Source organism: Candidatus Binatia bacterium, assembly GCA_036493895.1.
Lineage (GTDB): Bacteria > Desulfobacterota > Binatia > UBA1149 > CAITLU01 > DATNBU01.
Map to the genome: position 1 here is coordinate 1 of DASXOZ010000008.1, position 92,006 is coordinate 92,006.

Below are 92,006 nucleotides of genomic sequence, written 5' to 3' on the forward strand. Positions count from 1 at the left end.
GGCCCGCCGCCGCCTGTCGCACTTCCCCCAGGGTGCCCCGTCCAGTGGGCTCGTGTACCGGACGGGCCGAGGGCCGTGCGATTCGAAGACCGAGGATCGTCTTCGCTGTGGACCCGCGGCCCCACAAGGCTGCACGCAGGCTGCACGTCGACGATCGCACCGCGATGATGCACGAGGGTGTATCAGCGTTTTGTCTGCGCACCGTTAGTTCTGCGATAGACCGACAGCGCCGCTTGCGGTCGGACCCGCCTCGTTCGCACGCCGCCGAGCGGGCGCAGCTCGTGCACGAGTCGCTGATTTCCTCTGGATTTGCGCGCGGACCGGCGACGCTCACGATCTCCTAACACAATCTCCACGGGCCCTTCGCGTCGGCCTAACAGAGGCGGCTCATTCTCTGCGCGTGCGGGCCGGGTCTCCTCCCCGGCCTGGAGGACAATCGCGAAGGGCTCTCGCGTCTGGAGGTAAACCGGCCGGCAATGATCGGCCCCGCCGCCCACCCGGCTGCGGATCTCTCTGCCCATCGCGAAACGAACACGGAGATCCGATGCCGAACGAATGGTTCAAGTACGCCGCTATTCTCGCGATGATGTTCGCGCTCGCGCCGTGGGCGCGAGCCGAGGAACGCGGGAACAAGACCGCATCGCCGGCCGCCTCAGGTTCGCCGGCCGCTGCGGCTGCTCCGCCTGCGGCAAATGCGGCAACGGACGCGCCGGCCACGCCCGCCGCAACTGCCGCCCCCGCCGCACCTGCCGGCGTCCCGCTCGAAAAACTCGACCGCGTGACTTCCGAGCAGGCGGCATCCGACAAGGATGCCGTGGCTTCGCAGAAGCGCATCGACTCCCTCGATGACGACACCCAGAAACTGCTCGGCGAATACCGCAAGGCAGTGGCCGACACCGAGAGCCACGAAGCCTATGCGTCCCAGCTCCAGACGCAGATCCGCTCCCAGCAGCAGGAGCTGGCCGACATCGACCGCCAGCTCGGCGAAATCGAAACGACGTCGCGCTCCATCGTCCCGCTCGAGCAGAAGATGCTCGATACGCTCAAAGAGTTCGTGCGGCTCGATCTCCCGTTTCTCGGCGACGAGCGCAACGCGCGCATCGCCACTCTCGAAGAGATGATGGGCCGCGCCGACGTCAGCATCTCCGAGAAGTACCGCCGCATCGTCGAAGCCTACCAGGTCGAGATGGACTACGGCCGCACGATCGAATCGTACGAAGGCCGCCTCGCCGGCGAGGGCGCCGACCGCACCGCACGCTTCCTGCGAATCGGCCGCCTGACGCTGATGTACCAGACGCTCGACGCCAACGAGACGGGCTACTGGGACGCGACGCGCGGGAAATGGATCGTCGACAACGACTATGCGTACGCATTCAAGCAGGGCGTCGCGGTGGCGCAGAAGCTTTCAGCGCCCGAGATGCTGCTCGCTCCGATCCCCGCGCCGGTGGAGGCGAAGTCATGATGCGCCGGACTGCCGCTCTCGCCGCTGCGATCGCCATGGCGGTCGCGTTTTCCCAGTCGTCGACGTCGCACGCAGCGACGAGCCTGGACGAGCTGCTCGACCAGACGCGCAGCGCCCGCCAGGCCCGCGAGCAGACCGATGCCGCGCGCGAGAAGGAGTTCCTCGCCAATCGTGATCACCAGGCCACGCTGCTCGCCGACGCCAACCGCGCCCGCGACGACGCCGAAGCGCGCAGCAAGGCCACGTCCGAGCAGTTCGATGCCAACGAGCGCACGCTCGCCGAAAAGCAGGACCTGCTGAACCAGCGCCTCGGCAGCCTCGGCGAGCTGTTCGGCGTCGTACGGCAGGTGGCCGGCGACACGACGCCGCTGATGTACAGCTCGCTCGTCAGCGCGCAGATCCCGAAACGCGACGAGTTCCTCGCGACGCTCGCCAGGAGCAAGGAGCTGCCGTCGATCGACCAGCTCGAGCGCATGTGGTTCGAGCTGCAGCGCGAGATGACCGAGAGCGGACGCGTCGTGCGCTTCCAGACTCCGGTCACCGGCGCCGACGGCACGGCGCGCAACGCCGAAGTGGTGCGCGTCGGTCCTTTCGTCGCGATGTCCAACGGACAGTACCTCAATTTCATGCCCTCGCTCGGCACGCTGGCCGTGCTTCCGCGCCAGCCCGCGGCCAGCCTCGTCGACCTCGCGATGAAGATCCAGCACACGACCGGCGGCTACACCGAGGCCGCGATCGATCCGTCGCGCGGCGCGCTGCTTTCGATGCTGGTGCAGCGGCCGACGGTGATCGAGCGCATTCGCAAGGGCCAGGAAGTGGGCTACCTGATCATCGCCGTCGGGCTCATCGGCCTCGCGCTGGCGATCTACCAGGCGATCTATCTCCTCGCCGTGCGCTCGCGGGTGCGGCGCCAGCTTGCCGACATTGCGTCGCCGGCAGCGGACAATCCGCTCGGCCGCGTGCTCGGCGCGGTGCGCACGAGCCCATCGACGATCGAGGAGGACGCCGAGGTCGTCGAGCTTCGCGTTTCCGAGGCCGTGCTGCGCGAAGTGCCGCGCCTCGAGCGTTTCCAGGCTTTCCTGCGCCTGGCCGTGGCTGCCGGGCCGCTGCTCGGCCTGATCGGAACGGTGATCGGCATGATCATCACGTTCCAGAGCATCACCGAATCGGGAAGCAGCGATCCGCGCCTGATGGCCAACGGCATCGGCCAGGCGATGATCGCCACCGTGCTCGGGCTCGGCGTGGCCATCCCGCTGCTGTTCCTCAACGCGGGCCTGTCGTCGTTGTCGCGCGCAATCGTGCAGATCCTCGACGAGCAGAGCACCGGCCTGCTGGCCGAGAGCCTCGAGCGCGCGCGGGGGCCGCGCCATGCCTGAGGCGCTCGCCAGCATCGGCGGCAATGCCCTCGGCTCGCTGCGCGACCTGATCGACGGCGGCGGTCCTTTCGTCCTGGCGATCTTCTGCTGCTGCGTGACGCTGTGGACGCTCGTCATCGAGCGCACCTGGTACTTCTCGCGCGTGCTTCCGCGCCGTGTCGAGCAGGCGGTCGCGCAGTGGAAGGCACGACCCGAGCATCGTTCCTGGTGCGTGCGCCAGGTGCGCTCCGCGATGATCTCGCGCCTGAATGCAGAGATGAGCGCGAACTCCCCGCTGCTGGCGGTGCTGGTGCCGCTCTCCCCGCTGCTCGGCCTGATCGGAACCGTCAGCGGCATGCTCGAAGTGTTCGACTCGATGGCGCTCAAGGGTTCGGCCGACGCACGCGCGATGGCCAGCGGCGTCTCGCACGCGATGCTGTGCACGATGACCGGTCTTGCCGTCAGCATTTCCGGCCTCTACCCCGTCTACTACTTCCGCTCACGCACTCGCCGCGAGACCGAGCTGGTGGCCGACAAGCTGGTGTACTGATGCGGATGCGGCGCCATCAAACGCACCAGGCGGACGGAAGCACCGGCATCGACCTTGCGCCGATGCTCGACTTCGTGCTGAACCTGCTGATTTTTTTCATCATCACCGCGGTGTTCATCAAGGAGACCGGGCTTACGGTCGAGCGTCACGGCGGCAGCGCTTCGGGCGCCACCGACGGCAAGTCGACCGGCTCGATCTCGGTGATCCTCAAGCAGTCCGGCGAGGTCTACGTCGACAACCGCCTCGTCGACGTGCGCGCGGTTCGCGCCAACGTCGAGAGGCTGCACGCGCAGAAACCCGACTGGGGCGTCATGATCACTGCCGAGCAGAACGCGCCGACCGGCCTCGTGGTCCAGGTCGTCGACCAGGCGCGTCTCGGCGGCGTCGACAACGTCTCGTTCGGCACTTCGTCGAGGTAACCGGTGCGGTCGCGACGTCACGCCTCCCACGAAGGGGAAGAACACGGCATCGACCTCGCGCCGATGCTCGACTTCGTCTTCAACCTGCTGATCTTTTTCCTGATCACGACGTCGTTCGTGCGCGAGGCCGGTGTCACCGTCGCAAGACCGCAGGCCGATACCGCCGTTCATACCGACACCGGCAACATCATGGTCGCGGTGAGGCCGAACGGGGAAGTGTGGATGGACCGCCGCCAGGTGGACATGCGCGAAATCCGCCCGACCATCGAGCGCCTGCATCTCGAGAGGCCCGAGGACACCGTCGTCGTGCTGGCCGACAAGGATTCCAAGGCGGGCCTGCTCGCGCAGGTCATGGACGAGATCAAGCTCGGCGGCATCAAGGAGGTGGCCATCGGCGCAACCAGCGCCGCGGCCGGCGGCTCGTGAGCGGCGCGTGGCTTCGCTTTCCCGTCTCGCTCGCGTGCGCGTGCATGCTCGCCACCGGCCTGTTCGGCTTCCTGCACACGATGACCACCGCGCGTCACCACGACGAATCGGCAGTTGCGGTCGCGAAGGTCGAGTTCGTGCGGCTGCGCCACGAGACCGAGATCGAAGAGAAGAAGCGCGAGAAGCCGCAGAGGATCAAGCCCGAGCAGGCGCCGGTGCTCCCGGCGATGCAGATCGCCAAGGACCAGGCGCCGAACCTGGCGCTCGATGTCACGGCAATCGCGGCGGGTCTCGGCGCAGAGTTCGGCTCGGCCGGCGGTGGTGGCGGCGACGGGCGCGGCGTTCCCGGCGGCCTCGGGATCGGCGGCGGCATGTCCGACCGCGGCGCGCTGCCGCTGGTTCGCGTCGAGCCGCAGTACCCGCCCGAAGCGGCCAAGCGCAAGCTCGAGGGTTGGGTGCAGCTTCGCTTCACGATCACGAAAGCGGGCACGGTCGACGCCGTCCAGATCGTCAAGTCGAGCAATTCGCTTTTCGAGAACGCCGCCGTCGCGGCCGTGCGCAAGTGGAAATACGAGCCTCAGATGCAGTCGGGCGCAGCGGTCGAGAGCGCCGGCGTCGACGTCGTTCTTCGATTCAGGATGGAGAGCTGAAATGAACCGTATCGCCAGAGTCCGCAGTTCTTTCTCCAGCCCGCCGCGCGCGCTCGTCGCAGTATCGATCGCGCTTGCGATCGCATGCCGGGTCGGCGTTGCGGCAGCCTCCGATACGCCCCCCGCGAGCACGGCCGTCAATCCGCAGATCGCCGAAAAGCTTCTGCTCGCCAACGGCTATCTCGAGAACAACCGCCTCGACGATGCGATGTCGGTGGTCGACGAGCTCGTCCGCGTGCGCAAGAACAAGCCGGTCGATCGCGCCCAGATTCATCGTTTCCGCGGCTACATCCTGATCGCCAAAGGGAAGAGCGAGGATGCAGGCAAGGAGTTCGAAGCCGCGCTGGCCGAGAACGCGCTCGACGGAGCCTCCAAACAGGGAATGATCTATTCGCTCGCCCAGATTCACACGCAGGCAGGGCGCTACGACCGCGCACGCGCACTGATCGACCAGTGGTTCGCCGGCGCCGAGGATCCCAAGCCGGAGGCGTATTTCCTCGAGGCGATGATCCTGATGCAGCAGCAGGCCTACGCGGATGCTCTCGAACCGGCGAGGATTGCCGTCGAGCGCAGTCCCCAGCCGCGCGAGAGCTGGCTCCAGCTGCTGGCCGCGATCCAGTTCCAGCTCCAGGACTACAAGTCGGTGGCGGGCACGCTCGAGCAGCTCGTCGCCCTGCAGCCCGCAAACAAGCGTTACTGGGTGCAGCTCGCGACGATCGAGAGCACGATCGGAAACGACGGGGATGCCGTCGCCGAGCTCGGCGTCGCGCAGGTCGGCGGCTTGCTGGCCGACGATCGCGACCTTCGCCAGCGCGCGCGCCAGTGCTTCGTGCACGACCTGCCGACCTGCTGCAGCGAAACTCTCGAGAAAGGCTTCGCCGACGGCAAGATCAAAAAGGACGCCGAATCGTGGCAGCTCCTGGCCAACTGCTACATCGCCGCGCGCGACACCGACAAGGCGCTGGAGCCGCTCGCGAAGGCCGGCGAGCTGGCGGCCGACAACAGGAGTTACCTGATGCTCGGGCAGCTCGAGCTGCAGAAGGACCGCTTCGACGCGGCCCACGACGCGCTCGTCAAGGCGAAAGCCAAATCGAAGCCCGACCAGGCCGGATCGATCGAGCTGCTGATCGGCATCGCGAGCCTGGGATCGAACCGGCTCGACGACGCCGAGAAATCGTTCCGCATTGCCCGGGCCGACGACAAGACCAGCAAGGCCGCCGACAGCTACTTGAAGCACCTGGACCAGGTGCGCGCGATCCAGCAGATGAAGGAATCGGCGGTCGCCGACACGATGGCACGCAGCCAGCCGGTCTCCGATGCGAAGCCGGCGTCGAGCGACAGGTCGTTGTAGCAGGTTGCCGCAGCCCGGTGGGCGCCGTCGGCGGGCTTTCCGGGGAGAACGCCACCGCCCGGTGCCGTGCCCGGCCGGGTGACACGCGCGGCTGGCGGTGCGGGTCCATCTCCAGTAGAGGAGCTTCGTCGAATTCCGACGGAGGTGCGCACAATGGCGGGCATGAACGAGTTCAACCAGAAGATCATCGACGAATTCCGCGCCAACAGCGGCAAGGTCGGCGGCATGTTCGCCGGCGCACCGATGCTGCTGCTGCACACGAAGGGCGCGAAGTCGGGAACGAAGTACACGACGCCGCTCGTCTATCTCGCCGACGGCCAGCGCTGGGTCATCATCGCATCCAAAGCGGGAGCTGCGACCAACCCCGACTGGTACCACAACCTCGTCGCGCATCCGGACGCCGAGATCGAAGTGGGAAACGAGAAGATCGCGGTGCGGGCCAAGGTCACGACAGAGCCCGAACGCACCGAGCTCTACCGCAAGCAGGCGTCGATCATGCCGAACTTCGCGGAATACGAGCGCAACACGAGCCGCGTGATCCCGGTGCTCGCACTTTCGCGGAGCAACGGCTGAGTCGGAACGCGGCCGCGGTTGGCCGTCCGGTTCGCACGATGACAATCCTTCGGCTCCGCTCTGCGGCGGGCGCTGCACTTCTGCTCGCCGGCCTCCTGCTCGCGGCCTTGCCCGCCGCGGCCGGCGAGCCGTCGTTGTCCATCCACGTCGGCGACCGCACGAAAGTCTTCTCCCGAAGCGAGCTCCTCTCGCGGGCGACTGTGATGACCATCACCGACGATCCGGCGTACGCCGGCGCTTCCCGCTCGTATTCCGTCGTTCCGGCACATTCCCTGTTCGACGGCATGGACGTGCCCGGCGACGCCGTGATCGACTTCCAGTGTCTCGACGGATTCGCAGCGGCGCTGTCGCGCGACCGCCTGCTCAACGATTCGCCGTCGCGGTCGATCGCGTACCTCGCGATCGAGGATCCGGCGCACCCGTGGCCGCCGCTGAAAGACGACAGCGGCCCTTCGGCGGGGCCGTTCTATCTCGTATGGCAGTCGCCTCAGCTGTCGGGAATCGCGCGCGAAGAATGGCCGTTTCAGCTCAGCGGCTTTGCCGTCAAGGGCTCGCTCGCCAGCGTCTATCCGAAAATCCAGCCCGACCCTTCGCTCGCCGCCGGTGATCCGGCCCGGCGCGGCCTCTCGGTCTTCGCGCGCAACTGCTTCGCGTGCCACAAGCTCAACCGCGAAGGCAGCTCCGACATCGGTCCCGATCTCAACGTCCCGATGAATCCGACCGAGTACCTGGCCGAGCCGGCGCTTCGGCGCCTCGTGCGAAACCCCCAGGATCTGCGCGCGTGGTCGATGTCGCGCATGGTGGGCTTCAGTCCCGCCGTGCTCGGCGATGCCGATCTCGACGATCTCGTCGCGTACCTGCGGCACATGGCAAAGCACAAGCAGCCGTAGCGAGGAACAGCCCGGCTGCCTCCGAATCCGCTGTTTGCCCGGCGATTTGCCCGCCTATTGGTCCGTTTGTACCGCCGGCGCGTACCACACCGGCGACGTGTAGGCCCTTTCCTCGACCGTGTGCGGAGTGCCTTCGGCCATGTCGATGCCGAAGCGCGCCAGGTCGTACGTCGTCCAGCGCGGTGTCGGAATTTCGATCACCCGGCCGTAGTAGAAGGCTCCCTGGTTCGGGTCGAACGCGGGATCGCTCCAGAACGCGACCAGTTGCGGCGCGCCGATCGAGTTCTTGTACGTCGCGTCGCCCAGGTCCCAGCTCTTGCCGACGAAGGTGCGGCAACGGCCGTCCGCTTCGATCTTGCGATCGCCCGATACCGCAACGTCATAGACGCGCTCGTGCGTCGCGCCGTCCTTGTCGATCCACCCCTTGACGATTTCGTAGCGGTCGAGATTGGCGCCGATCGGGTCCTTCTCGGCCGAGACCAGGAAGGTCGGCACTTTCCCGGAAGGCGCGGCAGCGAGCTCGCCGCCCATCGGAATTCCCTTGCGGTAACCGAGCGCCGCGAGATCGTGATTGTCGACGTCGAGCCGCGAAAAATCCCAGCCGGCAAAGAACCTCACCGTCATTCGCGGGCCCGTCGTCGCGTACGTTTCGCGGCGCTTCATCGCATCGAAGATCGCCGCGCGCGTGTTCTCGCTGGCCCACACTGCGGTATAGCCGGCGGCGCTGGCTTCCCAGCTCATGGTCTTGAGGCCGGTCTTGTCGTTGGATTCGTAGACGTCGCGCACACGATGGATCGACGGCTCATCGGCAGCGGTGCGCCCGAAGAAGTTGTCCTCCTCGGCGTCGGCCAGTCCGGTGTGGGAATCGGTGCCGCCCGCAAAACCGAAATGGAACGGGTTGACGCCGACCCGCTTCTCGATCTCGAGCCCGCGACGCAGCGCCGGCCGCGCGTATTCGCCCGCAAGCATGTCGTCCGTCTTGGCGACGCCGAGGTCGAGATTGCCGCGGTCCCAGCGCTCGAATTTCGCGAAGTCGTCGTCCGACGAGAGCTTGGGATGCGTCTCGCTGTCGCCGGCCGTTTCGGTGACCTCGTAGAGCGGCTCCCAGCGCGCCCGCTCGGCGGCCCAGGCCTTGTCGATCTTCTTTCCCGATGCGTCGGCGTCCGCGAACATGCGGCCGTTGCTCCGGTTGCCGCCGTGCGCGATCGCGAGCACTTCGCCGCCGGTCTTCTGCTCGTAGGCGGCCATCCACTTCCACAGCGACGCGGGATCGTCGCTTCCGCCGGCGGCCGCGGAAGTCAGCGGCTCGACGGTGGCCGCCTGGCTCGCTCCGTCGCGGAAGATCACGCCGCGGTGAAGGTCGTTGCCGTTCGGACTGGCGGTCCACTCGTAACCGACCATCGTCGTGAACCTGCCCGGATCGTTGAAGCGCTCGGCCGCATCAAGCTCGCTGCGCCACGCGCGGCGCAGTCCTGTCGAGCCGGGAATGAACTGGAGAGCCGGCGGCAGCTGTCCCCGCGCGAGCGCGTCGAGCATCAGCAGCGAAGCGCGCGCTCCGGCCGCGCCCCGGATCATGTTGTGCCACTCGCGGCCGGATGGATCGGCCAGGATCTCGGGCTGACCGCCGGCGACGGCAGTATACAGCCCGAGGTTGTCGGAGTGATCGGTGATCACGAGGAAATCGAGAGGACGCGAAAGGCGAACGGGCTGCCCGGACGACGACCACACTCTTTCGCCGCGCGCGAGGCGATACGCATCGTCCGGCTCGACACTTGCGCCGGCGGCTCCGGCATCGAGAGACCAGGACGTGTGCAGGTGGGTATCGCCGAACAGCGGTCGCCGAAGCGGCGGCATGTTCGCATACGGCGAGTACGGTCGCGTGGGAGGGTGGCCCCGCTCGGCGCTGCGCGCATCGAGAGTGCCGGCGTCGTTCGTGACGGGGACGACGTCCTGGGCCATCGCAACTCGCGCCGCCAGCACGAGCATGGCGGCGAATACAGAACACGGCGTCGCGGCGCTGCGGCCGCGTAACTGGACAGGATTCATGCGTAAAAGCCCTTGTTTTCCTGAGCCGCTGCAGCCTTTGCTCACTGGCAGCTCAGGTTGGTGACGGCCATCGTCACGTCGATCGGGTTGAAGCTCGGGTCCGACTCCGCGTCGATCGTGAACGAGAACTGGCTGGCCGCGAGGTTTGCGTCGTTGGTTGCGAACGTGCACGTCGCGATCGATGCCGGCGTATGGACGCCGGCATCGACGATCATCGATTCCTTGAGGAAGCGTGAGGCGTCGTTGTCGTTGAACGACGTCAACCCACTGCTCACTGCGGACGTGCACTGCACGTGGCTGCCGCTGCCCGCCAGCTCGCCGGACGCGTCCGCGTAGCTCATTTCGTACGTCAGCGCGCCCACGTCGGCATTGGTGGTCACGCCGATCGTCAGCGTGCACACGCGCGTGAAACCGGAACAGTCCGTGTGACAGATGCCGGTGTCGGAATTCTTCGAACCCTGGTCGCACTGCTCGGGACCGCCGCCCGGGCCGCTCGTGCACGAAGGGTCGTTGCAGACGATCCCGTCTCCGCAGACAGCCGCCTTGCAGCCGTTCGTGCAGTTGTCGTGGTCGTTCGTGTTCTTGTCGTCGCACTGCTCGTTCGGCAGGTTGTTGACGATTCCATCGCCGCAGATTTCCGCGTTGCAGCTGGAGTCGCACCCGTCGAGGCTTGCCGTGTTGCCGTCGTCGCAGCTCTCGTGGTTGCCCGGATCGGTGACGCCGTCGCCGCAGACCGGCAGCGTGCAGTCAATGCGACAGGCATCCGGCTTGGTGTCGGAGTTGGCCAGGCCCTGGTCGCATTGCTCGCCTTCCTGCTTGATGCCGTTGCCGCACACCGGCGTGCTCGGGAACGCAAGGTCGAGAAATGCGGGCACCGTAAGACGGTTGGCCTGGAACACGCACGCGTGGAAATCGATCAGCTCGGAGCCGGAATCGAGCGGATCGATGCAGTGCTCGCCGTAACCGATCGATGCGAAATCGGCCCTTGCGCAGACGCGAGGCAGGCCGCCGAGCCACGCAAGCTGCGCATGGATGATGCCGGTGTCGAGCACCGCGTTCCCCGTTCCGAGCCCGTACGGCGGAAGCTGGGCCCGGCAGTCGACGTTCGTCGAAGAGCCCGAAAGCTCCTGGTCGAGCAGGCAGTGCAGTCTCAGGCCCGTCTCGGCCAGCACCATCGACGCCGCGCGTTTGGGCACTTTCATCATGCAGCGGCTGGCGCTGCCGCGAGTGGCAGTGACGTCGGAGGGGTACCAGACCTGGAACAGCGAATCGATCGTGCTCTGTCCGACGGTCATGATGCAATGAGCAAGGGAGTTCGACGTGAACGGCGACGCCTCGCCGCTGCAAGGTCCGGGATAGCTGAGAAGTCCGAAATTGGCGCCTGAGCACGCCGACTCGAGGCGCGAGCGCAGCTCGTCGGCCGCCAGCTGGTAGCGAAGTGCCACCGCGCCGGAGCCGTCGCCCGTCGCGCAATCGATGTTCTGCGCGACGCCGAAGATCACGTCGGCTTCACAGCCGATGCGCGTCTTGACGTTCTCCAGCGTCCACCTCGAAAGGCCGGTCTGGATCGCGGCGCGGCAATGCGACTCGGCGGAATCCGCCGCGTTCGCCGCAGCGCCGTCGCAAAGAAGAAGAAGACAAAAAATCGAGCCCAAAGCCGAACGACTCGGAGTTCTCGTGTTCCACATGGAGCACTCCTCGAAAGGTCGGAAACGGCCCCGGCGGGATCGGCTTTCGCCGAAACCGCCGGGGCTTCTGCACGAATCGGAAGACTGCGGCCGCCCGCTTACGGGTTGCCCGCGGCGCTCCACGAAGTGGTCTTGACCGTCGCCGTGCCTGCCGTGGTCTGGTAGCAGCTCTGCGTGACGCCATCGTCGGTCACGAGATCAGACAGCGTTACGCCGGTGAGCTTGCTCAGGTCGGGAGCGTGGAAGTCGCCAGTCTTGCTCTTGGCCTTGACGCTGAGCGACGACTTGCCGTCGGTGTCCGAACCTTTCACTTTGATCTGGAACACAGCGCCCTTGATTCCGAAGCCTGTCGCCCCGGCAGTTGCCCAGCCGCTGCCCGTTCCGGCAGGGACCGTCGCGCCGTACAGCAGGCTGCCGTCCTCGTAGACGCACCAGCTGTAGGTCTTGCCGGTTCCCGTCGTCGGATCGAGGAAGGTCGCTGCCTTGCCGCTCTTCCAGCCCCAGCTTCCCGAGTCCTTGGTGTCGTCGGTCGCGGCCGGGTCGTTCTTGAACGCGATCTTCGACTTGCCGGCGACCGTCGAAACGAGGCAGCCGGTCGGCGCCGCCGAAGGGCAGTCGCTCGGGTTGCACGACGAGTCGCAGCCGTCGCCTTCGACGAGGTTGCCGTCGTCGCACTGCTCGCCCGGCTCGAGGACGCCGTTGCCGCACACCGAAGCTCCGGTGGTGCAGGCATCGGCCGTTGCCGACATCGTCGGCGCCGGCGACGCGGGGTCGTTCGGCGGCGACGAGGTGTCGGACGAATCGGTGACGGTCACGGCGAAATTGCCCGACGTCGGGTCCGCCTGCGTCGAATCCGGCATCACGAACGTGCAGTGCGCGACCTCGCCAGGACCCGTGAATCCGGACGGGTTCGCAAAGGCCGCATCCATCGTGCTCGCGTCGGCGTTGACGCTGCTGCTGTCCAGGCCGCCCGCCGCCCAAGTGCACGAGTTGGCGAAGTCGCCCTTGGCGCCCACCGCGGTGTAGTCCGTGTGGAACTGCAGGGCGCCGAGCGTCGTCGCGTTGGTCACATTGAAATGAACGGTGCAGTGCTTCGGCTGCGCGGCCAGCGCCGCAGGCGCGATCGCGAGCACGAAGGCTGCGCCGAAGCCGGCAAGCGCCGGCAGTCGCAGGTAGCTGGCCCTGAGGCCGCTGTGGTGAATCTTCGACATGGTTCCCTCTCCTTCCTTACGCGCCTTGCGCGGAATGCCTTACGCGGAATGCGTCGCTGTCGGTTTCTTGAAGTTTGGCGTGTCCATGGTCGCACGTGACGCGAGCCCTCGCGGGCAGCGACCGTCTCGCGACGGACGCCGCCCGCGATCACCCGTGTCGCGAGGGTCAGGGCACCTGGTTCGGCATGCCGCTGGTCGTGTCGACCATCGGATCCATCTTCTGGTTGGTCGGATCCGACTCGAACAGGCTCGCCACGCAGGCGATGTCCGCAGGCTTGTGCGCGGCATCGCCGCCGGTGCTGTTGAAGTAGCCTGCCTCGGCGCTGCCGCCGGCGACGGCGGCCTCGTTGGGCGTCGGCTGCCAGATCCACAGGTTGTGCAGGTGCTCCACGTTGAGACCGGGAGGTCCGGCGTACTGGCACGAACCCTGCGTGTCGGTGCCGGCGCCACCCGAATCGGCCGTGATGGCCTGGGACTCCAGCTCGGCGCGGCGCGAGTTCTGCATCGTCGTGTTCCACACGCTGATGCCGGTGCCCGTGCGGAAACCGATGCTGACGCCGTGCTGGCTGGCCGTGGTGTGCTGGCCGAGCCACGTGACGTTGGCGTAGTGCGGATGCGAGCGCGGCTCGCGCACGTTCGCGATCGGGTCGCCCTGGGGCCCGTTGTCGGCTTCGAAGCCCTTGTCGCCGTCGTTGCTGGCCGGCCCGGCCTGGCGCAGCACCGCGAACTGCGCGCCGCCGCGGAAGCCCACGTCGGTGTCCAGGTTGTCGTCGAGCCCGCCGGTGGCAACCACATGGTCGACGACCACGTTGCCGCCGAAGAACTCGTACTGGTCATCGCCGCCGTTGTTGCAGTCGATGTGGCTGACGATCGTCGGCGAACCGAGCGTGTACAGCGTGAAGCAGTTCAGATCGTTGCCGTTGCCGTCGATGTCGTACCCGGGGTCGTTGATCTCCATGTACTCGACATGGCCGCCGTTCCAGCTCTCGTCGGTCCCGCCGTAGTGAACCGGAACCGCGATGCCCTCGACCAGCGCGTCACAGGTGTCCACCGTGTTGCACGCGTTGGCCCAGCCGAAGCCGGTCAGAACGAGCCCGCCCCATTCGCGGCGGGCGCCGGAGCCGACGCCGAATCCCGTGTAGTCGGTGTTGGTCAACCAGTTGTCGAACCACTTCTTCGACTGCAGCGTGATCACGTTGTCCTTGGTGCCGACCGCGTGGATCGTCGATCCGCGCGTGACGATCAACGCTTCCTGGACATCGCCGAGGACGAGAGTGCCGGGCTCGATGACGAGGTCCGTGTGCGTAGCCGCGGTCGGGTGCGCCGGGTTCGCATTCGTCTCCGTCTTGCCCGCCGCATCGCCGTCACCGATCAACGTGCCACCGTTGGCGAGGCCGCCGAGACGGTAGATGTTGTCGTTGGTCAGCGTCAGCGTGCCGCCGGACACCGCGAAACGGCCCGGTAGCTGGCAGATGTCCATCGTTCCCGGATAGCCGTTCGGGAGCGAGGTGCTTCCTATCAGCGTCGTGTTCGCGGGGCAGTTGCCGTCGGCAACGGGGGTCGCGCCGTTCAGCGTGCCGTTGGTCGCCGGGTGCCAGACCGTGTGGTTGCCATGCAACTCGACGGTCCAGCCCTCGGTCCAGTCGCCGACCGAGGCAGCCGGGTCCTGCGGGATGGCGCCGATGAAACGGGTCTTCACGAACCGCGACTTGATGTCGTTGTCATTGATGCCGTACGGATCCGCATTGGTAGCCGTGCTCGAGTTGTAGGAATGGCCGGTGACGTTGGTGTCCGGCACGACGTCGCTCGATGGATCGAACGTCGTGTCCGAAGCCTCGAGGTCGGGCTTGCCGGGGCTGTTGCACGGGCAGTCGATCGGCACGTTCTGTCCGACCGAGAACTGCAGACAGAGCAGCGCGTCCGTCGCCTTCGTCGCGACGCCGCGGGGCTCGCAGATGCAGGGCCGCGAACACGTCGCGGATCCGACCGCCGCGCGCAGGATAAACAGACAATCGGTCGCGACCGGGTCGGCGCCCGTCGATACGGGCTGCGAGCAGCCGCCGGGCTCGGCCCAGGCTGCGGGGGCGAGTGTGCCCGCCAGCCCTGCCGCCAGCGCGCCGGCGACGGCAAATGTTCTGAGACTCCTTCGAGACATGGTTACCTCCACTGAATTTCGGCCGGCGCGCGGCGCTGGCCTCTCCTTTGATCTTCCGGGACTGCGGGATTTGTCCTGAATTGCCGCTTTGCCGGCACGATGCCGGTACGGACCCGGCGACGATGAACGCAGAATGTCATTGGCGTGTCGGAGTCCGGTGAGATTTCCGTCAGCGGTGCGTCGTGCGGATCACACTGCGCGCGCGGCGCTGCGCGATTTTTCGTCGTGACTTCGCCGCGTTCACGCGCTTCGAATCGCGCGCTAACTCGTTTCGAACACGCGGACGGCTCTTGTGTGGCTCCTTTTCCTGCGGGCGCGACGGCGCTGCAGGAGCACCGCAATGAACCTGCTCCAGCTTTCAGGCTGCTCGATCGTTGTCGCCCTTGCGGCAGGAATGTTCTGCACAGGCAGCGCTACGGCAGACGACGTTTCCGCCGGCGCGACGCCTGCTACGTCATCGTCCGCGACGCAACCGTCAAAAAAGACGAAGGCCGCCGCGGAAACCCCGCAGTCGGACGCCGCGCCGGGGACAGGTGCTTCCGCACCGGATTCCTCTGTCGAGGAAGTCGTCGTGACGGGAAGCTCGATCAGCGAAGCGCTGGACCAGGCGCGATTCTCGGAATCGATCGTCGACGTGCTGACCGCGAAGGACTTTGCGGTCACCGGCGACTCGAACGTCGTCGATGCATTGTCGCGCGTCACCGGGGTGACGACCGTCGGCGACAAGTATGTCTACGTGCGCGGCCTCGGCGAGCGCTATTCGAGCACGTTGTTCAACGGAGCGATGCTGCCTAGCCCCGACCCGTTTCGCCGCGTGATCCCCCTCGACCTGTTTCCGAGCGGCGTGATGGACCAGCTGAGCGTGCAGAAAACCTACGCGCCTTACCTGCCCGCGGACTTCTCGGGCGGCTCGGTGCAGCTAAAAACGCGGTCTGTCCCGGCGGAGCCGGAAACACGCCTGAGCCTGTCGAGCGAGTACCGCGTCGGAACGACGTTCTCCAACAGGGAATGGTACGAAGGCAGCTCCCAGGACTGGACCGGTTTCGACGGAAGCTACCGCCATCTTCCGAAGAATATCGACGACCTCCAGAACGCCAGTGCGGCGGAAACCCAGCAGCTCGGACTCGACATGAATCGCAGCTTCGACGTGGACAACAAGACGCTGCCGCCCAACTTCAAGCTCAAGGGATCTCTCGCCCGCGACTACAAACTCTACATGGGAGACGTGGGCTTTCTCATCGGCGGGGAGGGCTACAACGCCTGGCAGCACTACATGAACGGTCACCGGCAGAGCAGCGGCCTGGATCCCTCGTCGACCGACCAGTCCGAGACGGACAACAACATCAAGTATTCCCTGCTCTCCGCGCTCCAGTGGAAACCCACGAGCCAGCACGAGCTCGATACCAACGTCTTCTATACGCACAATACGTACAAGCGCTACGTCACGTACCAGACGTTCAATGCGGGCAACATCAATTTCGTCGACGACATCCGGTCGGACTGGCAGGAGCAGCAGCTCTGGAGCGTGCAGCTCGCGGGGAACCACAACCCGTTGCACATGCACGATCTCGGCATCGACTGGGCGGCCTCCTACGCCGACGCATCCCGCGTCGAGCCCGACAGCCGCTTTTACCGTTTCGACGTTCCGTACACCTACGATCCGGTCGGCAATCCGGTCCCGCACTGGGACCAGAAAGTCTTCGACACCGACGTCAACAGCAATGAGAAGGACTGGGAGGCGCTGACGGACCACGCCTGGGACGCGCACCTGAACACGCAGCTTCCGTTCAAGTTGTCCGACTCGATCTCGACCACCCTGAAGGCCGGAACCCGCTATTTCGACAAGCAGCGCGACTCGGAGCGCCGCGTCTTCCATTTCCAGACGACCAACCCGGGCAACAAGTACGACAACCTTCCGATCGGCGCGATCTTCGACGACCCGAACATCGGGTCGCGCTTCGACCAGTGGCAACTGCAGGGCTTCCTCAACGCACTCGACTCCTACAGCGCAGAGGAACAGATCATCGCAGGCTACGCGCAGTCGGAGACCGATCTCTGGTCCAAGCTCCATTTGATGGCGGGGGCGCGCTACGAGACCTCGAAGCAGACGATCACGCAGGGCCCGGAAACTCCCTTCCCATTCACGAAGCTCGACAAGGCCGGGTTCTATCCGGGCGCCGAGGCGACGTGGCTGTTCACGGACGCGCTGCAACTGCGCGCCGCGTTCAGCCAGACGGTCAACCGGCCCGATCTGCGCGAAATCTCGCCGGCTTCGTATTTCAACTTCGAGGACGGCTACCGTTACGTCGGCAACCCGAACCTCAAAGTCGCCGAGCTGACGAACTACGACCTGCGCCTGGAGTGGTACCACGGGACCGCCGACGACGTGTCGATCGCAAGCTTCTACAAGGACCTGAAGGATCCGATCGAGCAGGTCTTCCAGCCGGCCGGCAACATCCGCACCTGGCAGAACGCCGACACCGGGAGGCTCTATGGAATCGAAGTCGAGGCGCGCCAGTCGCTGGCATCTCTCGGCCGCTGGGCGGAGGACTTCTCCACCCGCGCCAACGCCGCATGGATCGACTCGCAGGCCAAGACCGATCCGGCCAATTCGATCTCACCGCTTCAGCACCCGAGCCACGCGCTGCAGGGACAGGCTCCGTGGATCGTGAACTGGCAACTGACCTGGTCCAACCTTCCGACCGACACCGACGCGACGATCGCGTTCAACACGAGCGGAAAGTACATCAAGGACCTCGGCACCGTCGGCTTCGATGATTCCTACCAGCACTCCAAGCCGGAACTTGACCTGACGTTCCGCCACGGTTTCCAGTTCTTCGGCGACGAGTACAACCTGACGCTGAAGGCGCGAAACCTGATCGACCCGGTCAACAAGATCACGCGCAACACGGTCAATCCCACGACGGGCGAGACGACCAGCAGCGTCACCGAGCTTTCGTACCGGAAGGGACAGCTGTTCTCGATCGAGATCTCGCGAGACTTCTGAGCGCAAGGCGCGACGCGCGCGGCAAGTTGGGCGGGGCGATTGCGGATGAACGGGAAGCTGCGCGGCCCCGGCTAGAGCGTCGGCCAGCAGTCCATCGGCCGGACCGCGTCGTACGCGGCCGCCGCCTGCAGCACCAGGTCGTCGCGGTGGCGCTGTGCGACGATCTGCAGTCCTGCCGGAAGCGCGCCGTCGGTCATGCCGGCGCGAACCGTCGCAGCCGGATGCCCGGACATGTTGAAAGGATACGTGAACGCGACCGCCGCCAGCGGCGACTCGACCGGCTCGCCGCCGACCACGCGCGGAAACGGCCCGGCCGCCCCGAAGGCCTCGGTCGGAAGCGTCGGCGTCAGCAGAAGATCGTAGCGGTCGAACACTTCCTCGAGGATCCGGTTGAGCTCCCAGCGCTCGCGCGCGATGTCGCCCATCGCCGCCATCGTCAGCTGGGCCGTCGCCAGCGTTCCCTGCCAGAAGCCGCGACCGAGAAGGTGCTCCCTTCCTTCGACCGCGGGAGCCAGCTCCGCGTACGTTTCCGATCCTGCCAGGTAGGCCCACGCCCTGCCGATGTCCGGAAACACCGTGTCGATCTCGTCCACCGCGTGCCCGAGCGAGCGGAAGACCTCGACTCCTGCGTGCACTTCGCGCAGCACGTCGGCATCCACCCGCGCGTAGCCGAGGTCCTTGCTGAACGCGATGCGCAGCTTGCGCAGCGGTTCGTCGATCGCATCGCTGTAGGACACCCCGGGAGGCGGCAGCGAATTGGGATCGCTCGGGTGCGGGCCGGCAGTGACGTCGAGCATCAGCGCCGCGTCGCGGATCGAGCGGGTAAGCGGGCCGTAATGCAGGGTGTCGGCCCAGCGCAGCATGTTCATCGCCGAATCGCCGGTCGGCACGCGCCCGAACGACGGCTTCATGCCGAACGCGCCGACATAGCAGGCCGGGATCCGGATCGATCCGCCGCCGTCGGCGGCAGTCGCCATCGGCACCATGCGTGCGGCGATGGCCGCGCCGGAGCCGCCGCTGGACCCGCCGGGCGTGCGCTCGAGGTTCCACGGATTGCGCGTGACGCCGAACGGCAGGTTCTTCGTGTAGGCCGTGCAGCCGAATTCGGACGTGTTGGTCTTGCCGACCACGATGGCGCCCGCGGCGCGAAGCCGGGCAACCTGGACCGAATCCTCGGTCGCGACTCGGCCGACGAAAGCCGCCGAGCCGTGGGAGGTCGGCAGCCCGGCGACGTGCTCCAGGTCCTTGACGCCGAACGGCACTCCGGCCAGCGGCCCCGGCTGCACCCCGGCCAGCAGGCCTTTTTCCTGGATTCGCGCCTCCTCGAGCGCCCGTTGCGCACAGACGTGCGAGAAGGCGCCGATCGAAGGATTGGTCGCTTCGATGCGCGCGAGCGCCGCCGCGACGCTCTCGACGGGCGAGATCTCGCCGTCCTGCACCAGAGCCGAAAGCTCATGCATCGGCAGGTCGATCATGGCCGTCTCGTCCATCGCTGCTCCTTTACTGAGACGTGCTGCAGCACGTGTTGTCCGGACGCATCGCAAGAACCGTCACGACGCATTGCGGGAGATGGCGAGCCTAGCCGCCCGCCGCCGCCTTGCAAGATCCCGCCGACCCTGCCTGAGTCGCCATTCAGGAATGAGAAACGCTCGGTCCGCGGCGTCAACGTGCGAACTGTTCTGTCATTTCCTGTGATTCGACTCACGATGAACGATCTTTTCCCGCGCGAATGCGCGTTCGACGCTTGCGCGCGCGGGTGATGTTTCCTAATTTTTGGGTACGCCCGAAACGGCGAGGGACCGACTACCACCGGGGGGTGATAGCGTGGACGCCAGACAGCCCATTCCTGGGCTCAACAGAAACGAAAGCGACGCGGCCATTGCGGTCGGCGTTTTCCTCATCGGCATGCTGGTGCTGCTGTGCACCGGTCTGCTCAGCCTGCACATGCTGGCCGGCCTGCCGGACGACATGATCTACGGGATCGCGTTCGCGATGATCGTCTTTACGACGGTCTGCATCGGCGCGTTCTGGAAATCGAACATGACGCCGCGGCGCCCAGGGCCCCCACAGCTCGAGTTCCGCAATCCGGCCCGGCGTCGCCGCCGGGCTCCTGCTCGGCCGAAGCAGCTCTGAGCGCAGAAAAACTCAGACCTTGAGATCGATGACGACCGGACAGTGGTCCGAGCCGTGCACTTCGTCCCAGATCGCGGCGCCCTCGACCAGCGGCAGGAACTCGCGATTGACGAAGTGGTAGTCGATCCTCCAGCCGATATTGCGTTCGCGCGCACCGGCGCGGTAGGTCCACCACGTGTAGTCGCGCTCCTCCGCCTGGCGTCCTTCGTACAGGCGGCCCGGCGTGAAATGCCGGAAGGTATCGACCCATCCCTTGCGCAGGTATTCGCCTAGCGCGGCACGTTCTTCGGGCAGGAAACCGGTGGTGTCGCGGTTCTCCTTCGGCCTGGCCAGGTCGATCTCTTCATAGGCGGTGTTGAAGTCGCCGCAGATGACGAGGCTCTTGCCTTCGGCCCTCTCCTCTTCGATCGTCTCGAGCACCGATTCGTAGAACTCGAGCTTGAACGCGAGGCGCACGGGGTCGGGCCCGTTCGGCGTCTGGCGCCCGTTCGGGAAGTAGATGTTGTAGAGCGTGAACGCTCCGTGTTCGGTGACGAGCACTCGTCCTTCGTCGCGCTCGAACGGCAGGCCCGTCGTCACGAACAGCGCTTCCTTGCGCACCAGCGTGGCTACGCCGCTGTAGCCGGGACGGGTGGCCGGATGCCAGTAGGAGCAGTAGCCGAGCTGCTCGAGCCGCGCGAGGTCGCCCTCTGTGATCTGGCCGGGGTTGGCCTTGACCTCCTGGAGACAGACGATGTCGGGTTTTTCCCGGTCCAGGAACTCGAAAAACCCCTTCTTGACGACGGCTCGGATGCCGTTGACGTTCCACGAAACGATGCGTGTCAAAGCTTGAGCCTCTCTGCCTGGGCCGGCTGCGACGCGATCCGCAGCCCGAAGGACGTTTTTTCCGCCCGCGCCCCAGCGAGTCAAGATCACCCGTTGCAGCGCGGCGGCCGCGTTCGGGCGCATTGACTCGCGGCGCCGGCGAAGCCTAGATTCCCGCTTCCGGCTCTCCGGGTCATCCGCGGCGCGCAACTGCGCGCTGATGGGACGGCGCGCTACGGCGCGCCGATGGCGCGGCGCGCAAATGTGCGCCGATGGGCGAGAAGCTCGGACTGCGAGGACTCATGAAAACGACCGGATCCGCCCTTCCCCCGATGTCCGACAGTTTCCCGAGCTCGACGCGAGTCGTGCACAGCACCGAGATGCCCGTTCCCGCGCGTGAAATCCGGCTGTCCGCGGGCGAGGCTCCTCTTCGGGTCTACGACACGTCGGGCCCGGCGCCCTGCGAGGGAGGCGGGCTTCCGCTGCTGCGAAAGCCGTGGACCGAGCGCCGGCGCGGCCTCGGTGCGAAGAACTTCTCGCAGATGCACTGGGCGAGAAAGGGCATCGTGACCGAGGAGATGATGTTCTGCGCGATCCGCGAGAACGTCTCGCCGGAGCTGGTGCGCAGCGAGATCGCCGCGGGCCGCGCAATCCTGCCGGCCAACGTCAACCATCCCGAGCTGGAGCCGATGGTGATCGGGCGGCGCTTCCTCGTGAAGATCAACGCGAACATCGGCAATTCGGCGGTGCGCTCGTCGATCGAGGACGAGGTCGACAAGCTGCGCTGGGCGACGCGCTGGGGCGCCGACACCGTGATGGACCTTTCGACCGGCGAGGACATCCACGCCACGCGCGAAGCGATCATCCGCCACTCGCCGGTGCCGATCGGCACCGTGCCGATCTACCAGGCCCTCGAAAAAGTCGCGCGCGTCGAGGACCTTACGTTCGAGCTCTTCATGGAGACGCTCGAGGAGCAGGCCGAGCAGGGCGTCGACTACTTCACGATCCACGCCGGCGTGCGCCTTGCCTACGTGCCGCTGACTGCGCGGCGCGTGACCGGCATCGTCTCGCGCGGCGGCTCGATCATGGCGCAGTGGTGCCTGGCCCATCACCGCGAGAGTTTCCTCTACGAGCGCTTCGACGAGATCTGCGAGCTGATGAAGAAGTACGACGTCAGCTTCTCGCTCGGCGACGGTCTCCGGCCCGGCTCCACTGCCGACGCGAACGACGCCGCGCAGTTCGCCGAGCTCGACACTCTCGGCGAGCTGACGCTGAAAGCGTGGGAACACGACGTGCAGGTGATGATCGAAGGGCCGGGGCACATCCCGATGCACCTGATCCAGGAAAACATGGATCGCCAGCTTGCGGTCTGCCACGAAGCGCCGTTCTACACGCTCGGACCACTGACCACCGACATCGCGCCGGGCTACGACCACCTTACTTCGGCGATCGGCGCCGCGATGATCGGCTCGATGGGCACGGCGCTGCTCTGCTACGTGACGCCGAAGGAACACCTTGGACTGCCCGACCGCGACGACGTCAAGCAGGGCGTGATCGCGTACAAGATTGCCGCGCATGCCGCCGACCTTGCCAAGGGGCACCCCGGCGCCCGTGACCGCGACGATGCGCTGTCGAAGGCGCGCTTCGAGTTCCGCTGGCAGGACCAGTTCAACTTGTCGCTGGATCCGGAGACCGCACGCGAGTTCCACGACGAGACGCTTCCGTCGGACAACGCCAAGCACGCGCACTTCTGCTCGATGTGCGGACCGAAGTTCTGCTCGATGCGCATCACCGAACAGGTGCGCGAATACGCGCGTGACCACGGCATCGACGAAGCGCGGGCGCTGGCGGAGGGAATGCAGGACAAGGCGCGCGAGTACCGCGACATCGGCTCGCCTGCGCCGGACCGCGTCAGCGTTCAGTAGCCGGCGCTATGGGGTCAGGCACCAGGCGCCGGGATGTTCGTGCCGATTCGGCGCGAGATGCCAGCGCCTGGTGCCTGACTCCACGATTCAGCGCGACATGCCAGCGCCTGGTGCCTGACCCCATCGTCCACATAGAAAGGGCTCCAGCGCTTCGAGCACCGCCTCGGGCCTCTCCTCGTGAGGCATCAGCGATGCGTGCTTGACGCGCACCAGGCGCGCGCGTCCTTCGAACTGCGGCAGCATGCGCTCGGCATCGGATACCGGGAACGTCCTGTCGTCCTCGCCCCAGAGAAGAAGCGTCGGTCCGGCGAGCTCGCGGTGGCGCTGGCGCAGGCCGTCGACGACGTTCCACTCGATCCCCGTCAGGTAGCCGAGCATGCCGCGAAGCCGGCGCGAAGACGCGAGCACCGGGTCCACGTAGGGCGCGAGCCGCGACGGATCGTCGAACAGGCTCTTGTCCGAATAGAACTCGCCAAAACCCATTCCCGACCTCAGGTACCACTGCATCGAAAGCAGCGGACGGAACGACAGTGCGCTGCCCGGAAGCCGGGCAGCGATGCAGTACAGCGGAATCCACGGTGGCCGGTGCCCCGGGATCTCGGTGTTGATCAATGCCTGCCGCGCGATGCGCCCCGGCTCCGACAGCGCGACCAGCCGCGCGACGGTGGCGCCGGTGTCATGCGCAACGAGGCTGCACCTGTCGAGGTTGAGTCTCGCGAGCAGCAGCGCGACGCGACGAGCCTGCGCCGTGAAGCGGAAATCCGTGTCGCGATTCCACTCGCTGTCGCCGAGACCTGCCAGGTCGACGGTGATGCACGTGAAACGCGACGCGAGCGCGTCGATGAGATAGCGCCACGTGCAGCCGTGCGTCGGGAAACCGTGGACGAAGACGACCGGCGGCCCGCTTCCGAAACGGCGCACGGCCAGCGTCGCATCTTCCACGGCGTGCCTCTCGACGGCGGCAGCGGCATACATCGATGCGGCGTCGCCGCTGCGGGTCGGCGCAACTGCCGCCGCGCGCGCCGCGTTCACGCCGCTGCCCTGGTCTCCCTGGCCGCTTCGAGCACCAGTGAGAGCGCCGTCGCATCCAGGCCCGTTTGCGTGCAGAAAGCGGCCAGGTCGAAGAAGAACCTCTCGCGCGCCAGCGTCGGGCCTGCCAGCTCGAATATGCAGAAAATCGGCAGATCTGCGCTGCGGCCGGTGGCGCCCTGCCCGAGGAAACCGCCGCGCAACGTCAGCTTCGCCCGTCCCCAGCAGGCAACCTTTCCGCTGTCGCACGCGAAGCCTTCGAGGTGGACGCGGTAGTCCGGAAACGCTGCAAAGAACGTCTCGAGCTGGGCTCGCGTGTCGCTGCGGTCACTGGAGCGCACGCCGAATGCGACGGTCTCGATCGAGAAGCCGTCGTCGCAGACTAGCAGCACAGCTTCCACGTCCTGCTCGCTCTTGGCGCCGCCGTAGCAGCGCACCAGCGAGCGTCCCGTCGCCGCCTCGAGATCCGCAGTGTCGCGCGAATCCGGCGGCGGCTCGAACGCGGAGCCTGCAGCGCGCAGCGCGCTGTCATGCTCGTCGAGGTACGCAGCAACGTGCGCCGCCGTACCGTCGGCAACGTGCTCGACGAGCGCCTCGATCCTGCCGTCCCGGAAGCGCACGAGGTGATCGCCGTCGATGCGAAGCGCAGGAAGACCCGCGCGCCGCAGTTCGAGCGAGAAGCGCATCCAGATGCCATCGGGGCGCGTCACCGGTCCCTCGACGATCTCGGGGATGCGCGCGTCGAAGCGCCGGTCCACGGCATCGACTCCCGCGCGAAGACCGGCGATCACTTCGGCGCGACCGCGACCGCCGGTTCCGAGCGGCAGGGCGCCGCCGTGGATCACGTGCGTTGCTTCGTCGTGAAACCAGGCTTCGACGCCGGACCACTGGTCGGCGACGAAAGCCATCTCGAAATCGCTCATGTAACGGAAGAACAACTCGAGCTGGGTGGGCGAGGACGTCGGCATCGTCGTTTCTGCTCCTGAAGGATCGGTTCGAACCCGGCGGGGCGGCCTGATTCCGACGCGCAGGATCGCCCGGCAGCGGCTCCCCTGCCAGATCCACATTTCGGCGATTTCATGGTACCGCTTGCCCCCATGTTGTGGGTCAAGCTCGACGGGGAAGGCCCTCTTCACCGCCAGCTTTATCGGTCACTGCGAGCAGCGATCCTGGACGGGAGGCTGGGACCGGGCCACCGCCTGCCGTCGACGCGCTCGCTGGCCAAGGAGCTCGGGCTCTCGCGCAACACCGTGCTGCAGGCCATCGACCAGCTGATCGCCGAAGGCTACGCGTCCGGTCGCGTCGGCTCGGGAACGTACGTCGCGGCGGTTGCTCCCGCCCTCACCCTTGCCCTTTCCGCCCTCGGCCGTTCCGTGCCGGCGACCACGTCCGAAAAAAGAACCGGCGGCGCTCCTCGCCTGTCGGCCGCAGGAGAGCGGCTGGTCGCATTGACGTCCCACGTGCGAATGACGTGGAGCCCGTGGCCGGAGCTTCTTCCGTACGATTTCCGCTACGGCGAACCGTCGCTGCGAGACCTGCCGATGGATACCTGGTCGCGGCTTCTCGCGCGGCGCGCGCGGCGGCTTTCTGCCAGGAGACTGGCCTACCAGCCGCCGGGTGGCGCCATCGAGCTTCGCGAAGCACTGGCCGGCTACCTCGCGCGCGCGCGCGGCGTCGTCTCGTCGCCGGACAACATCGTCATCGTGCACGGCTCGCAGCAGGCGATCGATCTTGCGGCGAGGCTTCTCGTCGATCCCGGCGACAACGTCGTTCTCGAAGAGCCGCACTACACGGGATTCTCGCTTTGCCTGGCCGCTGCCGGTGCGAGCCTGGTGCACATCCCGGTCGACGAGCACGGTCTTCGCACCGACGACCTCGAGAAGGTGGAGAAGGCACGCCTGGCGTGCGTCACTCCGTCCCACCAGTATCCGATGGGCTCGGTGCTCGCGCTGCCGCGGCGCCTGGCGCTGGTGGACTGGGCGCGGCGGCGCGATGCGTGGATCTTCGAAGACGATTACGACGGCGAGTTCCGCTACGACGGCAAACCGATCGAATGCCTGCAGGCCCTCGACCCCGATGGCCGCGTGATCTACGCGGGAACGGCATCCAAGCTGCTGTTCCCGTCACTCCGGATCGGCTGGCTCGTCGCGCCGGCATCCCTTGTGACGCACTTCGTTTCGGCCAAGGCGCTGGTCGATACCGGCACACCGACCATCGAGCAGCTCGCACTCGCCGATTTCATCACCGAAGGACACCTGGAGCGCCACGCCAGGCGCGCGCGTCTTCGCATGGCGACGCGGCGCGACGCGCTTCTCGAGGCGGCCGACGCCGAGCTGGCAGGCCGCGTGCGCGTGCTCGGCGCCGGGGCCGGCCTTCACGTGCTCCTGCAGATTCCGGACGTCGACGCGCGCGACGTGCCGCGCCTGAGGCAGCTTGCGCGCGACCTCGGTGTGGGCGTGTATCCCGCCGCGATGTTCTACGCGCACCCTCCGGCCCATGCCGAGCTGCTGCTCGGCTACGCGGCACTCGGCGAGGATACGATCCGCGAAGGAATCCGCCGCCTGCGTCTCGCCTTGGACGCGCTTCAGGCATAGGCGCCGCCACCGCTCGCCGGATTTGCTTCGCTGGCGGCGCGCGTTATGCAGCCGCATGCCCAGCGTCACCGCGATCTACCACCGTGCCAAGCAGACCAACATCTACCCGCTTGCCGACGACCGCTTCCTGATCGAAGCGCTGCTGCGCGACGAGGTGCACGACGTCGTCGTCGAAGTCGAGGTGATGCACCCCTCGCTCGAGATCGTCGCCGCGCGAAGCCAGATCCGCAACGGTCCGTTCACGAACGTCTGCAACATGACGCACGTCAACATGGAACGGCTCGTCGGCATGAAGGTCGGCCGCGGCTTCACCACCTCGGCCCGCGCCGCAGTCGGCGGCACCGGCGGGTGCCATCGCATCTCGGAGCTGGTCGTCGAAATTGCGCAGGCCGCCTACCAGCTCCATTTCGTCCGCTACTTCCAGAGCGTTCCGAAGGAGATCCGCGAAAAGGCCGACGTGCCGATCGACCGCTGGCGCTCGGTCAACGCGTCGATTCCGGGCATGCGCAACACCTGTTTCACCTACAGCGACGAGCGCGAGCAGACGATCGCCGACAAGGCCGAGCCGCTGCGGCTGCTCGACCAGCAGATGCCGGAGCGCACCTTGGGGACAGGCACCAGCCCCTTCAACTCGGTGCCGACCGGGGACAGGCACCAGCCCCTCGACCGGGCGCCAATGAAGAGTTGATGCGGCTGGTGCCTGTCCCCCCTCGACCTGGCGCCGACGAAGAGTTGAAAGCGGCTGGTGCCTGTCCCCATCAACGCCCCATCACCGCGCACGCGTTGCCATCAGCCGTGCGCGCGTAGCCTCGTACACGCCAAAGTCGCCCTGCGAGAACAGCACCATTCTCACGAGGTCGAAATCCGACGGCCTTTCGTCGAGCACCGCCAGGATCGTCGTCAGCGCGACTTCGGCGGCCTCGGCAATCGGGTAACGGTAGGCGCCCGTGCTGAGCGACGGAAAGGCGACGGAGCGGCATCCGATCGACGCGGCGACGGCCAAGCTCGTGGCATAAGCGGACGCGAGCAGCCCGGCTTCACCGCGATGTCCCCCACTCCAGACCGGACCGACGGCGTGGACGACGGCGCGCGCCGCAAGGCGGCCTGCCGTCGTCGCGACCGCGCCGCCGGTGGGGCAGCCGCCCTGCTCGGCGCGAATGCGGTCGCACTCGGCCATGATCTGCGGCCCGCCGCCGCGGTGAATCGCACCGTCGACGCCCCCGCCGCCCGCCAGTCGCGAATTTGCGGCATTGACGATCGCGTCCACCTGCTGGTGGGTGATGTCGCCGACGACCAGCGAGAGCTTGGCCATGGCGCGACTGTTAGCCCGCGCCCGCGGACAACGCACGGCCCGCGATGACCGGCGCCGGCACGATCAGGTGGATCAGGTAGCCGACAAGCCCGGTAGCAGCGAAGCGAGCGACGGCGGAATGGCAAAGCGGAACACCCGACCGAGCACGCTGCCGTACTGCTCTGCCAGGCTCCCGGTGTTGTATGGGATCCCGTACTGTTCGCAGAGATCGCGCACGCGTTCGGCGATGCGCGGATAGCGCCATGCCGGCAGGTCCGGGAACAGGTGATGCTCGATCTGGTGCGACAGGTGCCCCGTCATCACGTGGAACCAGGATGAGCCTTCGATGTTCGCCGAACCGAGAAGCTGGCGCCAGTACCAGTGCCCACGGCTCTCGCCCTCGATTTCGTCGCGCGTGAACACCTGCGTGCCTTCAGGGAAATGCCCGCAGAAGATGATGACGTTGGTCCACACGTTGCGGATGCCGTTGGCCATCAGGTTCGCCAGCAGCACGCGCGGCGCGTTCCAGGGCGTCAGCAGCGGGAACAGCACGTAGTCCTTCGCGAGCTGGCGGCCGGCCTTGCGCAGGAACTGGCGCCATTTCCGGGGAAATTCCGCCCGACGCTCCTCGGCCTCCTTGCTGTCCGTGCGTCCGAACATCACGCGCACCGGGTCCATGTCGTGCAGGCCGACTCCCCACTGGAACAGCAGCGCGAGCGCGACGTTGTTGATCGGCTGGAACAGGTGCTTGGTGGTCCAGTGCTGCTCGCTGCTGACGCGGATGAGCCCGTAGCCGACGTCGCGATCGAGGCCGAGCACGTTCGTGAACGTGTGGTGCTCGTAGTTGTGGTAGTGGCGCCACTGCGAGGAATCGCAGACGTTGTCCCACTCGTAAGTGCGCGAGTCGAGGGTGGAATCGTTCATCCAGTCGTACTGGCCGTGCATGACGTTGTGGCCGATCTCCATGTTCTCGAGGATCTTGGCCAGCGACAGCGCCGCGACGCCGACCACGAAGCTGGCCGGGTCGATGCCGAGCCCGATCATCGCGCGGCCGGCGATCGCGCTCGCGCGGGCCAGACGCACGATGCGCCGGATGTGCGCGGCGTCGCTCTCGCCGAGATCGTCGAGCACTTCGTTTCGCAGCGCATCGAGCTCCGCACCGATCGCATCGAGCTCTTCGTTTGTCGGCTTCCTCGATTCCATTGCATTCTCCTGTGGCGCGGCCGTCGATCTCGCGAGCGAAGGCTTCATAGTTCGAGCACGACCGGCGTCACCGCGGTCGAGATGCAGAGCTGGATGGTGCCGGCGCCGTCATCGCTCGTGCGCCCGTCGCGGACATCGCTCGTGCGCCCGGAAATCTTCGCGCACTTGCAGGTGTGGCAGACGCCCATGCGGCAGCCGTAAACCGGAGCGAGCCCGGCTCTTTCGGCCGCCGCCAGCAGTGTTTCGCCCGGCTTGGCCTCGAAGCGGATGCCGGATCGGCTGGCTTCGACCGGCACGGCTTCTGCCGTGACCGGCGCCCAGGACGCGAGGGAGAAGCGCTCGAAGCGAAGATTCGACGCCAGGCCCGCCTCGTTCCACGCGCCGCGCACCGTTTGCTGGAAACCGTCCGGGCCGCAGACGTAGACGAGGGCATCGGCCCAGTCGCGCGCAAGGGGCGCAAGGTGCGGCTGGTCGATGCGGCCGTGGGTTGCGGTTTCGTGCAGCGTCATCTCGAGCCACGGGCTTCGCGCGGCCAGGGCTTCGAGCTCCTTGCCAAAGATCGCGTCGGCTGCGGTGGCCGTCGAGTAGAGCAGGCGAACGCGGGGCTGCACGGCACCCGGCCGGTCCAGCTCCCGCAGCATCGCCATGACAGGAGTGATGCCGCTTCCTGCGGCAAGAAATACCAGGTGCGACGGCAGTGCGCGCGGGAGCACGAACTCTCCGCCGGGCGCCGCCAGCGTCACCACGTCGCCGGCGCGCGCGACATCGTTCCACCACGTCGAGACTTTTCCGCCCGCGTGACGCTTGACGGTGATCGCGAGGAGCCCGTCGCGGCGCCGCGGCGACGACAGGCTGAAGGTGCGCATGAGGCGCCGCCCGCCGATCTCCACCTCGACCGTGACGTGCTGCCCGGCGCGATGCCCCGGCCACAGCGCGTTCGGCTTCAGCACCAGGGTGCGCGCATCCCGGCTTTCGCGGACGGCGGCAACGACGCGGGCGCGGATCCTCGACAGCGACAGGGTCGTGCCGGTCATCGCGAGCAGGTCGTCGATCGCAGCGGAATCGTTCAGCGGGCGCAGCCACGGGCTGCGAAGAAGCGCGAGGACCGGTGCAGTGGTTTCGGCGAGAACAGTGCTCATGGAACTCCCTCGGGAAGATCTGGTGAACACTTGTGTACCGAAAATCCGGTTCTGTCAACAGTTGTGCACCGAAATCGCCGGCCACCTCTGGCAAATGCTCGTATTTCCTGATTTTCATGCGTCTGGATATGGCTACAGGCGTTCATCGAAAGAGCAGGGTGATGCCCCCGGCCGGCAAATCCGGGGCGGCCCCGCGGCGCAACGAGGCCGACGTCGCAGCCCCGCCCCATCCGGGGCCGTCGCGCACGGCGGAGCCCGCGGGCTCCCGTGCGGCCCAGAAGAAACGCACGCGCACCGCGCTGATGGACGCGACGCTGCGCCTGATGAGCAGCGGCCGCAGCCTGACGAGCCTCAGTCTGCGCGAGATCACGCGCGAGGCCGGCGTCGTGCCAACGTCGTTCTATCGCCACTTCCAGGACCTCGACGAACTGGGGCTCGCGCTCGTCGAAGAGACGGGGCTGTCGCTTCGCCGCATGCTGCGTGAAGCGCGCCGCGCCGGAGTGCCGCCGATCCGCATCATCGAGCACTCGGTACGCATCTACCGCCAGTTCGTGCGCGAGCACCGCCTGCACGTGATGTTCATGGCGAGCGAGCGCTGGGGCGGCTCGCCGCTGATCCGCCGCTCGATCCGCTACGAGACCCAGCATTTCGCGACCGAGATGGCGCAGGACCTTCGCGAACTGAGCCTGCTGCCGGGGCTTTCGATGCCGACGCTGCAGACCGTGTGCGGGCTGGTCGTCAACACGATGCTCAACGCCGCGAGCGATTTCATGGACCTGCCCGCCGACCAGCCCCAGCTCGAAGACGAGCTGGCACAGAACTTCGTGCGCCAGCTTCGCGTGATCTTCGTCGGTGCCACGCACTGGAGAGACCGCGTCGGGGCCGCGACGAGATGAGCGGCGCCAGGCCGCCGGTCGAGATCCTGCTCGGCTCCGCCCCCGGGGCCGTTCGCGGGATCGAGGGCGATTTCGCGCTGATGGACGCCGGTACTCCGGCTGCGCGCACGCGCGTGTGGACCTGCACCGAGACGGCCGTGGTTCTCGGCGTCAGTCGCGATGCGGACACGGAGATCGACCTCGACGTCTGCCAGCGCAGCTCGGCAGCGGTGCTTCGCCGCGCCAGCGGAGGTGGAACGGTCGTGATCGGGTCGGGCACGGTGCAGTACGCCTTGGTCGTGCCCCATGCGTCCGGCGAGCCGCCGCCTTCGCTCGAGCAGGTCAAGCAGCGCTGCAACGGCTTCGTGCGCGCCGCGCTGGCTGCGTGCGGGCTTCACGCGGAAATCGACTCGGACCCTTCGGGAGACCTGCGCATCGGCGACCGCAAGGTCGGCGGTCTGGCGCTGAGACGCCAGCGGACCGCGACGATGCTGCACGGAACCCTGCTGGTGGAAGCGGATCTCGATCTCGTCGCGACGCTGCTGCATCATCCCGGCCGTGAGCCGGCGTGGCGGCGCGGCAGGACCCATCTCGATTTCCTCGCCAATACCGGCGCCCTCGATCATGACGCCTTCGCGCGTTCGCTCGCCGCAGCGGCTTGGCAACGCTGATGGCCCTCCTTCGCCAGCTCGCCCTGGCCACAGGTCTCGTGCTCGCCGCCCATGTCGCGGCGGCCGAGCCTCTCGACTGCGGTCAGCCGTTCTCCGGCGGTGCCCATCCCGTCACCAGCGACTCTCTGTACATCCTGAAGTCGGGCGTCGGCCTCCTCGAGTGCGAGCTCTGCGCCTGCGACATCAACGGCAGCGGCACCATCACGGCCAGCGACGCGCTCGGAGATCTTCGCCTGGTCGTCGGCCTCGACGTCGCGCTCGACTGCCCCGCCTGCGCGACGACCACGACGACGACAACCACCTCGACGACGACCACGACTGTGCCGGCCTGTCCCGCTGTGACCGGACTCGAAAAGCTGGTCTTCAACGAGACGTTCACGTGCAACGAGCGCGACTTCGGCGGGCAGGCCTTCTGCGCCGACCTCGACTCGACCGACTCCTTCCAGTTCACGTACAAGGGCTCGGGGCACTACGAGGCGCGAGACGTGCCGGACACCGGCTTCGTCTACACCGGCACGCTGGCGTGCAGGACATTCAGCTGGCATGCCACCAGTCCGGACGGCTACAGCGAATCGGGATCGTGGAAATTCGCCGCCGACCTCCATTCGTTCTTTGGCTCTTCATTCTATGTCGCGAACGACAACAGCTACTCGGGCGCCTGCAACGAGACCGGGGTGAAGTCGCCCACCCTTGCGCCGCACCCTCTGACGGTGCCGCCGTGTCCTTGAGGACTGCCCGGCATCGCCAAGGAAACATCGGATCCGGTACGTCGCGAGCAGATCGCCGCCATGCTATCGAGGATTGGCCATGTCGAAGAAGGAGTCGATCGAGCTTTCGCACCCTTGCGCGCACGTGACGCGCGACACTCCCCGCCAGGCCCAGCGTCCGCCTCGCGGTTGTCTCGACGACGAATTCCTCTTCGAAGGATGAAGGCCGTGGACAAAGACTGGCCGGAGCTCCCGTACGCTGCGTGGAAAGACACGTACGCGACCCTGCACCTGTGGACGCAGATCGTCGGCAAGGTCCGCCTCGCGCACAACCCGTGGCTGAACCACTCGTGGCAGGTCACGCTCTATGTCACGCCGCACGGCTTGACGACGGCAGCGATCCCGCGCGGCGAGCGCGCCTTCGAGCTCGCGTTCGACTTCATGGATCACCTGCTGCTGATCCACACGAGTGATCGGCCGACGCGCCGCATCCGGCTCGAGCCCAAATCGGTCGCCGACTTCTACGGCGAGCTGATGGCGACGCTGCGCGAGCTCGACCTCGCAGTGGAGCTCAACACGATGCCGTGCGAGATCGCGCAGCCGACGCCCTTCGAGCTCGACCGCGCGCATGCCTCGTACGACAGCGAATACGCACAGCGCTTCGGCCGCGTCATCTGGCAATCGCACCGCGTGCTCGAACGCTTTCGCAGCGGGTTCATCGGCAAGGCGAGCCCGGTGCACTTCTTCTGGGGCAGCTTCGATCTGGCGGTTACGCGCTTCTCGGGCCGGCGCGCGCCGCTCCATCCCGGAGGCGTCCCGCATCTGCCCCGGCGCGTCGCGCAGGAAGCGTATTCGCACGAAGTGAGCAGCGCCGGCTTCTGGCCCGGCAACGCCGACATCGACGCGTCGTTCTACGCGTACGCCTATCCCGAGCCGGAAGGTTTCCGCAGTGCGCGCGTCGCGCCGAAGGCCGCGCGCTTCGAGCCCACGCTCGGCGAGTTCGTCCTGCCTTACGCCAGCGTGCGCGAAGCTCGCGATCCGGATGCCGCCCTGCTCGAGTTCCTGCAGGCCACCTACGCCGCTGCCGCGGATCGCGCGCGCTGGGATCGCGCCGCGCTCGAATGCGACATCGGCCAGCCGGGAATCCCGCGCACGCTGTAGCGTCCGGCCGCCCTCGCGCGTGCTACAATCGGGCAAGACATGACGCCCTTCGCCGATCTCCTGCGATACCTCGCTACCGCCGCCCTCGGCATCTTCCTCGGCTCGCAGCTTACCGAAGGCATGGTGCTGCTGCCCTGGTGGCGCGCGCTTGCGCCCGAGCAGTTCCTGCTCTGGTACGCCGACAACGGCCAGCGCCTGCTCGGTTACTTCGGACCGCTGACGACGGCGACAACGCTGCTCGCGGTCGCAGCGGCGTCCGCGACCGGGTGGGCGGGCGGCGCCGGCCTCGCGGGCGAGTCGCTTGCGGCGATCCTGATGATCGTCGTCGTCGCGAGCTTCTTTCTTTACTTCGAACGCACCAACCGCGGCTTCGCGACCGGGACGATCGCGCCGGGCGCAGTCGCCGCGGAACTCGAGCGCTGGAGTACGTGGCACTGGGCGCGCACCGCGCTCGCGGGATTTGCCTTCGCCGCGTCGCTGGTCTCGGCGTGAACGACGGCGCGGGCAGCGGCGCCGACTCACCGCCGATCCAGCCTTCGTGCACCTGCCCGCGTGTCAGCCGCGGATTTCGGCGAGCGAGGCCTGCGCTTGCTCCCACCGCAGCATCAGCTCTTCGAGCTTCTTCTGGTCCTCGGTGTAGGCCGACAGCAGCGATCCGTAGCGCTGCTGGTCCGCGTAGATCTCCGGCTGCGACAGCTCGTTGCTGCGACCCGCCTGCAGCGTCTCGATTTCGGCGATGCGCGCCTCGTACTCCTGCACGCGTTTTTCGAGATCGCGAAGTGTTCGCTGCGCCTCGCGGTCCTTCGCACGCTCGCGCGCCTTCTCGTCCTTCGCGCCGCGCGGATCGACAGGCGCAGCTGCTGGCGGCATCGCGGAAGGCGCCTCGAGTTTCCGCAGCTGGGTATCGGCATTCGCCGCTTGCCTGTCGCCCTTCGCTCCCGTCTTGACCGCTGTCGCTGCCGCTTTACCCGCGTTCGCCGCCGCCTTGCCGGCTTTCGCTTCTGCCTTCTCCGCTTTGGCCTCCGCCCGCGCCGTCTTCTCGGCGCCCGATCTCTGCTGGGCCAGGTGGTAGAGGAACTCGTCCATCGTGCCGGGGAATTCCTCGACCACGTGCTCGTGGACGTACCAGACGCGGGTCGCGAGATGACGTACGAAGCTGCGGTTGTGGCTGACGAAGATCAGCGTCCCGTCGTAGGTCGCCAGCGCCTCGGCCAGCGCTTCGGAAGATTCGAGATCCAGGTGGTTGGTGGGCTCGTCCATCAGCAGCAGGTTGCCGGGATCGACCATCAGGCGTGCCAGCGCGACTCGCGCCTTCTCGCCGCCGGACAGCACCGCGATCTTCTTGTCGACGTCGTCGTCGGAGAACAGGAAGGTCCCGAGCACGTTGCGCACCTGCGTGAGGTCGTCGTAGGCGCTGTTCTGCCACACTTCGTCGAAGACCGAGTTTCGCAGGTCGAGCCGTTCCGTCACGTGCTGGGCGTAGTAGCCGACCTTGACGTTGTGGCCGAGGCGGAAACCGCCCGCGGCCGGCGCGATCTCGCCAGCCAGGATGCGCAGCAGCGTCGTCTTGCCGGCGCCGTTGGGCCCGATGATCGCGACCTTGTCGCCGCGGCGCACGATGCCTTCTGCATGCTCGAACACGTCGATCTCGCCGTAGCGGTGCCCGAGGTCGCCCAGGATCACGGTATCGACGCCGGCTCGCTGGCACGGCGGAAAACGGAAACGCAGCGTACGCTCGCTGCCGAGCAGGTTCACGTCCTCGAGTTTCCCGAGCATCTTGACGCGGCTCTGCACCGCGGCCGCCTTGTTCGCCTGCGCGCGAAATCGCGCGATGAAGCGCTCCGTCTGGTCGCGCAGCCTCTGCTGGTTGACCGCGCGGCGCTCGAGGATCTCGGCCTCCTCCGCCCTTTGCCGCTTGTAGTCCTCGTAGTTGCCCGAGTACTGGCGCACGCCTTCGGGCTCGTAGGAGACGATTCGCGTGACCTGCTCGTTCAGGAAGTCCCGGTCGTGGCAGATCAGGATCATCGCGTTTCGGTAGCGACGCAGGAAATCGGCGAGCCAGCCCACCGTCGTCACATCGAGGTGGTTGGTCGGCTCGTCCATCAGCAGAAGGTCGGGCTTCTGGAACAAGAGCGACGCCATCACGGCGCGCATCTTCCAGCCTCCGCTGAATTCGCCGAGATCGCGGGTTGCGTCGCCGCTGCGAAAGCCGAGGCCGTCCAGGATGCGGTGCGCCTCGTGCGGCGAGTAGTTCGAGTCGAAGTGCGCGACGTCGTCGTGCAGGGTGGCCAGCTTCTCGGCCAGCTCCATCTGCTCGGCCTCCGTCGTCGCTTCGGCCAGCTCGTGCTCGACCAACTCCAGCGTCGACTCGAGGGCGGCGCGGCCGGGAACGCTGGAGAGCACGGAATCGACGAGGCTGCGGCCGCCGGCCACCTCCAGCTCCTGCGGCAGGTAGCCGATGCGGATCGCACCGGCGCGGCGCACGGCGCCGCGGTCCATTTCCTGCTGGCCGACGAGCACGCGAAGCAGCGACGATTTACCCGAGCCGTTGCGCCCGACGAGGCCGATGCGGTCCTCTTCGCCGATCCTCAGGTTGAGGCCGGAAAAGATCGAGCGCCCGCCGAAGGCAAGCTCACAGTCTTCCATCACGACGAGCGACATCGAAACCGTCGTTTGTACGGAGCACGCGGCACCCGGGCAAACGCCGCGAACGTCGCGCTGTCATTGCGGCCGTGGCCGCGCCGGCGGCAGCATGCTCCGGTGCATCGCGCGCCTCGCGTGGCGCGGCGTGCTATCGTGCCCCGTCGTGCCCGGCGCCGTCGCCCCTGCCGGTGAGAAGCCGGCCCGCAAAAAGCGCATGGCGCTCGTGCTGTCGGGGGGCGGCTCCCGCGGCGCGTACGAGGCCGGCGTCGTCTCGTGGCTCTTCGAAAACATCTATCCGAAGCTCGGACGCGACTTCGAATTCGACATCGTCAGCGGCACGTCGGTCGGCGCCATCCATGCAGCGTACGTTGCGGCGTCGTCGGGGCTCGATCCGCGCGAGCGCGCGAACGCGATCGTCGAAACCTGGCGCAACATGCGCTTCGACACGGTGCTGCGGCTGTCGTGGCGGGACATGTTCGGGATCCCGCTGCGCAGCGCGGGCTTCGGGCGTCCCAAGGCGCGCGGGGGTGCGGACCAGTCGGAGTCGATCGGCGGACTCGTCGACATCGCGCCTCTCGAGCAGCTGGTGCGCGAGCGGATCCCGTGGCACCGGCTTCGCGCCAATCTCGCGGCCGGGCGCCCGTCGGTGCTGTGCACGGCGGTCACCGAGGTCAACACCGGTGTCGTGCGCGTGTTCCTCGACGGGCCTGGTGCCGATACCACGCCGTGGCTCTACGATCCTCACGTCGACGCGGTAAAGACCGAGATGACCGACCTGCACGTGCGGGCTTCGGCAGCCATTCCGTTCCTGTTCCCGTCGGTGCGCATCGGCGGCAGCTACTACGTCGACGGCGGCCTCAGGCTCAACACGCCGCTGTCGCCGGCGGTACGGCTGCAGGCCGAAAAAGTACTCGTCGTCGGGCTCAAAAAGCGCGTGAGCAAGCAGACCCGCGACCCGTACTGCGACGCGGACGCACTGACCCAGCCGGCGTTCCTGCTCGGCAAGCTCCTCGACGTGATCCTTCTCGATCCCATCGAGAACGAGCTGCACCAGCTCGAGATCGTCAACGCGATGCTGGCCGGCGGCAAGGCAACGTTCGGCGACGACTTCATCGAGCGCATCGCACCGACGCTTCGCGCCGTGCGCGGAGTCGGGTACAAGCCCATCGAGTTCTTCATGCAGAGCCCGTCGGAAGACATCGGCCGCATTGCCGCGGACTGCTACCACCGCAGCAACGGCGACCTGCACTCGCGGGGAATGATCGCCGCGATGATCAAGCTGGCCGCGACGATGGGGGTACCGAAGGACGAGGCGGATTTCCTGTCGTACATCTATTTCGACCGGGTGTTCACCGACCGGCTTCTCGAGCTCGGCCGCGACGATGCCAAAGCATCCTCCGATCGCATCCTCGCGCTGCTGCAGGACGACTGACGCGATGCAACTCGGGCTACAGGGCAGGCGCGTGCTCGTGACCGGGAGCTGGCGAGGGACCGGAGCCGCTACCGCGCGTGCGTTCGCCGCCGAAGGCGCCGACGTGTTCGTGCACGGGTTCGACGAAGGCCAGGGGCGCGCCGTCACGGGCGAGATCGTCGCGGCCGGCCGGTTGGCGCGCGACGTGGACGGGGACATCACTACGGCAGCGGGAGCGGCGCGGGTGGCCGACAGCGTGCTCGCGTCGGGGCCTCTCGACGTGCTCGTCAACAACTACGGAATCGCCAGTGGCGGAAGCTGGGATCATTGCGACGTCGACCACTGGCAGCAGATGTACGAGCGCAACGTGCTCTGCGGCGTGCGCATGGCGCGCGCGTTCGTGCCCGCCATGCGGGAGCGCCGCTGGGGCCGCGTGATCTTCGTCGGAACGGTGGGCTCGGTGCGGCCGCGCGCGGTGATGCCCGGCTACTATGCGGCCAAGGCCGCGCTGCCGGCTGTCGTGCTGAGCCTTGCCAAGGAGCTCGCCGGCACGGGGATTACCGTGAACTGCGTGAGCCCCGGCGTGCTGAGGACCGCGGAGGTCGAAGCGCATTTTCGCGCGCGCGCCGCACGCAAGGGCTGGGGCGAGGACTGGAACGAAATCGAACGGCGAGCGGTGGCCGAATCGGTGGGCGCCGGGTCGGCGGCTTCGCGACTCGGGCTGCCGGAGGACGTGGCCTCGGCGGTCGTGTTCCTCGCCAGCGACGCAGCCTCCTACATCAACGCAGTCGACCTTCGTGTCGACGGCGGCGCCGCCGACTGCGTGCGTTGAATGCGGACAGAATGGGGTCAGGCACCAGCGGCTGCGATGCCGAGACGAATTTGTAGCGTCACTCCGGCCGCTGGTGCCTGACCCCACGGCCGCTGGTGCCTGTCCCCAGTCTACGCGACGGCAGGCTCGCAGGCGCTGACGCGCACCGGCACTCCGGTCAGCACGCCGTTGCCGACGAGGCCTTCGACGATGCTCTCATCGGTGAGATCGTTCATCGATGCGCCGGGGTGGGCGGCGGCGTTGCGCGCCCGGATTCCCTTGCGATCGTGACCGAATCCGTGCGGCATGCTGACGACGCCCGGCATCATCTCGTCGGTCACCGCCAGTGGCAGCGACACGCGTCCGACGCGGCTTTCGACCGCCACCAGGCGCCCGTGCTTCAAACCAAGACGCTCGGCATCGACGGGGCTCATCAGCAGCGTGCACCGCTCGGGTCCCTTGATCAGCGTCGGGCAGTTGTGCATCCACGAGTTGTTGGAGCGGAGCTGGCGACGCCCGATCATCAGGAAGCCGTTGCTGGCCGTTCCCGCATCGAACCCGCCGCCTGAAAGCGCCGCATCCAGCCGCGCGATCTCGACGTCGATCTCCGGGTGCGCAAGGTGGATGCGACCGTCGTCGTGGCGCACCGCGCGCTCGATGCCGCCTTCCTTCATCGGGCCGAGGTCGATTCCCGCCGGACTGGCCTTGATGTCCTCGAGCGTCAATCCGTAGGGACCGCTTGCGAGCAGCATCGCGATGAACTGCTCGGGCGGAGTCGAATACAGCGCGTCGGTAGTGTTCTCGATCGGCTTTCCACCGGCGGCGACCGAGTCTTCGCTGCGCAGCCGCGTCAGCTCCGCGCAAAGGCGGCCGCAGATCTCGATCTCGCTCAGGCTTTCGGCGGCGGGCTCGAACACCGGCCCGCAGTACTTGGTCGTGTCGCGCACGGCGAGCTTGTGGAAGACCAGGCTGTAGTGGTCGTTCTCGAGCGCGTGGCGAGGCGGCAGGATGACGTCGGCAAAGCGCGTCGTCTCGTTGAGCGCCGGATCGATGCTGACCATGAACTCGAGGCCGGCGAGCGCGCGCTCCAGGCGCGCACCGTTCGGAGTCGACAGCGCAGGATTTCCGGCAATCGTCAGCAGGCCGTGGATCTGGCCGTCGCCAGGCGTTTCCATCTCTTCGGACATGCAGGCTGCAGGCAGCTCGCCACCGAATTCGGGAAGACCGCGCACGCGCGAGCGCCAGCGCCGGTACGTGCCCTTCGACGAATAGACGGCAGCCGGGCTCGGGAACATCATGCCGCCGGGGCGGTCGAGGTTTGCGGTGACGATGTTGATGATGTCGCCGAGCCAGCTCGCCAGCGTGCCGTACTCCTGGACGCAGATTCCGATGCGCGTGTAGCACGCGGCGCCTTCGGCCGACGAGAATTCGCGCGCCAGGCGCACGAGCGTCTCGGCGTCGATGCCCGTCGCCGCAGCGACGCGCTCGGGAGGGAACTTCTTGGCAATCGCTTCGATCTCCGGAAGGCCGAGCACCCGGCCTTCGGCGGCACCGAGGCGAGCGCGCCCCTCGCGGAAGATCACCGACAGCAGCGCGAGCAGGAACAGCGCGTCCGTGCCGGGCCGCAGGAAGACATGCTCGGTGGCGGCCTCGGCCGTCTCGCTGCGTCGAGGATCGACGACGACGATGCGCCCGCCGCGCTCGCGGATTTCGCGAAGGCGCTTTTTCATTCCGGGCGCCGTCATCAGGCTGCCGTTGGAGACGAGCGGATTGGCACCGAGGATCAGCAGGTAGCGGGTGCGATCGAGATCGGGGATCGGGATCGAGAGCTGGGCGCCGAAGACGAGGTAGGCGGCGAGCATCTGCGGGTACTGGTCGACCGTCGATGCGCTGAAGCGGTTCCTGGTGCCGAGCAGGCGAAGCAGCGGCGGCATCGCCAGCATCGCCGGAAGATTGTGCGCGCTCGGATTGCCGACGTAGGTCCCGAACGAGTCGTTGCCGCTTCGCTTCTGCACACCGTGGATGCCGCGTGCGGCGTGCGCGATCGCCTCGTCCCACGAAGTCTCGCACCAGGCCTCGCCGTCGCGGATCATCGGGCGCCGGATGCGGTCGGCGTCCTCCCACGCATCACGCAGCGCGTTGCCCTTGGGGCACATGTAGCCGCGCGACAGCGGATCGTCCTCGTCGCCGCGGATCGACAGGATGCGTCGTCCCTCGGTTTCGATCAGCAGGCCGCAATGCGCTTCGCAAAGGTTGCAGGTCCGGTGGTGGGTCGGCATCGGCGGATCCTTCCACGGATGGCTCCTCCGTGGAAGGCCCACTGCAGACCACCGTGGCAGGGGCCACCTTGCGCTTGCGCATCTGGTGTCCTTTGGCTTTATTTAGCCACGTGACGAAGGAGACGACCCAGGGCATTTCGGTCGAAGTCGAGTCCTATTTCGTGCCGGAGCAGTCCGACGCCGTGCTCGACCGTTACGTTTTTGCCTACCGGATCCGGATCTCGAACGAATCCGAGGTCACCGTGCAGCTCACGCGCCGTCACTGGTACATCGCCGAGGGCGACGGAACGGTGCGCGAGGTCGAGGGTGAGGGCGTCGTCGGCGAGCAGCCCGTCATGGCGCCCGGGGAGACCCACGAGTACATGAGCGGCGCGATCCTGCAGGGGCCGGTCGGCAGCATGCACGGCACCTACGAGATGCGCCGCGAGGACGGTACTGGCTTCTTTGCCGTCATCCCGAAGTTCACGCTGCAGATGCCCCGCACGCTGCACTGACGGGCACCTGCCGACGCGGGCAGTAGGCCGGCCATCGGCCCTGCGGGCTTTACGCCCGGGCCATCGGTCGGGCGCGCCGCAGGCGCGGGGCATCGGGCGTGCGGGCAATGCGCCCGCACTAGCGCAACGTCACCAGCTCCTCGGCCGTCGTCGGGTGGATGCCGACCGTGGCATCGAAGTCGCGCTTGGTTGCGCCCATCTTCACCGCCACCGCGAAACCCTGGATGATCTCGGGAGCGTCGCGGCCGATCAGGTGGCAGCCGAGCACCCGCTCGTCGTCGCGGCGAACGACGAGCTTGACGGTCGTCTTCGCATCGCGCCCCGTCAGGTTGTGAAGCATCGGCCGGAACTTCGCCTTGAAGACCTGGATCGCCTCGTCGCCGTAGCGCACTCGCGCTTCTTCCTCCGAGAGCCCGACCGTGCCGATCGGCGGATCCGAGAAAACGGCCGACGGAATGTTCTCGTAGGTCATCGGGACGCTGCGGCCGCCGTAAATGCGGTCGGCCCAGAGCCTTCCGGCATGAATGGCGACCGGTGTCAGCGGGCTTCGGCCGGTGACATCGCCGATCGCGAAGATCGTCGCCGCGGCCGTCGAAGCGTCCTCGCCGCAGACGATGTTGCCGAGCTCGTCCAGCGCGACGCCCACCTGTTCCAGGCCGAGCTCCTCGGTGTTCGCACGGCGTCCGGTCGCGTAGAGCATGCAGCGCTCGACGCTCAGCGTGCAGTCTCCGTCCGGCCCGACGAGGTCGAGCACGAAAGTGCCCGACGGCGTTTTGGCGATGCGCCGGACGTGGGTACGAGCGTGCACGAACATGCCCGAGCTTCGCATCGCAGAGTCGAGCTCGCGGCGCAGGTCGCCGTCGAACCCGCGCAGCGGGAGCTCGCCGCGATACACGAGGTGCACCTTGGTGCCGACGGCCTGGAACACGCCGCCGAGCTCACAGGCAATGTAGCCCCCGCCGATCAGCGCGACGTCGCGGGGCTGGTGGTCCAGCTCGAAGAAACCGTCACTCGTGATCACGTGCTCGATGCCGTCGATCGACGGCAGGCTCGGGCGCGATCCGGTCGCAACGAGGATACGCCCGGCAGTGACGGTAACCCCGTCGATCGTCACTTCATTCGGGCCGCTGATGCGCGCATGGCCGCGCAGCAGGTCGACGCCGGCCTGCCGCAGCAGCCGCTCGTGGGTTTCCTCGAGTCCGCGCACGTTGGCATCGCGGGCGGCGACCAGCGCAGCCCAGTCGAGACGGGCATCGCCGCTGCTCCAGCCGTATCCCCGCGAATCTTCGAACGCGTGCGCGAAGTCGGCCGCGTAGACCATGAACTTCTTCGGCACGCAGCCGCGGATCACGCAGGTTCCGCCGACGCGGCCCTGTTCGATGATGGCAACGCGCGCGCCGTAGGACGCGGCGCGCTTGGAGGTGGCCAGGCCGCCGCTGCCGGCGCCGAGCACGACCAGGTCGTAGCGGGCTTCTGTCACCTGGCGGACCTACTCAAAGCCGCAAGGAGGCTCAAGAACGGGAACGGTCCGCCGGGGGCGGGTGAAGGCACAGGCAGGGACCGTAAGCAGCTGCTCACCCGGACGGGTGGCAGCGGAGATCGCGACGGGGCAGGGCAGCAGCCGCGATCAAAAAACCGTTACAATCCGGCGACTTGGCGTTAATTCCAAGACGCCTTTCGGGTGGGGCCCTGCCGGGCCCCACCCGTGAAGGCGCCCGGTTTGCGCCGAAGGAGGCAAGAGGCGCGAGGCAAGATTGCCGCCGACCGTGCTCGCAGCCAACAGCCATCCGAAAGTTTCTCCGGCGGCCGTGGAAAACTCGCCATTTGTCGAGGCTTCGGCCTGCTTCTCGACGCGCCGCGCGCGACCCGCGCCGACCCCGTCCGCAAATGGCTCCGCGCAAACTCCTGAGTTCAAAGGGGAATCGCAAAGGCCCGGCGAAGATGCGGAATCCTTCGAGCATCGGCGGGGGTTTTTCGGGAAACCCATGGAATGTCCGGTAGTTGCGCGTCGTATTCCCGCGGCGTACCGGCTGCGGGGCGCCGCGGGGTGCCCGCACGGCCGCCCGGGCGGGCTGCGTTGCCTTTGGGGCCCCGGTCGGTCACTAGGGGCAGGTGGAGACGTTGACCGACCCCATCGTCGAGGCCGCCATCGCCTCGTACTTCCAGACCATCACTTCTCGCGACAAGGGCGCATGGATCGCACTGTTCGCGACCAGCGCCGTCGTTCACGAGCCGGCCGGAACGATTCCAGGCGAAGGACGAGAAGGTCTCGAGCAGGTCTGGCAAGTGTTCACCGGTCCGTTCTCGCGCTTCGAGATTCGCAGCGACGAAGTGTTCTACGCGGCAAGCGGAGCCGCGACGCGCTGGACGGCGACGGCGGCCATCGCCGGCGGCCGCAGCACCCGCTTCCACGGAATCACGGTGTTCGAGCTCGACTCCGACGGGCGCATCCAGACGGTGATGTCTTACTGGGATCCCGCGGCCGTGCTGATCCATCTGGCCGGCGGCGACGACGAGGCCTGACGGCATCCGATTCGCCGACTTCCGCGCCGCGACGGCGCGACGACCCGACACTGCGCGAGGCTACCGCACGCGTGGCCGGTACGACTCGCAGAGATCGTTGTAGCCGCACCAGTCGCACAAGGCTCCGGGGCTGGTGGGGAACACGCTCGCCTCCCCTGCCATGCGGATGCGCGCGACGAGGCGGCGGCGCGTCTCGGCCGTGTCCTCGCGCCGGATGCGCCGGCTCTGGGTGCTGCCGTTGCGAAGGTACTCGAGCGTCAGCACGAGCTCATCGGCCGTTGTCTGCTCGAACATCGCGATCGCGTACGCCTCGAGCTGGTCGGCGTCCTTGCCGGTGAAGCTCGACGGCGGCCGCCCGCCGGTCTTGTAGTCGATGATGTGGGTCGTGCCGCGCGCGTCGCGCGCCAGACGATCGATGTAGCCCTGGAAGCGGGTACCGGGCTCGATCTCGAGCACGAAGTGCTTCTCGATGCCGACGGTTTCCAGGCTGTCGCTGCGGAAGCGGTCCTTGTGGAAATCCGCGAGCATCGCTGCCCCGGACCGGCGGTATTCCTCGACAGCGGTGCCCTGGCGTATGACCTTCAGGCTGCCGCGCGCCGCCGCGAATTCGCGGTCGAATGCGGCAGTGTACTCGCGCACGGCCTCGTCGGCCGCGCGCAACCTGCCGTCGCCCTTTTCGCGGAACAGCCACTCGATCGCCTCGTGGACCCGCTGGCCCATGAACGCTTCGATCGACTGGAAAGCCTCGCGTACTCCGTCGAGATAGCGGTACCGGTACCTGCGCGGGCACTGCTCGAACGTCGTGACGCGCGAAAAGCTGAACGTCTCGGCCGCTGCCATCGCCGATCCAATGACGGCTGGCACCGGACTGCGCAATGACAGCGTGTGCAGCAATCGCCATCCGCGCCGCCGTCATTTCGGATCGGAATGGATCCCGATTGCTGCAGGCGCCGGCGACGCCGGGGTGCGGAAAGGCGCCGACGCAGCGCGCTGTTACGGCCACGCTGCGAAGCGGTAGGTCACCAGCGCCGTCATTGCGACGGACGCGGCGGCAGGTGCAGCGCCCGCCGCAGTCTCCTGCAGAGGTCCGATCTCAATCCGCGCCGACTTGATCGAACCGCCGTCGGCAATCGCCCAACCGGTGGCGACGGCGGGGCCGGCCAACGGCCTTGCGAACACGGCCGCCAGCGAAAGCGTCGCGCTGCCGCGCACGCGCTCGTCGAGCGAAGGCACGCACGCAAGGGCCGAGCAGGTATCGGCAAGGGAAACGAGGGCTCCAGGATCGATGGCGCCGCCGAGCCCGGCGTTGGGACCGAGCGGCATCATCATTTGCGCCGACGGCGCGCGATGGGAGCGCACCACCGCACCCATCGAGCGCGAGAACGGCGAGAGGAACTCCGCATCGTTCGAAGGGACGGCGAAGCTGTCGCGCGAGACGACAGCGCCTGCGCCAGCGGCTTCGAGCGTGCGAATGACCATGAGGGCGGACGCGACGATGCGGCCGCGGTCGCTGGCGACCTCGACTTCGACGTGCACGACGTCGCGACCCCTTGCCGTCATGCGCGCCGTGGCATGCAGCCCTTCTTCTCGTGCCGCCGAAAGATACGCGATGCTCGCGGACACGGGCAGCGCGCTGGCCTCGCGGCCGCGGTCGCTGGCGACGGCGACCAGAGACGCCGTCCAGATCGACAAGGAGGCCGCCACGCCGCCGTGCACGAAGCCCTGGGCGTTGGCGAGGTCCGCGAGATAAGGCACCGAGGCCGTCGCCGTGTCCGTGAGCACGTCGCCGCAGCGAAGACCGAGTCGCGACGCGTAAGGCGTCGCCTCGAGAAGGCCCGCCAGACGGTGGGCCGCGTCGATCACGTGGCCTCGTCCGGCTGCTGGTGCAGCAGGGCCCGGACGAGCGCGGGATCGGCCAGGCGCACGTTGACGTCGCGCTGCGGGAACGGGATGTCGATCGAGGCCGCGCGCAGGCGCCGCTCGATGTCGACGAGCAGCTCGTGGCGCGTCGAGCCGAGCTGTTCGGGGCCGGGAAGGAATACGCGCAGCTCGAACTCGAGCGCGTTCTCGCCGAAGCGGGTAAAGGCCGCCATCGCCGCAGGATTCTCGAGGACGGTGGCGCACTGCTTGGCGACTTGCTGGAGAATGCGCACGACCGTGGCCGGATCGCTGCCGTAAGCCACTCCCACCGGAACCACGAGCCGTACCGTCGAGTCGTGCAGCGACCAGTTGACGAGCTTGCCGGTGATCAGCTCCTTGTTCGGCACGATCAGCTCCTTTCGATCGCCGTCGAGGATCGTCGTCGCACGCATCTCGATGCGCGTGACGATGCCGGTGACGTTGTCGATCGTCACCATGTCGCCGATGCGCACCGGGCGCTCGAACAGCAGGATCAGGCCGGAGACGAAGTTGCCGAAGATTTCCTGCAACCCGAAGCCGAGGCCGACCGACACGGCCGCGACGAGCCACTGCACGTGCGACCAGTCGACGCCGAGGTTCGCAAGCGCGAACACCGAGCCGGCAATGAAGACGAGGTAGCGCGTGACTGCCTGGATCGCGTATCGAAGACCGCGGTCCAGGCGGGTCCGCGAAAGCACGGCCAGCTCGAGGAGAGCCGGAAGGTTGCGCGCGCCGAAAATGGCCAGCGAAGCTCCGGCCAGCGCGAACAGCAGGCTGGCTACCGTCACCGGCACCTGGGTCGTGACGACTTCGGTGTGCGCGGCGTCGCCGCTGCCGACGGTGCGCTCGACGCCCGAAGCGACCTGCCACAGCTCGACCTGCTCGAACAGGCGCAGCGCAGGAAACACGTCGACCCACACCGAAAAAAGGCCCGCGAACAGCGCAATGGCGAAGACGACGCGCAAGAGCGCGCGGGTCTGCGACGAGATGCGGGTGACGGCTTCCGTGCCTGTCTCTGCCGCATCGGTCGCACCGGCTACCGCAGCCCCGTCCACGTCGCCCAGCACTTCGTCCGGCGGCGCCTCGGTCTTGGCCTCCAGCCAGCGCAGCACCGCCGCGTTGGCCACGATGAACGCGAGGATCACCAGCGCGCTCAGCCACAGGCACCGCGTCAGCACGAAGGCCGTGTAGTAGTACCCGGAAAGCGCGATGCCGACGACGACGGCCGCGATGGCCGACGGAAGCCACGACGAGCGCCTGAGCAGGGGGCGCATCCATTCGAGATCGGTGCGGCGAAGCACCTGCTCGACGAGGTTGCCGTCGGGAGCGAAGAGGCGATGCGCCGCCACGCCGCCGGCTCCGACCGCGAAGCAGAACGCGCCGCGCCCGAGTGTCTCGCTCCAGCCCTGGTTCGGCTGCGCATCGAGCAGCACCGCGACCGCGAAAGCCGGAAACGCGACGGTCTCGACGAAGACGATCTGGCGGCGCACCAGCGCAAGCGATGCGCGAGGCCAGTCGAGGAACGCCGCGATGGGCCCTTTCTCCCCCGCTCCGCGACGGATCAGCTCGGCGACGAAGAGCGGGAAAGCCAGCGACCCCAGCAGCGTTGCCAGCGCGCTGGAAAAATCGTCGGCGGTTGCCGGTGCAGCACGCAACATCCAGCCCGCCAGCCACACAGCAAAGGGTCCCGGCGCCGCCAGCAGCAGCGCGAGCGTGACCACGAGCAACGGAGCGGGAAGCAGCGACGAACCCGCGGCGCGCGACAGGCACAGCCCCGCGTGCAGGCGCCTCATGCGGCGGCGGTTGGAGACGAGCAGCAGCAGTGCGAGCAGCCCGAGCGACGTCGCGAGCGAATCGTAGCGGGCACTGGCGAGCACGCGCTTGGCGGCGGCTTCGAGGTTGGCCGGATCGACGAGCCAGACCGCCGCGTCGCGCCAGTCGCCGACGTCGCCGATACGGGTGGGCGTCGTGTTCGGGATCCACAGCACGTGCTGGTCGAGGAATGCCTGGTAGTCCTCGAGAAGCGCAACGAGCTGGGTTTCCTTCGCGTCCAGATCCACGAGCGAAGCGAAGTACGTGTTCACGTCGCGGATTAGCGCATCGAGGTAGGTGCGGCGGGTTTTCAGGGCACCTCGTGCCGACGCCTCGATTTTCGCGCGGTCGTCGGCGGCCAGCGACGGCGCCTGGTTGGCCAGGATCGTTTCGACTTCGGCCTCGACGCGCGGCAGGGCCTTCAGCATGTCCTCGAGGTTGAGGCTCTCGAGCTGCACGTCGGAAATTTCTTCGCGACGCGCGCGCAGGTCGGCGCGCGCGCGATCCGGATCGGCAAGCTCGCCCTTTTCCTTGCGCAGCAACAGCCCGATCGCGTCGGTGAGCCCGGCGGCAGCGACTTTCTGGTGCACTCCCTTGGAGCGCTCTTCGAGCTGCTGGAGCTCTTCGCTGACCGCGGCGTTCCTGCGCGCAGCTTCGTCGAGCTTGGCACTGAGGCCGCTGTCGCCCGTTCTTTCGGCGGCAAGCCGCGCGTTCTCGGTCGCCAGCTCGCCGAGCAGCGGATGCACGCGAGCGAGCGAGGCCTGGTCGGCGTTGGCCTCGGCCGCGGCCTGCTCCGCTTCGTGAACGCGCCGCGACGCGAGCGCAGCCTGGATCTCGGATACGCGCGCCGAATACGTTTCGGCCTTGCGCCGCAGCAACTCTCGCCGTGCGGCGAGAAGCTCGCGACGCAGCTCCTGGGTCGCAAGCTCGAGGTCGAGGGCCGCCGCCTGCTCGCCGCTGGCTTTCTGCGTCGCCAGAGCAAGGGCACGCCTGGCGAGCATCGATTCGACCGAACCCGTCGGAAGCGGCGGAAGCGCGATTTCGCCGCCGGTGCTCTCGCGCGCCGCATCGGCGGCGGCCATTTCGGCCGGAAGGCTCTGGCGCCGGTCCGAAAGCTGGGTCTGCTCGGCGTCGACGTCCGCGAGTCCCTTGCGCACGACGTTCAACTTCGCGTCGATCTCGGCCAGAGCGGTCTCCAGTTCGGACTGCGTGTCGTCGCCGGAGACGGGCGGAGTGAGCTGGGCCGGCCACGCCTCGGTTTCCTTGCGCGTGGTCTCCAGCGTCCGGGGCCCGTCGCGCTGCAGCCGTTCGAGCGCAGAAGCCCTCTGCTTCCATTCGCTGGCCAGCTCGAGCTGGTCGATCGCCGAGCCGTAGTCCCTCAGGAGCGCGGCCGTCGCATCGTCGGGCGACAGGTTGGCGGCCTGCAGGTTGCGGATTCTTTCCTGGAGGGACGGGACGGCCAGATCCAGGCCGGCCCCGACGCTGGCGACCACCTGGTCGTCGCGAGTCACGGTCTCGGCGCGCGCCAGGCCCGCGCCGGCAAAAAGAATCGCGGGCAGGGCAAGGCAGGCGCAGGCCAATCGCAGTCGGACTGTCATCAACGGATGCGGTAGGCCGGGAGCAGCCCGGCAAAACCTTCCGCGACGGATTGTTAGCCCAGAAGACCTAAAGAGAGAACTTACGGGGTCCCGTATGAATACCCGCACCGGCCTCCGTCCGCCGGCAGGCGGGACCGGACGCAATTCAAATACCTTGCAGGGTTTCGGTGAAAAACTTCGTGCACGATGCCTTCGAACCCCTTGCTGAGGCTGTTGCGAACGGCAACATTCGGACATCGTGGAGGAATCAATGGCCGCCGTGCGACCCGCAGCGCCGTCGCTGGCAGAGATCCGGCGCCTGCTTTCGAACCCGCTCTGTGATCCGGATTTCATCGAATCCCTGCGCGATGATCCGCGCGACTCCGTCGCCTCGTTGCTGGTGGCAGCCGAGCGGCGCCGCGAGCGCCAGGAAGAAGCGCAGGACCGGACCGACGAAATGCTGGCGATCGAAAAGGAGCTGCAGGCAAGCGGCCGTTTCGTGATCGCCGGCGTCGACGAGGCGGGGATGGGACCGCTGGCCGGGCCGATCGTCGCGGCCGCCGTGATCCTCGGGGATATGGCATCGTTCCGCGGCATCCACGACTCGAAGAACATCGGAGCGGCGCTTCGCGCGAGCCTTGCCGTGCAGATCCGCCGCAAGGCACGCAGCGTTTCGATCGGCATCGCCGACGTCGACGAAATCAACGAGCTGAACGTCTACCACGCGGGCCTTCTGGCCATGCGACGCGCCGTCGAAGGGCTCACGCAGAGGCCGGACCACGCGCTGGTCGATGCACGCCGGATCCCCGACATTGGCATCGAGCAGAGCTCGTACATCCGTGGCGACTCGCGGAGCCTTTCGATCGCCGCTGCGTCGATCATCGCCAAGACCCACCGCGATTCGCTGATGGACGAGCTCGACGTGCGCTTCCCCGGCTACGGGTTCTGCCGGCACAAGGGCTACGCCACGCCGGAGCACCAGTCTGCCCTGAGAAGGCTCGGTCCGAGTGCCGTCCACCGCACGTCCTACGATGCGGTGCAGGAGCTGGTCTCCGGCGGTCGCCAGCTCGACGACTGACCCTTTTCGTCTCTCGTCCTGTCTCCTCTTTTCCTCTTCGTGGGCCGATCCGCACGAGGCTGGACCGCCGCATGGCGCCGGCATAGTTTCCACGCGGCATCGACATACCGCTGCGGAGGACCACGATGACGGAAGGCGACAAGGGACTGGTTCTGGTGACCGGCGCATCGGGATACATCGGCGGTCACGTCACCCGCGAGTTTCTCGAGCACGGCTACCGCGTACGCGGAACGGTGCGCAGCCTGGCCAATCCGAAGAAGGTCGATCACCTGCGCGAGCTCGGCCACGCCTGCGGCGGTCGCCTCGAGCTCGTCGAGGCCGACCTCGACAGGGAAGACGGATGGAGCCTGGCCGTCGCAGGCTGCACCTTCGTCGAACACGTCGCTTCCCCGTTTCCCGCGGCGGCTCCCAAGGACGAAGACGAGCTGATCCGGCCGGCCGTGCAGGGAACGCTGCGCGTGCTCGGTGCCGCCGCCGAATGCCCGTCGGTGCGGCGCGTCGTCATCACGTCGTCGGTGGCCGCCGTCGCTTACGGCCACAGTGACCACGCCGATCGCGTGCTTACCGAAGACGACTGGTCGGTGGCCGAAAACTGCGAGGCTTACCAGAAGAGCAAGACTCTCGCGGAACGATCGGCGTGGGACTTCGTCTCGCGACTGCCCGAATCACGCCACCTGGAGCTCGTCGTCATCAACCCCGGATTCGTCGCCGGTCCGCTGTCGGGGCCGGAAATCGGCACGTCGGGCGAAGTCGTTAGACGCCTGATGAAGCGCGAGCTGCCCGCCTGCCCGGAGATCGGCTGGGCCGTCGTCGACGTGCGCGACGTCGCGATCGCCCATCGCCTTGCGACCGAGACGCCCGGCGCGGCCGGCAACCGTTTCATCGCCGCCGGCGACCACATGTGGATGCAGGACATCGGCAAGCTGCTTGCGCACGAATTCAACGCGCAGGGATACAAACCGCCGACGGGGCATCTGCCCTACCCGCTGCTATGGCTCGCGTCGCGCTTCGACTCGAGCATCCGCCTCGTGCTCCAGTACGTCGGCAAGCGCGAGAGAGTCTCGCACGAAAAAGCCGCGCGAATGCTCGGATGGCAGCCACGCCCGGTACGCGAGACGTTCGTCGACATGGCGCGCAGCATGATCGACAAGGGATTGATCCCGGCGCCGCGATGAAGAGGGGACAGGCGCCAGCTCGCTGGTGCCTGTCCCCATCCGTTGTCGCACCGGTCAGAACCCGGTGAATCTCTGGTGGACGAGCTCGGCGTTCTGCCCGACGTCGATCGAGAACGCCGTCGTTCCTCCACCGAGAAGCGCGCCCGTCCACGTCGTGCCCGCGACCAGCTTCACGCGCGCATCCGGGCAGAAGATCGTGCCCGCGCCCACGTTGTTCTGGCCGATTTCACATTTCGACAGCCCGCTACCCCTGCCGTAGATCAGCAGGTGGTCGGCCGTCAGGCCGTTCGTGAGGTTCCACTGCCAGCCGATGTTCGTGTTGAGGGAGTTCTGCACTCGCAGGATCATCACGGACGCGGAATTGCCTCCGCCGTCGAGGTTCAGCGTGACGCCGGTGCCACCGGTGATGTTGTCCACGTCGATCACCGACAGGCCGCCGGCGTGCACGACGGTGATCGTGGCCGTCGCGCTGGCCGGCAGGGTCGACAGCGTCGGCCCGAGGTCGGCGTCCGCGCTCAGCATGTCGAGAAGACCGGCCACGCTCGTCGAGATCGCGAGCTGGGCCTGGGCACACTGGTCGATGCGCGCGTCGTTGCCCGTCGTGTCGTAGACGGTCGGCGCCGGGGTCTTGGCCTGGATCGTACCGGCAGGCACCGACGTCACCGACGTTCCGGGAAGAATTTCGCCGGACAATCCTTCGACCAGCGCATCGTTGGTCAGGACGTCCGCCCCGTCGATGTTCGCGGTGGCATCGAAGGTTGCCGCGGGATTGGCCGCATCGCCCTGCTCGAGAACGATGTCCCCGGTCATGACCGAGGACTGGCCCCAGGTGCCGAGGTCTCCGCACCAGTCTCCGCTCGAGCTGGCGCCCTGCTCGAGGAACAGCGCACGGCTGCCGCCGGTGCCGTCGGTGGGATTGCCGACGACGGCCCAGTGGCAGGCCGCGCCGGTGACGACGTACGAGGTGGCCGTGCAGACGCCGGACTGGCAGTCGGAGCCGTTCGTGCACTCGTCGCCGTCGTCGCAGGACGTTCCTTCGTGGGCCGGAAGCTGCGAGCAGGTGCCGGCGCCGTCGCACTGGGGAGACAGGCAGGCGCCTCCGGGCACGCCGGGGCAGGTGCTGCCCAGGGCCTCGAAGGTGCACGAGGCGCTGCAGCAATCGCCGCTCACGTTGTTGCCGTCGTCGCACTGCTCGGTGCCGCTCACGTGGCCGTTGCCGCAGATCGTGCAGCTGTTCGTGCATCCGTCGGCGTCGTTGTTGTTGCCGTCGTCACACTCTTCGCCTGGATCGGTGACGCCGTCGCCGCAGTTCGGCAGCTTGCAGTCGGTGCGGCAGGCGCCGGGCGTGGTGTTGCTGTTGTCCGGCCCGTTGTCGCACTGCTCGGTGCCGTTGTTGTTGACGACGCCGTCCCCGCAGAACTCGCTGGCGCAGAACGCGGTGCAACCGTCGCCGCTGACGTGGTTGCTGTCGTCGCATTCCTCGCCGGCCTCGAGCACGCCGTTGCCGCACTCGGGACAGCTCGTGTTGGAGATGCCGTCGTCGAAAAGGTCGCAGTCGCGTGCAAGGCCGTACGCGAAATTGAAGATGCGGCAGATGCGGCACTTCATGCGGCCCTTGCTGCACGTCGAAATTCCGGCCGCGTCCATGCCGTCCCCGTACACGCTGCAGACCGGTGTCAGGCCGGGGAACATCGCCGCGAGGCTGCCGGCCGGGCACTTGCTCACGAGCTTGGACTGCACGAGCGACACGGATTTGGCAATGCGGCCGCGTGTGTCGGCGACGATCGCGTCCAGGCACGCGGCGAAGCCCGCATTGCTGATGATCGACCCGTCGCGCAGCCCGTTCTTCAGGCAGTCTTCGACCGCGCGGTGCATCGAGTCCTCGAGCTTCCTCCATGTCGCCGGAAGCGTGGACGAGCAGCGCCCCGAGGGGTCGCTCGCGGCGCTGCCGGCCAGCGCCGTATCGAGATCCAGGTCGAAGGCGTCCACCGACAGCGCGCGGTTGTCGTTTTCGTAGCTGTCGGAAGTCGTCGACGGATCGGTGAAGCCGAAGTCGGGCGGCGTCGAGCAGAAGTCGGTAGCGGCCGCATCGACCTTGGACCTGGCCTTGGCGATCTTTCCCTGGATGTCGTCCGCTTCACAATCGTCCGCCGTCTGTCCCGACGGAAGAGTTCCGGTGGCGCCCTTGTGGACGCACTGGGAGATCTGTTTCAGCACGGTACCCGAGATCTTTCGCGCCGACTTGACGACTTTCTCCAGGCAGGCCTGCTGGGCCTTGCTCTGCACCTGGGCCGGAGCCGGTGTCGCGGCCGACAAGGCCAGCGCCACGAAAATCGAGGCGAAGCGGATGCTTTTCATGTGTCCCCCAAAGACGAGCCGCCGCAGCACGGCGTCGCGGCGTCGTTCCCATCGAGACTAGCGTCCCAAGGGACGGCGGAGCAAGACGGTGGGTGCAGGGGCCGGATGCAAAGCGATCTGCGCGGCCGGCACGGCAGGTGCGACCCCTGACCGGCCGTAAAATTTCCTAGGAAGTCGTAAGTCTGAACGTGGCGCTGTCCGCATCAGCTTTTTGCGGCATTTTGCGGCTGGCGGACAGCGTTTCTCCTGTTGCACTGGCAAGGCCATCCGGGCCATAAGTCCTGTGGGGACGCGCCGTGTTCGGCGGCGCGGTCCGTGCCGGGCAAGACGGCTGCGCAAGCTCCGATCCTTGCCGGCGAGCCAGGCTGGACGAGGGGGGCCGACCGTCGCCGCGGCCGAAACGAGGGGAATGCTTCATGACTAGCAAACGGATCGGCGGCTTTGCGGCCGTGCTGTTCCCGATGATGCTGGCGCTGGCCTCACCGGCCGGCGCGACCAACGGCCAGAACTGCGGCTACCAGCAGATCTCCTGCGGCGACGTGAGCTGCTGCGGCGTCACCAATGGCGACGGCATGTCGATTCCCGACAACCACGTCGAGTGCTGGGGTAAGAACGATGCGCCCGACTTCGTCTCGACGCCGCCGCGTGCCTGCTCCGGCGCTCCCGCGACGACGTGCACCACCAACACCGACTGCTCGGCTCCAGGCGCCGGCACCTGCCTGACCATCAGCGTTTCGCAGGTAAGTGCGGGAAACTTCCAGAGCTGCGCCCTCAAGCCGACCGGCGGGATCCAGTGCTGGGGCAACAACAGTTACGACCAGATCACCAACACACCGACCGCGACGACGTTCACCCAGGTTTCTTCCGGCGCCGACTTCATCTGCGCGCTTCACGCCAACCGCACGGTCGAGTGCTGGGGCAACCCCGCCAACAGCGCTTCGTTTCCACCGGGCGGGAACTTCACTTCGATCGCCGCGGGAGAGTTCGACGCGTGCGGCGTGCACGACGACGGCACCATCCAGTGCTGGGGCCTGGATTCCGGCGGATCGATTTCCAACACGCCGACCGCCAGCGATTTCACCCAGGTCACGACCAGCAACGACCATGCCTGCGCGCTGCACAGCACCGGCGTCGTCGAGTGCTGGGGCGACGATTTGGACGGCGAAACCGTCGTGCCGCCAGGTACGTACAAGTCGGTGAGCACCGGCGAGGCGCATACCTGCGCGATCAAGAGCGACAACACGCTGGCGTGCTGGGGACGCAATGCCGACCTGGAATCGACTCCACCGTCCGGCCCGTTCCTGGCGCTCACGGCCGGCACCTACAACAACTGCGCGCTGCACCAGGACGACTCCGTCGTCTGCTGGGGCGACAACAACGACGGCCAGTCCACTCCGTATTCGCCGGCCGCGACCTGCGCCGTCTGCGGCAACAACATGGTTGAATCCGGCGAGGACTGCGATCCGCCCACCGGCGCCTGCTGCAACCCGGCCAACTGCCGATTCTACTCCGCCGGCGCTCACGTCTGTCGCGCGGCCACGGCCGGCTGCGATCCTGCCGAGCTCTGCACGGGCACCAGCACTGCCTGCCCGGCCGATACCGGAGCCGCGCCGATCAACACCGTGTGCCGAGCAGCCGGCGGATCCTGCGACACCGCCGAAGTGTGCAACGGCACCAGCCTCAATTGTCCGTCGGATACGGGGATCCTGCCGAACACGACGGTTTGCCGTCCTTCCGGCGGTGTCTGCGACATCGCGGAGAACTGCGACGGAACCCACGCCGCGTGCCCGGCCAACACGTTCAAGAGCGCGGCGACGCTGTGTCGCGCGTCTGCCGGAGTCTGCGACAACGCGGAGAACTGCACGGGCAGCACCGCCGCGTGTCCGGCCGACGGCTTCCAGGCCTCGACCGTCGCCTGCCGTCCCGGAAACGGCGTCTGCGACATCACCGAAAACTGCACGGGCAGCACCGCCGCCTGTCCGGCCGACGGCGTCCAGCCGACCAGCTTCGTCTGCCGCGCCGCCGGCGGCGTCTGCGACGGAGCCGAGAGCTGCGACGGCACCGGCAAAACCTGCCCCGCCAACGTCCTGAGTCCCGCGGGCACGATCTGCCGCCCGTCCACCGGTGGCTGCGATCCGGCCGAGACCTGCACCGGGCTGTCGACCATCTGCCCGATCGACCAGCTCGCGACGTCCGGAACCACCTGCCGCGGCGCAGCCGGATCCTGCGACAACGTCGAGGTCTGCTCGGGCTCGACTGCCGCCTGCCCCACGGATCAGTTCAAGCCGTCGACGACAACGTGCCGTGCGGCCGCCGGCACCTGCGACGTAGCCGAGAAATGCACCGGAGGCGCCGCGGCCTGTCCGGCCAACGCCTTCGCGGCGACGACCGTGGCGTGCAACGACAACCTGTTCTGCAACGGCACCGATCACTGCGACGGCAGCGGCGGTTGCAACGTGCACTCGGGCGACCCGTGTCCGGGCCCCAACGGGAACGCCAACTGCGTGGAGAGCTGCAGCGAGGCGAACGACAACTGCCTCGCCAACGATCCGAACGGCAGCGCCTGCTCCACCGGCGCGCTGTGCACCAGCGGCCAGACCTGCCAGAGCGGAACGTGCCAGGGCGGAGTGCCGAAAGACTGCGACGACGGCAACATCTGCACCGAGGACACCTGCGACAACAGCCAGGGCTGCTTGCATGGTCCGGCAGTCGCCAACACGTGCCTGACGGCCGGCAAGACGCAGATCGCGATCAAGACGGATCCGCCGCTGCTCAAGTGGCAGTGGAAGAAAGGCGACATGGTTGCGCCCGACCTGCTCGGACAACCCGACCAGACCACCGACTACGCGCTGTGCATCTTCGACCAGCACGGCGGAGTCACCACGCTCGTCGGGTCCTACGAAATCCCGGCCGGAACCGCGGGATGGAAGGTCAAGCCGGGCAAGCTCAAGTTCGTCAACAAGGACGCTGCGCCTGACGGAATCTACCTGCTCAAGGGCAAGGCCGGTGACGCCGGGGCGACGGGCATGGGAGTCAAGGGAGGAGGGACGATCACGCTGCCCACTCCTGCGTCGGCCGACCTGTATTTCTGGCACCAGCCGAGCCTGATCGCGCAGCTGCGCAACAGCGAAGGCGCGTGCTGGATCACCGAGTTCGCCGATATCGATTTCAAGAAGAACGAAGGCGACAAGGTGAAGGCCGTCAAATAGCGGCGACGATCGAAACGACGAAGATCGCTTTTGCCGAAGAGGATCTCGCCGATCTTCGGCGCAGGCTGGCGAGCGCGCGTTTTCCCGAATCCAGCCCGGAACCGGGATGGACCTCCGGCATCGATCTGGCGTGGCTGCGCGGGCTTCTCGCTTACTGGAAAGACGGATTCGACTGGCGCGCTGTCGAAGCGCGCCTCAATGCGTGGCCGCATCGCTTCGTCGAAGCCGGCCCGCTCCGCGTGCACGCGCTCGAGGCGCGATCCCGGCATGCCGATGCCCTGCCGCTGCTGATGATTCACGGCTGGCCGGGCTCGGTGCTCGAGTTCCTCGATGTGCTCGGTCCTCTCACCGATCCTGTCGCGCACGGCGGCGACGCGCGCGACGCGTTTCACGTCATCGCCCCGTCGATTCCCGGCTACGGGCTTTCCGAGGCGCCGCGCGAAGAGGGTTTCGACATCAAGGCGGTCGGCGAAACGATGGCCGCGGTGATGCACGCGCTCGGCTATGAACGCTACGGCGTGCAGGGCGGAGACTGGGGCGCGATCGCAGCGCCGTACGCCGCCGTGTTCGATCCCCGCGCCTGCATCGGGATTCACCTCAACATGGTGCTGGTACCTCGGCCGCCCGGCGGCGGCCCCGAGCTGACGCCGCGAGAGAAGGCGGCGATCGACGCGGCACGCCTCTACATGCAGACGGGAACCGCGTACCAGCGCGTGCAGGGCCTGGAACCGGGACTGATCGGCATCGCGCTCGACGACTCGCCGGCAGCGCTGTGCGCGTGGATCGTCTCGAAGATGCGTGCCTGGAGCGACTGCGGCGGAGACGTCGAATCCCGCTTCACTCGTGACGAGATTCTCGCCAACGTCACGTGGTACTGGCTCACGCGCAGCGCCGCCAGCTCGGTGCGCCTGTATCACGAGTCGATCAAGAGCGGCCGCTTTCGCGGCAACGATTCGCGCGTCGAGACGCCCACCGGCTGCGCGATCTTTCCGCGCGAAATCTTCTGTCCGCCGCGCTCCTGGGTGGAGCGCATCTACAACGTCACGCGATGGACGGAGATGAAGTCGGGCGGGCATTTCGCAGCGATGGAAGAACCGCAGGCGCTCGTCGACGACGTGCGCGCCTTCTTCCGCCCACTGCGGCAGAGTTGAGCCGGGAGCTCTCCGCGGCGCTCACGATCGGCGAGCTCCATCCGTTTCCAGCCCCGCGATCAGAATGTCGAGACCTTGCGCGAACTCGCGCTCCGGACTGCTGCGCCTGGCTGCGGTTGCGATCTCGACGAGGCCCGCGAAGCGCTGCTTCGGAAGGGCTCGCATGCGCTCGATCACTTCTGCGGAAGGCTCGCCGGCGCGCAGCGCCAGCGGTCCGGCCAGTTCCACCTGCGCAAAACCCATCACCATCGCGGTGACGGCGCGAAACGCGACGAGCAGGCGCTGACGCGACCTTCGGCTGCGCGCCAGCGCAGCCAGCAGCGCTTCGGACAATTCAAGGGTCCCTCGCGACCGGCTCCGGCGCACGAGGATCAGCGGGATCGCGGCCGGATGGGCGCGCACGGCTCTCCACATCGCGGTCGCAAGGTCTCTTACCTCGTCCTGCCAGCGCTCGCGTGCGCGCGACGGCCGCCGAACGCCGGTCAGCACCGCATCGACGACGAGCGCTTCGAGATCGGCACGATCCTCGACGTGGTTGTAGAGCGTCATCGGCGCGGTACCGACGGCGTCGGCCAGCGCTCGCATCGTCAGGCCCTCGAGCCCGTGCGCATCGACGAGCGCGAGCGCCGCCGACTGCAGCCGCTCACGCGAGATCTTCGGTGGTCGTCCCATGGCCTGGCCGGCGTTGCCGTCCTCCCCTCTTGATCTTGACCCTCTTGATCTTGACCCGGGCTTCATTTACGTACACCGTACGTTTATTGCAAACGCGGGAACCTGCGTTTCCCGCCGCGACCATGCTTTCCCGAAAGGAGAACCCGATGGCCGGATCGTCGCTGTGCCTGCTTGCCGTTACCCTCGTCGCGCTCCCCGGGGCGCGCTGGCTGTACCTGATGCGCCGCGTACGCATCCCGAAAGACCGCAGGCTGTTCCTCGCGAGCAATGCAGCCGCGGCCGTGTGCGGCATCGCCGCACTTGCCACGGATGCGAGTCCTTTCACGAAGGCGGGTGCCGGCGTGGCTGTCGTCGCTGCACTGGCGTTCCTCGCGCTCAACGCGGCGAGCGGACAGGCGCGGGGCGAACCCGCCGTCCGCGTCGGCGACGCGATGCTCGAGTTCGACTCTTGCGACGACGACGGCCGGCCGTTCTCGACGACGCTCCTTGGCGGCCGTCCTTACGTCGTCAAGTTCTTCCGCGGCCACTGGTGCCCCTATTGCGTGGCCGAGCTCGCGCGCTGGAAGGAAATGCAGCCGCTGCTCGACCGCTTCGACGTCGCGGTCGTCACCGTCTGCGCGGATACGGCGGACAAGATTCGCTCCGGACGCCACAGGCATGGCCTTGGTGCCATCATGCTCGCCGACCCGGATCTTCGCGTGACCGACCTGTTCGGCCTGCGCAACCCGCGCGGCTTCGCTCTGAAGTCGGGGATCATCGTCCCGCTGCCGATCCCGACGACGATCCTCGTCGACGCTCGCGGGATCGTGCGCTGGATCGACCAGGCCGACGACTACATGACCAGATCGGAGCCGTCGCGCGTGATGGAGGCGCTCGGCGAAGCCCTCGGCGCACCCACCCCGCGCGGCCCCCGCGGCCGCACAGAAGCCGGCACTGTGTCCGCCGACGCTCCGGTGCCGCTAAGTGCCTGAGCCGCCACGCGGGCGCACTCGCCCGTCATCGCGAGGCGATTATGCTCTACTTGACACCAGCCGGAATCGGGGCTATAAGTAGGGCATGACGTACAAGCAGCTAGAGAAACGCTTCCCCACCGAAGAAGCCTGTCTCGACTATCTTGTCTCGATGCGTTGGAAGAACGGCGTGGTTTGCCCACGCTGCGACAACGCCAAGGTGTACGCGCTCGCCAAGCCATACCGCTGGGTTTGCAAGGCGTGTGCGAAGAACGGCTACCGCTTCTCGCCTCTCGCGGGCACGATCTTCGAGAACACGAACATCAAACTGCGCACGTGGTTCCAAGTCATTTTCTACATGTCCCAGAGTAAGAAGGGCATGAGTGCGCTACAGGTCCACCGGATGATAGGAACGGGCAGCTATCGCTCTGCATGGTACATGTGCCATCGCATCCGTGCGGCGATGCAGGACCCCACCTTTCGCCGCCTGGCTGGTGTGGTCGAAGTAGATGAAACCTACGTGGGCGGCGACGATAGGAACCGCCACATGGGCAAGAAGAAGGGGCGCGGAGCCAAGACTGCGGTCATCGGCGCTATTGCTCGCAAGGGAAACGTCGTCTGCAAGGTCATCGAGGAAACCGACAAGAAGACCATGCAGGACTTCGTGAAGCGGACTGTGAGCCCAAAGGTGTCACTGATCGCGAGTGACGACCATACGAATTATTCGCAGTTGGATAGGCTTGGATTCCAGCATGAGTCGGTTGTTCACTCACGCGGCGAGTACGTGCGAGGCGTGGTCCACACCTCCAATCTCGATTCGTTCTGGTCGCTCGTGAAGCGGGGTATCGTGGGCTCGTTCCACAATGTCTCGAAGGAATACCTGCCGCTCTACCTCAACGAGTTCAGTTTCCGACATAACCACCGGGACGATGCGATGATCTTTGATAAGATCGTAGCAGGATGCTGAGAACGCGGCCGTGGCAAAGAAGAAATCGAAAGCCAAAAGCTCCCGCGTTCCAGCAACGAAAGAGCCCAAACCGGAAAAGCGCGAGCGATTGAAACCTATATCGCTCGCGCCTCTGACGTTCGATGGGGCAATGGAGGCGATTATTCTAGGCTCGGCGCGGAAGAAGTCGGACCCGTAAGATCGCTAGCTAAATTTAGTTGCGTCCATCCCCATGTATACATCCGAAGAACGAGTCGCGTCATAAGCGCAGCCTCAGGGACATCCGTGGGGAGTATTCGGAGAAATATTGTTACCGGATCAGGACCCTCTTCATCGCCGTGCATTCGCACCCACGCATGTCGCACGTTACCCGGAAAGGCGTCGGCAGTGAGCACTTTGAATTTTGTACCGACAAACTCGGGCGCCGTCGTATCGAAGAGGTCTTGCGTGCCCTTTGGAATAAGTTCGCTAGCCGAAATAAGTAGATCCTCGAAATGATTTGTTCCTATATGGATTGCTGTTTCGTTGGTTCCACGCCAGCGAGCCTTACACCGAATCTGGCCGCCATCCTTCAGTCTAAATCCCAAATGCGCCGTGAAGGTATCCGGCTTTCCGTCGTTATGAATGGTTACAAACGTTTCTTGCACGATCTGACCAGGATCAGCGGCAGTGATTCGTAGTCGAGGGCCACGCCAAAGCCGTACACGATCGCGGAGATCTAACGCGGCAAGGAAGATTGCTAGAACGACAGCTACGGTGCAGAGGCCGATGACCACCGCAACAGGGGCTGGCTGTTCCGCAAGATAGGCCCAAGCGGCCATCGCTAAACCAGCCGCACCGGACAGGATCGGGGCAAGCGTGGTCCAATTCTGGAACCACGCGGATGCGAAGCCACCCAGCCGTTCGATGATTCGGTTGGCCATCCCGCCTGCTCTACCAGCCTTTCGCGCCTGAGGCTCCCCGCACTTGCAAGCTTGTACCTACAAGCGATATTCCCCTGACGCGGCGCATCGTTAGGCTTCTGCCCGTTCGGGCCCTTGGTGTCAAGTCCAGCATAATCGCCCATCGCGACCGATTGACGCCCGCCGCGGTTTGGTTGTACGTACAACCATATGCCCGGCCCCGACACCCTCGGCCCCTGCGCCTGCTATCGCGCCCGCAGCATGGCGCGCGCGATCACCGGCCTCTACGACGAGACGCTGGACGAGAGCGGACTGCGCGCGACGCAGCTCGCGATCCTGGCGGCGATCCGCCAGCACGGTGCCGTCAGCATGCAGGTGCTGGCTGCCGAGCTGGACATCGATCCGAGCACGATGACGCGCACGCTGCTTCCGATGGAGCGCGAAGGGTACGTCGCGTCGGAGCAAGGCGAGGACCGCCGCGTTCGCGAGCTGGTGCTGACCGCCAAGGGGCATCGAAAGCTCGCCGAAGCCGGGCGCCTGTGGGCGAAGGCCCAGGAGAGACTGCGCCTCAAGATCGGCAGCGAGCGGTTCGAACGGCTGCTCGAGGACATGGACGAGGTGCTCACCGCGCTGCGCGAGACCGAACCCGAGCAGGTCAAAGCGGGGCAAGAAGCAGACAGCGAATAGTTGCACGCACAAGGATTGCGACGCGACCCCCGCCGTCGCGGGCGCGCAGTCGCTCCAGCATCGCATGTCCTGGCGCAGTGGCACAGCACGACGACAGCAAGGAGAGAATGATGGGAATGACGAGCACTATGAGCACGACGAGCATGACGACCGCTGTCCACCCCTCGGTTTCGTCCACGCCGATCCCGCGAGACGCCAAGGACCTCGCAACCGTCTGCGTGCTGTGCAGCCACAACTGCGGCATTCGCGTCGACGTTGCCGACAACCGCATCGTCGCCGTCCGGCCCGACAAGACGAGCCCGATCACTGCGGGGTACATCTGCAACAAGGCGGTCACCGTCGTGAACTATGCGCACCACGAGCAGAGGCTGGACCACCCGCTGAGACGCCGCGCCGACGGCACCTTCGAGCGCATCGACTGGGACACCGCCGTCTCGGAAATTGCCGCGAAGCTGACGCAGGTCCGGCGCGACCACGGCGGGCGCGCGATCGGCCTGGTCGGCATCGGCGGGCAGGCCAACCACCTCGACGGGCCGTGGGCGCTTTCGTTCCTCAAGTCGGTCGGCTCGCGGCGCTGGTTCAACGCGTACGGCCAGGAGAAAACGCAGCACAATCTCGTGGACTTCTGGATGCTGGACGCTCCACCGGCGGCCTTCATGCACGCCGACCTCGCGCGCACCAAGTACCTGCTCGTGCTCGGCACCAACCCGAAGATCAGCAACCGCGGCCACAACGCGAACGAGTATTTCAAGAAAGCCGGCGGCGGCGAGCGCAAGATCGTCGTGCTCGATCCGCGCGTCACCGAGACGACGAAGACCGCCGACCAGCACCTTCGCGTGCGGCCCGGCGGCGACGTCTATTTCCTTGCCGCGATGGCGGCCGCGATCGTGCAGCGCGAGCTGTACGACAGCGTATTCGTCGAGCAGCGCACCTCCGGCTTCGCCGAGCTGCGCGACGCGCTCGCGTCGATCGACATCGACGAGATGGCTTCGCGCGCCGGCCTCGACGCGGCCGCGATCCTTGCGGTGGCCGAGGAGTTCGCGTGCGCCGAGTCCGCGTCCGTGCTGTGGGACCTCGGCGTCGAAATGACGCCGTTCTCGACGCTGATCTCCTATCTCATCCGCGTCGTCTCGACGCTGACGGGCAATCTCGGCAGAAGCGGCGGCAACGTCTTCTATGCGATCTTCCAGCCGAGCGACCGCAGCGACAACCGCTTCGAGGAGCCCGAACGGGCGCTGGCGTCGGGGATCCAGGCGATTCGCGCGCTCGGCAACGCCGCGATGTTCTCGCCGACGCTGGTTCCCGAGGAGGTGATGCTCGACCACCCGGAGCGCCTGCGCGCGCTGGTCGTCGAGTCGTCCAATCCGTTCCTTTCATACTCGGACACCGGGGCCTGGCGCGAGGCGAGGGAAAAGCTCGACCTTCTCGTCGTCATCGACACGTCGATGACGGAGACGGCGCGCGTGGCCGACTACGTGCTGCCGGCGCCGTGCGGCTACGAGAAATGGGAGTCGGCGCTGTTTCCCAAGGGGTATCCGCAGATTCCGGTGCAGCTTCGCCCGCCGGTGATCGCGGGGCCGGCCGAAGCGCTGCCCGAAGCGGAGATCTACATGCGCATCCTCGAAGCGATGGGACTGCTGCTGGCGGTTCCCGAGGAGCTCGCGAGCCTGGCGCCGCTGGCCTCGACGGCCGAAGGGCGCGGCTTCTTCCTGATGACGGCGATGGGGCAGGCTCCGGCGGTTGCCGCTGCGGGCCTCGACGTCGAGACGCAGCTGCTCGCGTGGGGCTATCGCGTGCTTGGCCCCGCGCTGCCGGCTCCGGGCCTGGTCGCGGTGTATTTGCTGTCCCAGAAGAACGCGATGTCGCGCCCCGACGACATCGTGCGCGCGCTCGGTGCGCAGTGGGAAGGAAAGAGCGCTTTCGAGCTCGGTGAGGAGATCTTCCGCCTGATGCTCGCGCATCCGGAAGGTGTCACGATCGCGGCGCTGGATCCGGATCGCAATTTCGAGGCACACGTCGGCTGGGAAGACGGGCGCGTGCGCCTTGCCGTTCCCGAAATGCTCGGCGAGCTCGAAAGGGCGATCGTGACGCCGCGCGAGGATCGCGATTATCCGTACGTTCTTTCCAACGGCCTGAGGACTCGCTGGACGGCGAACACGATCCAGCGCGATCCGTCATGGCGCAAGGGCAGCGGACCTCACTGTCCGCTGAGCGTTCATCCGGAGGATGCCGCGGCGCTCGGGATCGGCGAAGGAGACCGCGCGACGCTGACGACCAATCGCGGCAGCGTCGTGATGCCGGTCGCGCTCGACGACAGGCTGCGGCGCGGCCAGGTCGCTATGCCGAATGGGTTCGGCATGATCACCGGCTACGACGAGCAAGGTCGCGCGATCCACGACGGGATCAACGGCAACGAGCTGACCGACGTCGCCGACCGCGACCCGTTCACCGGCATCCCGCACCACCGTTTCGTGCGCTGCCGCGTCGAGAAAACCGCGGCAGCCGCGGCGGCCTGAGATCCCGGGAAAAAGGACCAGCACAATGATCGACCTGTACACTTCGCAGACTCCCAACGGCTGGAAAGCCTCGATCATGCTCGAGGAGATCGGCATTCCCTACGAGGTGCATCCGATCAACCTCGGCGCCGGCGACCAGAAGAAGCCCGAGTACCTGCTGATCAATCCGAACGGCCGGATCCCGACCATCGTCGATCGCGACGAAGGCAACTTCGCGGTGTTCGAGTCCGGTGCGATCCTCGTCTATCTGGCCGAAAAGACCGGCAAGCTGATGCCGGCCGACCGTCGCGGACGATCGACGGTGATGCAGTGGGTGATGTTCCAGATGGGAGGCATCGGCCCGATGCAGGGCCAGGCCAACGTGTTCTTCCGTTATTTCCCCGAAAAGCTCCCGTCGGTGATCTCGCGCTACCACAACGAGACCAAGCGCCTGTACGAAGTGCTCGAGAAGCGCCTGGAGGGCCGCGAGTTCCTCTGCGACGACTACTCGATCGCCGACATCGCCACCTGGCCGTGGGTGCGCATCCACGCGTGGGCCGGAATCGAGATCGACGACCTGCCGAACGTGCAGCAATGGATCGAGAGGATCGCTGCGCGGCCCGCGGTCCAGCGCGGCGTCGAGATCCCGAAGCCGCAGGCGCAAAGAACCGACGACGACGTCGTCAAAGCCGCCCAGAGCATCCTGCAGAGATGAAAGTGGAGATTGGGGACAGGCACCAGGTCGCTGGTGCCTGTCCCCATTTCATCAGAACAGCGGATTGCGGCAGTACGCCGACGAGCTGTCGCTCGTGTTGGCCTGCGTGACGATCGCGTCGCGCACCTCGGAAGCCTGCACGCACGAAGCGCATCCGGTGAGCGCTCCCGCGGCGCTCTCGAAATTCCCTACCGCCGTTGCCTGGCAGGCTGCCAGGTCGAATGTCGTCGACGTCACCGACGCCGCACCCTTTCTGGCGTTGCACGTCAGCACCGCCTTCGACAACGAGCCGGCCAGCTTGGCCAGGCCGTCCGAGCAAGCCTGGGTGGCCGCCGTCGGCACGTAGCCGCCGAAACCGTCTCCTTGCGCAGTGGCGCTGGCCGCATCGCAGTAAATCACACCCGCGAGCGCATCGACCTCGGCCTCCGCGGCATTCGCGCGGCTCTCGATGTCGCCGCTGCCGAAGCAGCCCGGGATGCACGTGGGCTCTTTCAGCGCGAGCGACGAGAGACTGCCGAGGAAGCGGTAGCGCGCGACGTCCTCGCAGGCCTGGCCTTCGTAGGTCGAGCCCTTGAATAGTGCCGAGCTGTTCTTCGCGAGGCACTTGCGGTCGGAAGCCAGCAGCTTGGACGTCAGCTTGCCGAGACTCGCGTCGCACTTGCCGGCATCGGAGTCCGCCGGCGCGCATCCCGGAAGGAGCGGGTCGATTTCGCTGCAGAGTGAGAAGCTCCACAGCTCAACCCCGTTGCTGCCGTCGTCCGCGTTGAAGAAGAGCTTGCCTGCAACCGCCGTGAGGCCGGATGGGAAGGAATCGACGGCGCCGGGCTGGATGTCCTGCACGAGCGCGGTGCCGGCTGCCGTTCCGTCACTTCTCCACAGCTCGCAACCGTCGGCGTCGCAGGCCTGGAAGAAGAGAGTCCCGTCGACGTTGGCGAGCTCGGACGGGAAGGAGTCGGTGGCCCCTGCGACGATGTCCTTGACGAGCAGCGTCCCCGCCTCTGTACCGTCGCTCTTCCACAGCTCGTTGCCGTGATCCGAGTCGGAGGCATCGAAGAACAGTGTTCCGTTGACGACGACGAGCCCGGAGTCGCCGCCCGGGAACGAGCTGCCGCCGGTCTCGATGTCTTTGACCAGGAAAGTACCGGCCGCCGTGCCGTCGCTGCGCCACAACTCGCGGCCGTTGGTCCCGTCGTTGGCCGCGAAATACGCGGTGCCGCCGAGGTTGACCATTCCGGTGCCGCCTGGCGACGACGACGAGGCCCCGGCGCGAATGTCCAGCACCATCACGGTGCCGGCGCCAGTGCCGTCGCTGCGCCAGAGCTCAGTGCCAACAACGCCGTCATTCGCTGAGAAAAGCAGGATTCCGCCGAGATCGACGAGGTGCGACGGGTTGGAGCCGACGCTCGCGTTGATGTCCTTGACCAGGGTCGCCGTCGATACTCCGTCCGACTTCCACAGCTCATTGCCGGTCGTGCCGTCATCGGCGGTAAAGAACAGCGTGCCGGCAACCAACGTAAGGTTGTGGGGATTCGACGAGCCGCTCGGATTGATGTCGGCGATGCGCGCCGTGCCGGCGCCTGTTCCGTCGCTGCGCCACAGCTCGGAGCCGGTGGTTCCGTCGTTCGCGGCGAAATACAGGTGGCCGTTGGCGGCAATCATCGACGACGGTGTGGAGTCGCCTCCGCCCGCACGGATGTCGGCAACCATCTGCGTGCCGGCAAGCGTTCCGTCGCTCTTCCACAGTTCGACACCGTCGGTGCCGTCGTCGGCGTCGAAATAGACATTGCCGCCGAGCACGACGAAGCCGGTGCTGTCGCCGGGATTGGAGTCCCCACCCGGATTGATGGCCTTCACCATCGAGGTGCCGCCGACAGTGCCGTCGCTCTTCCACAGCTGGACGCCGTTGGCTCCGTCGTCGGCAGCGAAGATCGCAACGCCGCCCAGATCGGCGAAAAAGGAAGGGTTGGAGTCGCTGCCGGGGTTGATGTTCACCAAGGTGGCGGCTGCGCCGGCGACAGCGGGACAGGTGAGCAGCAGAAGCGACGCCACGAGCGGCCGCAGCGCGGTCTCAATGCGAGTTTCGTACATGGTTCCCTCCTCGAACGTGCGATCGAGGCCGGGAGCATCAACCTTCGCCCATCGTCAATCAAGGGCAACGCTGATTCTCGGCGACAGCGGAACGGCCGCTGATTCTCAGCGGCCTATGGCCTGCATCATTGCCTCGGGATAGCGGAGGCCGGCGGCGACGCCTTTCGGCGCGACTTCGTCGATGCGCGCCAGGTCGCCGGCCGTCAGCTTCACGTCGGCTGCCGCCGCGTTCTCCTCGAGGTACTTGCGACGCTTGGTTCCGGGAATCGGCACGATGTCCGGTCCTTGGGCGAGCACCCACGCCAGCGCGAGCTGGGACGGCGTGCATCGCTTACTCGCAGCGATCTGGCCGATGCGGGCGACGAGGTCGAGGTTCTTCGCGAAATTGTCGCCCTGGAAGCGCGGCGAGAAGCGCCGGTAATCGTCGGCCGCAAGATCCTCGAAACGGCGGATCTGCCCCGTGAGGAAACCGCGGCCAAGAGGACTGTACGCGATGAACCCGATGCCCAGCTCGCGGCAGGTCGCGAGGACGTCGTCTTCCGGATCGCGGCTCCACAGCGAATACTCCGACTGCACGGAGGCGATCGGATGCACTGCGTGGGCACGCCGCAGCGTTGCGCTGCCCGCTTCCGACAGTCCGATGAAACGCGTCTTTCCCGCACGCACCAGATCGGCCATGGCACCGACGCTTTCTTCGATCGGCGTGGCCGGATCGACGCGGTGGAGCTGGTAGAGATCGACGTGATCGACGCCGAGCCGCTTCAGGCTTCCGTCGCAGGCCGCGCGAATGTAGTCGGGACGACCGTTGATGCCGCGCACGGTGCGATTGGCCGTGTCGCGTACGATGCCGCACTTGGTCGCGAGCACGACCGCGCGGCGGCGGCCGCGGATCGCGCGTCCGACGAGCTCCTCGTTCGTGAAAGGCCCGTACATGTCGGCGGTGTCGAGGAAGTCGACACCGATCTCGATGGCACGATGGATCGTCGCGATCGATTCGGCATCGTCGGTGATTCCGTAGAACTCCGACATGCCCATGCAGCCGAGGCCCATCGCGGAAACCTCGAGGCCGTTCCTGCCGAGCTTGCGTCTCTCCATCACTTCCTCCTTTTTCGATTCAGCCGCCGCTGAGCGCTCCTACGATCTGCACGACCGATGCCGCGCGCAGAGCCGTCGCAACGTCGCGGGCGGCCTCGCCGTCGACGAAGATGCGCACGTGGGGCCGCACTCTTTCCTGCTCGTCGATCACCCGGAAGCGGATGCCCGGATGAAGGCGGTCGAGGTCGTCGAGAAGCTCGGCGAGCGTCGAGCCCGATGCGTCGACGACGGCGGCGCCTGCCGTATACGAGCGAAGCATCGTCGGGACCATCACGCGCATCACGCTGGTCGCGCGGGAACGACGGAATAAATCTCGGGCAGGTGCGAAGCGATGGTGCGCCACGATTCGCCGCCGTCCCTGCTCGCCCACAGCTCGCCGCCGGTGGTGCCGAGGTAAAGACCCGGCGGGTCGAGCGCGTCGATCGCGAACGCCTGGCGCTTTACGGTGAACCAGGCCTGTTCGGCCGGAAATCCGTGGTCGAGCCTTTGCCACGAAACGCCTGCATCCTGGGTGCGGTAGACGGCAGGCCGGCCGCCGGGGCTGGTGCGCGGCCACACGTCGCTGCCGTCCATCGGGAACACCCACGCCGTATCGGCGTCTCGCGGATGCGCGACGATCGAGAAACCGATGTCGCCGACATCGGCAGGCATGTTGCGTCCGATGCGCTCCCAGGTGCGCGAAGGACGGTCGATGCGATAGATGCCGCAGTGGTTCTGCTGCCAGATGCGGTCGGGCCGCGTCGGCGCCAGTGCGAGGTAATGGGCATCCTGGCCGTACTCGGGGTACGGATCCGGCATGAAGTTCGCTTCGACGCCGCCGTTCAGGGGGGACCACGTCGCGGCGTAATCGAGGCTCTCGAAGACGCCCCCGCTGGAGGTCGCGACGTACATGTGTCGCGCCTCGCGCGGATCGATGACGATCTGGTTCAGCAGGGGGCCGTCGGGGGTGCCGGAATCTGCCGGCACCCATTTCGGGTACATCGGGTTGTCGTTCCAGCCCGCGACGCTCGTCCACGTGACGCCGTCGTCTTCACTGCGGAACAGGCCTGGCGGCGAAGATCCCGCCCACCAGACGCCGGGCTCCGATGTTGCGCCGGGCTCGATCCAGAACGTGTGGCTCACTGCGCGAGCCGAAGCGGAGTCCTGCGCCTTCGGGAACGCCGGAGGACGAGCTGCTTCCTTCCACGTACGGCCAAGATCCGTCGAACGGAAAATCGTTGGACCGAGATGCCCGGTCTTCGCAGCCATCAGCAGCGTGCGCCGACTGCGCGGGTCGAGCACGAGATGATTGACGACCTGTCCGAGGAAATGCGGACCGCTGACGCGCCAGCGCTGGCGCTCGTCGTCCCCGTGATAAATCCACGCGCCCTTGCGAGTGCCGACGAGAAGAATCACGTGCGCAAAATACGACGAAGCGGCCGGCGACGCTACGTCGCCGGCCGCTCCGGATGAAGGTGGCCTGGGTTCGCCCCGCCTACGGCACCGCAGGAATCGGCAGCACCGAGCAGATGCACGCGTTGCCCGAAGCTTCGCACAGGGAGCCGAGAGAACAGGTGCCCGCGCAGCCCGGTGCCGTCGCCTGAGAGCAGGTCGGCAAACCGAGGGACTGGCACGCGCAGCTGCTGCCCGACGCGACGCAGACCGATCCGACGTCGCAGGTTCCGCCGCACACCGGCGCGATGGCGGATCCGCAGGTCGGAGCCCCCGGGGAGCCGCACTCGCAGGTGCTGCCGACGTTCGTGCAGACCTCGCCGGTCGGGCACAGTCCTCCGCAAATCGGCGCGGAAGCCTCCGAGCACTGCGGAACGCCGGTGCAGGCGCAGACTCCGCTCGAGTTGGCACACGCCTCGCCGAGCGGGCACTGGCCGCCGCAGACCGGCGCAGCCGAATCGGCGCAGTTCTGCAGCAGCGGCATCGTCGTCGTCGTCGTCACGCCGGAGTTGTTGCAGTTCGCACCATCCGGGAACTGGTAGGCGATGCTCTCGTTGCTCTGGCAGCGGATGTCCGACGTGAAGTCGAGCACGATCTTGCCGGGACCGGGAAGTCCGGCCGCGAGGTTCACCGCCGGATTCGATGTCGGCGCGATGCAGAAGATCGCCGAGCTCGTGGGCGTCAGAGCATCGGCCTGGCCGTCGGCGAGGATCGGATTGGGGAAACAACGCCTCGTGTCCAGGATCGAGCAGGTGCCGGCGCTGTTGGCCGAACAGTCGCTGGCTTGCGTGCACGGAATGTACCCGCGTCCGTCCGGATGCGTCTTGCCGTCGCAGTACATGTCGACAGGTCCGGTGTGGCAGCGCCCCACGGGCTCTCCGTTCGTGGCCGCATCGCAGAGGAAGCCGTCGCACTCGTTTTCGTCGACACCGGCGCCGCCGCCGGCCGTGCAGGTGCCGGCGCCGGTTGCCGCGCAGTCGGCGTCCGAGAAGCATCCCTGGTTGCCGTTGCCGCTGCAGACGCGGCACGGGCAGTTCGCGCCGCCGGGCGTATCGCAGGGAAGCTGCGCGGTGACGCTCTGCGCGCCGGTGGACGACTTGAGGTCGATCAGCAGTCCCGCACCGCTGATGTTCGAAGTCGACGACGGCAGGCAGTCCCAGCTCGTCGGACCGAACGTCGCATGCACGCCGTTCACATCGCAGGCTCCGCCGCCAAGGCCGCTGCAGGTGCCACCTCGGATGCCGTCGTTCGGCACCGGGTCGCCATTGCACGTCGGGCACGGCGCGGTCGTGCTCGAGCCGAGGTAGACGATCGAAGCCAGGCTGAGGTGGTCGTGCCACTCGCCGGTTCTCAGGTTCATCGTGCCCGAGTAGTTGGAGCGAATGCGATTGACGACGCAGGCAGGCGTACCGCCGGAAGACAGCGCCAGCGGGGCGCCGAAGTAGCAGCGGCAAGTCGGGTCGGACGTCCCGCAGTGCGCGGGATCCGATCCGTCGATGACCGAGCACGTCTTGGTCGAATCCGACGTGCAGCGGCAGTTCGATGCCGGGCTTGCGGTGTTCGTGTTCAGCGTGATCGCGCAGTTCTGGCACTGGTCGTCGCAGGTCACGTTGATCGTGTCGTTGCTGAAGTCCGGGATGTCGACGTCGTCGGCCTGGCCCGACCAGCCGGTGCTGAGCGAAGTCTTCGAACCCGCCACGGTGCCGTACTTCGCATGGATCAGGCGGTGGATCGTCGCCGGCGCGCAACCGCCGGTGCCGGGCGCGTGGCAGCTGCACTCCGAGCCGTTGCTCATGCACTGGGTGCCGTTCGGGCAGGCGCCGTCACACTGCGGGAACGTCGAGCCGCAGGAATTGCCGGGCAGCGTCGTCGTCGGGCTGACGGTCGTGGTCGTGGTTACCGGCAGCGTCGTCGTCGTGTTGGCCGAGCCGTCCATCACGTACGAATCGCGCGACAGCGCCGAGCCGTGCTGGTCGGCGCTCAGCTTCGAGCAGGCGAGCAGGCTGGCTTCGTCATTGCCGCAGGCGTGCAGCTTGGAGAGGACTTCGGAAGAGAAGTTGCAGGCCGCGCCGACCTTGGCGAGGAACTTCTGGTCGGCCTTGGCGATGCGGCCGCGCGGATCGGAGCTGTTGCAGTCATACGCGGGCGAGGTGTCGGTCTGGTCCCTGGTGTTCTGGCAGCGGCGCAACTCCTGCAGTCGCGTACGCACGATGTTGGACGTGCCCTTGCCGATCTTGCCCTGGCACTTGAGCAGCGGGGCCAGCAGCCGCTCGGTCGGCTGTCCTTCGGCGTCGCTGGCGACCTTGCCGCCGTGGACCTCGGCCAGGGAGAGGATGCACTGGGCGACTTCGTCGAAGTTGTCGATGCCGTGGGTGGCGCCGCCATCGTCGGCAGTGGCGGCCGGCGGCGGGCAGGCGCTGTACTCGGACAGGAGGTCCTTCGAGAAAGTGCAGGCCGTCGTGATCGCGTTGGTCACATCGCTGCGAAGAGTCGCGAGCGTGTCGCTCGAGTCGGCGACGGCCACGGAGTTGCAGTCATCGCCGATCGGCCTCTCGCCGAGGCTCTGGCGTACGTGGCACGCGATGATGACCTTGCTCACTGCCGCCTCGTAGCTCGATGCGGCGCGGGCCACCGCGTCACGGCACCCGACCTCTGCCGAGTTGAGAGCAACGGCCGGCACCGGGACGGCAGCCAGCGCGCAGATCGTCGCAAGAAGGAAAAGTCGCTGCTGAATGCGCATCGGAAGGTCCTCCCGCTCGAAATCGTCGGCGCCGCTCGGTCCACGTGGGCCTCGGCGCGCCCCGAGTTCCGGCCGGGCACGTTGGCCAGACCAAGCCTCGAGCCGACCACTCCCGGATATGCTACTTACATAACCCTAAACAAGGGGTTTTGGAGGAAAATTTCCGGGGAACGCGAAACTGCGAGATTCCGGATTCGTGACGGATCGCACCGTCAGGTCCCCTTCCGGGGGTGCAGCCCTGACGGCGCGGGATTTGCCCAGACCGTTGCCGGCGCGGCATTGCTCACGGGGGCGTTGTCGGCAGCACCGAGCACTGGCAGGCATTGCCGTTCGCCTCGCACAGCGAACCCGCCGAACACGTTCCGGCGCAGCCGGGGGCGCTCGCCGAGGAGCACGTGGGCAGCCCGTCGGACACGCATCCGCAGGTGCTGCCGGAAGCGATGCACGTGAAGCCGACATCGCAAGTGCCACCGCAAGCCGGCGCGACCGCCGCTGAGCACGCGGGAACTCCTGCGGAGCCGCACTGGCAGGTACTGCCGATGTTCGTGCAGTTCTCACCGGTCGGGCAGAGCCCCCCGCAGATCGGCGCCGATGCCTCCGAGCACTGCGGCACGCCAGTGCAGACGCAGGTTCCCGACGAGTTGGCGCACGCTTCACCGACGGGGCAGGTGCCGCCGCAAGTCGGCGCGGCGGTATCTTCACACGGAACGATCGGCAGAGTCGTCGTCGTCGTGACACCCGAGTTCGCGCAGTTCGCGCCGTCGGGGAACTGGTAGGTGACGCTGTTGTTGCTCTGGCAGCGAATGTCGGAGGTATAGCTGAGCGTCAGATCGCCGGGCCCGGGCAGTCCCGACGCGATGTTGATCGCAGCGTTCGCGACCGGCGCGATGCAGAAGATCGACGAGCTCGTCGGATTGTACGTGTCGGAGACTCCCGTCTCGAGGATCGGATCCGGGAAGCAGCGTCTCAGGTCGATGACCGTGCAGTTGCCGGCGCCGCTCGTCGTCGCGCAGTCGGTGTTGTTCTGGCACGGGATGAAGCCGCGCCCGCCGGTCTCCGTGATGCCGTCGCAGTACTGGTCCACAGGACCGGTGTGGCAGTGGCCCACCGGCTCTCCATTCGTGGCCGCATCGCAGAGGAAGCCGTCGCACTCGTTGAGGTTGACTCCGGCTCCGCCTCCGTCGGTGCAGTTGCCTGATCCGGTCGCTGCGCAGTCGGCGTTCGTGAAACAGCCCTGGTTGCCGTTGCCGGTGCAGACGCGGCACGGGCAGTTCGTGCCGCTCGGCGTGTCGCAGGGAACCTCGGCGGTCACGCTCTGGGGCTCCGTCGACGATTTCAGATCGACCAGCAAGCCGGAACCGCTGATGTTCGCAGCGGCCTGGGGCATGCAGTCCCAGCTCGTGTCGCCGAACGTCGCGTGCACGCCGTTCACGTCGCAAGCGTTGCCGCCCTGGCTGCAGGTGCCGCCGCGGATGCCATCGTTCGGCGTCGGGTCGTTGTTGCAGGTGGGGCACGGCGCAGTCTTGCTGATCCCGAGGAAGACCGCGGAAATCAGATGGGCGTGGTCGTGCCACTCGCCGGTCCTCAGGTCCATCGTGCCGCTGTAATCCTGGGCGTTGCGGCTGATCACGCAGGCCGGCGTGCCCCCGGAGGACAGCGGCAGCGGCGCGCCGAAGTAGCAGCGGCAGGTCGGGTCCGTCGTTCCGCAGTGGGCGACGTCGGAGCCTTCGATGACCGAGCAGGTCTTGGTCGAATCCGACGCGCAGCGGCAGGTGGAAGCCGGATCGCCCGCATTCGTGTTGAGCGTAACCGCGCAGCTCTGGCACTGGTCGTCGCAGGTCACGTTGACCGTATCGTTGTTGAGATCGGGCACGTCGACGTCGTCGGCCTGGCCTGACCAGCCCGTGCTGAGCGAGGACTTCGAGCCGGGCACGAAGGCCTTCGAGTGGATCCGGCGGTGGATGGTCGCCGGCGCGCAGGCTCCGCTGCCAGCAGCGTGGCAGCTGCAATCCGAGCCGTTGCTCGTACAGACCGTGCCGTTCGGGCAGCTGCCGTCGCATTGCGGGAACGTCGAGCCGCAGGTGTTGGCGGGCAGCGTCGTCGTCGTTGCACCCTCGAGCGTCGTCGTCGTCTCCTGCAGCGTCGTCGTCGTGTTGGCCGAGCCGTCCATCACGTACGAGTCGCGCGCCAGCGCCGAGCCGTGCCGGTCCGCGCTGAAGCGGGCGCAGGTAAGAAGGCTCGCTTCGTCTTCGCCGCAGGCGTGCAGCTTGGAGAGCACTTCGGGAGAAAAGTTGCAGGCCTCGCCGACCTTCGCGAGGAACTTCTGGTCCGCTTTGGCGATGCGACCGCGTGGATCGGATCCCGCGCAGTCGTAGGCCGGTGAGCTGTCGCTCGCGTCCTTTTCGGCCTGGCAGCTGTCGGCTTCCTGCAGGTGCGCGCGCACGATGGCCGAAGTGCCCTTGCCGAGCCGGCCCTGGCACTTGAGCAACGGCTTGAGAAGAAGCTCGGACGGATGCCCCTGCGCGTCCTGGCCGAGCTTGCCGGAATGCGTTTCGGCAAGCGCGATGATGCACTGGGCAACCTCGTCGAAACTGTCGATGCCCTGGCTGGCGCCGCCGTCGTCGGCGGTTGCGGCCGGAGGCGGGCAGGAGCTGTACTCGGAGAGCAGATCGCGCGACGACTGGCCGCATGCTCTGTCGATTCCGTTGATGACATTGGCGCGCAGGCTGGACAGAGTGTCGCCGGAGTCGGCTACGGCGACGTTGTTGCAATCCTCGTCGAGCGATCGCTGTCCCGTGCCCTGCTGCATGTGACACGCGAGGATGAGCCTGCTCACGGCGGTCTCGTAGCTCGCTGCCGATCGCGCCACCTCGGCGCGACACGCAATGTCGGCGGAACTGATCGCCAGGGCAGTTGCCGGCGCGCCGGCCAGGACACCGATCACCGTCACAAGGACGAAACGCTGCTGCGGAATGCGCATCGGACGAGCCCTCCGGTCGGAACGCCGACCGGTCCATTGGGGCGGAGCGGGCGGGGGCGCCCCCGCAGCTCGCGCGGTCCGGCGCTGAAACCCCGATACGCTACTTACACGAAACTCAACAAGAGCCTGCGCGGGAAAGCGGCACGCGGATCAGTCCAGACGAACCCCTCTGCCTGGGGTGACGACGATTGCGGGGTGACGGCGCGCGAGCGAGGCGCAGCGCGACTGACATCAAAAACTGAGAGATTTCAAAAACTTGCCCGCCGCGCTGCGAGCCCGGTCACAAGTGTCGGAGTGCCCGCACGCCCGCTCGAGCCCAAAAGATTTTTCTCATCCGGGGGCCGCCGTACCTCCCCGCACGAGGCGGAGCACGGCATCGCGCATCTTCTCGAAGTGGAGGGGCACGCCGGTGTCGATGGCCGTGATCACTCCGAACGCCAGCACCGCAAGCAGCTCGGCGACCGCCGAGGCATCGACGTCGGGGCGAACGGAACCGGCCTGCTGGCCGCGCTCGACGACGAGGGCGACCCGCTCGGCAGCACCGGCCAGGAGTGTCACGAATCTCTTTTTCAGCAGCGGCGAGCGGGCGCAGGCGTCCAGCACCCGGTGGATCTCCATCGCCATTGCAGCGGGCCTGTGTCCGCTGACAGCAGCCCCCGACACGATGGCAGCGAAGCGCGTGATGGTCTCCTCGAGGTCGCTGGCCCCGTCCCCGGCGACGATGATGGCATCGAGGAAAGACCGGAAGACCTTCTCCATGACGGCTTCGAGGAAGTCGTCCCGGTCGCGGAAGTGGACGTAGAAAGCTCCGCGCGTGAAGCCCGCCCGGGCGCAGATGGAATCCAGGCTTGGCGCATCGAGCCCCCGCGCTGCGAATTCGGCCAGACCGGCGGCCACCAGGGCATCGCGGGTTTCCTGCTTCGAGGCAGCCCTGTCCTTGCTCACGGTCATCGGATCACCGGCTGCGAGGCTAATCTGGCCTGTCCCGAGGGGGTAACGGGTATTGACATACGCGTTCGTATGAAGGCAGCATCACTGCATACGATTTCGTATGTGAGACAGCCCATGGCCACACCCCTCACCATTCCTTCTATACCAATCCACGCGCTGGAGACCGTCCGTATCTGGACACTCCACCTTCTGTGCCTGGTGCTGCCGCTGACCTGCATCGCGTTCGGACTGACCGCGCCCCATCCATGGTGGGGCACCCTGCCGTTTGTTGCGGTGCTCACCGCGTCGATCGTGGCGGACATGCGTTCGCCGGCCGAGCGCCGCCAGCCCGACGTGACGATGCCCGGATGGCCATTCGACGGCGTGCTCTACGTGCTGGTGGCCGCGCAGCTGCTGAGCGTCGCCCTGGTGGTGCACATGATCGCCGTGGCCGGTTTCTGGCGCATCGACACGCTGGTCGGGATCCTTCTTGCCGGAGTCAATTCGGGCTATTCGGCCATCGTCGTCGCCCACGAGCTGATCCATCGAAAGGAGAAGCACTTCCAGTGGCTCGGACGCCTGCTGCTGGCCACCGCGCTCTACGATCACTTCGCGATCGAACACGTGCGCGGCCACCACGCGCGCGTCGGAACCTCGGAAGATCCCGCGACGGCCCGTTTTGGCGAAACTGCGCTGCAGTTCCTGCGTCGCACCGTGCCTGCCCAGTGGAAAAGCGCGTGGAAGCTCGAAATGCGGCGTCTTGGCGACGAATCCATGACGTGGAGCGATCGCCGCATGCTTTCCAATCGCATGCTGCACGGGATCGTCGCCGAGTGGAGCGTTCCGCTCGTGCTCGCGCTCGTGCTCGGAGCCGGCCCCGCCGTCGTCTACGTGCTGCAGGCCGCGCTCGCAGTGCGGCTGCTCGAGGCCGTCAACTACTTCGAGCATTACGGCCTGCAGCGGTCGGGCCGCCGCGTCGGCGCCACCGATTCGTGGGATACCGACTCGTGGTTCACGCTGTACACGCTGGTCGGGCTGTCGCGCCACGCCGACCACCATGCCAACGCGTCGAGGCCCTACCAGCAGCTTCGCTATTTCGACGACAGCCCGAAGCTGCGCTACGGCTACTTCGCAACGGTCTGCTGGCTGATGTTCCTCAACGCGAGCTTCCGCGCGGACATGGCAGGCCGCCTCGAGGAACACCGCCTCGGACCCTACGCAGAATCCGCCCGGGAAGCCCGGGCGGCCTGACGCTGCGGAGCGCCCGTCGCGCTCCACGCGTCTCCTTTCCTCGCGTCATCCGTCGCGGCGCCGCGCCGTCGCACCGCGGGCCGCGTGAAGTCGGCACTGCGGTGGGCTAGGGTGCCCTCAATGCGCGCGCGAATCGCCGCCGTCCGGGCCGGCATCCTCGGCTCGGGCCTGGCCGGGGCTGGCTTCGGGCGCCGGGGCCTTGTCCGCGGCGCGGCACCGGCCTTCGTTGCCGCCGCAGCGGTAGTCATGGCTCTCGCCCCCGCTGCCGGCGCCGCGACCACCGGATCGGTGTTCCACATCGACCGCAACAAGAACCGCAACCAGGTGCACTACGGCATCCACGTCGACGACAAGTGCCGCCCGGTAGGCAGCGACCCCGTCTACAACTACTGGCTCAAGCGCGAGCACGATCCGGCCGTCACCGAGCCGCTGCGGATGTTCCAGCAGGCGGCCTATGGCTTCCAGAAACAGCAGGTCGAGGACGACGGGCGCATCGAGCTGAGGCTGCGCGCCCTGCCCGATCACCAGCTCGTCGTCCGCGTCGCAACGGTCAGCGGAGGCTGCAAGGTCGAAACGTTCGCGACCATCGACGGGCAGCAGGCGTATCTCGACAAGGTATTCGTGTTCGCCGACGACGGGATCTTCGTGCCGACCCTTCGCTACGTCGAGCTGTACGGGCACAGCAACGACGGGCATGCCGTGTACGAGAAAATCACGGTGGATCGCTGACCGGCATGGGACGTACCCTCAAGCGTTATGTCCTTCGCGAGGTTTCCGCGGCCTTCGTCGCGGCCGTCAGCCTGGCGGTTTCGGTGCTGTTCGTGCTGCGCATCGTCGAGTTCGTCGATCTCGCGTTCGCGCGCGGGGTGCCGGCGCGGCTGGTCGGCGCGCTGGCCGGGTTCATCGTCCCGTCGTACCTCGAGGTCGCGATCCCGATGGGGGCGCTGCTCGCCGTCGTCGTGGTCTTCGCTCGCCTCGGCAGCGACGGCGAGCTTCTCGCGCTGCGCGCGTCGGGGCTCGCGCTCGGCCAGCTCGCGGCGCCGCTGGTAACGTTCAGCATCGCCATCGCGGTCGTCAGCCTGTTGCTCGGCGTCTGGGCGAGGCCCTGGGCCAACCGCGGCATCGACTCGACCACCTATCAAATGGCGCGCACGCGCCTGACGGCCTCCTTGCGGGAGGGAGTCTTCAATACCTGGTTCGGCGGCGTCATCCTGTTCGTCGACCAGCTCGACGCGAAATCGGGGACGATGCACGACGTGATGCTGGCCGAGGAGCGCGAGGAGTTCGGGCGCAAGACGATCTTCGCGAGCGACGGCCGCGTCGAGTCGAACGAAGACGCACGTACCGCCTACCTCGCGCTGACCAACGGCAGCCTGCTGACGTACCATCCGAGCGGCAAGTACCAGGACAAGACCGACTTCGACTCCCTGGAAATGAACCTCGATCTCGGGGAAGACGAAGGCCTCGACCCGATGAGCCACGGCGGACCGCCTGCGATGAGCCTGCAGGCGCTTCTCGACCTGCGCCGCGAGCACCTCGAGCACGGCGAGAGCCCGATCGAGGAAGACATCGAGCTGCAGCGCAAGCTCGTGCTGCCGGCGGCGGCGCTGCTGCTCCCGTTCATCGGCGTGCCGCTCGGTGCGATGGGCAGGCGTGGCGTCAAGTCGCGCGGCCTGCTGCTGAGCACCATCATCGTGCTGCTGTACTACCTGGCGCTGACCGTGTCGGTGACGCTCGCGCGCGAACAGGTCGTCCCCACTCCGGTGGCCATGTGGCTGCCCGACGCGATGCTCGCGATGCTCGCCGTCGCGCTGTATCGCCGCGCGGCCTCCGAGAGCCGCACCCTGGTACCGGCGTGGCTGCCCGGGCTGAGGCACCGAGCGTGAACCTGCTGTCGCGCTACATCGTCGGCATCTACCTGCGCACCTTCCTGCTCTGCATGGTCGGTGCGACGGGCCTGCTGCTCATCGTCGAATTCTTCACGCGCATCGGCGACTTCGCGTCCTACAACTCGCAGCCGTCCCTGGTTGCCGCGTATTTCGCGCTGAAAATCCCGACCTGGCTCGATGACGTCTACCCCGCAGCGTCGCTGCTCGCCGTTCTTCTCGGCGTCGGCAGCCTCGTTCGAAGCAACGAGATCCAGGCGATGCGCTCCTGCGGCATCAGCGTGCTGCGCCTGTCGCTGCCGCTGGTGCTGACGACGGCCGCGCTGAGCGTCGTCGCGCTGGTCTGGAGCGAGGTCGTCGTTCCGCCGTCGGCGGCGCGGGCGCGCACGATCAAGGACATCGACATCAAGAGCATGGCCTCGCGGGGACAGCTCGATGCAACGTCGCTGTGGCTGCAGGTGCCCGGCGGCTTCCTCAACATCGACTACTTCGATGCGACCAACAACGAGCTCGAAGGCATCACGCTGCACGCGGTGGACGACAAGTTCCACCTGACGAGCCTGATCGAAATTCCCAAGGCGAGCTGGAAGAGCGGCCGCTGGCAATACGACGACGGCACGCTGCGGCGTTTCGCTCCCGACGGAAGCTTCACGTACGAGCCGCTCGCCGAGCGCAACGTCGACCTCGGCGGGACACCGGAAGAATTCCGCAGGAAATCGCCGAAGGCCGACGAGTTCACGATACGCCAGCTCGCCGAGCGCGTGCGCACTCTCGAAGCCAAGGGACTCGATCCGGCCGGATTCGAGACCGACCTGCAGTTCAAGTTCGCACTGCCGCTTTCCGGCATCATCACGGTGCTGATCGGGTTGCCGCTGGCCATTCGCGGCAATCCGCGCTCGGGCTCGGCCCAGCACATCGGCACCGGCATGGGCATGTGCTTTCTCTACTGGCTGACGCAGGCCCTGACGGTGGCGGCCGGACACGGCGGGTCGCTGCCGCCGGTGGCTGCAGCGTGGTCGGCCAATGCGTTGTTCCTCCTGGTCGGAGGGTTGCTGGCGCTCAGGAACTGAAAGACGCGCTCGCCGCGCGCGGGCATTGGTAGCGCTAGTGGGCGCGGAAGTGCGCGAGCGCGCGACCGCCGAAGAGGCTGCGCACCGCAGCCAGCAGCGTGCGATGCTCGGCTTCATGGTACGGCGTGGACGGCGGAAGCTCGCTCAGCATGATGCGGTGGATCCTGCCGAGGCTGTGGTAGGGCACCGTCGGCAGCAGGTGGTGGAGGGCGTGGAAGCGAAGGCCCACCGGGGCGAGCATCGCATCGATCCACGATCCTCCCGAAAGATTGACCGAGTCGCGGTACTGCTCGAGCAGGTCCATCGGCGCGCCGTCGTTGAGGTAACGGTGCGCGACCAGCGTGCGCACGTGGTTGAACACGAGCACGAGGCTGGACACGAGGTACCACTCGAAGACCCACGACGGCCGGATGATGCCAGCCACGACCACGCCGATCATCGTCCAGCACACCAGCGCGGTCGCGCCTTCCTCGATCATCCAGCGCCGCGCCATTCGTCCTTCGGGCATCTTGCGCTTGTAGGCCGGGTTGATGACCAGCGTCGACATGTAGTTCACGACGAACGGGCGAAGCGGCGGGATGACGTAGGAGAGCGGCCCGAGGATTCCCCAGCGGATCACCAGCAGCCCCGGAACGAAGACCAGCGGAAGGATCGAGCCGACGACCTTGGCCTTGCTCCATTGGCCGATCGGCTGGTACTCGGGATCACGATCGGTGCCGAAGATCATGCGCCGGTGATGCTCACCGTGGGAGCCGACGTACATGAGGCTCGGTACCAGCAGCGGGAACCCGATCAGCAGGGACCAGAGGATCTCGAAGCCGGGCACCGAGCGGCGTTTGAGGTGGGCCAGCTCGTGGATGAACAGCACCGCGCGGTAGAGCGCGAACGTCGCGACGAACACCGCCAGGCACCAGACCGGCGAGAACCTGTGGGCGCGGATTGCCAGGACGAGCGCGGTCCAGCCGAGCGTCGCTGACGCCAGCAGGTCCGCGTAGTAGATCCAGGGCCGGGGTCGGAACAGTGAGGTGTATCGGCGCCGCAGCGCGGCAGGGCTGTGATCCACCTCGATGGTCTCGCCGGGCGAGACGACTGTCCCTCCGTCAGAGCTGCTCATAAAGGGTAGTACCGTTGTGCCAGCCGCGGCCTCGCATGACAATCGCCGCGACTGGACGAGACCGGGTGAGGCTACAGGCTTGTATTAGCGGCCGGCGCGGTACGCGCCGCGCCGGTCGCCCCCCAAGCCCGGGAATTTCCGCTAACTACCTGTTATTGCTGACGAATATAAGAATTTAACGAAGTGTCCGGTCGCGCAGGATGCGCCAGAGCAGCGGCCACCCGTAGACGAAAGGATGTCGCCGCTGCCGGTCGCTGACTTCGATGGCGACCCCGCTGTGCCGGGTCAGCTTCCAGATCGCGTACGGGAACCAGTCCCCGAAAGTCGCCGCCGACTTGAGGAGGCGCACGACGTACAGGGCCTTGGCGGGCCGCAGCTTGCGCTTCCACGCTGCGACGATGGCCTCGCGGGCAGGCTCCGCCATCCGGACCTGCACGGACCCGTCGTCGACCCGGCCCTGGACCAGTCCCCGCCGCACGAGGACCTCCACCGCGAGGGCGGCGACCTTGTCGTAACGAGCGGGCTCGGACTCGTAGATGGACCGGATCGTCTCGGGAGTCTCGGCGCGAAGCTCGGTCGTATACGTCGCGCGGAAACCGGCCTGCCACAAGTACTCGACGGTCACGGCCTGGGGGAACAACGCGAGCATGCGGCTGACCATCGTGACGACGGCTTCGGCCGCGTCGGCGGCGACGAGAGAGCGAGTGTCCCAGTCGCGCGCGTAAACGACGGCCGACGGCTGGCAGAAGCGTGCCCACACGATCGGATTGGAGCTCTCCGGCCGGCAAGCAGCGGAAAAATCCGCGCGAGAGATGATGTTGTACTTCATGCGAAGCGCGTGGCCCTTCCACGGCAGCTCGACGTAGTAGACGTTGGGCGGAAGCAGCGCGTTCGACAGCGCGAGCAGCTTCGACGAGTAGGCCGCGCGGTACGAGTCGACGATGGTGTAAAAATCGAGCACGCCGCCGTCGACGTACTGTTTTCTCAGGCACGAGCCGTAGAACAGGATTGCCGAAACGGCGGCGCCGTGGCGCCGCCGGATTTCTTCGGCGAGTGCGAGAGCCTCGGGCGCGACCTGTGCGCGCTGCTCGCGCTCCATCCACGCGACGAGCTCGGAGCGGGGATCACGATCCACGTGGCAAGTATCTCAGCGGGTCGAAAGGAAGCGAATGCGGTGGTCGGCCAGCAGGCTGGCGCGGCGACCGGCAACCGGCGGGAACATTTCCCCGTCGAGAGAGATGCCGCAGTCGAGTACGAGGTCGACCTGCTCGACGTTGCGGCTCGCGTAAAGCGCGGTCACGTCGGCGTCTCGCTTCGGGGGAATGCCGCGAAGCACGCGCGCGAGCTCCTGGGGCCGACGAAGGCAACCGGGCCCCAGCGTCGTGAAGCGGATGCCGCCCGGGCCTTTGCCCCAGAACGGCCGGATCCCGGCGAACAACCGGTGCAGCGTCGTCGCCATCAGCAGCTGGAACTGACCGGCGTCGAGCCTTGCGCCGTCGAGATCCACCGTGATCGGGTCGATCGTCAGCGGGTGCTCCTCGCCGTCGGTCGCAACTGGCGCCCGACCGGTAATCGCGCGCGCGACGAGCCCGGCCGTGACGACCGCGCTTCCGAACGCACCCTGCGCCTTGCCCTTCGGGAAAATCCGGTGCGTCAGCAGCGTGCCGCGGTAGATCACGCCGACGCCGAAAAACGTGCCCCAGTGATCCACGCCGTCCGGCTCGAGCGTCATCCGCAGCGCCGCGCGCCGCACCAGCCATTCGCCCACGCGTCCCGAGCGCGCACGCGTCACGAGGCGATCGATCGCCACGCGCGCGTCGCGCGGGCTTCCGATGTCGTAGGCGCTCATGCTCGTGCGGCCGGTGCGAAGCGGCGCGATGATCGGCAGCTCGCGAGGATCGCCGTTCCTGCCGAACGGCGACCCCTCGCGCAGCACTTCGGTCAGCGTTTTCTGCAGCGTGCCGTCGCCGCCGTTGACAGCGAGGATGTCGACGCGAGCGGCCGCCAGCTCGCGCAGTGCATCGGGGTTGTCGGTCTGTGCGCGCACGATCTCCGGATAGCGACGCAGGTGCTCGAGCACTTTGCCGGCGCGGGCGCCGCCGCCTCCGGCATTCAAGTTGGTCAGTACCCCGATGCGCACGAGGTCGTCCCTAACTTCGTTGGATGCCAAAAACCAGCACGCCGTCGCTGCGTCGGCGGCGGCATCATGCGACCGTCTGTTTTCTGGCGGCGAAGACCGCTTCGACGGCGACGCGATCGGCTTCCTTGTCGACGTCGAGCGCCGCTTCGGCAAACGGCAGCTCGACGGCATCGACGTTCGCTCCGATCACGGCCGACGCCCTGGCCAGGGCCTGCCGCAGGTCCAGGCGGCCGAGAAGGAACAACACGAGACTCATGGGACCGAACGCGCGCACCAGTTTCCACGGCGTCTTGCGGAATTCCTCCGCGCCCCTCCAGAACAGCGCGACGTCCTGCGCTCGCGGCGTGCGCAGCAGGAACAGGTTGGCGCCCGAATACTTCTCACCGCGAAGAGGAATGAACGTGCGCGGCTGGTCGGGAAAGCGGCGGCGGTAGACGGCCGACGCAACCAGGCCGACGACGAAGTCGGCGGAGCTGGCGGAGGCGGCCTCGACGAACGCTGCGACGATCTGCCCGGTCAGCAGCGGATGGTCGGCCGTCGTCACCAGCAGCGAGCTTTGCGCCGGAAGCGACGCGAAGAAATCGGCGACGCTCGATGCAGGCGAGACACCGCAGCGATGGTGCCTCAGCACAGGTGGTGATGCCGCGCTGAGCGCAGCCAGGCGGGAGGTGCTCGACGGCAAATCGGGATCGTCGCTGCTGATGGCGATCGAATCGGCAACGCCGCTGGCCAGGATCGCATCGACGACCCTCTCGAGCATCGGGACACCGGCGATCTCGACGAGAGCCCGATGACGCAGCCCGGAGGAATCGGCCACCGCATCGCCGCTGGCCCGGCGCCCAGCGAGAACCAGCGCTGCGACAGTCATTGCCGGTATACTAGCAGGCGGCGGCAAAAGGCCCATCTGCGCACGGGAAACGATCGCTGTTCGCACGCGGAGCAGCCCATTCGGGCCTGTTGCCGAACCGGCCCTCCAGCGGTATTCAGGAGTGTCCCGATGCAACTCCTCCTCGTACTGTCGCGCCGCTACCCGAAGCGCACCGTGATCATGCTCGTGTGCCTGACGCTGGCCGCCATGGCGGAAGGCGTCGGCATGTCGAGCCTGATGCCTCTGCTCAGCATGGTGACCGGGCAGCACGGCAACGAGTCGGGGCTCGAGCATGCGGTGCGCGCCAGTCTTGCCGCCGCGCACATCGAGCCGACGCTGAGCGTGCTGCTGCTGCTGATCCTCGGCGGCAGCATCCTCAAGGCAGGGCTGACTCTGGTTGCCCAGCGCGAGGTCGGCTACACCGTCGCGCACGTCGCGACCGATCTTCGCCTGGCGCTGCTTCGCGCGCTCCTGCAGGCCCGCTGGCTCTACTACGTGCGGCAGCCGGTCGGGATGCTCGCCAACGCGTTCGCGACCGAAGCCCAGCGCGCGTCCGAAGCCTACCTCTACGGCACGATGCTCATCACGCAGGTGATCCAGACCCTGCTGTACGTCGGCATCGCGGCCGCCGTGTCGCTTCCGACGACCATCGTCGCGTCGGCCATCGGGCTGGCAACCATCGCCATGCTGTCGGGCCTGGTGCGCAAGACCAAGCGCGCCGGCATCAAGCAGACCGACCTGATGCGCACGCTGATCGCTCGCATGACCGACGTGCTCTATGCCGTCAAGCCGCTCAAGGCGATGGCGCGGGAGCCGCTGGTGGCACCGCTGCTCGAGCACGAGACCGAGAGCCTCAATCGTTCGCTGCGCAAGCAGGTGCTGACGAAGGAAGCGGTGCGCGCGATCCAGGATCCGTCGCTGGTGGCGCTGATTGCCGGTGGCCTCTACATCGCGACGACGTTCTGGCAGATCCCCGTCGACAGCGTGCTGATGCTTTCGCTCGTGTTCGCGCGCGCGCTGTACAGCCTGCAGAAGGCGCAGAAGATGTTCCAGGAGATGGCCGCGCGCGAGAGCGCGTTCTGGTCGTTGCGCAAGACGATCGAGATCTCCGAGCTCGAAGCCGAAGTCGCGTCCGGCACCAGGGAGCCCACATTCCAGCGCGCGCTGACGGTGCGCGACGTCGATTTCGCGTACGACGAGCGGCCGATCCTGGCCGGCGCGAGCCTGGCCGTGATGGCAGGCGAAGTGACGGCAATCGTCGGGCCCTCGGGGGCAGGAAAGACCACGATCGCCGACCTCGCGCTCGGCCTGGTGCGTCCCACCCGCGGGGAAGTCTATCTCGACGACGTGCCGCTGTCGGAGATCGACGTCGGCAAGTGGCGCCACCGCGTCGGCTACGTGCCGCAGGAGATGCTGCTGCTGCACGACGACGTGATGCTCAACGTCACGCTCGGCGATCCGGCCCTGACGCAGGCGGATGTCGAGGAAGCGCTCCTTGCCGCCGGCGCTGCCGATTTCGTACGCGACCTTCCGCAAGGCCTGCGCACCCCTCTCGGCGAGCGCGGCGCGCGTCTATCCGGCGGCCAGCGCCAGCGCATCGCGATCGCAAGAGCGCTCGTGCATCGCCCGAGCCTGCTGATCCTCGACGAGGCGACGGCGGCGCTGGATCCGGCGAGCGAGGCCGGCATTTACGAAACGGTGCGGTCGCTTCGCGGGCGCACGACGATCCTGGCGATTTCGCACCAACCGGGACTGCTCAAGGTGGCCGATCGCGTGTTCCGCCTTTCGGGCGGCAGGATCGTCGAGCTCGAAGGCAGCGAGCGCTACGCCGATCACGACGCGGCGCTGTACGCGGTCGAACAGGACGGAGAACGGCCGCTTGCGGCCACCGCGGTGTCTCGTTGACATGCGCAAACGGCTCGGCTCTTAGTTGACCCTCCGGGGACGGCGCGCACGGCGCGTTGGGAGATCTCCATGCCTTTCCTCACGACCAGGCGGATCATTTCGCGTATCTTTCCGGATCCGGGTCGCCTTCCTGCCGCCGGCGTTCGCGACCTTCCGCAGAAAATCGTGCTTCCGGCCCGGCCGGACTCCGCGCCGTCCGACAAGCCGCCGGTGCGCATCTACGTAGGCACCGAGGCCGGCCAGTACCGCGCCGAACGGGTCTTCATCTACTCCGTCGACAAGGTTCGCGACCTCTCGCGCGACTACGAAATCCACCTGATGAAGGACGTGCGCGGCTACGACCGGCGCTGGTGGCTGACGGGTTTCACGAATTATCGATTCGCGATCGCCGAGTGGGCCGGCCCCACCGGACGCGCGATCTACAACGACGTCGACCAGGTGTGGCTGTCGGATCCCGCCGAGCTGTTCGACTCCGACATGCACGGCAAGGGCTTCCTTGCGATCTCTCCTGACGACACCGCCGTGATGTTGATCGACTGCGAGCGCATGCGCACGCTGTGGACCCGCGACATCGTCAGCCACAAGCCTCGCAAGCAGATCGAGAAGGCATCCACGCACGAGTGGGGCCAGCTCGAGGCGTGCTGGCACGCGCGCGATTTCGACTACGTGCCCGGCTACTCGAAGTGCCTGCACTTCACGACCATCCACGAGCAGCCCTGGCATCCGCTTCCCGGGCAGTACGTCTACATGCCGAGCCCGGTGCACGACATCTGGCACGCCATGGAGAAAGAAGCCGACGATCGCGAATACTGCGCGTTCGACTTCACGACCGCCGAGACGCTCTACACGGGCTTCGTCGCGCGGATGCGCGCCGCCCGCATGGGCGGCACGGTCGCACCGCTGGCCAACCCGCTGCCGTCGCCGCCGATGGCGGGCCTCGGCGAGCTTCTCGCGCAGGCCTCGGCGCGCAGCATCCTCGAGCTGACGCTGGCCGACGCGCGCAACGAAGCGCTCGAAAGCCGCGTCGGCAAGTATCCCGGCGCAACTCTGACGACCTTCGACCCCACGGCAACCGAAGCGGCGGGGCTCGACGTGCCTCTCGGCCCCTTCGACGCCGTGCTGTCGATGGCCGGCCTCGATCTCCTGTCGAACGAAGACATCCCGTGGGTGCTCGACCAGCTCCTGTACCGTGCGCGGCGCGCCGTATTCGTCACCGTCGACGACACTGCGCGCAACGTGCCCCTGGCCGACGGCTCGTCGATTCGCGTGCGGCCCCGAGGATTCGCGTGGTGGCGTGCGCAAATGGAAGCCGCGTCACGAAACCAGCCCGAGGTGCGCTGGCGCCTCGGTGTCATCGAGCGCACTGCCGTCGGCACCGAAGCCGTGCGCTGGCGCGAAGGCGGGCGGCGCCTTCAGGACTCGTCTCCTTCGGTATGGATCCTCGCCGATCCCAAGCCCGGACACACGACGCAGTCGATCGGCCTGGCCGACACGCTCGGCTGGTCGTACGAAATCCGTGACGCCGGGTTCCCGTGGTGGACCAAGGTGACCGACCGCCTGTTCGGACCACTCGCGGTCGACCCGTCGGGAAAGCGGCGCGCCGCGCTCCGGGGACCCTTCCCGGATCTCGTGATCTCGACCGGCTGGTCGACGGGGCCGATCGCGCGCTGGATCGGAGCGCGCGGCGACGGCCGCACTTCGCTCGTCGCGATGGGCCGCAAGGGCGGCGACGTCGCGACCAACTTCGACCTGGTCGCGACCTGCTCCTACGTTCGCTACCCTCCGCACGAGCGGCGCATCGCGCTGGCCGCTCCTTTGAACCAGGTCACACCTGCACGCCTTGCGGACGCTGCCGGGAAATTCCCGGAGCTGTTCGAAGGACATCCGTCACCTCGCATCGTCGTGCTGGTCGGCGGGAGCTGCCCCCAGTATGAAGTGGACGATGGGACCGCCAGGCGCCTCGGGGACGACGTCGCCACGCTGGCGCGAAAGGCCGGCGGCAGCGTCGTCGTCGTGACGAGCCGGCGCACTCCGACGAGCGCGATCGACGCCATCGAGAAGGGGCTCGCATCCGAAGGCACCAGCGCGGGCAGCGTGCACCGCTGGAACGCGTCGCGCACCGACAATCCCTATCTCGCCTATCTCGCGGGAGCCGACGCGCTCGTCGTCACCGGCGAAAGCGAGTCGATGATCGCCGAGGCCTGCGCGACCGCAAAGCCGGTCTACATCTACCCGGCACGCAAGCAGCCGCCGGGGCTGGCGCAGCGTTTCGTCCAGCTCGTCTCCAGGGTTGCGTTCTCGCGCCCGAAAAAAGGCAAAGGCACGTTCCGGCCCCAGCAGGGCCGCGAGTATTTCTGTGCCCGCCTGATCGAGCGCGGCATCGTGCATCCGGCGCGCGACCTCGAGGCTTTCCACCAGGGCCTGGTCGCGTCAGGACATGCGAGGATGTTCGACGGCACGCTCGATCTGGAAGCCGTCACGCCGCTGGCCGAGGCCGAGCTGGTCGCGGCGCGGGTGCGTGCGCTGCTCGGCTGCAACGACCACGACCAGCACGATGCCGCCGACCAGGCCCGACGCGCAGGCCGGGCCTGAGCCGGGCAGGAAGCAGACGTTCTGGCCACCACTGGCGAACACGCTGCGCACCCTCCGCGGGTCTGGGTGCTCTTTGGCAAAGGAACCGGCGGCAACGGGCAGATGCAGAGCCTGGCCGAAGCGCTCGGCTGGCCCTACGAGATCAAGCAGCTCCGCCACAACACGCTTCACCTGCTGCCGAATGTCCTGCTCGGCGCCACCTGCGCGACGCTCGACAAAAAGGAGTCGGCACCGCTCGAGCCGCCGTGGCCCGACCTCGTGATCGCCGCGTCGCGGCGCTCGGCGCCGGTCGCGCAGTGGATCCGCAAGCAGTCCGGCGGCCGCACCAGGCTGGTGCACCTGCTGCACGTGCAGGCGCCGCTGTCGTGGTTCGACCTCGTCGTGACGATGCCGCAGTTCCGCCTGCCGGAGCGGGAAAACGTGCTGCACGTGACCGGCGTCCTCAACCGCATCGACCCGAACGCGATCGACGAAGCCGCGCGGCAGTGGAAGCCGCGCCTCCCGCACCTGCCGCGCCCGTGGACGGCGTTGCTGGTCGGCGGCAACAGCTCTGCCTACCTGCTCGATGTGGACACGGCGGCGCGGCTCGGCCGCGACGCTTCGCGTGCCTGCGTGCAACGCGGCGGCTCCCTGCTCGTGACGACGAGCCCGCGCACGCCGCCGGAAGCTGCCGAAGCGCTCGCCTCGGCAGTCGAAGGCCCGTCGTACGTGTACCGCTGGAAGAAGGACGACGCGGCCAACAACCCTTACAAGGGCTTTCTCGCTCTTGCCGACGATTTCATCGTGACGATCGACAGTGCATCGCTTCTCGTCGAGGCGAGCGCAACCGGCCGTCCCGTCGCCGTCTTCGAGTGGCCGCGCCGCGGCAATGGCGCCGGGCTCGCCGGCGGTTCCGCGCTGTGGCGCGGCGCGGTGGCGCTCGGACTGTTCAAGCCGGCCCGCGATTTCGATGCGTACTTTGCCGAGATGCAGCGCCGCGGGCTTGCTCACCGCTTCGGCGAAGAGCCGCCGGTGACGAGGCAGCCTCTCGACGATCTCGAACGAACCGTCGATCGCATTCGTTCGCTGTTTGACCTGCCGCCTGCGAAGCGGGAATAGTGCCGCGGCGCCGGCGCGCCGCGCTTCGCGACATCGGCGCAGCGTGACCTCGACACGACGCCGCAACAAGCAAGACGCAGGATGGCAGGAGAATCCTTCTCGCGATGAGCTCCCCGAACGACCAGACGCCGAAGCCCTGGACGATGGTCACGCTGCTCGGCGTCGGCCGCAGCGGCACCAGCACGATCGCCCGCGGCATGCAGGCCATCGGCATCGACCTCGGCGAAAACCTGCGCGCGGGCAGCGGCAAGAATCCCACCGGGTTCTACGAGGACATCGACATCCTGAAGATCACGCGCCGCCTCAAGTGGACGCTCGGGATCCGGCCCGAGAGCGTGCGCCCGATCGACGAAGAAGAGTACGACCAGCCGGTCATCCGCCAGATCGAGGACGATTGCGTCGACGTGATCCGCCGCCGCTTCGGCAACTCGCCGCTGTGGGGCTACAAGTACGCGCGCACTTCGCGGTTCCTGCCGTTTTTCGAGCGGGTTTTCGATCGCCTGGGCCTCGACGCCCGCTACGTGTTCGCGGTGCGCAACCCGATCAGCGTGGCGCGCTCGCGCCAGCGACTGGAGCCCCAGCGCGGCACCCAGGAAAAGAGCGACCTCGAGTGGCTCGCGAACATCGTCCCGTGTCTCGAAAGAGCGCGAAGGCGCCGCTGCGTATTCGTCGATTACGACAACGTGATGGCCGAACCGGCCGCCGAGCTCGAGCGTATGGCCCGCGGCCTCGCTCTGCCGGTCGACGACAACGTCACGCGCCAGATCGCGATCTACCGCGACGAATACCTGAAGCCCGGCATCCGCCACAGCCGCTTCTCGATCGAGGACCTCGACCTCACGCCCAATCTGAATGTGCTCGCGCGCGACGCGTTCCACTGGCTGTGGAAACTGTCCACCGACCGGATTTCCTTCGAGGACGAAGCGCTGTGGACCGACTGGCGCCGCATCGCCGCGCGCATGGAAGACTTGAGGCCGGTGCTGATCCACATCGATCGCATCGAGGCCGAGCTGCGCAGCGCGCAGATGAGCCCGTACGGTCCGCTGCAGGCGCTGCCTCCGCTCTGGTACAAGTGGAAGCAGCGCTGAGCAGGCTGCGCGCAGCAGCGACAACCCGGATGGCGGCCGTCGCGGTCGCCGCTGCCATCGGCTCGTGCGCCTCGTGCTCTCCGGTGCGCGAAAAAGCGCTGGTCGGCAGCGTCACTCCCGAAATGTCCGAGCAGCTGGCCGAGAGAACGGGCCTCGCCGTCGCCGACGCGGGTGCGCCTTCGTGCACGCGCGTCTACCGCGCAAGCTTTCGCAACGCGATCCTCGAGATCCATCCTGACGAGACGATGTGCTGGGAATTGACGGCCGACCACGACGTCGCGATGGAACCGGTGGCGATCGACCCCGGCACCGCAGACCCGCAGCGCACGATCGTTCTGCGGATGTGGCAGGACGCCGGCGGCCACAATACGTTCCTGACCTTCCGCAATCCGTTCGCGAGGGCGCTCAAGTACAGCGCCCAGCTGCTGCAGCCCCACGGCGACGTCTTCCTCCCGACGACCGCGTGCCCGGTGCGGGGGCAGCGCTTCACGATCGAGCAGTGGCCGCAGACCCTTGTCGCCATCCGCATCGCCGACGCGAGCTTCGTCGACGACGCCGACGCCGTCTCCTGCGAATGAATATTACGTATGTGGAATGGGGTCAGGCACCACAGGAATGGGGTCAGGCA

The 92,006-nt window shown here is 67.1% G+C and carries 73 protein-coding genes; 42 read left to right on the forward strand and 31 right to left on the reverse strand.

Annotated features, from left to right (window positions below):
- The first annotated feature begins 544 nt into the window (after nucleotides 1-544).
- The 9 genes from VGK20_00870 (at nucleotide 545) to VGK20_00910 (ending at nucleotide 7,676) form a co-directional block, all read left to right on the forward strand.
- The gene (locus VGK20_00870; protein HEY2772578.1) at nucleotides 545-1,462 is read left to right on the forward strand and encodes a DUF3450 domain-containing protein; all 918 of its coding nucleotides are present in this window, start codon (nucleotides 545-547) and stop codon (nucleotides 1,460-1,462) included.
- The gene (locus VGK20_00875; GenBank protein ID HEY2772579.1) at nucleotides 1,459-2,838 is read left to right on the forward strand and encodes a MotA/TolQ/ExbB proton channel family protein; all 1,380 of its coding nucleotides are present in this window, start codon (nucleotides 1,459-1,461) and stop codon (nucleotides 2,836-2,838) included. Before VGK20_00870 ends, VGK20_00875 begins: the two co-directional genes overlap by 4 nt.
- The gene (locus VGK20_00880) at nucleotides 2,831-3,367 is read left to right on the forward strand and encodes a MotA/TolQ/ExbB proton channel family protein (GenBank protein HEY2772580.1); all 537 of its coding nucleotides are present in this window, start codon (nucleotides 2,831-2,833) and stop codon (nucleotides 3,365-3,367) included. Before VGK20_00875 ends, VGK20_00880 begins: the two co-directional genes overlap by 8 nt.
- Nucleotides 3,367-3,786: a biopolymer transporter ExbD gene (locus VGK20_00885; GenBank protein ID HEY2772581.1), complete on the forward strand. Its 420-nt coding sequence runs from the start codon at nucleotides 3,367-3,369 to the stop codon at nucleotides 3,784-3,786. The genes VGK20_00880 and VGK20_00885 overlap by 1 nt, the downstream gene beginning before the upstream one ends.
- Before the next feature lie 3 nt (nucleotides 3,787-3,789).
- Nucleotides 3,790-4,212: a biopolymer transporter ExbD gene (locus tag VGK20_00890; GenBank protein ID HEY2772582.1), complete on the forward strand. Its 423-nt coding sequence runs from the start codon at nucleotides 3,790-3,792 to the stop codon at nucleotides 4,210-4,212.
- Nucleotides 4,209-4,862 (forward strand): energy transducer TonB, encoded by a 654-nt coding sequence (locus tag VGK20_00895; protein HEY2772583.1) that lies wholly within the window; start codon nucleotides 4,209-4,211, stop codon nucleotides 4,860-4,862. The genes VGK20_00890 and VGK20_00895 overlap by 4 nt, the downstream gene beginning before the upstream one ends.
- Nucleotide 4,863: 1 nt before the next feature.
- Nucleotides 4,864-6,213, forward strand: coding sequence for a tetratricopeptide repeat protein (locus VGK20_00900; GenBank protein HEY2772584.1), 1,350 nt, complete (start codon nucleotides 4,864-4,866; stop codon nucleotides 6,211-6,213).
- A 153-nt stretch (nucleotides 6,214-6,366) separates the two neighbouring features.
- The gene (locus VGK20_00905) at nucleotides 6,367-6,786 is read left to right on the forward strand and encodes a nitroreductase family deazaflavin-dependent oxidoreductase (protein ID HEY2772585.1); all 420 of its coding nucleotides are present in this window, start codon (nucleotides 6,367-6,369) and stop codon (nucleotides 6,784-6,786) included.
- A 38-nt stretch (nucleotides 6,787-6,824) separates the two neighbouring features.
- On the forward strand, nucleotides 6,825-7,676 hold the full coding sequence (locus tag VGK20_00910; protein ID HEY2772586.1) for a cytochrome c: 852 nt from the start codon (nucleotides 6,825-6,827) through the stop codon (nucleotides 7,674-7,676).
- A 54-nt stretch (nucleotides 7,677-7,730) separates the two neighbouring features.
- Here the strand turns inward: VGK20_00910 and VGK20_00915 are convergent, their stop codons facing one another.
- The 4 genes from VGK20_00915 to VGK20_00930 form a co-directional block, all read right to left on the reverse strand.
- A complete protein-coding gene (locus VGK20_00915) occupies nucleotides 7,731-9,722 on the reverse strand; it encodes a DUF3604 domain-containing protein (GenBank protein HEY2772587.1) in 1,992 nt (663 codons plus the stop codon).
- Nucleotides 9,723-9,763: 41 nt separating this feature from the next.
- Complete coding sequence (locus VGK20_00920) at nucleotides 9,764-11,410, reverse strand: DUF4215 domain-containing protein (GenBank protein HEY2772588.1); 1,647 nt, start codon at nucleotides 11,408-11,410, stop codon at nucleotides 9,764-9,766.
- Nucleotides 11,411-11,508: 98 nt separating this feature from the next.
- Nucleotides 11,509-12,621, reverse strand: coding sequence for a myxococcus cysteine-rich repeat containing protein (locus tag VGK20_00925; GenBank protein ID HEY2772589.1), 1,113 nt, complete (start codon nucleotides 12,619-12,621; stop codon nucleotides 11,509-11,511).
- A 166-nt stretch (nucleotides 12,622-12,787) separates the two neighbouring features.
- Nucleotides 12,788-14,776, reverse strand: coding sequence for a hypothetical protein (locus tag VGK20_00930; GenBank protein HEY2772590.1), 1,989 nt, complete (start codon nucleotides 14,774-14,776; stop codon nucleotides 12,788-12,790).
- Between the two features lie 340 nt (nucleotides 14,777-15,116).
- Here VGK20_00930 and VGK20_00935 point away from each other — a divergent pair, with 340 nt between their 5' ends.
- Nucleotides 15,117-17,783 (forward strand): TonB-dependent receptor, encoded by a 2,667-nt coding sequence (locus VGK20_00935; protein HEY2772591.1) that lies wholly within the window; start codon nucleotides 15,117-15,119, stop codon nucleotides 17,781-17,783.
- A 71-nt stretch (nucleotides 17,784-17,854) separates the two neighbouring features.
- Here VGK20_00935 and VGK20_00940 read toward each other — a convergent pair whose 3' ends face one another.
- Entirely contained in the window at nucleotides 17,855-19,273 is a 1,419-nt protein-coding gene (locus VGK20_00940; protein ID HEY2772592.1) for an amidase family protein, read from the reverse strand.
- 334 nt (nucleotides 19,274-19,607) lie between these two features.
- Between VGK20_00940 and VGK20_00945 the strand changes: the two genes are divergently transcribed.
- Nucleotides 19,608-19,916: a hypothetical protein gene (locus VGK20_00945; GenBank protein ID HEY2772593.1), complete on the forward strand. Its 309-nt coding sequence runs from the start codon at nucleotides 19,608-19,610 to the stop codon at nucleotides 19,914-19,916.
- A gap of 12 nt (nucleotides 19,917-19,928) precedes the next feature.
- Here the strand turns inward: VGK20_00945 and VGK20_00950 are convergent, their stop codons facing one another.
- A complete protein-coding gene (locus tag VGK20_00950; GenBank protein HEY2772594.1) occupies nucleotides 19,929-20,741 on the reverse strand; it encodes an exodeoxyribonuclease III in 813 nt (270 codons plus the stop codon).
- A 281-nt stretch (nucleotides 20,742-21,022) separates the two neighbouring features.
- Here VGK20_00950 and thiC point away from each other — a divergent pair, with 281 nt between their 5' ends.
- Nucleotides 21,023-22,645, forward strand: a complete 1,623-nt coding sequence (gene thiC, locus VGK20_00955; protein HEY2772595.1) for a phosphomethylpyrimidine synthase ThiC — start codon at nucleotides 21,023-21,025, stop codon at nucleotides 22,643-22,645.
- Nucleotides 22,646-22,732: 87 nt separating this feature from the next.
- Here the strand turns inward: thiC and VGK20_00960 are convergent, their stop codons facing one another.
- On the reverse strand, nucleotides 22,733-23,677 hold the full coding sequence (locus VGK20_00960) for an alpha/beta hydrolase (GenBank protein HEY2772596.1): 945 nt from the start codon (nucleotides 23,675-23,677) through the stop codon (nucleotides 22,733-22,735).
- Nucleotides 23,674-24,642: a nuclear transport factor 2 family protein gene (locus tag VGK20_00965; protein HEY2772597.1), complete on the reverse strand. Its 969-nt coding sequence runs from the start codon at nucleotides 24,640-24,642 to the stop codon at nucleotides 23,674-23,676. Before VGK20_00965 ends, VGK20_00960 begins: the two co-directional genes overlap by 4 nt.
- Nucleotides 24,643-24,771: 129 nt before the next feature.
- Between VGK20_00965 and VGK20_00970 the strand changes: the two genes are divergently transcribed.
- Both VGK20_00970 and VGK20_00975 read left to right on the forward strand, forming a co-directional pair.
- On the forward strand, nucleotides 24,772-26,268 hold the full coding sequence (locus tag VGK20_00970; protein ID HEY2772598.1) for a PLP-dependent aminotransferase family protein: 1,497 nt from the start codon (nucleotides 24,772-24,774) through the stop codon (nucleotides 26,266-26,268).
- 55 nt (nucleotides 26,269-26,323) lie between these two features.
- Nucleotides 26,324-26,956 carry a DUF2889 domain-containing protein gene (locus VGK20_00975; protein ID HEY2772599.1) on the forward strand — a complete coding sequence of 211 codons (633 nt, stop codon included), beginning with the start codon at nucleotides 26,324-26,326 and terminating at the stop codon, nucleotides 26,954-26,956.
- An 81-nt stretch (nucleotides 26,957-27,037) separates the two neighbouring features.
- Here VGK20_00975 and VGK20_00980 read toward each other — a convergent pair whose 3' ends face one another.
- From VGK20_00980 to VGK20_00990, 3 genes are all read right to left on the reverse strand, one after another.
- Nucleotides 27,038-27,580 carry an O-acetyl-ADP-ribose deacetylase gene (locus VGK20_00980; protein HEY2772600.1) on the reverse strand — a complete coding sequence of 181 codons (543 nt, stop codon included), beginning with the start codon at nucleotides 27,578-27,580 and terminating at the stop codon, nucleotides 27,038-27,040.
- A gap of 72 nt (nucleotides 27,581-27,652) precedes the next feature.
- Entirely contained in the window at nucleotides 27,653-28,762 is a 1,110-nt protein-coding gene (locus VGK20_00985; protein HEY2772601.1) for an acyl-CoA desaturase, read from the reverse strand.
- A gap of 44 nt (nucleotides 28,763-28,806) precedes the next feature.
- Nucleotides 28,807-29,901, reverse strand: a complete 1,095-nt coding sequence (locus tag VGK20_00990; GenBank protein HEY2772602.1) for a 2Fe-2S iron-sulfur cluster-binding protein — start codon at nucleotides 29,899-29,901, stop codon at nucleotides 28,807-28,809.
- A gap of 161 nt (nucleotides 29,902-30,062) precedes the next feature.
- On the opposite strand from VGK20_00990, the gene fabR reads away from it, so the two are divergent.
- From fabR to VGK20_01020, 6 genes are all read left to right on the forward strand, one after another.
- Complete coding sequence (gene fabR, locus VGK20_00995) at nucleotides 30,063-30,797, forward strand: HTH-type transcriptional repressor FabR (GenBank protein HEY2772603.1); 735 nt, start codon at nucleotides 30,063-30,065, stop codon at nucleotides 30,795-30,797.
- Nucleotides 30,794-31,447: a hypothetical protein gene (locus tag VGK20_01000; GenBank protein HEY2772604.1), complete on the forward strand. Its 654-nt coding sequence runs from the start codon at nucleotides 30,794-30,796 to the stop codon at nucleotides 31,445-31,447. Before fabR ends, VGK20_01000 begins: the two co-directional genes overlap by 4 nt.
- Nucleotides 31,447-32,175, forward strand: coding sequence for a hypothetical protein (locus VGK20_01005; GenBank protein HEY2772605.1), 729 nt, complete (start codon nucleotides 31,447-31,449; stop codon nucleotides 32,173-32,175). Before VGK20_01000 ends, VGK20_01005 begins: the two co-directional genes overlap by 1 nt.
- Nucleotides 32,176-32,254: 79 nt before the next feature.
- Complete coding sequence (locus VGK20_01010) at nucleotides 32,255-32,377, forward strand: hypothetical protein (GenBank protein ID HEY2772606.1); 123 nt, start codon at nucleotides 32,255-32,257, stop codon at nucleotides 32,375-32,377.
- Complete coding sequence (locus tag VGK20_01015; protein HEY2772607.1) at nucleotides 32,374-33,315, forward strand: DUF5996 family protein; 942 nt, start codon at nucleotides 32,374-32,376, stop codon at nucleotides 33,313-33,315. Before VGK20_01010 ends, VGK20_01015 begins: the two co-directional genes overlap by 4 nt.
- 39 nt (nucleotides 33,316-33,354) lie before the next feature.
- Complete coding sequence (locus tag VGK20_01020) at nucleotides 33,355-33,807, forward strand: hypothetical protein (GenBank protein HEY2772608.1); 453 nt, start codon at nucleotides 33,355-33,357, stop codon at nucleotides 33,805-33,807.
- Between the two features lie 63 nt (nucleotides 33,808-33,870).
- On the opposite strand, the gene VGK20_01025 is transcribed toward VGK20_01020, so the two are convergent.
- Nucleotides 33,871-35,976: an ABC-F family ATP-binding cassette domain-containing protein gene (locus VGK20_01025; protein HEY2772609.1), complete on the reverse strand. Its 2,106-nt coding sequence runs from the start codon at nucleotides 35,974-35,976 to the stop codon at nucleotides 33,871-33,873.
- 91 nt (nucleotides 35,977-36,067) lie between these two features.
- On the opposite strand from VGK20_01025, the gene VGK20_01030 reads away from it, so the two are divergent.
- Nucleotides 36,068-37,390: a patatin-like phospholipase family protein gene (locus VGK20_01030; GenBank protein ID HEY2772610.1), complete on the forward strand. Its 1,323-nt coding sequence runs from the start codon at nucleotides 36,068-36,070 to the stop codon at nucleotides 37,388-37,390.
- 4 nt (nucleotides 37,391-37,394) lie between these two features.
- The gene (locus VGK20_01035) at nucleotides 37,395-38,201 is read left to right on the forward strand and encodes an SDR family oxidoreductase (protein HEY2772611.1); all 807 of its coding nucleotides are present in this window, start codon (nucleotides 37,395-37,397) and stop codon (nucleotides 38,199-38,201) included.
- 110 nt (nucleotides 38,202-38,311) lie between these two features.
- Here VGK20_01035 and VGK20_01040 read toward each other — a convergent pair whose 3' ends face one another.
- Nucleotides 38,312-40,459, reverse strand: coding sequence for a molybdopterin-dependent oxidoreductase (locus tag VGK20_01040; GenBank protein HEY2772612.1), 2,148 nt, complete (start codon nucleotides 40,457-40,459; stop codon nucleotides 38,312-38,314).
- 110 nt (nucleotides 40,460-40,569) lie between these two features.
- Between VGK20_01040 and apaG the strand changes: the two genes are divergently transcribed.
- Nucleotides 40,570-40,953, forward strand: coding sequence for a Co2+/Mg2+ efflux protein ApaG (apaG, locus tag VGK20_01045; protein HEY2772613.1), 384 nt, complete (start codon nucleotides 40,570-40,572; stop codon nucleotides 40,951-40,953).
- Nucleotides 40,954-41,071: 118 nt separating this feature from the next.
- Here the strand turns inward: apaG and gorA are convergent, their stop codons facing one another.
- Nucleotides 41,072-42,433: a glutathione-disulfide reductase gene (gene gorA / locus VGK20_01050; protein HEY2772614.1), complete on the reverse strand. Its 1,362-nt coding sequence runs from the start codon at nucleotides 42,431-42,433 to the stop codon at nucleotides 41,072-41,074.
- A gap of 641 nt (nucleotides 42,434-43,074) precedes the next feature.
- On the opposite strand from gorA, the gene VGK20_01055 reads away from it, so the two are divergent.
- On the forward strand, nucleotides 43,075-43,476 hold the full coding sequence (locus VGK20_01055) for a nuclear transport factor 2 family protein (protein HEY2772615.1): 402 nt from the start codon (nucleotides 43,075-43,077) through the stop codon (nucleotides 43,474-43,476).
- 60 nt (nucleotides 43,477-43,536) lie between these two features.
- Here the strand turns inward: VGK20_01055 and VGK20_01060 are convergent, their stop codons facing one another.
- The 3 genes from VGK20_01060 to VGK20_01070 all read right to left on the reverse strand — a co-directional run bounded on the left by VGK20_01060 (nucleotide 43,537) and on the right by VGK20_01070 (nucleotide 48,785).
- Nucleotides 43,537-44,316: a PD-(D/E)XK nuclease family protein gene (locus VGK20_01060; GenBank protein ID HEY2772616.1), complete on the reverse strand. Its 780-nt coding sequence runs from the start codon at nucleotides 44,314-44,316 to the stop codon at nucleotides 43,537-43,539.
- A gap of 153 nt (nucleotides 44,317-44,469) precedes the next feature.
- Nucleotides 44,470-45,339 (reverse strand): hotdog fold thioesterase, encoded by an 870-nt coding sequence (locus VGK20_01065; GenBank protein ID HEY2772617.1) that lies wholly within the window; start codon nucleotides 45,337-45,339, stop codon nucleotides 44,470-44,472.
- Nucleotides 45,336-48,785, reverse strand: a complete 3,450-nt coding sequence (locus tag VGK20_01070; protein ID HEY2772618.1) for a mechanosensitive ion channel domain-containing protein — start codon at nucleotides 48,783-48,785, stop codon at nucleotides 45,336-45,338. Before VGK20_01070 ends, VGK20_01065 begins: the two co-directional genes overlap by 4 nt.
- A 250-nt stretch (nucleotides 48,786-49,035) precedes the next feature.
- On the opposite strand from VGK20_01070, the gene VGK20_01075 reads away from it, so the two are divergent.
- Nucleotides 49,036-49,842, forward strand: coding sequence for a ribonuclease HII (locus VGK20_01075; GenBank protein ID HEY2772619.1), 807 nt, complete (start codon nucleotides 49,036-49,038; stop codon nucleotides 49,840-49,842).
- A 125-nt stretch (nucleotides 49,843-49,967) separates the two neighbouring features.
- Nucleotides 49,968-51,017 (forward strand): aldehyde reductase, encoded by a 1,050-nt coding sequence (locus VGK20_01080; GenBank protein HEY2772620.1) that lies wholly within the window; start codon nucleotides 49,968-49,970, stop codon nucleotides 51,015-51,017.
- A 54-nt stretch (nucleotides 51,018-51,071) separates the two neighbouring features.
- On the opposite strand, the gene VGK20_01085 is transcribed toward VGK20_01080, so the two are convergent.
- On the reverse strand, nucleotides 51,072-53,375 hold the full coding sequence (locus VGK20_01085) for a DUF4215 domain-containing protein (GenBank protein HEY2772621.1): 2,304 nt from the start codon (nucleotides 53,373-53,375) through the stop codon (nucleotides 51,072-51,074).
- Between the two features lie 416 nt (nucleotides 53,376-53,791).
- Between VGK20_01085 and VGK20_01090 the strand changes: the two genes are divergently transcribed.
- Complete coding sequence (locus VGK20_01090; GenBank protein ID HEY2772622.1) at nucleotides 53,792-56,584, forward strand: hypothetical protein; 2,793 nt, start codon at nucleotides 53,792-53,794, stop codon at nucleotides 56,582-56,584.
- Nucleotides 56,512-57,735, forward strand: coding sequence for an alpha/beta fold hydrolase (locus VGK20_01095; protein ID HEY2772623.1), 1,224 nt, complete (start codon nucleotides 56,512-56,514; stop codon nucleotides 57,733-57,735). The genes VGK20_01090 and VGK20_01095 overlap by 73 nt, the downstream gene beginning before the upstream one ends.
- A 21-nt stretch (nucleotides 57,736-57,756) precedes the next feature.
- Here the strand turns inward: VGK20_01095 and VGK20_01100 are convergent, their stop codons facing one another.
- On the reverse strand, nucleotides 57,757-58,407 hold the full coding sequence (locus VGK20_01100; protein HEY2772624.1) for a TetR/AcrR family transcriptional regulator C-terminal domain-containing protein: 651 nt from the start codon (nucleotides 58,405-58,407) through the stop codon (nucleotides 57,757-57,759).
- Between the two features lie 146 nt (nucleotides 58,408-58,553).
- Here VGK20_01100 and VGK20_01105 point away from each other — a divergent pair, with 146 nt between their 5' ends.
- Both VGK20_01105 and VGK20_01110 read left to right on the forward strand, forming a co-directional pair.
- Entirely contained in the window at nucleotides 58,554-59,378 is an 825-nt protein-coding gene (locus VGK20_01105) for a peroxiredoxin family protein (GenBank protein ID HEY2772625.1), read from the forward strand.
- Between the two features lie 85 nt (nucleotides 59,379-59,463).
- A complete protein-coding gene (locus VGK20_01110; protein HEY2772626.1) occupies nucleotides 59,464-60,324 on the forward strand; it encodes an IS1595 family transposase in 861 nt (286 codons plus the stop codon).
- 140 nt (nucleotides 60,325-60,464) lie between these two features.
- Here VGK20_01110 and VGK20_01115 read toward each other — a convergent pair whose 3' ends face one another.
- On the reverse strand, nucleotides 60,465-61,226 hold the full coding sequence (locus VGK20_01115) for a hypothetical protein (protein ID HEY2772627.1): 762 nt from the start codon (nucleotides 61,224-61,226) through the stop codon (nucleotides 60,465-60,467).
- A gap of 240 nt (nucleotides 61,227-61,466) precedes the next feature.
- Between VGK20_01115 and VGK20_01120 the strand changes: the two genes are divergently transcribed.
- The 3 genes from VGK20_01120 to VGK20_01130 all read left to right on the forward strand — a co-directional run bounded on the left by VGK20_01120 (nucleotide 61,467) and on the right by VGK20_01130 (nucleotide 65,102).
- A complete protein-coding gene (locus VGK20_01120; GenBank protein ID HEY2772628.1) occupies nucleotides 61,467-61,892 on the forward strand; it encodes a MarR family winged helix-turn-helix transcriptional regulator in 426 nt (141 codons plus the stop codon).
- 116 nt (nucleotides 61,893-62,008) lie between these two features.
- Nucleotides 62,009-64,408 (forward strand): molybdopterin-dependent oxidoreductase, encoded by a 2,400-nt coding sequence (locus tag VGK20_01125; protein HEY2772629.1) that lies wholly within the window; start codon nucleotides 62,009-62,011, stop codon nucleotides 64,406-64,408.
- A gap of 25 nt (nucleotides 64,409-64,433) precedes the next feature.
- Nucleotides 64,434-65,102, forward strand: coding sequence for a glutathione S-transferase N-terminal domain-containing protein (locus tag VGK20_01130; protein HEY2772630.1), 669 nt, complete (start codon nucleotides 64,434-64,436; stop codon nucleotides 65,100-65,102).
- A 51-nt stretch (nucleotides 65,103-65,153) separates the two neighbouring features.
- Here the strand turns inward: VGK20_01130 and VGK20_01135 are convergent, their stop codons facing one another.
- From VGK20_01135 to VGK20_01165, 7 genes are all read right to left on the reverse strand, one after another.
- A complete protein-coding gene (locus VGK20_01135) occupies nucleotides 65,154-67,190 on the reverse strand; it encodes an ELWxxDGT repeat protein (GenBank protein HEY2772631.1) in 2,037 nt (678 codons plus the stop codon).
- A 105-nt stretch (nucleotides 67,191-67,295) separates the two neighbouring features.
- Nucleotides 67,296-68,285, reverse strand: coding sequence for an aldo/keto reductase (locus tag VGK20_01140; protein HEY2772632.1), 990 nt, complete (start codon nucleotides 68,283-68,285; stop codon nucleotides 67,296-67,298).
- A 19-nt stretch (nucleotides 68,286-68,304) separates the two neighbouring features.
- Nucleotides 68,305-68,565, reverse strand: a complete 261-nt coding sequence (locus tag VGK20_01145; GenBank protein ID HEY2772633.1) for a MoaD/ThiS family protein — start codon at nucleotides 68,563-68,565, stop codon at nucleotides 68,305-68,307.
- Entirely contained in the window at nucleotides 68,565-69,680 is a 1,116-nt protein-coding gene (locus VGK20_01150) for a glycosyl hydrolase (protein HEY2772634.1), read from the reverse strand. The genes VGK20_01145 and VGK20_01150 overlap by 1 nt, the downstream gene beginning before the upstream one ends.
- Nucleotides 69,681-69,759: 79 nt before the next feature.
- Complete coding sequence (locus tag VGK20_01155; protein HEY2772635.1) at nucleotides 69,760-72,456, reverse strand: hypothetical protein; 2,697 nt, start codon at nucleotides 72,454-72,456, stop codon at nucleotides 69,760-69,762.
- A gap of 283 nt (nucleotides 72,457-72,739) precedes the next feature.
- Nucleotides 72,740-75,436, reverse strand: a complete 2,697-nt coding sequence (locus tag VGK20_01160; GenBank protein HEY2772636.1) for a hypothetical protein — start codon at nucleotides 75,434-75,436, stop codon at nucleotides 72,740-72,742.
- A gap of 330 nt (nucleotides 75,437-75,766) precedes the next feature.
- Entirely contained in the window at nucleotides 75,767-76,387 is a 621-nt protein-coding gene (locus VGK20_01165) for a TetR/AcrR family transcriptional regulator (protein ID HEY2772637.1), read from the reverse strand.
- 114 nt (nucleotides 76,388-76,501) lie between these two features.
- Here VGK20_01165 and VGK20_01170 point away from each other — a divergent pair, with 114 nt between their 5' ends.
- The 4 genes from VGK20_01170 to lptG all read left to right on the forward strand — a co-directional run bounded on the left by VGK20_01170 (nucleotide 76,502) and on the right by lptG (nucleotide 80,573).
- Entirely contained in the window at nucleotides 76,502-77,617 is a 1,116-nt protein-coding gene (locus VGK20_01170) for an alkane 1-monooxygenase (protein HEY2772638.1), read from the forward strand.
- Between the two features lie 120 nt (nucleotides 77,618-77,737).
- Nucleotides 77,738-78,346: a DUF4833 domain-containing protein gene (locus tag VGK20_01175; protein ID HEY2772639.1), complete on the forward strand. Its 609-nt coding sequence runs from the start codon at nucleotides 77,738-77,740 to the stop codon at nucleotides 78,344-78,346.
- Nucleotides 78,347-78,351: 5 nt separating this feature from the next.
- Nucleotides 78,352-79,503 (forward strand): LPS export ABC transporter permease LptF, encoded by a 1,152-nt coding sequence (gene lptF / locus VGK20_01180; protein HEY2772640.1) that lies wholly within the window; start codon nucleotides 78,352-78,354, stop codon nucleotides 79,501-79,503.
- Nucleotides 79,500-80,573 (forward strand): LPS export ABC transporter permease LptG, encoded by a 1,074-nt coding sequence (gene lptG / locus VGK20_01185; GenBank protein ID HEY2772641.1) that lies wholly within the window; start codon nucleotides 79,500-79,502, stop codon nucleotides 80,571-80,573. Before lptF ends, lptG begins: the two co-directional genes overlap by 4 nt.
- Before the next feature lie 34 nt (nucleotides 80,574-80,607).
- On the opposite strand, the gene VGK20_01190 is transcribed toward lptG, so the two are convergent.
- From VGK20_01190 to VGK20_01205, 4 genes are all read right to left on the reverse strand, one after another.
- Nucleotides 80,608-81,687 carry a fatty acid desaturase gene (locus VGK20_01190; protein ID HEY2772642.1) on the reverse strand — a complete coding sequence of 360 codons (1,080 nt, stop codon included), beginning with the start codon at nucleotides 81,685-81,687 and terminating at the stop codon, nucleotides 80,608-80,610.
- A 175-nt stretch (nucleotides 81,688-81,862) separates the two neighbouring features.
- Nucleotides 81,863-82,822 (reverse strand): hypothetical protein, encoded by a 960-nt coding sequence (locus VGK20_01195; protein HEY2772643.1) that lies wholly within the window; start codon nucleotides 82,820-82,822, stop codon nucleotides 81,863-81,865.
- Nucleotides 82,823-82,834: 12 nt separating this feature from the next.
- A complete protein-coding gene (locus VGK20_01200) occupies nucleotides 82,835-83,827 on the reverse strand; it encodes a diacylglycerol kinase family protein (protein ID HEY2772644.1) in 993 nt (330 codons plus the stop codon).
- 64 nt (nucleotides 83,828-83,891) lie between these two features.
- Complete coding sequence (locus VGK20_01205) at nucleotides 83,892-84,695, reverse strand: nucleotidyltransferase family protein (protein HEY2772645.1); 804 nt, start codon at nucleotides 84,693-84,695, stop codon at nucleotides 83,892-83,894.
- Between the two features lie 129 nt (nucleotides 84,696-84,824).
- Between VGK20_01205 and VGK20_01210 the strand changes: the two genes are divergently transcribed.
- From VGK20_01210 to VGK20_01230, 5 genes are all read left to right on the forward strand, one after another.
- A complete protein-coding gene (locus VGK20_01210; protein HEY2772646.1) occupies nucleotides 84,825-86,600 on the forward strand; it encodes an ABC transporter ATP-binding protein in 1,776 nt (591 codons plus the stop codon).
- 69 nt (nucleotides 86,601-86,669) lie between these two features.
- Nucleotides 86,670-89,192 carry an ELM1/GtrOC1 family putative glycosyltransferase gene (locus VGK20_01215; GenBank protein ID HEY2772647.1) on the forward strand — a complete coding sequence of 841 codons (2,523 nt, stop codon included), beginning with the start codon at nucleotides 86,670-86,672 and terminating at the stop codon, nucleotides 89,190-89,192.
- Nucleotides 89,193-89,258: 66 nt separating this feature from the next.
- On the forward strand, nucleotides 89,259-90,290 hold the full coding sequence (locus VGK20_01220; protein ID HEY2772648.1) for a mitochondrial fission ELM1 family protein: 1,032 nt from the start codon (nucleotides 89,259-89,261) through the stop codon (nucleotides 90,288-90,290).
- Nucleotides 90,291-90,394: 104 nt separating this feature from the next.
- Nucleotides 90,395-91,378 (forward strand): hypothetical protein, encoded by a 984-nt coding sequence (locus VGK20_01225; GenBank protein HEY2772649.1) that lies wholly within the window; start codon nucleotides 90,395-90,397, stop codon nucleotides 91,376-91,378.
- A 29-nt stretch (nucleotides 91,379-91,407) separates the two neighbouring features.
- Nucleotides 91,408-91,956, forward strand: a complete 549-nt coding sequence (locus tag VGK20_01230; protein HEY2772650.1) for a hypothetical protein — start codon at nucleotides 91,408-91,410, stop codon at nucleotides 91,954-91,956.
- The last annotated feature ends 50 nt before the right edge of the window (nucleotides 91,957-92,006 follow it).

What these genes read in the sequence shown, in the direction of transcription:
- VGK20_00870 (HEY2772578.1), top strand. Translation starts at nt 545, where the DNA reads ATGCCGAACGAATGGTTCAAGTACGCCGCTATTCTCGCGATGATGTTC.
- VGK20_00875 (HEY2772579.1), top strand. Translation starts at nt 1,459, where the DNA reads ATGATGCGCCGGACTGCCGCTCTCGCCGCTGCGATCGCCATGGCGGTC.
- VGK20_00880 (HEY2772580.1), top strand. Translation starts at nt 2,831, where the DNA reads ATGCCTGAGGCGCTCGCCAGCATCGGCGGCAATGCCCTCGGCTCGCTG.
- VGK20_00885 (HEY2772581.1), top strand. Translation starts at nt 3,367, where the DNA reads ATGCGGATGCGGCGCCATCAAACGCACCAGGCGGACGGAAGCACCGGC.
- VGK20_00900 (HEY2772584.1), top strand. Translation starts at nt 4,864, where the DNA reads ATGAACCGTATCGCCAGAGTCCGCAGTTCTTTCTCCAGCCCGCCGCGC.
- VGK20_00905 (HEY2772585.1), top strand. Translation starts at nt 6,367, where the DNA reads ATGGCGGGCATGAACGAGTTCAACCAGAAGATCATCGACGAATTCCGC.
- VGK20_00910 (HEY2772586.1), top strand. Translation starts at nt 6,825, where the DNA reads ATGACAATCCTTCGGCTCCGCTCTGCGGCGGGCGCTGCACTTCTGCTC.
- VGK20_00915 (HEY2772587.1), bottom strand. Translation starts at nt 9,722, where the DNA reads ATGAATCCTGTCCAGTTACGCGGCCGCAGCGCCGCGACGCCGTGTTCT.
- VGK20_00920 (HEY2772588.1), bottom strand. Translation starts at nt 11,410, where the DNA reads ATGTGGAACACGAGAACTCCGAGTCGTTCGGCTTTGGGCTCGATTTTT.
- VGK20_00925 (HEY2772589.1), bottom strand. Translation starts at nt 12,621, where the DNA reads ATGTCGAAGATTCACCACAGCGGCCTCAGGGCCAGCTACCTGCGACTG.
- VGK20_00930 (HEY2772590.1), bottom strand. Translation starts at nt 14,776, where the DNA reads ATGTCTCGAAGGAGTCTCAGAACATTTGCCGTCGCCGGCGCGCTGGCG.
- VGK20_00935 (HEY2772591.1), top strand. Translation starts at nt 15,117, where the DNA reads ATGAACCTGCTCCAGCTTTCAGGCTGCTCGATCGTTGTCGCCCTTGCG.
- VGK20_00940 (HEY2772592.1), bottom strand. Translation starts at nt 19,273, where the DNA reads ATGGACGAGACGGCCATGATCGACCTGCCGATGCATGAGCTTTCGGCT.
- thiC (HEY2772595.1), top strand. Translation starts at nt 21,023, where the DNA reads ATGAAAACGACCGGATCCGCCCTTCCCCCGATGTCCGACAGTTTCCCG.
- VGK20_00965 (HEY2772597.1), bottom strand. Translation starts at nt 24,642, where the DNA reads ATGCCGACGTCCTCGCCCACCCAGCTCGAGTTGTTCTTCCGTTACATG.
- VGK20_00970 (HEY2772598.1), top strand. Translation starts at nt 24,772, where the DNA reads ATGTTGTGGGTCAAGCTCGACGGGGAAGGCCCTCTTCACCGCCAGCTT.
- VGK20_00975 (HEY2772599.1), top strand. Translation starts at nt 26,324, where the DNA reads ATGCCCAGCGTCACCGCGATCTACCACCGTGCCAAGCAGACCAACATC.
- VGK20_00980 (HEY2772600.1), bottom strand. Translation starts at nt 27,580, where the DNA reads ATGGCCAAGCTCTCGCTGGTCGTCGGCGACATCACCCACCAGCAGGTG.
- VGK20_00985 (HEY2772601.1), bottom strand. Translation starts at nt 28,762, where the DNA reads ATGGAATCGAGGAAGCCGACAAACGAAGAGCTCGATGCGATCGGTGCG.
- VGK20_00990 (HEY2772602.1), bottom strand. Translation starts at nt 29,901, where the DNA reads ATGAGCACTGTTCTCGCCGAAACCACTGCACCGGTCCTCGCGCTTCTT.
- fabR (HEY2772603.1), top strand. Translation starts at nt 30,063, where the DNA reads ATGCCCCCGGCCGGCAAATCCGGGGCGGCCCCGCGGCGCAACGAGGCC.
- VGK20_01000 (HEY2772604.1), top strand. Translation starts at nt 30,794, where the DNA reads ATGAGCGGCGCCAGGCCGCCGGTCGAGATCCTGCTCGGCTCCGCCCCC.
- VGK20_01005 (HEY2772605.1), top strand. Translation starts at nt 31,447, where the DNA reads ATGGCCCTCCTTCGCCAGCTCGCCCTGGCCACAGGTCTCGTGCTCGCC.
- VGK20_01010 (HEY2772606.1), top strand. Translation starts at nt 32,255, where the DNA reads ATGTCGAAGAAGGAGTCGATCGAGCTTTCGCACCCTTGCGCGCACGTG.
- VGK20_01015 (HEY2772607.1), top strand. Translation starts at nt 32,374, where the DNA reads ATGAAGGCCGTGGACAAAGACTGGCCGGAGCTCCCGTACGCTGCGTGG.
- VGK20_01020 (HEY2772608.1), top strand. Translation starts at nt 33,355, where the DNA reads ATGACGCCCTTCGCCGATCTCCTGCGATACCTCGCTACCGCCGCCCTC.
- VGK20_01025 (HEY2772609.1), bottom strand. Translation starts at nt 35,976, where the DNA reads ATGTCGCTCGTCGTGATGGAAGACTGTGAGCTTGCCTTCGGCGGGCGC.
- VGK20_01030 (HEY2772610.1), top strand. Translation starts at nt 36,068, where the DNA reads ATGCTCCGGTGCATCGCGCGCCTCGCGTGGCGCGGCGTGCTATCGTGC.
- VGK20_01035 (HEY2772611.1), top strand. Translation starts at nt 37,395, where the DNA reads ATGCAACTCGGGCTACAGGGCAGGCGCGTGCTCGTGACCGGGAGCTGG.
- VGK20_01040 (HEY2772612.1), bottom strand. Translation starts at nt 40,459, where the DNA reads ATGCCGACCCACCACCGGACCTGCAACCTTTGCGAAGCGCATTGCGGC.
- VGK20_01060 (HEY2772616.1), bottom strand. Translation starts at nt 44,316, where the DNA reads ATGGCAGCGGCCGAGACGTTCAGCTTTTCGCGCGTCACGACGTTCGAG.
- VGK20_01070 (HEY2772618.1), bottom strand. Translation starts at nt 48,785, where the DNA reads ATGACAGTCCGACTGCGATTGGCCTGCGCCTGCCTTGCCCTGCCCGCG.
- VGK20_01075 (HEY2772619.1), top strand. Translation starts at nt 49,036, where the DNA reads ATGGCCGCCGTGCGACCCGCAGCGCCGTCGCTGGCAGAGATCCGGCGC.
- VGK20_01080 (HEY2772620.1), top strand. Translation starts at nt 49,968, where the DNA reads ATGACGGAAGGCGACAAGGGACTGGTTCTGGTGACCGGCGCATCGGGA.
- VGK20_01085 (HEY2772621.1), bottom strand. Translation starts at nt 53,375, where the DNA reads ATGAAAAGCATCCGCTTCGCCTCGATTTTCGTGGCGCTGGCCTTGTCG.
- VGK20_01090 (HEY2772622.1), top strand. Translation starts at nt 53,792, where the DNA reads ATGACTAGCAAACGGATCGGCGGCTTTGCGGCCGTGCTGTTCCCGATG.
- VGK20_01100 (HEY2772624.1), bottom strand. Translation starts at nt 58,407, where the DNA reads ATGGGACGACCACCGAAGATCTCGCGTGAGCGGCTGCAGTCGGCGGCG.
- VGK20_01105 (HEY2772625.1), top strand. Translation starts at nt 58,554, where the DNA reads ATGGCCGGATCGTCGCTGTGCCTGCTTGCCGTTACCCTCGTCGCGCTC.
- VGK20_01110 (HEY2772626.1), top strand. Translation starts at nt 59,464, where the DNA reads ATGACGTACAAGCAGCTAGAGAAACGCTTCCCCACCGAAGAAGCCTGT.
- VGK20_01115 (HEY2772627.1), bottom strand. Translation starts at nt 61,226, where the DNA reads ATGGCCAACCGAATCATCGAACGGCTGGGTGGCTTCGCATCCGCGTGG.
- VGK20_01120 (HEY2772628.1), top strand. Translation starts at nt 61,467, where the DNA reads ATGGCGCGCGCGATCACCGGCCTCTACGACGAGACGCTGGACGAGAGC.
- VGK20_01125 (HEY2772629.1), top strand. Translation starts at nt 62,009, where the DNA reads ATGACGAGCACTATGAGCACGACGAGCATGACGACCGCTGTCCACCCC.
- VGK20_01130 (HEY2772630.1), top strand. Translation starts at nt 64,434, where the DNA reads ATGATCGACCTGTACACTTCGCAGACTCCCAACGGCTGGAAAGCCTCG.
- VGK20_01135 (HEY2772631.1), bottom strand. Translation starts at nt 67,190, where the DNA reads ATGTACGAAACTCGCATTGAGACCGCGCTGCGGCCGCTCGTGGCGTCG.
- VGK20_01140 (HEY2772632.1), bottom strand. Translation starts at nt 68,285, where the DNA reads ATGGAGAGACGCAAGCTCGGCAGGAACGGCCTCGAGGTTTCCGCGATG.
- VGK20_01145 (HEY2772633.1), bottom strand. Translation starts at nt 68,565, where the DNA reads ATGCGCGTGATGGTCCCGACGATGCTTCGCTCGTATACGGCAGGCGCC.
- VGK20_01155 (HEY2772635.1), bottom strand. Translation starts at nt 72,456, where the DNA reads ATGCGCATTCAGCAGCGACTTTTCCTTCTTGCGACGATCTGCGCGCTG.
- VGK20_01160 (HEY2772636.1), bottom strand. Translation starts at nt 75,436, where the DNA reads ATGCGCATTCCGCAGCAGCGTTTCGTCCTTGTGACGGTGATCGGTGTC.
- VGK20_01165 (HEY2772637.1), bottom strand. Translation starts at nt 76,387, where the DNA reads ATGACCGTGAGCAAGGACAGGGCTGCCTCGAAGCAGGAAACCCGCGAT.
- VGK20_01170 (HEY2772638.1), top strand. Translation starts at nt 76,502, where the DNA reads ATGGCCACACCCCTCACCATTCCTTCTATACCAATCCACGCGCTGGAG.
- VGK20_01175 (HEY2772639.1), top strand. Translation starts at nt 77,738, where the DNA reads ATGCGCGCGCGAATCGCCGCCGTCCGGGCCGGCATCCTCGGCTCGGGC.
- lptF (HEY2772640.1), top strand. Translation starts at nt 78,352, where the DNA reads ATGGGACGTACCCTCAAGCGTTATGTCCTTCGCGAGGTTTCCGCGGCC.
- VGK20_01190 (HEY2772642.1), bottom strand. Translation starts at nt 81,687, where the DNA reads ATGAGCAGCTCTGACGGAGGGACAGTCGTCTCGCCCGGCGAGACCATC.
- VGK20_01205 (HEY2772645.1), bottom strand. Translation starts at nt 84,695, where the DNA reads ATGACTGTCGCAGCGCTGGTTCTCGCTGGGCGCCGGGCCAGCGGCGAT.
- VGK20_01210 (HEY2772646.1), top strand. Translation starts at nt 84,825, where the DNA reads ATGCAACTCCTCCTCGTACTGTCGCGCCGCTACCCGAAGCGCACCGTG.
- VGK20_01215 (HEY2772647.1), top strand. Translation starts at nt 86,670, where the DNA reads ATGCCTTTCCTCACGACCAGGCGGATCATTTCGCGTATCTTTCCGGAT.
- VGK20_01225 (HEY2772649.1), top strand. Translation starts at nt 90,395, where the DNA reads ATGAGCTCCCCGAACGACCAGACGCCGAAGCCCTGGACGATGGTCACG.
- VGK20_01230 (HEY2772650.1), top strand. Translation starts at nt 91,408, where the DNA reads ATGGCGGCCGTCGCGGTCGCCGCTGCCATCGGCTCGTGCGCCTCGTGC.